General features: G+C 63.4%; 95 protein-coding genes, 4 other RNA genes and 1 pseudogene (1 of these 100 running past the window's edge). 54 read left to right on the top strand and 46 right to left on the bottom strand.

Features of this window, described 5'->3' with window-relative positions:
* On the bottom strand, positions 1–355 hold the 5' portion of the coding sequence (locus QRM60_RS15855; RefSeq protein WP_285446579.1) for a class III extradiol ring-cleavage dioxygenase. Its footprint begins 464 nt before the window's first position; only the first 355 of its 819 coding nucleotides appear in the window; it begins with the start codon at positions 353–355; its stop codon lies off the left edge, out of view.
* Between the two features lie 121 nt (positions 356–476).
* On the opposite strand from QRM60_RS15855, the gene QRM60_RS15850 reads away from it, so the two are divergent.
* From QRM60_RS15850 to QRM60_RS15830, 5 genes are all read left to right on the top strand, one after another.
* Positions 477–1,412 (top strand): LysR family transcriptional regulator, encoded by a 936-nt coding sequence (locus QRM60_RS15850; RefSeq protein WP_285446578.1) that lies wholly within the window; start codon positions 477–479, stop codon positions 1,410–1,412.
* A gap of 53 nt (positions 1,413–1,465) precedes the next feature.
* Positions 1,466–2,035, top strand: coding sequence for a flavodoxin family protein (locus QRM60_RS15845; RefSeq protein ID WP_115572396.1), 570 nt, complete (start codon positions 1,466–1,468; stop codon positions 2,033–2,035).
* 532 nt (positions 2,036–2,567) lie between these two features.
* Positions 2,568–3,563, top strand: a complete 996-nt coding sequence (locus QRM60_RS15840; RefSeq protein ID WP_285446577.1) for an aldo/keto reductase — start codon at positions 2,568–2,570, stop codon at positions 3,561–3,563.
* Positions 3,564–3,665: 102 nt separating this feature from the next.
* On the top strand, positions 3,666–4,361 hold the full coding sequence (locus QRM60_RS15835) for a glycosyltransferase (RefSeq protein ID WP_228426469.1): 696 nt from the start codon (positions 3,666–3,668) through the stop codon (positions 4,359–4,361).
* Between the two features lie 111 nt (positions 4,362–4,472).
* Positions 4,473–6,578, top strand: coding sequence for a M13 family metallopeptidase (locus tag QRM60_RS15830; protein ID WP_285446576.1), 2,106 nt, complete (start codon positions 4,473–4,475; stop codon positions 6,576–6,578).
* A 1,035-nt stretch (positions 6,579–7,613) separates the two neighbouring features.
* Here QRM60_RS15830 and QRM60_RS15825 read toward each other — a convergent pair.
* A complete protein-coding gene (locus tag QRM60_RS15825) occupies positions 7,614–8,552 on the bottom strand; it encodes an oxygenase MpaB family protein (RefSeq protein WP_115572393.1) in 939 nt (312 codons plus the stop codon).
* A 317-nt stretch (positions 8,553–8,869) separates the two neighbouring features.
* Here QRM60_RS15825 and QRM60_RS15820 point away from each other — a divergent pair, with 317 nt between their 5' ends.
* Complete coding sequence (locus QRM60_RS15820) at positions 8,870–9,469, top strand: hypothetical protein (RefSeq protein ID WP_012439356.1); 600 nt, start codon at positions 8,870–8,872, stop codon at positions 9,467–9,469.
* Positions 9,470–9,646: 177 nt separating this feature from the next.
* Here QRM60_RS15820 and QRM60_RS15815 read toward each other — a convergent pair whose 3' ends face one another.
* The 4 genes from QRM60_RS15815 to QRM60_RS15800 form a co-directional block, all read right to left on the bottom strand.
* Positions 9,647–11,242 (bottom strand): APC family permease, encoded by a 1,596-nt coding sequence (locus QRM60_RS15815; protein WP_011038757.1) that lies wholly within the window; start codon positions 11,240–11,242, stop codon positions 9,647–9,649.
* A gap of 187 nt (positions 11,243–11,429) precedes the next feature.
* Positions 11,430–11,798 (bottom strand): hypothetical protein, encoded by a 369-nt coding sequence (locus tag QRM60_RS15810; protein WP_285446575.1) that lies wholly within the window; start codon positions 11,796–11,798, stop codon positions 11,430–11,432.
* A gap of 51 nt (positions 11,799–11,849) precedes the next feature.
* A complete protein-coding gene (locus QRM60_RS15805; RefSeq protein ID WP_103701925.1) occupies positions 11,850–12,626 on the bottom strand; it encodes a LytTR family DNA-binding domain-containing protein in 777 nt (258 codons plus the stop codon).
* Positions 12,623–13,933, bottom strand: a complete 1,311-nt coding sequence (locus tag QRM60_RS15800) for a histidine kinase (protein WP_115572392.1) — start codon at positions 13,931–13,933, stop codon at positions 12,623–12,625. The genes QRM60_RS15805 and QRM60_RS15800 overlap by 4 nt, the downstream gene beginning before the upstream one ends.
* A 191-nt stretch (positions 13,934–14,124) precedes the next feature.
* On the opposite strand from QRM60_RS15800, the gene QRM60_RS15795 reads away from it, so the two are divergent.
* Positions 14,125–15,342 (top strand): FAD-dependent oxidoreductase, encoded by a 1,218-nt coding sequence (locus tag QRM60_RS15795; protein ID WP_014506460.1) that lies wholly within the window; start codon positions 14,125–14,127, stop codon positions 15,340–15,342.
* Between the two features lie 4 nt (positions 15,343–15,346).
* Here QRM60_RS15795 and QRM60_RS15790 read toward each other — a convergent pair.
* Positions 15,347–15,421: non-coding RNA, sX9 sRNA (locus tag QRM60_RS15790), on the bottom strand.
* 70 nt (positions 15,422–15,491) lie between these two features.
* Positions 15,492–15,683, bottom strand: a complete 192-nt coding sequence (locus QRM60_RS15785) for a hypothetical protein (protein WP_014506459.1) — start codon at positions 15,681–15,683, stop codon at positions 15,492–15,494.
* 280 nt (positions 15,684–15,963) lie between these two features.
* On the opposite strand from QRM60_RS15785, the gene QRM60_RS15780 reads away from it, so the two are divergent.
* The 5 genes from QRM60_RS15780 (at position 15,964) to QRM60_RS15760 (ending at position 19,178) form a co-directional block, all read left to right on the top strand.
* Positions 15,964–16,515 (top strand): isochorismatase family cysteine hydrolase, encoded by a 552-nt coding sequence (locus QRM60_RS15780; protein ID WP_285446574.1) that lies wholly within the window; start codon positions 15,964–15,966, stop codon positions 16,513–16,515.
* A gap of 137 nt (positions 16,516–16,652) precedes the next feature.
* Positions 16,653–17,168, top strand: a complete 516-nt coding sequence (locus QRM60_RS15775) for a ferritin-like domain-containing protein (RefSeq protein ID WP_115539531.1) — start codon at positions 16,653–16,655, stop codon at positions 17,166–17,168.
* Between the two features lie 40 nt (positions 17,169–17,208).
* Positions 17,209–17,715 carry a ferritin-like domain-containing protein gene (locus tag QRM60_RS15770; protein ID WP_011038765.1) on the top strand — a complete coding sequence of 169 codons (507 nt, stop codon included), beginning with the start codon at positions 17,209–17,211 and terminating at the stop codon, positions 17,713–17,715.
* A gap of 137 nt (positions 17,716–17,852) precedes the next feature.
* Positions 17,853–18,752, top strand: a complete 900-nt coding sequence (locus QRM60_RS15765; RefSeq protein WP_012439362.1) for a manganese catalase family protein — start codon at positions 17,853–17,855, stop codon at positions 18,750–18,752.
* An 81-nt stretch (positions 18,753–18,833) separates the two neighbouring features.
* Positions 18,834–19,178: a hypothetical protein gene (locus tag QRM60_RS15760; RefSeq protein WP_285446573.1), complete on the top strand. Its 345-nt coding sequence runs from the start codon at positions 18,834–18,836 to the stop codon at positions 19,176–19,178.
* A 124-nt stretch (positions 19,179–19,302) separates the two neighbouring features.
* On the opposite strand, the gene QRM60_RS15755 is transcribed toward QRM60_RS15760, so the two are convergent.
* Positions 19,303–19,875 carry a hypothetical protein gene (locus QRM60_RS15755; RefSeq protein ID WP_040941885.1) on the bottom strand — a complete coding sequence of 191 codons (573 nt, stop codon included), beginning with the start codon at positions 19,873–19,875 and terminating at the stop codon, positions 19,303–19,305.
* Between the two features lie 792 nt (positions 19,876–20,667).
* The gene (locus QRM60_RS15750; protein ID WP_285446572.1) at positions 20,668–24,201 is read right to left on the bottom strand and encodes a CheR family methyltransferase; all 3,534 of its coding nucleotides are present in this window, start codon (positions 24,199–24,201) and stop codon (positions 20,668–20,670) included.
* A gap of 201 nt (positions 24,202–24,402) precedes the next feature.
* Between QRM60_RS15750 and QRM60_RS15745 the strand changes: the two genes are divergently transcribed.
* Positions 24,403–24,786 (top strand): response regulator, encoded by a 384-nt coding sequence (locus QRM60_RS15745; protein WP_040941887.1) that lies wholly within the window; start codon positions 24,403–24,405, stop codon positions 24,784–24,786.
* Here the strand turns inward: QRM60_RS15745 and QRM60_RS15740 are convergent.
* Positions 24,780–25,007 (bottom strand): hypothetical protein, encoded by a 228-nt coding sequence (locus QRM60_RS15740; RefSeq protein ID WP_285446571.1) that lies wholly within the window; start codon positions 25,005–25,007, stop codon positions 24,780–24,782. The two genes, QRM60_RS15745 and QRM60_RS15740, sit on opposite strands and share 7 nt — an antisense overlap.
* The gene (locus tag QRM60_RS15735; RefSeq protein WP_014506450.1) at positions 25,004–26,287 is read right to left on the bottom strand and encodes a sigma-54 dependent transcriptional regulator; all 1,284 of its coding nucleotides are present in this window, start codon (positions 26,285–26,287) and stop codon (positions 25,004–25,006) included. Before QRM60_RS15735 ends, QRM60_RS15740 begins: the two co-directional genes overlap by 4 nt.
* Before the next feature lie 525 nt (positions 26,288–26,812).
* Here QRM60_RS15735 and QRM60_RS15730 point away from each other — a divergent pair.
* From QRM60_RS15730 to cydB, 3 genes are all read left to right on the top strand, one after another.
* Positions 26,813–27,109 carry a hypothetical protein gene (locus tag QRM60_RS15730; protein WP_285446570.1) on the top strand — a complete coding sequence of 99 codons (297 nt, stop codon included), beginning with the start codon at positions 26,813–26,815 and terminating at the stop codon, positions 27,107–27,109.
* 272 nt (positions 27,110–27,381) lie between these two features.
* Positions 27,382–28,791, top strand: a complete 1,410-nt coding sequence (locus QRM60_RS15725) for a cytochrome ubiquinol oxidase subunit I (protein ID WP_285446569.1) — start codon at positions 27,382–27,384, stop codon at positions 28,789–28,791.
* Complete coding sequence (gene cydB / locus QRM60_RS15720) at positions 28,782–29,801, top strand: cytochrome d ubiquinol oxidase subunit II (protein WP_012439370.1); 1,020 nt, start codon at positions 28,782–28,784, stop codon at positions 29,799–29,801. Before QRM60_RS15725 ends, cydB begins: the two co-directional genes overlap by 10 nt.
* Before the next feature lie 84 nt (positions 29,802–29,885).
* Here cydB and QRM60_RS15715 read toward each other — a convergent pair whose 3' ends face one another.
* Positions 29,886–30,071 carry a hypothetical protein gene (locus tag QRM60_RS15715; RefSeq protein WP_012439371.1) on the bottom strand — a complete coding sequence of 62 codons (186 nt, stop codon included), beginning with the start codon at positions 30,069–30,071 and terminating at the stop codon, positions 29,886–29,888.
* A gap of 101 nt (positions 30,072–30,172) precedes the next feature.
* The gene (locus QRM60_RS15710; protein ID WP_285446568.1) at positions 30,173–30,814 is read right to left on the bottom strand and encodes a DUF6766 family protein; all 642 of its coding nucleotides are present in this window, start codon (positions 30,812–30,814) and stop codon (positions 30,173–30,175) included.
* A 210-nt stretch (positions 30,815–31,024) separates the two neighbouring features.
* Here QRM60_RS15710 and QRM60_RS15705 point away from each other — a divergent pair, with 210 nt between their 5' ends.
* The 6 genes from QRM60_RS15705 to QRM60_RS15680 all read left to right on the top strand — a co-directional run bounded on the left by QRM60_RS15705 (position 31,025) and on the right by QRM60_RS15680 (position 38,851).
* Positions 31,025–31,891: an SDR family oxidoreductase gene (locus QRM60_RS15705; RefSeq protein WP_285446567.1), complete on the top strand. Its 867-nt coding sequence runs from the start codon at positions 31,025–31,027 to the stop codon at positions 31,889–31,891.
* Between the two features lie 378 nt (positions 31,892–32,269).
* The gene (gene galE, locus QRM60_RS15700; protein ID WP_285446566.1) at positions 32,270–33,421 is read left to right on the top strand and encodes a UDP-glucose 4-epimerase GalE; all 1,152 of its coding nucleotides are present in this window, start codon (positions 32,270–32,272) and stop codon (positions 33,419–33,421) included.
* 35 nt (positions 33,422–33,456) lie between these two features.
* Positions 33,457–34,641, top strand: coding sequence for a glycosyltransferase family 1 protein (locus tag QRM60_RS15695; RefSeq protein WP_285446565.1), 1,185 nt, complete (start codon positions 33,457–33,459; stop codon positions 34,639–34,641).
* Positions 34,629–35,825: a UDP-galactopyranose mutase gene (glf, locus tag QRM60_RS15690; protein WP_285446564.1), complete on the top strand. Its 1,197-nt coding sequence runs from the start codon at positions 34,629–34,631 to the stop codon at positions 35,823–35,825. The genes QRM60_RS15695 and glf overlap by 13 nt, the downstream gene beginning before the upstream one ends.
* A 93-nt stretch (positions 35,826–35,918) precedes the next feature.
* Positions 35,919–37,070, top strand: a complete 1,152-nt coding sequence (locus tag QRM60_RS15685) for a beta-glucosidase (RefSeq protein WP_285446563.1) — start codon at positions 35,919–35,921, stop codon at positions 37,068–37,070.
* Positions 37,067–38,851 (top strand): ABC transporter ATP-binding protein, encoded by a 1,785-nt coding sequence (locus QRM60_RS15680; RefSeq protein ID WP_285446562.1) that lies wholly within the window; start codon positions 37,067–37,069, stop codon positions 38,849–38,851. Before QRM60_RS15685 ends, QRM60_RS15680 begins: the two co-directional genes overlap by 4 nt.
* 751 nt (positions 38,852–39,602) lie before the next feature.
* Here QRM60_RS15680 and QRM60_RS15675 read toward each other — a convergent pair.
* Together QRM60_RS15675 and QRM60_RS15670 are read right to left on the bottom strand one after the other, a co-directional pair.
* Positions 39,603–39,782 (bottom strand): DUF3606 domain-containing protein, encoded by a 180-nt coding sequence (locus QRM60_RS15675; RefSeq protein ID WP_012439379.1) that lies wholly within the window; start codon positions 39,780–39,782, stop codon positions 39,603–39,605.
* 61 nt (positions 39,783–39,843) lie between these two features.
* A complete protein-coding gene (locus tag QRM60_RS15670; protein ID WP_285446561.1) occupies positions 39,844–40,479 on the bottom strand; it encodes a DUF4142 domain-containing protein in 636 nt (211 codons plus the stop codon).
* A 242-nt stretch (positions 40,480–40,721) separates the two neighbouring features.
* On the opposite strand from QRM60_RS15670, the gene QRM60_RS15665 reads away from it, so the two are divergent.
* Positions 40,722–41,885 carry a zinc-dependent alcohol dehydrogenase gene (locus QRM60_RS15665; RefSeq protein WP_285446560.1) on the top strand — a complete coding sequence of 388 codons (1,164 nt, stop codon included), beginning with the start codon at positions 40,722–40,724 and terminating at the stop codon, positions 41,883–41,885.
* 115 nt (positions 41,886–42,000) lie between these two features.
* Here QRM60_RS15665 and QRM60_RS15660 read toward each other — a convergent pair.
* Together QRM60_RS15660 and QRM60_RS15655 are read right to left on the bottom strand one after the other, a co-directional pair.
* A non-coding RNA gene (locus tag QRM60_RS15660) (sX9 sRNA) lies at positions 42,001–42,073 on the bottom strand.
* Between the two features lie 61 nt (positions 42,074–42,134).
* Positions 42,135–42,302 carry a hypothetical protein gene (locus tag QRM60_RS15655; protein ID WP_068573785.1) on the bottom strand — a complete coding sequence of 56 codons (168 nt, stop codon included), beginning with the start codon at positions 42,300–42,302 and terminating at the stop codon, positions 42,135–42,137.
* Between the two features lie 500 nt (positions 42,303–42,802).
* Here QRM60_RS15655 and QRM60_RS15650 point away from each other — a divergent pair, with 500 nt between their 5' ends.
* Positions 42,803–43,054, top strand: coding sequence for a YkgJ family cysteine cluster protein (locus QRM60_RS15650; protein ID WP_029217180.1), 252 nt, complete (start codon positions 42,803–42,805; stop codon positions 43,052–43,054).
* Positions 43,055–43,063: 9 nt separating this feature from the next.
* On the top strand, positions 43,064–43,291 hold the full coding sequence (locus tag QRM60_RS15645) for a hypothetical protein (protein ID WP_012439383.1): 228 nt from the start codon (positions 43,064–43,066) through the stop codon (positions 43,289–43,291).
* A 372-nt stretch (positions 43,292–43,663) separates the two neighbouring features.
* Here the strand turns inward: QRM60_RS15645 and QRM60_RS15640 are convergent.
* The 4 genes from QRM60_RS15640 to paoC all read right to left on the bottom strand — a co-directional run bounded on the left by QRM60_RS15640 (position 43,664) and on the right by paoC (position 47,362).
* Positions 43,664–43,737: non-coding RNA, sX9 sRNA (locus QRM60_RS15640), on the bottom strand.
* 61 nt (positions 43,738–43,798) lie between these two features.
* Positions 43,799–44,062 carry a hypothetical protein gene (locus QRM60_RS15635; RefSeq protein WP_114999901.1) on the bottom strand — a complete coding sequence of 88 codons (264 nt, stop codon included), beginning with the start codon at positions 44,060–44,062 and terminating at the stop codon, positions 43,799–43,801.
* Positions 44,063–44,339: 277 nt separating this feature from the next.
* Positions 44,340–44,552, bottom strand: a complete 213-nt coding sequence (locus tag QRM60_RS15630) for a hypothetical protein (protein ID WP_011038791.1) — start codon at positions 44,550–44,552, stop codon at positions 44,340–44,342.
* A gap of 596 nt (positions 44,553–45,148) precedes the next feature.
* A complete protein-coding gene (gene paoC / locus QRM60_RS15625) occupies positions 45,149–47,362 on the bottom strand; it encodes an aldehyde oxidoreductase molybdenum-binding subunit PaoC (protein ID WP_285446559.1) in 2,214 nt (737 codons plus the stop codon).
* Between the two features lie 502 nt (positions 47,363–47,864).
* Here paoC and QRM60_RS15620 point away from each other — a divergent pair.
* The 5 genes from QRM60_RS15620 (at position 47,865) to QRM60_RS15600 (ending at position 52,762) form a co-directional block, all read left to right on the top strand.
* Positions 47,865–48,599: a DUF3348 domain-containing protein gene (locus tag QRM60_RS15620; protein ID WP_186829554.1), complete on the top strand. Its 735-nt coding sequence runs from the start codon at positions 47,865–47,867 to the stop codon at positions 48,597–48,599.
* 10 nt (positions 48,600–48,609) lie between these two features.
* On the top strand, positions 48,610–51,267 hold the full coding sequence (locus QRM60_RS15615; protein WP_285446558.1) for a DUF802 domain-containing protein: 2,658 nt from the start codon (positions 48,610–48,612) through the stop codon (positions 51,265–51,267).
* Positions 51,264–51,917 carry an OmpA family protein gene (locus QRM60_RS15610; RefSeq protein WP_285446557.1) on the top strand — a complete coding sequence of 218 codons (654 nt, stop codon included), beginning with the start codon at positions 51,264–51,266 and terminating at the stop codon, positions 51,915–51,917. The genes QRM60_RS15615 and QRM60_RS15610 overlap by 4 nt, the downstream gene beginning before the upstream one ends.
* Complete coding sequence (locus QRM60_RS15605; protein ID WP_285446556.1) at positions 51,914–52,627, top strand: DUF2894 domain-containing protein; 714 nt, start codon at positions 51,914–51,916, stop codon at positions 52,625–52,627. Before QRM60_RS15610 ends, QRM60_RS15605 begins: the two co-directional genes overlap by 4 nt.
* A gap of 60 nt (positions 52,628–52,687) precedes the next feature.
* Positions 52,688–52,762: non-coding RNA, sX9 sRNA (locus tag QRM60_RS15600), on the top strand.
* Positions 52,763–52,929: 167 nt separating this feature from the next.
* Here QRM60_RS15600 and QRM60_RS15595 read toward each other — a convergent pair.
* From QRM60_RS15595 to QRM60_RS15580, 4 genes are all read right to left on the bottom strand, one after another.
* Positions 52,930–55,032: a TonB-dependent siderophore receptor gene (locus QRM60_RS15595; RefSeq protein ID WP_285446584.1), complete on the bottom strand. Its 2,103-nt coding sequence runs from the start codon at positions 55,030–55,032 to the stop codon at positions 52,930–52,932.
* Between the two features lie 127 nt (positions 55,033–55,159).
* On the bottom strand, positions 55,160–56,428 hold the full coding sequence (locus QRM60_RS15590) for a DUF3526 domain-containing protein (RefSeq protein WP_285446555.1): 1,269 nt from the start codon (positions 56,426–56,428) through the stop codon (positions 55,160–55,162).
* On the bottom strand, positions 56,428–57,864 hold the full coding sequence (locus tag QRM60_RS15585; RefSeq protein WP_285446554.1) for a DUF3526 domain-containing protein: 1,437 nt from the start codon (positions 57,862–57,864) through the stop codon (positions 56,428–56,430). The genes QRM60_RS15590 and QRM60_RS15585 overlap by 1 nt, the downstream gene beginning before the upstream one ends.
* Positions 57,861–58,601, bottom strand: a complete 741-nt coding sequence (locus QRM60_RS15580; protein ID WP_225043053.1) for an ABC transporter ATP-binding protein — start codon at positions 58,599–58,601, stop codon at positions 57,861–57,863. Before QRM60_RS15580 ends, QRM60_RS15585 begins: the two co-directional genes overlap by 4 nt.
* 314 nt (positions 58,602–58,915) lie before the next feature.
* On the opposite strand from QRM60_RS15580, the gene QRM60_RS15575 reads away from it, so the two are divergent.
* Positions 58,916–60,757, top strand: coding sequence for a M14 family metallopeptidase (locus tag QRM60_RS15575; protein ID WP_115555253.1), 1,842 nt, complete (start codon positions 58,916–58,918; stop codon positions 60,755–60,757).
* Between the two features lie 182 nt (positions 60,758–60,939).
* Here the strand turns inward: QRM60_RS15575 and QRM60_RS15570 are convergent, their stop codons facing one another.
* The gene (locus QRM60_RS15570; protein WP_011038802.1) at positions 60,940–61,872 is read right to left on the bottom strand and encodes a LysR family transcriptional regulator; all 933 of its coding nucleotides are present in this window, start codon (positions 61,870–61,872) and stop codon (positions 60,940–60,942) included.
* A gap of 129 nt (positions 61,873–62,001) precedes the next feature.
* Between QRM60_RS15570 and QRM60_RS15565 the strand changes: the two genes are divergently transcribed.
* On the top strand, positions 62,002–62,406 hold the full coding sequence (locus tag QRM60_RS15565) for a Rid family hydrolase (RefSeq protein WP_103702288.1): 405 nt from the start codon (positions 62,002–62,004) through the stop codon (positions 62,404–62,406).
* A gap of 48 nt (positions 62,407–62,454) precedes the next feature.
* Here QRM60_RS15565 and QRM60_RS15560 read toward each other — a convergent pair whose 3' ends face one another.
* The 4 genes from QRM60_RS15560 to QRM60_RS15545 form a co-directional block, all read right to left on the bottom strand.
* The gene (locus tag QRM60_RS15560; RefSeq protein ID WP_076036533.1) at positions 62,455–63,357 is read right to left on the bottom strand and encodes an SDR family oxidoreductase; all 903 of its coding nucleotides are present in this window, start codon (positions 63,355–63,357) and stop codon (positions 62,455–62,457) included.
* 166 nt (positions 63,358–63,523) lie between these two features.
* Positions 63,524–63,898, bottom strand: a complete 375-nt coding sequence (locus QRM60_RS15555) for an Atu4866 domain-containing protein (protein WP_176994107.1) — start codon at positions 63,896–63,898, stop codon at positions 63,524–63,526.
* Positions 63,899–63,909: 11 nt separating this feature from the next.
* On the bottom strand, positions 63,910–64,455 hold the full coding sequence (locus QRM60_RS15550) for a nuclear transport factor 2 family protein (protein ID WP_183110918.1): 546 nt from the start codon (positions 64,453–64,455) through the stop codon (positions 63,910–63,912).
* 17 nt (positions 64,456–64,472) lie between these two features.
* Positions 64,473–65,543, bottom strand: a complete 1,071-nt coding sequence (locus QRM60_RS15545) for an aldo/keto reductase (protein ID WP_115555251.1) — start codon at positions 65,541–65,543, stop codon at positions 64,473–64,475.
* A gap of 423 nt (positions 65,544–65,966) precedes the next feature.
* On the opposite strand from QRM60_RS15545, the gene QRM60_RS15540 reads away from it, so the two are divergent.
* The 4 genes from QRM60_RS15540 (at position 65,967) to QRM60_RS15525 (ending at position 71,021) form a co-directional block, all read left to right on the top strand.
* The gene (locus QRM60_RS15540; RefSeq protein ID WP_238595344.1) at positions 65,967–66,953 is read left to right on the top strand and encodes a LysR family transcriptional regulator; all 987 of its coding nucleotides are present in this window, start codon (positions 65,967–65,969) and stop codon (positions 66,951–66,953) included.
* 343 nt (positions 66,954–67,296) lie between these two features.
* Entirely contained in the window at positions 67,297–68,466 is a 1,170-nt protein-coding gene (locus QRM60_RS15535) for a hypothetical protein (RefSeq protein ID WP_285446553.1), read from the top strand.
* Between the two features lie 9 nt (positions 68,467–68,475).
* Positions 68,476–68,904 (top strand): phosphate ABC transporter substrate-binding protein, encoded by a 429-nt coding sequence (locus tag QRM60_RS15530; RefSeq protein WP_042595180.1) that lies wholly within the window; start codon positions 68,476–68,478, stop codon positions 68,902–68,904.
* Entirely contained in the window at positions 68,901–71,021 is a 2,121-nt protein-coding gene (locus tag QRM60_RS15525; RefSeq protein WP_285446552.1) for a methyl-accepting chemotaxis protein, read from the top strand. Before QRM60_RS15530 ends, QRM60_RS15525 begins: the two co-directional genes overlap by 4 nt.
* Positions 71,022–71,170: 149 nt before the next feature.
* Here the strand turns inward: QRM60_RS15525 and QRM60_RS15520 are convergent, their stop codons facing one another.
* Positions 71,171–71,764: a hypothetical protein gene (locus QRM60_RS15520; protein WP_285446551.1), complete on the bottom strand. Its 594-nt coding sequence runs from the start codon at positions 71,762–71,764 to the stop codon at positions 71,171–71,173.
* Between the two features lie 224 nt (positions 71,765–71,988).
* Between QRM60_RS15520 and QRM60_RS15515 the strand changes: the two genes are divergently transcribed.
* Positions 71,989–72,393 carry a hotdog fold domain-containing protein gene (locus tag QRM60_RS15515; protein ID WP_343237654.1) on the top strand — a complete coding sequence of 135 codons (405 nt, stop codon included), beginning with the start codon at positions 71,989–71,991 and terminating at the stop codon, positions 72,391–72,393.
* 111 nt (positions 72,394–72,504) lie between these two features.
* Here the strand turns inward: QRM60_RS15515 and QRM60_RS15510 are convergent, their stop codons facing one another.
* Positions 72,505–73,380 carry a LysR family transcriptional regulator gene (locus tag QRM60_RS15510; protein WP_285446583.1) on the bottom strand — a complete coding sequence of 292 codons (876 nt, stop codon included), beginning with the start codon at positions 73,378–73,380 and terminating at the stop codon, positions 72,505–72,507.
* Between the two features lie 104 nt (positions 73,381–73,484).
* On the opposite strand from QRM60_RS15510, the gene QRM60_RS15505 reads away from it, so the two are divergent.
* Together QRM60_RS15505 and QRM60_RS15500 are read left to right on the top strand one after the other, a co-directional pair.
* The gene (locus tag QRM60_RS15505; RefSeq protein WP_285446550.1) at positions 73,485–74,420 is read left to right on the top strand and encodes an NADP-dependent oxidoreductase; all 936 of its coding nucleotides are present in this window, start codon (positions 73,485–73,487) and stop codon (positions 74,418–74,420) included.
* A gap of 49 nt (positions 74,421–74,469) precedes the next feature.
* Positions 74,470–75,339 carry an NmrA family NAD(P)-binding protein gene (locus tag QRM60_RS15500; RefSeq protein WP_285446549.1) on the top strand — a complete coding sequence of 290 codons (870 nt, stop codon included), beginning with the start codon at positions 74,470–74,472 and terminating at the stop codon, positions 75,337–75,339.
* 91 nt (positions 75,340–75,430) lie between these two features.
* On the opposite strand, the gene QRM60_RS15495 is transcribed toward QRM60_RS15500, so the two are convergent.
* Both QRM60_RS15495 and QRM60_RS15490 read right to left on the bottom strand, forming a co-directional pair.
* Positions 75,431–75,964, bottom strand: a complete 534-nt coding sequence (locus QRM60_RS15495; RefSeq protein ID WP_193589134.1) for a hypothetical protein — start codon at positions 75,962–75,964, stop codon at positions 75,431–75,433.
* Between the two features lie 311 nt (positions 75,965–76,275).
* Positions 76,276–78,069, bottom strand: coding sequence for a methyl-accepting chemotaxis protein (locus QRM60_RS15490; RefSeq protein ID WP_115555245.1), 1,794 nt, complete (start codon positions 78,067–78,069; stop codon positions 76,276–76,278).
* Positions 78,070–78,607: 538 nt separating this feature from the next.
* Between QRM60_RS15490 and QRM60_RS15485 the strand changes: the two genes are divergently transcribed.
* The 3 genes from QRM60_RS15485 (at position 78,608) to QRM60_RS15475 (ending at position 82,812) form a co-directional block, all read left to right on the top strand.
* On the top strand, positions 78,608–79,588 hold the full coding sequence (locus QRM60_RS15485) for a 2-dehydropantoate 2-reductase (RefSeq protein ID WP_285446548.1): 981 nt from the start codon (positions 78,608–78,610) through the stop codon (positions 79,586–79,588).
* Positions 79,589–79,988: 400 nt separating this feature from the next.
* Entirely contained in the window at positions 79,989–82,121 is a 2,133-nt protein-coding gene (locus tag QRM60_RS15480) for a hypothetical protein (protein ID WP_285446547.1), read from the top strand.
* Positions 82,122–82,248: 127 nt separating this feature from the next.
* Positions 82,249–82,812 (top strand): TetR family transcriptional regulator, encoded by a 564-nt coding sequence (locus tag QRM60_RS15475; RefSeq protein WP_285446546.1) that lies wholly within the window; start codon positions 82,249–82,251, stop codon positions 82,810–82,812.
* A 206-nt stretch (positions 82,813–83,018) separates the two neighbouring features.
* Here QRM60_RS15475 and QRM60_RS15470 read toward each other — a convergent pair whose 3' ends face one another.
* Positions 83,019–83,762, bottom strand: coding sequence for an NAD(P)-binding domain-containing protein (locus QRM60_RS15470; protein ID WP_285446545.1), 744 nt, complete (start codon positions 83,760–83,762; stop codon positions 83,019–83,021).
* Positions 83,763–83,863: 101 nt separating this feature from the next.
* On the opposite strand from QRM60_RS15470, the gene QRM60_RS15465 reads away from it, so the two are divergent.
* Entirely contained in the window at positions 83,864–84,232 is a 369-nt protein-coding gene (locus QRM60_RS15465; protein WP_285446544.1) for a helix-turn-helix domain-containing protein, read from the top strand.
* A 325-nt stretch (positions 84,233–84,557) separates the two neighbouring features.
* Here QRM60_RS15465 and QRM60_RS15460 read toward each other — a convergent pair whose 3' ends face one another.
* Positions 84,558–85,424, bottom strand: coding sequence for an SDR family NAD(P)-dependent oxidoreductase (locus QRM60_RS15460; RefSeq protein ID WP_285446543.1), 867 nt, complete (start codon positions 85,422–85,424; stop codon positions 84,558–84,560).
* 76 nt (positions 85,425–85,500) lie between these two features.
* Here QRM60_RS15460 and QRM60_RS15455 point away from each other — a divergent pair, with 76 nt between their 5' ends.
* Positions 85,501–85,929, top strand: a complete 429-nt coding sequence (locus tag QRM60_RS15455) for a MarR family transcriptional regulator (protein ID WP_285446542.1) — start codon at positions 85,501–85,503, stop codon at positions 85,927–85,929.
* A gap of 207 nt (positions 85,930–86,136) precedes the next feature.
* Here QRM60_RS15455 and QRM60_RS15450 read toward each other — a convergent pair whose 3' ends face one another.
* The 6 genes and pseudogenes from QRM60_RS15450 to QRM60_RS15425 all read right to left on the bottom strand — a co-directional run bounded on the left by QRM60_RS15450 (position 86,137) and on the right by QRM60_RS15425 (position 95,312).
* A complete protein-coding gene (locus QRM60_RS15450) occupies positions 86,137–87,642 on the bottom strand; it encodes a sensor domain-containing diguanylate cyclase (protein WP_285446541.1) in 1,506 nt (501 codons plus the stop codon).
* 99 nt (positions 87,643–87,741) lie between these two features.
* A complete protein-coding gene (locus QRM60_RS15445) occupies positions 87,742–88,602 on the bottom strand; it encodes a GAF domain-containing protein (protein ID WP_042595197.1) in 861 nt (286 codons plus the stop codon).
* A 431-nt stretch (positions 88,603–89,033) separates the two neighbouring features.
* Positions 89,034–90,013 (bottom strand): annotated as a pseudogene (locus tag QRM60_RS15440) (IS5 family transposase).
* Between the two features lie 1,201 nt (positions 90,014–91,214).
* Positions 91,215–93,662: an AAA family ATPase gene (locus tag QRM60_RS15435; protein ID WP_285446540.1), complete on the bottom strand. Its 2,448-nt coding sequence runs from the start codon at positions 93,660–93,662 to the stop codon at positions 91,215–91,217.
* Between the two features lie 385 nt (positions 93,663–94,047).
* Positions 94,048–94,962, bottom strand: a complete 915-nt coding sequence (locus QRM60_RS15430; RefSeq protein WP_285446539.1) for an ImmA/IrrE family metallo-endopeptidase — start codon at positions 94,960–94,962, stop codon at positions 94,048–94,050.
* Complete coding sequence (locus QRM60_RS15425) at positions 94,959–95,312, bottom strand: helix-turn-helix transcriptional regulator (protein WP_285446538.1); 354 nt, start codon at positions 95,310–95,312, stop codon at positions 94,959–94,961. Before QRM60_RS15425 ends, QRM60_RS15430 begins: the two co-directional genes overlap by 4 nt.
* Positions 95,313–95,452: 140 nt before the next feature.
* Here QRM60_RS15425 and QRM60_RS15420 point away from each other — a divergent pair, with 140 nt between their 5' ends.
* The gene (locus tag QRM60_RS15420; RefSeq protein ID WP_285446537.1) at positions 95,453–96,199 is read left to right on the top strand and encodes a multiubiquitin domain-containing protein; all 747 of its coding nucleotides are present in this window, start codon (positions 95,453–95,455) and stop codon (positions 96,197–96,199) included.
* Positions 96,174–97,376 (top strand): ThiF family adenylyltransferase, encoded by a 1,203-nt coding sequence (locus tag QRM60_RS15415; protein ID WP_285446536.1) that lies wholly within the window; start codon positions 96,174–96,176, stop codon positions 97,374–97,376. The genes QRM60_RS15420 and QRM60_RS15415 overlap by 26 nt, the downstream gene beginning before the upstream one ends.
* Before the next feature lie 588 nt (positions 97,377–97,964).
* Here the strand turns inward: QRM60_RS15415 and QRM60_RS15410 are convergent.
* Positions 97,965–99,061, bottom strand: a protein-coding gene (locus tag QRM60_RS15410) for an IS3 family transposase (RefSeq protein WP_285446535.1) whose coding sequence is annotated in 2 segments (ribosomal slippage) — positions 97,965–98,803 and positions 98,803–99,061 — 1,098 coding nt in all. Because the reading frame shifts where the segments join, the coding sequence is not laid out codon by codon here.
* 1,564 nt (positions 99,062–100,625) lie between these two features.
* On the opposite strand from QRM60_RS15410, the gene QRM60_RS15405 reads away from it, so the two are divergent.
* The 8 genes from QRM60_RS15405 (at position 100,626) to QRM60_RS15370 (ending at position 113,234) form a co-directional block, all read left to right on the top strand.
* Positions 100,626–102,575 (top strand): DDE-type integrase/transposase/recombinase, encoded by a 1,950-nt coding sequence (locus QRM60_RS15405; RefSeq protein ID WP_285446534.1) that lies wholly within the window; start codon positions 100,626–100,628, stop codon positions 102,573–102,575.
* Entirely contained in the window at positions 102,572–103,597 is a 1,026-nt protein-coding gene (locus QRM60_RS15400) for an AAA family ATPase (RefSeq protein ID WP_285446533.1), read from the top strand. The genes QRM60_RS15405 and QRM60_RS15400 overlap by 4 nt, the downstream gene beginning before the upstream one ends.
* A gap of 587 nt (positions 103,598–104,184) precedes the next feature.
* Positions 104,185–104,817 (top strand): hypothetical protein, encoded by a 633-nt coding sequence (locus QRM60_RS15395; RefSeq protein ID WP_285446532.1) that lies wholly within the window; start codon positions 104,185–104,187, stop codon positions 104,815–104,817.
* 402 nt (positions 104,818–105,219) lie between these two features.
* On the top strand, positions 105,220–106,326 hold the full coding sequence (locus tag QRM60_RS15390) for a hypothetical protein (protein ID WP_285446531.1): 1,107 nt from the start codon (positions 105,220–105,222) through the stop codon (positions 106,324–106,326).
* A 143-nt stretch (positions 106,327–106,469) separates the two neighbouring features.
* Complete coding sequence (locus QRM60_RS15385; RefSeq protein WP_285446530.1) at positions 106,470–110,237, top strand: hypothetical protein; 3,768 nt, start codon at positions 106,470–106,472, stop codon at positions 110,235–110,237.
* Positions 110,234–111,400, top strand: a complete 1,167-nt coding sequence (locus tag QRM60_RS15380; RefSeq protein WP_285446529.1) for a hypothetical protein — start codon at positions 110,234–110,236, stop codon at positions 111,398–111,400. The genes QRM60_RS15385 and QRM60_RS15380 overlap by 4 nt, the downstream gene beginning before the upstream one ends.
* 245 nt (positions 111,401–111,645) lie before the next feature.
* Positions 111,646–112,155 carry a DUF4365 domain-containing protein gene (locus QRM60_RS15375; RefSeq protein ID WP_285446528.1) on the top strand — a complete coding sequence of 170 codons (510 nt, stop codon included), beginning with the start codon at positions 111,646–111,648 and terminating at the stop codon, positions 112,153–112,155.
* A 26-nt stretch (positions 112,156–112,181) separates the two neighbouring features.
* Entirely contained in the window at positions 112,182–113,234 is a 1,053-nt protein-coding gene (locus QRM60_RS15370) for a hypothetical protein (RefSeq protein ID WP_285446527.1), read from the top strand.
* Positions 113,235–114,202: 968 nt separating this feature from the next.
* Here QRM60_RS15370 and nth read toward each other — a convergent pair.
* Together nth and QRM60_RS15360 are read right to left on the bottom strand one after the other, a co-directional pair.
* On the bottom strand, positions 114,203–114,865 hold the full coding sequence (gene nth, locus QRM60_RS15365) for an endonuclease III (RefSeq protein ID WP_285446526.1): 663 nt from the start codon (positions 114,863–114,865) through the stop codon (positions 114,203–114,205).
* 83 nt (positions 114,866–114,948) lie between these two features.
* Positions 114,949–115,343, bottom strand: a 395-nt coding sequence (locus tag QRM60_RS15360; RefSeq protein WP_285446525.1) for a TetR/AcrR family transcriptional regulator C-terminal domain-containing protein, incomplete at its 5' end; no start/stop codon positions are given.

Below are 115,343 nucleotides of genomic sequence, written 5' to 3'. Positions count from 1 at the left end.
TGCGCAGCGGCACCCAGATGCCATGGTCGAGGCCGCGCTGCGGGTCCTGCTGCGGATGCAGGCCAGCCAGTTCCAGCAGGCGCGTCACCTGCTGCGCCAGCGCCGGGGCGCCCGGAGCCGGATACTCGATCTCGTACAACGGCGGGGGGAAACCGCCGAAATCGTGAATGGTGACGGGTTTGGAGGCAGCACCCACCAGTGGCCGGCGCGCCAACCAGTGCGCGCTGGCCACCACGATCGCGCGTGGGCGCGGCAGGCCTTGCGCCAGCGCGGCCAGTTGCGTCCCCAGCTCGCCCGGCCGCAGCGCGGTCATGGGCGAGCCATGCGAGATGTACAGCGAGGGCAGGACGAACATGGGCGAGCTCCGGGGCGGCGCCGGTATGGCAGCCAAGGTACACAGGGTATGCCGTGCAAAAATCGGATAAACCGCGCCAATTCGGATAATTTATTGCGACTACAGCAACAATCGACCGCCAATGGATACCCTGGATGCAATGCGCGTGTTCGTGGCGGTGGCCGAGCGCAGCGGTTTCAGCGCCGCCGCCGATGCACTGGACCGCTCCACCGCCAACATCACCCGGCAGGTGGCCGCGCTGGAACAACGGCTGGGCACCCGCCTGCTCAACCGCACTACCCGGCGGGTCAGCCTGACCAGCGCCGGCACCGCCTATTACCAGCGCTGCCTGCAGCTGCTGGCCGACCTGGACGACCTGGAAGCCACGGTGGGCGCGCAGGCGCTGGCGCCATCCGGGCTGCTGCGGGTCAACGCGCCGGTGAGTTTCGGCATCGTACAGTTGGCCGCCTTGTTGCCCGGCTTCCGCGCGCGTTTCCCGCAGGTGGAACTGGACCTGTCGCTGTCCGACCGCCTGGTGGACATGGTCGAAGAAGGCTTCGATGTCGCGCTGCGCATCACCCGCCAGCCCGCGCCCACCCTGATTGCCCGGCGGCTGGGCACGGTGCGGCTGGTGCCCTGCGCAGCCCCGGCCTATCTGGCACGCGCGGGCACCCCGCAGCATCCGGCCGACCTGGCCGGCCACGAATGCCTGCTGTACCACTACGCGCCCACCGGCGACGATGTGCGCTTTCACGGGCCCGACGGCGATGTCGACGTGCGCCTGCGCGGTGGCCTGCGCGCCAACAACGGCCACGTGCTGAGCGCGGCCGCAGTGGCTGGCCAGGGCGTGGTGATTCAGCCGGATTTCCTCGCCGACGAGCACATCGCTGCCGGCCGCCTGGTGCGCATCCTGCCCGACTACCACCTGGCCGACATCGGCATCTATGCGGTGTACACCAGCCGCAGCCACCTGGCGCCGAAGGTGCGCAGCTTCATCGATTACCTGGTGGAACACATCGGCGCGCCGGCCCCGGGCCTGGCGGCCTCGGCAACAGTTCGTCCCGCCCGCGGTCATTAATCTGCACGCTGGCGCGTGCTTCCATGGGGGCTTCCCTCAACCCAGGAGTGCACATGACCAAGATCGCCATCGTCTATTTCAGTGGCTACGGCCATACCGTCAAGCAGGCCGAGGCTGTGCACGCCGGTGCCGCCAGCGTTGGCGAGGCCACGCTGTACCGCATCGACCAGGACGGCAACCTGCCCGACGAAGCCTGGGAAGCGATCGGCGCGGCCGATGCCATCATCTACGGCAGCCCCACCTACATGGGCGGGCCGGCCTGGCAGTTCAAGAAGTTCGCCGATGTCAGCTCCAAGCCGTGGTTCACGCAGGCGTGGAAGGACAAGGTCGCCGCCGGCTTCACCAACTCGGCCTCGGTGAACGGCGACAAGTACGCCACCATCCAGTACTTCTGGACCCTGTCGCAGCAGCATGGCCAGGTCTGGGTCGGCACCGGCCTGCCGCCGTCCAACACCAAGGCGCACGGCCCGCAGGACATCAACTGGACCGCCGGCTGGGGCGGCGCACTGGCCATCTCGCCCTCCGACGCATCGCCGGAGGAAGCACCGCGCAGCGGCGATCTGGAAACCGCCAGGTTGCTCGGCAAGCGCGTGGCTGACATCGCCGCCAAGCTCAAGGGCTGATCCAGTGCGGGGCCAGACATGTGCTGTGTGCATGCCTGGCCTTGCGCGCAGTCCGTTGCGGCGTTGATTGCGGCGCTGCGCGCAGGTTGTGAGGTTGTAGGTGCGGATTGGTCGCGCGTCGCGCGGTAGCCGGCCTGCAGGCGGAGCGTTTGCAGTTGTTGTGCAAGGTGATGTGTTCCGCAGCAGTCAATGGCACGCAAACGAAAATGCATGGTGGCGTTGTAGACCGACGGCGCTGTGCGTGCGTCGTGGTCATTGCGGACTTGATGCACTTCGATCGCGAAAGGTCGCCGCTGCACCCTGCCGCTCGACCTCTGCCACATTGATCGCGCAACACGCCTCCAAAACCGCAACACCAGCAGCGCAGCGCGCGCGCATGCAGTGCAGCTGTCACCTACATTCACCACACGCACCTGATTGACACCCGCGTCCGATGTCCATGTTGGGCACGCCCGATCAACGGGCCACGCCGCACTAACACCCCGCGCGCGATCCTGCCGCCCTCTCACCCCTGCACGGAGTTTCCCCCACCATGCACACCCGCTCGCTTGGCCGTTCCGGCCCCACCGTTTCCGCCCTGGGCCTCGGCTGCATGGGCATGAGCGCCTTTTATGGCGATCGCAGCGACGAGGCCAGCTCGATCGCGGTGATCCACCGCGCACTCGACCGCGGCATCAGCCTGCTCGATACCGCCGATATGTACGGCCCGCACACCAACGAGGTGCTGGTCGGCAAAGCCATTGCCTCGCGCCGGCATGAAGTGTTCCTGGCCACCAAGTTCGGCATCAAGCTCGATCCCAACGACCCGTCCGTGCGCGGCATCGACGGCAGCCCGGCTTACGTGCAGAGCGCGTGCGAGGCCAGCCTGCGCCGCCTGGGCGTGGAGCACATCGATCTGTACTACCAGCATCGCGTGGACCCGAACGTGCCGATCGAAGACACCGTGGGCGCCATGGCGCGCCTGGTCGAACAGGGCAAGGTGCGCTTCCTGGGCCTGTCCGAAGCCGCCGCCGACACCATCCGCCGCGCGCACGCGGTGCACCCGATCACCGCCGTGCAGACCGAATATTCGCTGTGGTCGCGCGAGCCCGAAGACAACGGCGTGTTCGCCACCGTGCGCGAGCTGGGGATCGGCTTCGTGCCGTATTCGCCGCTGGGGCGCGGCTTCCTGACCGGCGCGTTCGCCTCGCCGGACGACTTCGATGCCGACGACTATCGCCGCCATTCGCCGCGTTTCCAGGGCGAGAATTTCACCCGCAATCTGCAGCTGGTGGAACAGGTCAAGGCGATCGCGACCGACAAGGGCGTTACGCCCGGGCAGCTGGCATTGGCCTGGGTGCTGGCGCAGGGCCAAGACCTGGTGCCGATCCCGGGCACCAAGCGGTTGGCCTATCTGGAAGAAAACATCGCCGCACTGGACGTGGCACTGATGCCGGACGAGCTCGCCCGCATCGATGCCATCTTCCCGCCCCAGGCAGCGGCAGGCACCCGCTATCCCGAAGCGATGATGGGCGCGGTCAACCGCTGAGCCACACCACGTCCGCAGGCGCTGCGGACGCGTCAGCTCACGCCATGGCCCGCGCATCCCCTGCACACTGCGCGGGTCCTTAGGCCACCGAGTGCAACCGCAATGCTCTCCTGCGTGATTCCCGCCCATGACGAGGCCGCGTTGATCGGGCAGACGCTGCAGTGCCTGCATGCCTGTGCGCAGGCCATGCAACTGGACTACGAAGCCATCGTGGTGGCTGATGCCTGCAGTGACGATACCGCGGCGATCGCGCGTGCCAACGGCGCTAGCGTGATCGAGGTGGAATTGCGGCACATCGCCGCCACCCGCAATGCCGGAGCACAGGCTGCCCAAGGTGATCGCCTACTCTTTCTGGATGCCGATACGCAGGTGAATCCGCAGGTGATGGCTGCCGCGCTTGCGGCACTGGATGCCGGTGCGGTGGGCGGTGGCGCGCGCGTGCATCTGCATGGCAAGCGGGTGTGGGTGGAGCGCATGGCCCAGGCCGTGTTCGGCTGGATCTTCCGGCTCAGCGGCATTGCGCCAGGCTGCTTTTTGTTCTGTACCCGCGCGGCATTCGTCAGCGCCGGCGGCTTCGATACGCGCTACTACGCCGGCGAAGATGTCGCGCTCAGCCGCAGCCTGGCGCGCTGCGGGCGCTTTGTGATCCTGCGCCAGACCGTGCACACCTCCGATCGCAAGCTGCGCAGTTTTTCCAAGCGCGAGCATGTGGGCTTGCTGTTGCGGTTCCTGTGGCGCGGGCGACGCATGTTGCAGACCCGCGACGCGCTGGGCTTCTGGTATCAACGGCGGCGCTGAACCAGGCGTGTCCGCAAGACCCGTCCTCACGCGAACCACCCGTCAGAGCCAGGACGCGACTGCGCCAGAGACCTACACTGCGAAGTCTGTTCCGGTTTCGAGTTGCACCGCATGGTCTCTTTGCACCGCCCTGTCCTGATCGCCGCCACCGTGGCCACGCTGCTGGTCACGACCGCCTGCCACCACGATGGCGGCACCTCGGCGGCGAACAATGCCAGCAAGGCGGCGCCCAGCACTCCGCAATTGGGCGACTTCGGTTTTGATGTGGTCGGCATGGACCGCAGCGTGGCGCCGGGCGATGACTTCTTCGGCTACGCCAACGGCACCTGGGTCAAGACCACGCAGATTCCGGACGACCGCTCCAGCTTCAACAGCTTCACCAGCATCACCGTGAAGACCGAGCAGCATAGCCGCGACATCATCGAAGGCGACGCCGCCAACGACCGTGTCACCGGCGAAGACAAGCAGATTGGCGACTACTACGCCGCCTACATGGACGAGGCCGGCATCGAAGCCAAGGGCGTGAGCCCGGTGCAACCGGCCTTGGATGCCATCGCGCAACTCGAGGACAAGCAAGCCTTGGCGCGCACTCTCGGCGGGCAATTGCGCGCCGATGTGGACCTGCTCAATTCCACCGATTTCTACACCGATCGCCTGTTCGGCCTCTGGGTGTCGCAAGACCTGCATCATCCGCAGCGGTATGTGCCGTACCTGGTGCAAGGCGGCCTGGGCATGCCCGAGCGCAGCTTCTATCTGGATGGCGGGCGCATGGCGCAGATGCGCGAGGCGTACCGCGCCTACATCGTCAACGTGCTCGAACTTGCCGGCATTGCCGATGCCGCGCCCAAGGCCGAGCGCATCCTGGCGCTGGAAACCGCCATCGCACGCGTGCATGCCAGTGCCGAGCAAACCAACAACGTGCAGAACGGCGCCAATGCCTGGGCCCAGGCCGACTTCGCGCGCAAGGCACCCGGCCTGGACTGGGGCGCATTTTTCGAAGCCGCCGGGTTGAAGGCACAGCGCGACTTCATCGTCTGGCAGCCGCAGGCGGTGACCGGACTGTCGGCGCTGGTGCAATCGCAACCGCTGCAAACCTGGAAGGACTACCTGAGCTTCCGCGCGCTCGACCGCGCCGCGCCATACCTGTCCAAGCCGTTTGCCGACGCGCGCTTCGGCTTCTATGGCACCACCCTGGAAGGCACCCCACAGCAGCGCCAGCGCTGGAAGCGCGGCATCGACGCCACCAACGCCGCGTTGGGCGAAGCGGTGGGCAAGCGCTACGTGCAGAAATACGTCAGTGCGCAGACCAAGACGCGCGCCGAAGCGATGGTCAAGAACATCATTGCCGCCTTCGGCCAGCGCATCGACGCGCTGGCGTGGATGAGCCCGCAGACCAAGCAGCACGCCAAGGCCAAGATCGCCGGGCTCACCGTGGCCGTGGGCTACCCGGACACCTGGCGCGACTACAGCGCGCTCGAGGTACGGCGCGACGATGCGGTGGGCAATGTCGAACGTGCCGAGCTGTTCGAGTACCGCCGCAACCTGGCCAAGCTGGGCAAGCCGGTGGATCACGGCGAGTGGTACATGCTGCCGCAGGAGGTCAACGCGCTGAATGTGCCGCTGGAAAACCGCCTGATCTTCCCGGCCGCGATCCTGCAGCCGCCGTTCTTCGACCCGGCCGCCGACGATGCGGTGAATTACGGTGCGATCGGCGCGGTGATCGGCCATGAAATCAGCCACAGCTTCGACAACATGGGCGCGCTGTTCGACGAACATGGCGAGCTGCATAACTGGTGGACGCCGCAGGACCTGAAGAAGTTCGAGACCGCCAGCGACGCGCTGGCCGCACAGTTCGGCAGCTACAAACCATTCGAGGATCTGTCGGTCAACGGCAAGCTCACCCTGGGCGAGAACATCGCCGACGTGGCCGGCCTGGCCACCGCCTACGACGCGTATCAGCTGTCGTTGCAGGGCAAGCAACCGCAGACTCTGGACGGGTTTACGCCAGACCAGCGCTTCTTCCTGGGCTTTGCACAGGCCTGGCGCGGCAAGTACCGCGACGAGGCACTGCGCAACGCAGTCCTCACCGACGTGCATGCACCCGGACGCTTCCGCGCGCAGACCGTGCGCAATCTCGACGCCTGGTACCCGGCCTTCGAAGTGACCCAGGGCCAGCAGCTGTATCTGGCGCCGGAGCAGCGCGTCAAAATCTGGTAAGCGCGTTGCGCCCGCACGCAGTGCAAACCGACACAACCGTAGGAGCGCGCTCGCGCGCGATTGGGCCTTACCGAGAACACGTCAAAACGCGTGCGCCGTTAGACACAAGCGCAAGCACCACACAGCGGCAGCTCAGCGTGCTTACCGTGATGCCATGCGCCACCCCATCGCAGGCTCTCACCGCCAGACTTCACCAGCGCGCCACACCCGTAGGAGCGCGCTTGCGCGCGATGGGCGTTACCGACAACGCGTAAACAGTTGAGAACAAACTGCGCAGCAACTGCAAAGCCTGCTTACCGTCATTCGCGCCGCCCTACCGCACGCTTTCACCGCCAGAGGTCGCCAGCGCGCCTCACATGTAGGAGCGCGCTCGCGCGCGATTGGGCGTTACCGAGAAAGCGTAAACTGTTTGAGAACCCGCGCAGCTACTCGCTGCAACTGCAAATCCTGCTTACGCAGCGCCACCGCACGCTTCGCCGCAACACTTCGCCAGCGCCTCACATGTAGGAGCGCGCTCGCGCGCGATGGGCGTTACCGAGAAAGCGTAAACCGTTTGAGAACCCGCGCAGCCACTCTGCTGCAGCTGCAAAGCCTGCTTACGCAGCGCCACCTCACGCTTTCACCGCCAGACTTCACCAGCGCGCCTTACATGTAGGAGCGCGCTTGCGCGCGATGGGTGTTACCGAGAACGCCTAAACCGTCGAGAACACCCGCGCAGCGACTCCGCTGCAACTGCAAAGCCTGCGTACCGTGATGACGCGTGATCGCAGGTTGTTCGCAATGCCGCTGCGATTGCGAAGTGTCACGAAATCCATGACTGTGAGGCTCACGGGCGAAGCGCCTACGCCATCGCGGCAAAACGCCTTGCAGGCCTATGGCAGTGCTCGCCCGGTGCCTGCACAGAAGTGAACGGCCGGCACGTGATCGGTAAGGCCCATCGCGCGCGAGCGCGCTCCTACGGGTGGTGCGCGTTCGTAAGGATGCGCGCCGACGCGAAAGTCCGTGACGATGAAACGTGATACGACACGCCTGCGTCTATGCGACCGCCACAGCGTCATCGGGCCACTGCAACAACACCGCAGGCGGCAGCTGCATGCGGCAGCAGGCGCGCGCAGACAACCCGTCGCGCAGCGCGGTCCGGAACAGCGGCGACAGCCGGCGCAATAGCCGCGCCGAGGCGCCGGCCTGGCGGCGCTGTGTGCTGCTCAGCTGCAGCATGTCGCTGGCCCAGTCCGGCAGCAGGGCGTTGCCGGCGCCCAGAAAGACCCCGCGCGACAAGCGTGCGGCCGGCACCGGCAGCTGGATGCTGGTCAGCACCTCCAGCACCTCGCGCGAGCGGGCATCCATGCGCAGCTCGCCGCGCACCTGGCCGAAGTACGCCGCCACCTGCACTTCGCTGGCGGGCACATCGGTGGCGCCCAGGCCTTCGGCCACGCGGCGCGCTTCGTCGTAGTAGCGGTCGGCGATGTCCACTGGCACGTCGCGGCAATAGCGGCGGCAGCCCTGCAGGAACCCGTAGGCTTCGGTCACGTGCACCCAGGTCAGCAGCGCCGGATCGTCGGCGCGGTACGGCATGCCGTCGGCGGTGTGGCCCACGATGTGGCTGTGGATGGCGCGCACCCGCGCGATCAACCGCTCGGCCTCGGCCTGCGGCGCGTAAGTGGTGCCGGCAACGAAGTTGGTGGTGCGGCGCAGCCGGCCGACCAGATCCGCACGGAAGTTGGAATGGTCGTAGACCCCGGCCAGCGCGCGCGGGTGCAGCAGTTGCAACATCAGCGCGCAAAGCCCACCGGCGAGCATGCCGGGGAATTCCGCATGGATGCGCCAGGTGACGCTGTCGGGGCCGAACAGCCCGGCGTCGCCCAGGGGCTGATCGTATTCGATGCTGCTCTGGCCACGCGGGAAGGCATCCAGCACCCAGCGACGGATCTGTGCAGCGGCGGGGGCGGTGAGCGTACGCAGGACGGCAGACATGCGGGCAATGATACGCGGGCTCCCTGCAAGACCATGTTGCGATGGCGGCCGCTCACGCATCCTGTACTTCTGGCGCGGCAGAGTCGGAACCGGCCAGGCACTCCTGCGCAGTGTGCAGTGCAGCACGACAGCAGGCGCCACCGGTGCCGCACCGCAATAAAACGCCGCAAATCAGGCGTTTTGCGCGCGATGACGCAGGAAGGCCCGGCCGGTGCAGGGCTCAGCCATTGCCAAGCCGCGTGAAAGTGCTAGAACTAGGGCATCTGGCACCTGCCAGTCGCAAGTCGCTCGTACCAGCCATCCGTCAGGAGCTCGTCATGATCGCATTGTTCAAAGGTTTGGGCCTGCTGCTGCAGGACAACGCACTCCACCGACTCCCGTTCGACGAGCAGGTTGCGCATTGGCGTGACAAGACCGACGCGCAGCTCGACGAAGAGGTCGATCTGCTCAGCGTGGCAAAGAAACAGTGGGTGATCGCCTCGATCATCGGCTGGCAGACGGTCTCGCTGATCCTGCTGGGTGTGATCACCCACCAGCTTTGGCAGAACGACTACCACCTCACCTTCAGCCGCATCGTCATCATCTTCACCTCGTGGGCGTCGATCCTGTTCGTGATGTGGTACATCGCCGACCTGTTCGACCACAGCGCCGGCTTCGAGCGCTGGCTGCGCGCCTTCAACTCCCGCGCGCGCGTCACCCCCGATGCAGACACCGTGGAATGCGTGGCCGATGCGCTGGACATGGCGCGCCGCTACCCGGAAGTGCTGCGCTACAAGCAGGAAGTGACCTCCAAGCGCGAGCTGCGCCACGAGGATATCGTCAACATGCGCGAAATGGGCCGCCTGCGCCGCTATACCGAGCTGTTGCGCGACCTGGACCGGTTCGATGGCGCGCCGCGGCTGGTGGTCAACGCCTGACGCGCGCAGCATGAGAGCACCGCCCACCTGCGCTGCATGAAGACGCCGCGCCACACGCTCACGCAACACCCCGCTTCAAAACAAAAGGCCAGTGCACGTGCACTGGCCTTTTGCGTTTCATCATTCAGCGTGCCACCGCATGCGCGTCACCGCACGGGTGCACCACGGCACTGACCCTCAGGCGCGCGCTACCGCCTGCTCCACCGACGGGGTGCGCCAGCCGCTGCGCACGCCCCAGATGTAGAACACCAGCCCGACCGCAGCGACCACCGCCAGGTCGGTGCCGTAGCTCAGGTAGCCATGGCCGCCAAAATCGGTGCTGCCGGCCCAGGACAGCAGCGCCACGATCGGCAGATAGCACACCATCCACGCCGCGCCCTTGAGGTTGCGGCGCAGGTCCGGCCAGCCCTGCTTGGCCTGGTAGTAGCAGTACACCGGCAGCGCGACCACCATCAGCAGGATGATCTCGCCGGTCAGCGGCCAGCGCGCCCAGTACAGCAGCTCGGTGGCCATCACGAACGCCACGCCGGCCAGGATCGGCAGGAAGGCGATGCGCAGCGGGCGGTGCATGTCCGGTGCGTGGCGGCGCAGCGCCATCGCGCTGATCGGCCCGGTGAGGTAGGAAATGATCGTCGCCACCGAAATCACCGCCGCCAGCGTGCCCCAGCCGCGGAAGAAGAACAGGAACAGGTAGGACACCGCCAGGTTGAAGAACATCGCCATGCGCGGCACGCCCCACACCGGGTGCAGCTTGCCCAGCGCGGCCGGCAAGGTGCCGTTCTTTTCCATGCCGTAGACCATGCGCGCGGTGGTGGCGGTGTAGGTGATGCCGGTGCCGCTGGGGCTCACGAATGCATCGATGTACAGCAGCATCGCCAGCCAGTGCAGGTTGACGATGATGGCCAGCTCGGCGAACGGCGAACGGAAATCGATGCCGTGCCAGCCGGCCTTGGCCAGCAACTCCGGCGGCACCGCGCCGATGTAGGCCACCTGCAGGATCAGGTACACCACCGTGGCCAGCGCGATCGAGCCCAGCACCGCGAACGGAATGCTGCGCCCCGGGTTGCGCGCTTCACCGGCCAGATTCACCGGGCTCTGGAAGCCGTTGAAGCTGAACACGATGCCGGCGGTGGCCACGGCGGTGAGCACGGCGGCCAGGTCGATTACATGCGCATCGCCGTGGATGCCCACGCTGAAGTTTTCGCTATGAAAACCGCTGGCGATCAGCGCCACGCCGGTCGCTGCCGGCACCACCAGTTTGAACACGGTGATCAAGGTGTTGGAGCGCGCGAACAGCTTCACGCTCCAGAAATTGAGCAGGAAATACACCAGCACCAGCACCGCCGAAATCAGCAGCCCCGGCACCGACAACTCGCCCGCCCCGCCCGGCGCCTGCACGTAGAGGCTCTGTGCCCAGGGCCACGGCCAGGAGGCCATGTACTGCACCGAGGCCTCGGCCTCGACCGGGATCACGGAGACGATGGCGATCCAGTTCGCCCAGCCGGCGATGAAGCCCACCAGCGAGCCGTGCGAGTAGTGGCTGTAGCGCACCATGCCGCCAGACTCTGGGAACATGGCGCCGAGTTCGGCATACGACAGCGCGATGGTGGTGATGATGGCCGCACCCAGGATCCAGGCCCAGATCGCGCCGGGGCCGGCCAGGCCGGCAGCGCGCCAGGCGCCGAACAACCAGCCGGAGCCGATGATCGAGCCGAGCCCGGTGAGCATGAGGGCGAAGGGGCCGACATCGCGGCGCAACGAGTGTTCGGACATGACAGGCCTGGCAGAAGACGCCGTGCAACGGCAACAAGCCGGCAATTCTCGCAGATGCGGCCGCTTGCCGTCAGTGCGTATTCAGCAGGCTTGCGTGACGCGCTGCCGCATTGCCGCCGCTGGTTTCGCAGTGCAGGGCTGCTCTGGGCAACCGATACAGCGCACGCGTGGCACATCGGCAGCACCATCAACCGTGGCAATCCGCGCCGGGGGCGCTGATGTCCACGCAGGTATGTGCCTGCCTGCTCACGCCGCGTACGGCGCGCTCCTGGCCCGGCGCCAGGGTGAAGCGGTCCAGCGTCTGCCGGGCGCAGGCCGCAGCCTTGCCGGCACCCGCCGCTGGGCGGGCGCACTGCTCCACGTACACCAGGTAATGGCACTGCCCGCTGCTGCTGGCCAGGCAATGCATGCTCAATTCGCTGGCGGTGGCCAACGTCTTGCTGAAGAGCACATCGCGGCCCTCGCTGGTGGCGCGGGTAATGGACGTGGTGCCATCACGTTCGTGGCAGCCGGCCAGGGCCAGCAGGCAATACACCAGGGAAGCGAGCAAGCGCATGGCGGCAATCCTTTCAGTCGATGCGGTACGGGGGAAGACGGGGTGCGGAGCTCACATGCCGCGAAACAGGCTCATGAAGGGCTGGCTCACGGTGAGCGTTTCGCTGCGGCCGCGGAGCGCCAGGCGGCCCTTGCCGCTGTCGTCGCGCACCACCGAGGCTACGGCTTTCATGTTGACGATGGTGGAGCGGTGGATCTGCTTGAACACGTGCGGGTCCAGCACGTCGAGCAACTCGCGCAACGGCGTGCGCAAGATCGCCTCGCCGGCGGCGGTCATCACCGTGGTGTATTTCTGGTCGGCCTGGAAATAGGCCACCTCATCCAGGGCGATCAGCCGCGTTTCGCGGCCGCTGCTGGCGGTGAGCCAGGCCAGTGGCGGCGCGGCGCTGGCTGCGCCCGGGCGTGCGGCCAGGCGCTGCAGCAGCGATTCCAGCATGGCGCCATCGGGCTGGCCGGCGGCGGCGCGTTGTTGCACGCGCTGCCAGGTGGCCTGCAGCCGCTCGCGGTTGATCGGTTTGAGCAGGTAGTCCACCGCGCCCTGCTCGAACGCATCGATGGCGTATTGATCGTAAGCGGTGACGAACACCACCTGGGTGCGCGGGCTGACCTCGCGCATCGCGCGTGCCACCTCGATGCCAGTCAGACCGGGCATGCGGATATCTAGGAACACCACATCCGGTTGCTGGGTGGCGATGGTGTCCAGCGCACTGGCGCCGTCTTCGCATTCGCCCACCACCTGCAGCTGCGGGCAGACCTCGGCCAGCAGCGCGAGCAGGGATTGCCGCAGCAGCGCTTCGTCTTCGGCGATCACCGCACGCAGCGCGCTCATGCCTGCACCTGCGTCTGCGTGGGGGCAGTGCTGGGCAGCGGCGGTGGCGCCGCGGCGGTAGATGCGGATGCGGGCGATGACACTGCCGGCAGCGGCAAGCTGATGGTGGCGGCCACGCCACTGGGGAAGTTGGACACGATCGCAAAGCTCGCCTTGCCGCCGTAGATCAGCTGCAGCCGCTCGCGCAGGTTCTTCAGGCCGATGCCGGTGCCGTGGCTGTGGTTGTTGAAGCCCTGGCCGTCGTCTGCCACCGTGAGGGTGACCTGGTCGTCCTGGCGGCGCGCCAGGATCCACACCGTGCCACCGCCGGGCTTGGCTTCCAGCCCGTGCTTGATCGCGTTTTCTACCAGGGTCTGCAGCATCATCGACGGCAGCTGCAACGTGCGCAGTTCGTAGGGCACTTCCACCTGCAGCGCCAGCCGCGTGCCCATGCGGATCCGCAGGATCTCCAGGTACGCCTGGGTGCGTTCGAGTTCTTCGCCCAGGGTGGCGATGGCACCGTCGGCGCTGGGCAGCGAGCTGCGCAGGTACTGGATCAGATGGCCGATCATGATGTCGGCGCGCGGCGGATCGGTGCGCGCCAGCACCTGCGCGCTGGCCAGCGTGTTGTAGAGAAAATGCGGCTCGACCTGCGCATGCAGCAGGTTCAAGCGCGCCACCGCCAGCTCCTTTTCGATCACCGATTGTTCGGCCGCGGCCTGCTCGTCGCGGCGCTGCTCGCCGACCCGGCGCACCACCGCGCGGTTGATCGCCTCGGCGTTTTCATAGTTGCTGCCCTCATCCACCGCGAACAGGTCCACCCAGGCGCCGGCATCGGGCTCGCACAACAGCGTGACGCTGCTGGTGCCCTGCCCTGGGGTCACCGTCACCAGTACCTGGTTGCGCTTGATCGCAAAGCGCGCAAACAGATTCCAGCGCGAGGGCTGGCGCCCTTCGTACGGGTCGATGCGGCGCACCTTTGCGCGGATCAGCAAGCTACCCGGTGCAGGCTCCACCTCCTCCACGCGCGGCAGGGCGCGCACCGCATCTTCGACCACCGCAAAGGCGGCCTGCGCATCCAGCGGAATCTCGATCTGGCGGCGTTGCCGGCTCGACAAGGCATCGTGGTCCAGGCGCCCGGCAATCAAGCGCACCCGCCGCACATGCGTGATCGAACTCATCAAGGCCATCACCATCAGCACGATGCTGATCAACCCGAAGAACGAGCCTGCCGAGCCGAACAGCTGCGCCCACATGATGCCGGCCACGATCAGCGCGGCGGCCCAGGCAAACACGATGCGGACAATCAGGAACACGCTGGCGGACACGGCAGATGGCTCGGTGGGTGGACGCGGCGAGCATAGCCGGCACGCGGCGCGCGCAACGGCCCAGGCGACGAATGGGCGCAAACGCGCCCTCAATTGCCGGTTCGGCGGAGCAAACCCGCAGGCGCCGCGCGCGGACAGCGGCAGCCTGCGCGGTATGCTCGCCGCCTGCCGTCCACTGCACCGGGAGCCACATGCATCGTCGTCATTTCCTGCAAGGCAGCGCCGCCGTGCTCGCGCTCGCATCCAGCGGCGGCTGGGCGGCAACGCGTACCAGCCGCAACGCCTTGGTAATGCCATCGGCCCCTGGCGTGGCGCCAGCGCCTGCCGCGCAGCCGGTCGGGTTCGCTGCCACGCCGCCGCTGGCGCCGATCCGCGCATCGGTCGATCGCATCATCGCGGTGAACGGCTGCACCCGTCCGTTCCGCGCGCAGGGGCCACGGATCGAAGCCGAGCGCATCGGCCGCAAGACCGTGGTGCACAACTACGGCCATGGTGGCAGCGGCTGGTCGTTGTCGTGGGGTGCGGCCGAGCACGCCTTGCGGTTGGTGCGCAGCGCCGATGCCGATGTGCGCGAACTGGCAGTGATCGGCTGCGGTGCGATTGGCCTGACCACCGCGCTGGTGGCACAACGCGCCGGCCTGCGCGTGCGCATCTACGCACGCGAGCAGTTGCCCGATGTGCGTTCGTTCTATGCCACCGGCGTGTGGTCGCCCGACTCGCGTGTGTGCACCAGCGCCGAGGCCACCGCGGCGTTTCGCACCCGCTGGGAGGAGATGGCGCGCATCTCGTTCCGGCGCTACCAGACCCTGCTCGGTTTGCCGGGCGAGCCGATCGAATGGCGCGATGGCTATGCGTTGTCGGACGTGCCGTTCGACCAACGCATCGCCTCGCCCGAAGCACACGAGCCGGACTATCCACCGCTGGAACGCGACCTGCTCGGCGACCTGGGGCCGCACTCCGAGCCGGTGGCCGCCGGCGCGCATCCGTTCCCGGTGCCGTTCGTGCGCCGTTACAGCCAGCTCACTTTCAACCTGAGCACCTACGCACGCTTGCTGATGGATGATTTTCTGCTTGCCGGCGGCGAGCTGCACACGCGCAGCTTCGACAGCCCGCGCCAGTTCGCCGACCTGCGCGAGAAGTGCGTGATCAATGCCACCGGCTACGGCGCGCGTGCCCTGCTGGGCGATGAAAGCGTCATTCCGATTCGTGGGCAGACCGCGCGGCTGATCCCGCAACCGGAGGTCACCTATGGGCTGGTGTGGCGCGGCCACAATCTCAACGTGGTGCCGCGTCGCGATGGCATCCTGGTGCAGTCGCAAGGTCCCAACGACTACAACAACGCCGATGGCGCGCCGGACCGCGCTGCATCGGAAGCGGCGGTACGCGAACTGGCGCGTCTGTTTGCCTAAGAGCTCCTAACAAAACATAGCGAGCAGTCGTCAGGTAGGTGCGGACGGCGCGGAGGAACCGGCGTGTACGGGGCTACATGCCGATTCCGAGCAGCGGCCGCGCCCGCCTGGCGGCTGCGCAGTCGTTGTGATCGCTGCTCTAACGCCACTTAGCCCTGCAGCGACGCCTGCAGGGCACTGGCCAAGGCGGCATCGCCGCTGACCAGGTCTTCCCAGCGCAGCACCACGCCCTTGCGCTTGCCCTTCTCCACCAGCTTGAGCGTGTCCGGGTCGATGGTCAGCGTGTAGGTCTGCTCGCCGATGCGCAGTTCACGGCGCAGGGGTTTATCCAGTGGCGTCATTGCGGTGGTCCGTTTTGCAGGAAGGTCAGTTGTAACGCACCGGCGAGCAGGCCGGTGCAGACGCCGCGTCGACGCCGCGTTCATTGCCGCTGTACGCAGCGTGCTTAGCCTCGTGCGTGACCACTGACGAGGAGGCTTGCATGCCGACATTCTTCTCTGCCAGCGCACTGACCCGCGGTCGCCGTGCCCCATGGGCATGCCTCGCGCTGCGACCTGCGCACCCCTGCAACAGGCGCGTACGTCGGCCGGGCATGGTGGCGCTTGCCGTCGGAGCACGGCCATGAGCACGCAGCGCTCTGCCCTGTTGATCGTGGACATGTTCAACCGCTTCGATTTCGATGGGGGCGAGCAACTCGCCCATCGCGCGCAAGGCGCTGCACGCAGCATCGATGCGCTGGCACAGCGTTATCGGCAGGCACAACGGCCGGTGCTCTACGCCAATGACAACTTCGCCGCCTGGCATGCAGACCTTCCCGCGTTGATTGCGCTGGCCTCGCAAGCGGATGCGCGTGGCTGCGAGATCGCGCGCCTGCTCACACCGTATCCGCAGGATTACCAGTTGCTCAAGCCCAAGCACTCAGCGTTCTTGAACACGCCGCTGGCGCCGCTGCTGAAGGACCTGCAGGTGGAGCGCCTGGTCATCACCGGCGTGGCGCTGGATGTCTGCGTGCTGGCCACCGCCATCGATGCCGCTGCGCATGGGTTCGCTGTGAGCGTGCCGCGCGATTGCGCCACCGCCGAAACCGACGTGCGCGAAACCTGCGCGCGCACGATTCTGCAAGACGGTTTCCACGCGGCGTTGGCGCGCTCTGCGTCGATCGAACCGGCGTGATGCATCGATGCGCTCCATCGCATTGCGCGGACTGAACAGGCCGCCATCGCACCGGGTTCACCGCACGCACCAATCGTCCTAACACTCGGCTGATTAGCGTAGGCAACACGCAACGACATGACCGCAGAGATCCAACGATGACGACGATGCAATCCAGGGAACGTTTGGTGAAGTGGCTGCAGGACGCCTACGCCATGGAGAAGGAAGCCGAAACCATGATGAAGGCGATGGCCGCGCGCATCGAGCACTACCCGGAGCTCAAGCATCGCATCGAGCAGCACGTGCAGGAAACCCAGCAACAGAGCGCAGGCGTGCAGCGTTGCCTGGAATTGCTCGACGGCAGCGTCCCCACCGCCAAAGGCATGTTGAGCAGTGTGCTCGCCAGCATGCACGCAGCGGGCAACTCGATGATGACCGATGAGGTCACCAAGGGCGTTGGCATCAGCTATGCCTTCGAGCATATGGAAATCGCCTCGTACCGCGCTCTGGTGGTTGCCGCACGCATTGCCGGCGAGCAAGAGGTCGCGCAGATCTGCGAAGACATCCTGCAGCAGGAAATCGAGATGGCCGAGTGGTTGATCGAACACCAGGAAGCCATCGTCGTCGCGTTTCTTGAACGCGAACAACTGGAAGGCGTCACCGCCAAGCGTTAGTCCGCCCCATCCCCTTCGTCCACCCAGAAAGGAGCCACTCATGGCGATCAAAACCGTTGAAGAATTGTTTGTCCACGAACTGTCCGACATCTACAGCGCCGAGAAGCAGCTGACCAAGGCGTTGCCGCGCCTGGCCCGCGCCGCGACCGAGCCCAAGCTCAAGCAGGCCTTCGAAACGCATCTGGAAGAAACCCAGGGCCAGGTCGAACGTATCGACCAGGTGGTTGAACTGCTCAGCATCAAGCTCAAGCGCATCAAGTGCGCGGCGATGGAAGGCCTGGTCGAGGAGAGCCGTGAGGTTATCGACTCGATCGAAGCCGGCCCGGTGCGCGATGCGGCCCTGATCGGGGGCGCGCAGAAGGTGGAGCATTACGAGATTGCCTCGTACGGCACCATTGCCGCGCTCGCCAAGCAGCTCGGCTATGCCGATGCATTGAAGCTGCTGCTGGAAACGCTGGAGGAAGAAAAAGCCACCGACGAAAAGCTCACCCTGCTCGCCGAACAGGGCGGCAACCAGAAAGCATCCCAAGCCAGCAAGGCGGCCTGATGTTCCGCGCGGGGCGGCCCTGCCCGCCCCGCGTTTCCTGCTGATCCTCAGCAAATCTCCCTCCGCAAGCCAGCCCCGCGTCCTGTCCGCTCTTGCAGTGGCAGTTGTTGCCTGGCGCCAGTCATGGAGCGAAACCCATGTTCATGCATAACAAGCGTTTGATGTACACCGTCCGCGTTGCCGAGCCGAATCCGGATCTGGCCACGCTGATGCTCGAGCAGTTTGGCGGACCGCAAGGCGAGCTGGCTGCGGCCATGCGTTACTTTACCCAGGCGCTGGGCGAGGACGATCCGGGCCGCAAGGATCTGTTGTTCGATATCGCAACCGAAGAATTGAGCCACCTGGAAATCATCGGCTCGATCATTGCGATGCTCAACAAGGGCCCAAAGGCGGTGCTCTCCGAAGGCATGGAAGAAGCCATGGAGATGCGCAACATGACCCAGAACAGCACCAGCCACACGCAGCAGATTCTCTACGGTGGCGGTCCGGCGCTGGTGAATTCGGCCGGCGTGCCGTGGACGGCCGCGTACGTGGATTCCATCGGCTGCCCCACCGCCGACATGCGCTCGAACATCGCCGCCGAGGCGCGCGCCAAGCTGGTCTACGAGCGCCTGATCAATGTGACCAACGATCCGGGCATTGTGGATGCACTGCGCTTTCTGATGACGCGCGAAGTGGCGCATCAGAAGTCGTTCGAAAAAGCGTTGTATTCGATCGAACCCAACTTCCCGCCGGGCAAGCTGCCGGGCGACCCGCGCTTCACCGACAAGTACTACAACATGTCGCAGGGCGAAGGCGACATGGTCGGCCCGTGGAATGCCGGCGAGCAGTGGGAAGTCATCGCCGACCGCGAGCAGCAGGCTGCAGTGGATGGCGGCGACGGCCTGGCCACGGTGGCGCTCGATGCCACCCAGACCAAGGCGCTGGATGCGATGTCGCTGCGCCTGCTGTCCAACCCGGAGCTGGACCGCGTCACTGGCGCAGACCTTGGCGCCGGCCCGGGCGCCGGTTCCACGACCGGTGATATCCAGCGCTGATCCCACCGCGCAACCGCGCATGACTGCCCGGGCCGTTCGCGGCCCGGGCGTTTTTGCTCACCGCACGACACAGGAGTTGCCATGAACGACAAGCCGAAACTGGAGACCCACGACGAACGCCAGTCGGCGTACCGCGGCGACGGCGGCGATGCGTCCGTCGACGGCCGTGGCCGGCACGATCCTTCTGCCGCTGACACCGCTGATGCCGCGCCACCGCAGGACGGCCAGCCGCAAGCCTATTACCCGCGCGGGCATGGCCATGGCGGTGGGCTCGGCGAAGGCGAACCGGACGGCCATGCCGAGCGCGACGGCCAGACCCAGCCCAACTTTGGCCAGAGCGGCACCTATGGCAAGCAGGACCATCAGCAGGCCCAGCAACGTGCCCGCGCAGACAGCGATAGCGATAGCGAAGGCGACGACACCTGACCTCGATCCTGTCGGGACGACATCGCTGCCCACTCGGCATCGTTGTATCGGTTTCACTGAAACACCAAGGGGCGCAGCGCGCCCCTTCTTCATGTGCTCTGCTGCGCGCCCGGTGCGCAGGCGCTCAAGCACGTAACAGCGGCGCCGGGCGTCCTTCCGCTGCCCATTCGGGGCGCACGCCGGCCGCTGCAGCGCAACGCTCCAGGCGCCATGGGCTGAGATGGCGCATTGCCTCATGGCCGCTGAGCTGCAACCACTGCGCAACATCGCCATCGATACACAACGGCCGGTGCGTGGGCATGCTGGACGACGAGGCCACCAGCAACGAGAACCCCATCTGCAGGCGGCCGCCGATATCCATCACATTGCGCAGCCCGGCCGCGTACAGCGCGCGATTGTCCGGGCTCAACCAGGTGGCCGCTGTATTGCCATCCACCGAGGCGGTGCACACGAATCCGCATAACGGAATCGCGCAGCGCTGGGTTTCCCAGATGGCCAGATCCACACCGCCCAGCCAGCTTGGCTCCTGCATGTGCAGCGAGCGTTGCTGACCCGGCGCGCGGCGGCCGAAGGTGGCACGCTCCTCGCGCTTACCGCCGCGGTCGGCGACCAGAATGTCGGCATCGGCACCCACGCCGACCTCGACCCATGCGTTGCTCGCCACCCTGGCGGACAACTGAAGAATGCGGGTAATCATGACTGCTCCACTGTGCGTAACGCCCTGTACAAACAAGCCACGCAAAAAACGCGCCAAGTCTTGAACGATGCAGTACTTACGCAATGTAGACATGCCAAGGCCCTTGCACGCTGGTCTTCAAAAATTTCTCACATCACGCCGCAAGAACTGCATTGGCGTGCAAGAATTTCCATGGCGCAGGCGTATGGAAACGCGAGTGGTGCGGACAGCGAGCGCATCTGCACCAACGTTTGAAGCAGTGTTGCGAACGCATCTATCCGTGTGCAGGAGATGCGCAGCGCAGCCACGCCGCTGCGACGAGTCCGCAGCAAGACGATCGAGCAGACTCAGGCAATGCATTGCACATTCACCGGCGCTGGCTGTTGCCATACACGCCGACAATCACGCTGGGCAGTAGACGAACGCGCTGCATGCGTGCCGAAACAACGGGCACCTGGCGCAGCGCAATGACACGCACTGCGCTGCGCCAGTGTCATCGCACTAGTTCTTGCTGCCACCGGCGGCCAGGCGCCCTTGAAGGGCAAGACTGCGATAGCGGCGCACGGCGGCCCGTCTGGGCGCAGCATTGAGACCGCGCCGAACAGCTGCACTTGCCCCTTCACCGCTAACAAGCCGGAACCCAAACATCGCGTCGCGCCAACGCCACGCCTGCTGCATTGCCGCCAGCGACGCCAATGCAACGCACAGCGTAGGAGCGCGCTTGCGCGCGATGGGACTCACACGCAGCGCCGCCCTGCAGGGACGCGACACCAAACCCGCATCCCTTCGCCCCAGCAACGTGGGGCGCTGCCCTCAGTCGTCTACCGACGTCAGCGGCAGCTGGATCTCGCATTCCAATCGCGTGTCGCTGAGCTCGTAGCGGGTCTGCGCGCCGTGGCTGTAGGGCAACGCCTTTTCGATCAGGCGCCTGCCGAAGCCACCCGCGTCCGCGCGCACGGACCGCTGTTGCAGGCTGGCGCCCTCTTCCACCCACGACAACACCAGCCGTGCAGGCGCGTTCTCGCTGGTCTCCACCCGCCAACGGATGGTCAGCGTGCCGGTGTCCACCGCCAGAGCACCGTATTTGCGTGCGTTGGTGGCCAACTCGTGCAATGCCAGTGCCAGGGTCTGCACGGTGGATTTGCGCAACGCCACGTCCGGCCCGTCGAGGACGATGCGGCGCTGATCCGGCTCGGCACCGAGCGCATCCAGCTCCATGCGCAACAACGCGCCGATGGTGGCCGGCGCATTCTCTGCCTGCGAGAGCAGCCCCTGCACACGCGAGAGCGCGGCCAGCCGGTCTTCGAACCTGCTGGCGAACTCGTCCATGGTGCCGCTGCCCTGCATGGTCTGCGTCGCCACCGACTGCACCACGGTGATGAGGTTACGGGTGCGGTGCTGCAGCTCGGTCACCAGCACGCGCTGCTCTTCCTGCAGGCGACGCAGGTTGTCCGACTCGGTGGAGGTGCCCAGCCATTCCAGCACGTGCCCGTTGTCGTCGCGCACCGGCGCGCTGCGGGTATGGAACCAGCGGTAGCCGCGCTCGGCCGCATTGTAGAGCCGGTGCTCCACGTCCAGCCCGCCGCTGGCCGGGCAGTCGCGCCACGCGTCCATGGTGAGTTCGCGATCGTCCGGGTGCACCGCTTCCAGCCAACCCAGCTCGCGGCTTTCCTGATCGGCCTGGCCGGTGTAGGCCGACCATTGCGGGCTGGACCAGGTCCAGCGGCCGCCATCGAGCGAGCGCCACACCAGCTGCGGAATACCCTCCATCAAGGTGCGCAGGCGCTGCTCGCTACCGCGCAGCGCATCTTCGGCACGGGTCAGCGGGGTGACATCCATGAAGGTGATCACCGCCCCGCCGATGAAGTTGTCCACCGTGCGGTACGGCAGCACGCGCACCATGTAGCGTGCGCGCGTGGTGGGGTTTTCCACCTCGCGGTCGAGCACCGCCAGCGTGCGGATCACCCGGCGCACATCGTCCTGCAATTCCTCGTAGGCCACGCGCATCTTGATGTGGCTGATCGGGCGATGGATATCGCTTTCCACCAACGGCACGATGTCGGTGACGGCCGGGGTGAAGTTGGTCACGCGCAGTTCGTTGTCCAGAAACACCGTGGCGATCTGGGTGCTTTCCAGCAGGTTCTTCAGATCGCTATTGGCATGCGCCAACTCCTGCACGCGATGCGCCAGCTCGCCGTTGACGGTGGTGACTTCCTCGTTGACCGACTGCAGCTCTTCCTTGGAGGTCTCCAGCTCTTCGTTGGCGCTTTGCAGCTCTTCGTTGAGCGACTGGTATTCCTCGTTGGAGGACTTGAGCTCCTCGTTGGTGCTCTCCAGCTCCTCGATCATCGCCTGCAAGCGTTCGCGGGTGATGCGCAGCTCGTTCTCCAACACCTGCACATGTTCGTTGTCGGAGGCGGGTGGTTGCGACGCTGATTCCGCAAGCTCGCGCAGCTCCACTTCCTGGAACAACACCACATAGCCACGCGGCACCTCCGAATCGGAGGTAGGCTCCACGAAGATGTCCACCGCCCAGGTGACCCCGTCACCACGCATCTGAATGCCCTTGACCTGCACCGGCGCGTTGTCGGCCTCTGCACGGCTCAGCGCACCGCGCAGTTCCAGGCGCAGATCGCGGTGCACCAGGTTGAGCAGGTTGAGGCTGGGCGGGCCGCTGCCGGGGCGCACGAAGCGCCCGGCCTGCGCGGAGAAATGCATCACATCGAAGTGCTCGTCCAACACCGCGTACGCAGGCGCGTAGCGGTCGGCGATGCGCTCGCCCGCACGCACCAGCGCCTGGCTGGACGAACGCAAGCGCTGCACCGGCGCCGGCACCTTGCCCGGGCGCGCCGGCGACAATGACGGAAAGGTGGAATGCAGCCGCGTCTCGGCGTCGATCTTCTGGAACACGCGGAAGCTGCGCTCCACCGGTGCGAATAATTTCGCGTGGCGCGAGACGTTTTCCGCATTGCCCAGGAACAGGTAGCCGCCCGGCTTCAACGCAAAATGGAACAGCGGGATCACCCGGTTCTGCAGTTCGGCATCCAGATAGATCAGCAGGTTGCGGCACGACACCAGATCCAGCCGCGAGAACGGCGGGTCCTTGACGATGCTGTGCTGGGAAAACACGCACAGCTCGCGCAACTCCTTGCTCACCGCATAGGTGTCACCTTCCTTGGTGAACCAGCGCTTGAGGCGCTCCGGCGCCACTTCGCCCACGATGCTGGAGGAATAGCGCCCCACGCGTGCGGCGGCCAGCGCGCGGCCATCGATATCGCTGGCGAAGATCTGGATCTGCGGCACCGACTCCAGCGTCTCGGCATGTTCGCGCAGCAGCATCGCCAGCGAATACGCCTCTTCCCCGGTGGAACACCCCAGCACCCAGACGCGCAGGTTGTCGCCATTCTGCTTGCCCTGGAATAGCCGCGGAATCACCTGCTGCTCCAGGAACTCGAACTCGCGGCGGTCGCGGAAGAACTGGGTCACCCCGATCAGCAAATCGTTGAACAGCAGCAGCGGCTCGTCCTGGCGGCTGCGCAGTACATCCAGGTATTGGTCCAGGGTATCGACCTGCACCACCTGCATGCGTCGCTGCACGCGGCGCAGGAAGGTGGCGCGCTTGTAGCCGTGGAAATCGTGCCCGGTGGTGTTGCGCAGGATACCGGCGACCTGACTGAGCTGATTGCTCTCCGCGCCGCTGCGCACGCCTTCCGGCACGGCATGCGCAACACCGTGATGCCGTTGCATGTGCGCGGAGATGCGTGCGGCCACGCGCGGCAGCGGCAGGATATCGTCGGACACCGCGGCCGGGCTGCTGGCGCTATGCAGATCCAGCCCGTGCAGGGACGCATCGCCCACCACCAGCGCCAGCCCACCGCATTCCTTGATCGCCGCCGTGCCCAACGTACCGTCACCATCCACGCGGCCCATGATCAGGCCGATGACGTTGCCATCCTGGTCGTGCGCCATCGAGACGAAAAAGCTGTCGATCAGGCCATGGTCGCTTTCGCCATCCAGCGGCCGCAGACGCAGGCGGCCTTCTTCCAGCGTGACCAGGGTATCGGCCGGCGGCAGATAGAAGCGGCCTGGCTGCAAGCGGTCGCCGTCACACGGCGCCACCAACTGCTGGGATTGGGGGCCAAGCAGGTCGCGCAGCCGCGCTTCATCCAGCAGCGCACGGTCGCGCAGCAGCAGCATCACCGCCAGGTTGGCCCCGTTGCCGATGGTCTCCAGCAGCTCGGCCAGCCGCGTGGCATCCAGCCCGGTGGCGCCCACGCCCAGAATGAAAAGGGAGGAATGCACAGCGGCGTCGCTGTGGACGTCGCTGCGGAGGGAGGTGTCGGTCATGAGAGTCGCATCAGCCAGCGACAACTGGCCGCCATAGAACGTAGATGATCGCGCAAACCGGCATCGCCTGCCATGACACCCCGCTTCCGGCCGCTGCATGTGCAGGTCTGACGCGCCCGCTTACGCATACCGTTAACCGACGTTGCGTACATCATGCGCTGCGCGACTCTCTACACCTTAGCGTCTTACCGGAGTCATCCCATGCACGACAGCCCCTTGCGCGGCCGCCGCATCCTGGTGGTCGAAGACGATTATTTGCTGGCCGAATCGCTCAACGATCTATTGGCCGAGGCCGGTGTCAAGGTGGTGGGACCGGTGGGCAACGTGCCCGAAGCACTGTCACTGGTGGCATCGGGGATCGGCATCGATGGCGCCCTGCTGGATGTCAACGTGCGCGGCCAGGCGGTGTTCCCGGTGGCCGATGCGTTGCTGGCGCGTGGGGTGCCGTTTTCGTTCTGCTCCGGCTACGACCGCTACACGCTGCCGCCGCGGTATGCGCATCTGTCGTACTGCATGAAGCCCTACAACCCGCGCACCATCACCACGCTCCTCAGCCGCCAGCAGGCGCCCGTCGAACATCACTGATCGGCCGTATCCGGCGCGGTTTCTATGGGTTGCAGCGCGCGTTCTTCTTCGCCCAGCTGGTTGAGCAGCTCCACCGCGGACTGGTGCGCGGTGCGCAGGGTGTCCAGCGGTTTGGAAGGGATTTCGGCGCGCAGCGAATACAGCGCGAAGCCCATCACATTGAGCCGGTTACGCAACTGATGCATGAGCTCGCGGCGACGCAGGTGGGCCGCATCGCTCACGCGTTGTCCTTGTCACTCAGGCGGTTGTGCAAGGTGCGCACGCTGATGCCGAGTTCGCGCGCAGCCGCCTTCTTGTTGTAGCGGGTGCGTGCCAGCGCCGCTTCGATCATGGCGTCTTCGGCCTGGCGCATGGTCCAGCCGGCCGGAATCAGCAGCCCGTCTTCGTCGGCCTGCGGCACGGTCTGCTCCACCTCGGGTGCGACGAGCAGGTCGCCATCGGTGCGCAGGTACAGGTAACGGATGAACGAGCGCAGCTCGCGCACGTTGCCCGGCCAGGTGTGGTGGGCCAGATAGCGCAACAGCGATTTGGTGGGCAACTTGCGCTTGCCATAAGTGGCGTTGAGCTCGTCGATCACGCGCAGGCCGAGCAGGCGCGCATCGCCGCGGCGCTCGCGCAAGGGCGGCACCTGGATCGGGTATTCGTTGAGGCGATAGAACAGGTCCTCGCGCAGCACCGCCTGGTCGCGCTGCACGCGCTGGTGGGTGGCGGCCACCACGCGTGCATTCAACGGGATCTCCTCGCTGCCGCCCACACGCATGAAGGTGCGCGACTCGATCGCCCGCAGCAGGTACACCTGCAGGCGCATCGGCATCTCGCCGATTTCGTCCAGGAACAGCGTGCCGTCGGCCGCCTGTTCCAAAAAGCCCGCATGGCGGCGGTCGGCACCGGTGAAGCTGCCGCGCTCGTGGCCGAACAACTGGCTGGCCAGCAGTTCTTCCGGAATCGCGCCGCAGTTGACCGGCACAAAGCGCCCGCGGCGCCCGGACACGCGGTGGATGGCGCGCGCCACCAGGTCCTTGCCGGTGCCGGTTTCGCCGGTCACCAGCACGTTCAGATCGGTCGGCGCCACGCGCACGATGTCCTTGCGCAGCGCCACGATGCTGTCGCTGTTGCCGACGATGCCCAGGTTGCCCTGCTGCGCCTCACGCAGCCCGCCCAGCACCCGCTCCAGACGCTCGGGGGCGAACGGCTTGGTGAGGAACTCGCTGACACCGAACTGATGCGCACGGCCTTGGGTCTCGCGCGCGTAGTCGCCGGACACCACCACGATCTGCGGGGTGTGGTCCGGGTCGAGCCGCTCGATCAGGTCGAAGCCGCTGCCGTCGGGCAGGCCGACGTCGACGACCAGCAGATCGGGGAAGTTGCTGTCCAGCCAATGGCTGGCTTCGCCAAGCGAATGCATCCCCTTGGCGCGGAAGCCGCTATCGGTGGCCAGCTCCACCACCTGATCGCAGAACTCCACGTCGTCGTCGATGATGGCGCAGGAAAGACGGTCCATAGGCGCTTCTGTCCGCAATGACTAGTACATGTTCGGTTGAAAATTGTGACGACGGCGCGAAGATCGCAGCCTGTCACCCCCCGGTCCTTCACCCGCTGACAGCGGAACCATCCCACGCTTGCCCCGGTTGCGGCTAGAGCTCGCCACACCGCCTTCGGACGTTCGCCGGCCACAGCGGGTTCTACCAGTGCCAAGCGTCATGGTCCGGCCCGGTCGGCGTGCCAATCCCGCACACGCGCCAAGTACTGCAAAGGGTTGGGCCTGAGCGACCGCAAATCTGCGGCCGGTGGCACGGAGCCATGGATCAGCTCGGTTGATTCAGAACGAAGCGGCAAGGATGCCAGCGGAGTCAGCGGCAGCCAATGCATCGTGACGCATCGGACTGAACCCTTCATGGGCTCCCGCCCGGGCGACTGACTTACCCACAAATTACGCACCGCGTGTCAGCACCATGTGTAGAAACCGCTCACGTGCACCTGCGCGCAGGCTGCCAACACTGAGGCGACACAGGTGATGAGGTGTCCTATGAATGCACTCTCGGCGCAGCCACGCACTGCGCATCCGCGTGCAGATGTGCAGGCGGAACTGGCCCACTGGCGTGCCGAGCACCGCCGTGGCGAGCTTGGCTATTACCCGTTCGACGGCATCCCGGAGGCAACCATCCGCGCGGTCTGCGATGCCTGGAATGCGCATCCCCAGCTGACCGACCAGCAGGTCATTGCCGCCGTGCGCGACGCGTTGTGCCTGACGCCGGGCTCGATGAACGCGGTTCTGGCGGACTGGCTGGCCCCGCGCTGCCTGCGCCATCTGCGTCGTGGTTGAACCCGCGGCGCGACAGCGCCCGGCAGCGCGCGAACGCCGATCTGTGCAGCCGATCACGGTCGCGCCCGGCCAGGGCGCGGACCCTGTTCGCGCGGTGCCGCGTCAGCGCGGCGCACCTGCGCGCCGGGTGGGTGTGATGCCGGCTGCGGTGCCAGCTGCACTCAGCCAGCGTGGTTGCTTGCTGCGTGCGGCCTGTGCCGGCGTCGCACGCAGCGGGGCCGGTGCGGCTGGCCTGCCCGCGCTTGCCCAGCCCGCCCTCTAGGGAGATGTCTGTGGACGCGTTGCTGCTCTCTCGCATCCAGTTTGCGTTCGTGATTTCGTTCCATGTGCTGTTCCCCGCCTTCACGATCGGGCTGGCCAGCCTGTTGGGGTTTCTGGAATGGCGCTGGTTGCGCAGCCACGACGACGTGTGGAAGCGCCTGTATTTCTTTTGGCTGCGGATCTTCGCGGTGTCGTTCGGCATGGGCGTGGTCAGCGGCATCGTGATGGCGTTCCAGTTCGGCGCCAACTGGCCGGAGCTGAGCCGCATCGCTGGCGGGGTGATCGGCCCGCTGCTCAGCTATGAAGTGCTCACCGCGTTCTTTCTGGAGGCCAGCTTCCTCGGCGTGATGCTGTTTGGCTGGGGGCGCGTGTCCGAGCGGCTGCACTTTTTTGCCACCTGCATGGTGGCCCTGGGCACGTTGGTGTCCACCTTCTGGATCCTCTCGTCCAACAGCTGGCTGCACACCCCGCGCGGCTTCAGCATGGTCAACGGCGTGGTGCATCCGGTGGACTGGCTGCAGATCATCTTCAACCCGTCGTTCCCGTACCGGCTCACCCATATGGCGCTGGGCTCGTTCATCACCACCTGCTTTGTGGTGGGCGGCGTGGGCGCGTACTACCTGCGCAAGCGCAAGCATGTGGACGCGGCGGCGCTGATGCTGCGGCTGGCGGTGGCGTTTGCCGCCATCGTGTTGCCGATCCAGGTGTTGGTGGGCGACCAGCACGGACTCAACACGCTGGAACACCAGCCGATGAAAGTGGCGGCGATGGAAGCGCATTGGCACAGCGATGGCGACGGCAATGGCGTGCCGCTGGTGGTGTTCGGCGTGCCCAATGCCGAGGCCGAGCGCAACGATTACGAAGTGGCGATCCCGCGGCTAGGCAGCCTGATCCTGACCCATTCGCTGGATGGCGAAATCGCCCCGCTCACCTCCGTGCCGCGCGGCGAGCGCCCGCCGGTGGCGCCGGTGTTCTTCGCATTCCGCATCATGGTGGGCCTGGGCATGGCCATGCTGTTGCTGGCCTGGATCTCGGCCATCGCGTGGTGGCGCGGACGGCTGCACGCGCGCCCGCTGATCATTGCCTGGAACCTCATGTTGCCGGCGGGCTTCATTGCGCTGGTGGCCGGGTGGTTCGTCACCGAGATCGGCCGCCAACCGTATGTGGTGTACGGGCTGCTCCGCACGGCCGATGCGATGGGCCCGCAATCGACCGCGATGGTGGCGGTGTCGCTGGCGGTCTACGTGGCCGGCTATGCCTTCGTGTTCGGCTGGGGTATCTGGTACCTGGCCAAGCTGATCCGCACCGGCCCGCAACCGCGCGGCGATGGCCCGGACGTGGCCAGCGGCGAACACACGCCTGCGCGGCCGTTGTCGGCGGCCGATGAATCCCTGGAACAGGAGCACGCGCCATGGACCTGAGTTACTGGCTGCCGGTGGTGTGGTTCGGCGTGATCGGCTTCGGCGTGCTGATGTACGTGGTGCTGGACGGTTTCGTGCTGGGGCTGGGCATGCTGGCACCGTTCGCACGCGACGAGCAGGAAGTGGACCTGATGATGAACACCGCCGCGCCCATCTGGGACGGCAACGAGACCTGGCTGGTGCTTGGCGGGGCCGGGCTGTTTGCGGCGTTCCCTACCGCCTATGCGGTGATCCTCTCCGGGCTGTATCTACCGGTGCTGTTGATGGTGATGGCGCTGGTGTTTCGCGGCGTGGCGTTTGAATTTCGCTTCAAGGCACATCGCTCGCGGCGGCTGTGGACGCTGTCGTTCATTGGCGGCTCGATGCTCACCGCTTTTGCGCAAGGCATCATCCTGGGCGCACTGGTGGAAGGCATGGCGTTAGACAACGGCCGCTACGTCGGCGGTGTGTTCGGTTGGTTTAGCCCGTTCACCATCCTCACCGGGGCGGCGCTGGTGTTCGGTTATGCGTTGCTCGGCAGCACCTGGTTGATCCTCAAGACCGATGGCCGCACCCACGAACTGGCGCGCCAGCTCACCCGCCCGCTGGTGGGCGTGGTGGTGGCCTTCATGGTGCTGGTCAGCGCGTGGCTGCCGTTCTTGAGTTCACATGTGATGGCGCGCTGGTTCGAACACGGCAACTTCTGGTGGCTGTCGCCGATCCCGGTGATCACCGCGGTGGTGGCGATGCTGCTGTGGCGCGCCGGCAACACCTCGCGCAACCATGCCTCGCCGTTCCTGTTGACCCTGGCGATCTTCGTGCTGGGTTTCATCGGCCTGGTGCTGGGCATGTGGCCATACCTGGTGCCGCCGAGCTACACCATCTGGCAGGCGGCAGCGCCACCGTCATCGCAGATCTTCCCGATGGTGGGCTTGATCGTGCTGCTGCCGCTGGTGCTGGGCTATACCGCGTGGTCGTACCGGGTGTTCCGCGGCAAGATCGCTGCGGATGTGGGCTACCACCATCATTGATGCTGACGTGCGCGTTGCGTTTTCCGCCACATGAAAAAACGCCCGCACGATGCGGGCGTTGTTATTTGCACCGATGCGCGGCGGTCAACGCCGTTCGGAGCCGTCCGGACGTTCGTAGTCGTGCTCCGGGTCGGCCTTGTTGACGTCACGGTCTTCATCGGGCATGTCGTGCTCCTTCCATTTGACGTCCTCGTTGCGCCGCTCCTGTGGTGTGAACGGCTTTTTCTGGTCGTCTTCCGGACCCCACGGTTTTTTTGGTTCGGTCCCCATATGCACTCCGCTCTGGACACAGTGTCGTTGTGCTCAACGCTAGGCACGTGCGCATTGCCGAAGGGTGAAGGTGCGGCAGCGTTGCGTGAAGGCAGCGCCCCTCAGCCACCGGTCTGGGAATGCGGTGCGGCCACCGGCTTGGATTGCGGCGAGTCCTTCTGACGCAACCAGATGGTCAGCACCACCAGCGAAAACACCGCCAAAAATTCGCTCTGCCAGTTCTGCATCGACTCGAACCAGAACGCGGCATCGGTGAAGTGCTGCAGCAAACTGATCGGTGGCAGGCCCTGCTGCGTGCGCTCGGCCAGCTCCAGCCGCCAGCTTCCCAGCAGATGCAGCACAAAGCTCAGCAGGAACAGCACACCGAAGGCGATGGCCAGCGAGTGCTCGTACAGGCGCAACCACAGGCCACCCTTGCGCACCGGCCACGGGGTGCGGCCCGGTGCAATCTCTCTCGTTTCTTCATCAGGATCGAGCGGCCGCGATTCGGCCGAGCCTACCTGGCGCAGCTTGACGGTGAGCAGCACATACATGCCCATCTGCAGGAATTCGCTTTCCCAGTTTTCAAACAACGCAGAGATGAAGTGCCCGCTGCGCAGGTACTGACCCAGCGTCAGGGTTGCCTGGCCCAACTGTGCCAGTTCCTCGTTATAGGCATGCAACCCCGCATACACCTGTGCGGCGATAAACAACAGCGTCAGCCCAAGCAGACACAACGACAAACCATGACGACGAAAGATCATCTGTACGCTCCTCTGATGCCGAAAGTATTCGAGCAAGCACAGCAAAAACGCATGAATACTGCGTGGTGAGCCGACGCAATCAGCAGCGAGTGAGTGCCGCGCGGCGGTGTGCGTAGCCAACACACATCGCGGCGACATCGCCTATGCCCGATGTTTACTTCTGCGTGGCCACACTGACCGTCCAGCTTCCTTCCCCGTCAGGAGATCACCATGCCCGTGCCCAACTACCCGCGCCCGCCGTTCAAGCCGCAGCAGCAAGGCTTCCCCGGCAAGACCGACAAGATGGACCCGCGCCCGGATCACGGCGAAGACAGCTACGTGGGCCACGGGCAACTGAAAGGCAAGCGCGCGTTGATCACCGGTGGCGACAGCGGCATTGGCGCTGCCGTGGCCATCGCTTATGCACGCGAAGGCGCGGATGTGGCCATCGCCTTCCTGCCGGATGAGCAGGAAGACGCATCACGCATCGGTGCGTTGATCGAAAAGGCCGGTGTGCGCGCACTGCTGGTGGGCTGCGACATCAGCGACCCCAACCAGGCTGCGTCCTTGATCGACAAGGTCCACAGCGAATTCGGCGGGCTGGACATCCTGGTCAACAACGCCGGCTACCAGAAGTACTTCCAAAGCTTCGAAGAAATCACCCTGGACGAGTGGCGCAAGACCTTCGATACCAATGTGCACGCAGTGTTCAACCTGGTGCTCTTGTCGGTGCCGTTGATGAAGGACGGCGGTTCCATCATCAACACCGCTTCGGTGCAATCCAAGAAGCCCACGCCGAACATCCTTCCCTATGGCGCAACCAAGGGTGCGCTGGCCAATCTCACCATCGGGTTGGCCGGCGTGCTGGCCGAAAAGCAGATCCGCGTCAATGCGGTGCTGCCGGGCCCGATCTGGACACCGTTCATTCCCGCCGGCATGGACGAAGAATCGGTGGAAAGCTTCGGCTCGCAAACACCGATGGGCCGCCCCGGCCAACCGGTGGAGCTTGCATCGGCCTACGTGATGCTGGCCTCCGATACTGCCAGCTACACCTCCGGCACCTTGCTCACCATCTCCGGTGGTGCGGTCACGCTCTGACCAACACAGCGTTTTCGCGTTCTACAACGCCACTCGCTCGAGTGGCGTTTTTGTTTGCGCATCACTGCATGTGCGCGCACATCAGACACGGCATCTGGCAGCCGCGTCCATGCGTGATTTTCCGGTCAAGGCCGCACTCGCGCTGCGCATACTTGCTGTTGCGTTTCTTCTAACGGCGCGATCCATACCGTAGACACCACTGGATCGTGATGCATGACCTCTTCCGCGTCGCCACTTCTTGCCGCAGGCACCACGCGGCGGTGAAGCAGTGCGCCTTGGGAATCAGGGCCATCACACATGCGCACCCGGACGTGCGATCCGGCGCAGCACGCGCCACTGGCTAGCTTGCGCGCCCGCGCCCCCACAAGGCCCACAGCAATGAGAATCCTGGTCACCGGCGGTACCGGCTACATCGGCTCCCACACCTGCGTTGAATTGGCGCGGCGCGGGCATGAAATCTGCGTCGTCGACAATCTGAGTAATTCATCAGAACGCGTGCTCGATCACCTGGCCCACCTGATTGGCGCGCGCCCGGCATTTCATTGCATGGACGTGCGTGCGCCCGAGCTCGCCGAGCTGATGCAGCGCGAGCGGATCGAGGCGGTGATCCACTTCGCCGCGCTCAAGGCGGTGGGCGAATCGGTGCGCGAGCCGCTGCGCTACTTCAACAACAATGTCACCGGCACGCTGGCGCTGCTGCGTGCGATGCGCACTGCCGGGGTGGCCAACCTGGTGTTCAGTTCGTCCGCCACCGTGTACGGCGACGAGAACACCAGCCCGATCGAGGAACGCGCGCCGTTGAAGGCGATCAACCCGTACGGGCGCACCAAGCTGATGATGGAAGAAATGATCGGCGACCTGAGCGCGGCCTGGCCGCAATTCAACGCCGCACTGCTGCGCTACTTCAACCCGGTGGGTGCGCATCCCAGCGGATATCTCGGCGAAGACCCGCGTGGCGTGCCGAACAATCTGATGCCGTACATCGCCCAGGTGGCAGTGGGCCGCCGCGATGCGCTGCAGGTGTTCGGCGACGACTACCCCACCCCGGACGGCACCGGCGTGCGCGACTATCTGCACGTGATGGATCTGGCGCGCGCGCATGTGGATGCCATCGAGTATCTGCACCACGAGCGCCAGGGGCTGGTGGTCAACCTGGGCACCGGCCGGGGCCACAGCGTGCTGGAAGTTGCCGCCGCCTTCGAGCGGGCCAGCGGGCGGCACATTCCGCTGCAGTTTGCCCCGCGCCGCGATGGCGACGTGGCGGTGTATTACGCCAGCACCGCGCTGGCCAACCGACTGCTCGGCTGGAAGGCGCAGTACGACCTGGAGCGCATGTGTGCCGATACCTGGCGCTGGCAGTCGCTGCATCCGGAAGGCTATGCGCAATCGCGCCTGGTGCGCCCACGCGCCACCGCGCCGATGGGCGAACGCGTGGCGCCGCTGCGCAAGCTGCTGCCCGGCAGCGATGGCCGCCGCCGTCACGAGCCCGCACGTGCCTTGCTGCCCGCACACGGGCATTCCGGCGCCTGAGGCGCCATTCCCCTTCCCCCGATCGAGGACCTTGCATGAGTTGGGCTGGACACTTTCAATACGACATCGGCAAGAGCCGCCGTGCCGTGCCATCGGCGACCACACCGCAGTTCGATGCCACACGCCCGACCCTGCTGTGCCTGTCGCACCTGCGCTGGAGTTTTGTCTACCAGCGCCCGCAACATCTGATGTCGCGCTTTGCGCAAGACGCCAACCTGCTGTTCTGGGAAGAACCCATCGCCTGCGACGAGCCCGAGCCCTGGCTGCAGGTGCGTGGCGAAGAAGGCGGCGTGCAGGTACTGGTGCCGCGGCTGCCGGCCGGCTGCGACGGCGACGCCGCCACGCAGGTGCAGCGCCAGTTGCTGGACGGCTACCTAGCCGAGCTGGGCGTGCGCGATCTGGTGCTGTGGTACTACACGCCGATAAGCCTGCGCTTCAGCGATCACCTGCAGGCACGCACGGTGGTCTACGACTGCATGGACGAGTTGTCGGCCTTCCGTGGCGCGCCGCCGGAGCTGGTGCAGCGCGAACGCGAGCTGTTGCAGCGCGCCGATGTGGTGTTCACCGGCGGCTACAGCATCTGGGAAGCCAAGCGCGCCCTGCACGCCAATGCGCACCCGTTCCCGAGCAGCGTAGACGTGGCGCATTTCGCCGCTGCGCGCACTGCGCAGGACGACCCACCGGATCAGGCCGACATCCCGCACCCGCGCCTGGGCTTCTATGGCGTGATCGATGAGCGTTTCGATGTGGCGTTGCTCGGCGAGATCGCCGCGCGGCGCCCGCAGTGGCAGTTCGTGATGATCGGCCCGGTAGTCAAGATCGACCCGGCCGAGCTGCCGCGTGTCAGCAACATCCATTACCTGGGCGGCAAGACCTACGACGAACTCCCCGGCTATCTCTCCGGCTGGGACGTGGCGTTGATGCCGTTCGCGTTGAACGCCTCCACGCGCTACATCAGCCCGACCAAGACACCCGAATACCTGGCGGGCGGCTGCCCGGTGGTGTCCACGCCCATCCACGATGTGGTGCGCACCTACGGCGATACCGATGTGGTGCACATCGCCGAGACCCCATCTGCATTCATCGCCGCCTGCGAGGCCGCGTTGCAGGACAGCGCCAACCGCGACCAGCTGCTGGAACGCGCCGACGCGGTGCTGGGCGATATGTCCTGGGATCACACCTACGATTTGATGAAGGAGAAGATCACATGGACACCCTGAAGGCTTCCGGCGGCGCACCGCTGGCCCCCGAGCGCAGCGGCGGCGGCCGCCGGCGTGGTTTCGATTACCTGATTGTCGGCGCCGGCTTTGCCGGCAGCGTGCTGGCCGAGCGCCTGGCCGCCGGCCTGGGCAAGCGCGTGCTGGTGGTCGACCGCCGCCCGCACATCGGCGGCAACGCCTACGACTTCCACGACGATGCCGGCGTGCTGATTCATCGTTACGGGCCGCACATCTTCCACACCAATGCGCAGCGCATCGTGGACTACCTGTCCAACTTCACCGAGTGGCGGCCGTACGAACACCGCGTGCTGGCGCAGGTGGGCGAGCAGCAGGTACCGATCCCGATCAACATGACCACCTTGAACGCACTCTACGGCCTGCAGCTGCGTAGCGAAGAGGAGGCCGCCGCGTTCCTGGCCAGCCGCGCCGAACCGGTGGCCGAGATCCGCACCAGCGAAGACGTGGTGATCAACCAGGTGGGCCGCGAACTGTACGAGACCTTCTTCCGTGGCTATACGCACAAGCAGTGGGGTCTGGATCCCTCGCAGCTGGACAAGTCGGTGACCTCGCGCGTGCCCACCCGCACCAACGACGACGACCGCTACTTCACCGACACCTTCCAGCAGATGCCGCTGCACGGCTACACGCGTATGTTCGAACGCGTGCTCGACCACCCCAACATCAAGGTGATGCTCAACACCGACTACCGCGAGATCCGCGACGAGCTCGACTACGACCAGTTGGTGTACTGCGGGCCCATCGACGAGTACTTCGACTATTGCTACGGCAAGCTGCCGTATCGCTCGTTGAAGTTCGAACACAGCACCGTGGACCAGGAGCAGTTTCAGACAGTGGCCACGGTCAACTACCCTGCCGAGGAGGTCGCCTACACCCGCATCACCGAGTACAAGCACCTCACCGGCCAGCAGCACCCCAAGACCAGCATCACCCACGAATACCCGTCTGCCGAGGGCGACCCGTACTACCCTATTCCGCGCGCGGAAAACGCCGAGCTGTACCGGCGTTACGAGCGACTTGCCGCGGAAACGCCTAACGTCACCTTCCTTGGGCGGCTGGGCACCTACAAGTACTACAACATGGACCAGGTGGTGGGGCAGGCACTGGCCTTGTACAAGCGCATCGAAGATGCCGAGCACAAGCGCCGCGCCGAACTCGCCGCATGAGGCATGACCGCGCTAGCCGGCAGCCACGTGCTGCCGGCCACTGGTTTGACGATGCGACGTGGCTCCGGCGCGCGTCGTGCAGCAGGATGTGAGATGCATACCCCCACAGTGTTCGACAGTTTTTTCATGGCCGGTTTCGAGTGCTCGACCCATCGCCGCCGCGATGGCCGCCGGCTCGATCTGATTGCCGGCACCCGGCACGATCGCTGGGCGGCCAACGACTACCGCGCGGTGGCCGCGCATGGCTTGCGCACCGTACGCGATGGGCTGCGCTGGCATCTGATCGAGCAGCGGCCCGGCCACTACGACTGGTCCAGCTTCCTGCCGATGCTGCATGCGGCGCAGGCCACCGGCACCCAAGTGATCTGGGACCTGTGCCATTACGGGTGGCCAGATGACGTGGATATCTGGCGGCCGCAATTCGTGGAGCGCTTTGCGCGTTTCAGCGCTGCGGTGGCGCAGTGCGTCAAGAACGAAACCGACGCGGTGCCGGTGTATGCACCGCTCAACGAGATTTCGTACTGGGCCTGGGCCGGTGGCGATCAGGGCCGCATGCATCCACTGGCGCGCGGGCGTGGCTTCGAGCTCAAGCACCAACTGGTGCGCGCCAGCATCGCGGCGATCGAGGCGGTGCGCAGCGTGGAGCCGCGCGCGCGCTTCGTGCAGGTGGACCCGGCGATCCATGTGGCCGCGTCCAACGACCGCCCCGGGCCACGGCGCGAAGCCGAACGCCTGCGGCAGGCGCAGTTCGAAGCCTGGGACATGCTGTCCGGCACGCAATGGCCGGGCCTTGGCGGCGCGCCGCAGTACCTGGACATGATTGGCGTGAACTACTACTCCAACAATCAGTGGTATCTGGGCGGGGCCACCATCGCGGCAGATTCGCCCGACTACCGCCCGTTCTCGGAGATGCTTGGCGAGATCTGGCAGCGCTATCAACGCCCGATCGTAGTGGCAGAAACCGGCGCCGAAGGCGACCACCGCGCCCGCTGGCTCGATCACGTGGGCGGCGAAGTGGCGCTGGCGCTGCAGCGCGGTGTGGCGATGGAAGGGCTGTGCCTGTATCCGGTGCTCGACTACCCCGGCTGGGAGAACAACCGTCACTGCCTCACCGGGCTGCTCGGCTACGCCGATGCGGCCGGCGAGCGCGAGGTGCATGCCGAACTGGCCGCGCAGCTGCGCCACGAACAGGTGCGCTTCGGGTTCTCCGCACCACAGTTTGCCCTGGACGACATCGCCACATGAGTACCGCCGCCGCCGCGCAATCGGAGTTGCTGCCGGCCAGGCCGGCACGTTTTCTGTGGCACTACATCTGCCAACGCCCATGGCACTTCGGTGGTCTGCTGGTGTTGATCATTGGCGCGGCCGGCTGCGCGGTCGCGGTGCAGTACGGCATGAAGCTACTGGTGGATGCCATGTCCACCGATCAGCGCACCCAGGCCGATGTGTGGACGCCGCTGGGCCTGTTCATCGGGTTGATTGCGGTGGAAAACCTGTTCTGGCGGTTGGGTGGCTGGCTGGGTTGCCGCACCGTGGTGGCCAGCGTGGTGGATATCCGGGTGGACCTATTCCGCCATCTCACCGGCCACCCGATGCGCTATTTCACCGAGCATTTTGCCGGTGCGCTGGGCAACCGCATCACCGCATTGGGCACCGCCGCCGGGCAGATCTACGGCGGCCTGGCGTGGAAGATCCTGCCGCCCATCGTCGACTTCATCGGCGCCATCGTGGTGCTGTTCACCGTGGACTGGCGCATGGCCGCCACCCTGATCGGTTTTGTGGCGGTGGTGGCCGCGATCATCACCAGTTTCGGCATCCGCGGCCGTGCCAAGCACCAGCGCTTTGCCGCGCAGGCCGCACGCGTGGGCGGCGAGCTGGTGGATGCGGTGTCCAACGTGTGGACGATCAAGGCCTTTGCTGCACGCGACCGCGAGAGCGCACGCCTGGCGCAGGAAATCGGCCACGAGGCAGTCGCGCACCGGCGCAGCTGGATGTATGTGGAAAAAGCCCGCGTCATCCACGACATCTGCCTGTCGATCATGGCGGGCGGCATGCTGATCTGGGCGATCAGCGCCTGGCGCAGCGGTGCGGTGAGTGCCGGCGATGTGGTGCTGGTCAGCGCCTTGACCTTCCGCATCCTGCACGGCTCACGCGACCTGGCGCTGACCCTGGTCGACACCACGCAGCAGCTGGGCGCCATCGCCGATACCTTGCAGATCATCCTGCAGCCGCACGCCCTGCCCGATGCCGATGCACCGCTGGCGCTGGCCGAAGGCGACGTGCGCTTTGAAGGCGTGCGCTTTGCCTACCCGGACCGCCCGGCGGTGATCGAGGCACTGGACCTGCACATTCCTGCCGGGCAGAAGGTGGGCATCGTTGGCCCATCCGGCGCCGGCAAGTCCACGCTGATCGCCTTGATCCAGCGGCTGGACGATGTGGAATCGGGCCGTGTGTTGATCGACGGCCAGGACATCCGCAGCGTGAGCCAGGACAGCCTGCGCGACCGTATTGCCGTGGTGCCGCAGGAAACCGCGCTATTCAACCGCAGCATCGCCGACAACATCCGCTACGGCCGCCCGGAAGCCAGCGATGCCGAGGTCCACACCGCAGCACGGCACGCCTTCTGCGATGGCTTCATCCGCGAACTGCCGCAGGGCTACAACACGCTGGTTGGCGAGCGCGGAGTAATGCTGTCGGGCGGCCAGCGGCAACGCCTGGGCATTGCGCGTGCGTTCCTCAAGGACGCCCCGATCCTGATCCTGGACGAAGCCACCTCCGCGCTGGACACCGAATCCGAGGCAGAGATCCAGTCCGCGCTGGACCACCTGATGCGCGGCCGCACGGTGCTGGCGGTAGCCCACCGCTTGTCCACAGTGATCGGCTTCGACCGCATCGTGGTGCTGCAGGACGGGCGCATCGTCGAAGACGGCAGCCCGGCCGAACTGCGTGGACGCGGCGGCGTGTTCGACAGCCTATGGCAACGCCAGGCGGCGGGCTTCGAACAGCCGGTGGCGGAGGATGCTTGAGGGCCGGCATCGCTGCGTGCAGGCTTGTGTTGCTGAGCGTTGCGGGGCTGAAGTAGACCTGCGGTTGAGAAGCGTGGCAGCAGCGTAAGCCTATATCCGGAGCGTGGCGCTGAGTACGCGCAGACACATTTAGATCATTCAGTGAGACGAAGCGGCCTCAGTTAAGACGCGGCGGCACAGGCAGGATGCGAATGCGAAACGTTGCCCTGCCATCTCCGCCTTCGGGCAGCTACTCAAACATCAGCGAGTGCTGCTCGTAGCCCACCAGGGGACTGAGCGACGAGGGGGCCATGAAGAATTGATGCCGCGTCGGCTCGGACAGAGCTTCCGCGATTTAATGCGCGCAGCTGCCAGCTACGGGGCGCGCTGCCTGCGCTTTGGGATCGATCTCGGTATCTGACGACACCACGCTAAGCCACCATCAGAATCACATCAGCGCAGCAAATCGTCACGCAGCCGAGCACAGGACGAGTGCCGGTGTGCAGCAATTTCTCATGACTTTGGTGGTCGAACGAACACGAGGATGTAAAGGGGGGAACAAGCACCTTGCGCCTCGTGTACCCACGCATGTGCAACTGGCTCGGATGCAATCGATGCCCTCAAATGCGATCTGCCGACGCAAAAAGAACAAGGGCGACCGTGGCCGCCCCTGTTTCCCATCACTTCCACTACTGATCAACTCAGCAGGCACCCGGCAACACGCACCTACAGCTCGGCCAGGCGCAGCCTGCAAGCAGACATCACACACCGCTCAATGCGGCGGCCGATAATCCCGCAGCTTGGTGGTGACATTGCCGACCTCCTCAACCGCAGCCCGCAGATCGTCCTCTGACATGCCCAGTTCGCGGGCCCAATACTGCAGCTCCCACTCCTCGCTGATGCTCACGTGTTCCATGTCGGTGGGTTTGCGGTTTGCGTCTGCTGTGCTCATGGCGTTTTCCGTTCGCGTATTTCCGCTGGCTGCGCTGGTGGTCGGATCGCTGGTGGTTAGATCAATGCGTCTGCGTGCGCTTGGCCTTCAGCCCACGCGCGTGTTCCAAGTGTTCGGCAATCATGTCGCGCTCGCGCTTGAGCTCCTTGCCCAGGTCGCTGGAGCCCGGCTCGCTGCTGACCTGCGCGTCCAGCACGGCGAGCGCCTTTTCATGGCTGATCACCGAAGCCTGCAGGTATTCGCGCTCGAACTCCTGTGCATGCAATCCGTCCAGACGCTTGCGCCCGGTTTCGAACTGCGCAAGCGTGGACTTGGCCTGCGCACTGCTGCGATCCGGCCCGAAGCGGCTGAGGTCGGTGAGTGCGGCGCTATGCGCCTGGTCCATCTTGCGGGCGAACTCCAGCACCTCGCCAACCACGCCCTTGGTGACGGCCAGCTGCGCCAGGGTGCGCTCCTGCTCGTGGAAGACCGACAACGCACCGAGCGCCTGCGCGCGACCGCCTGCCCCGTGTTGCGTATCGCGCTGGGCGTCATTCTGCAGGGCACCGCGCAACGGGTCGCCGTGCGGCGGCGTGCTGCCGTCCTGCTGCGTATCGGCCTGCTGCGTATCAGTCGCCAACCCCTGGCGGCGCTGCCAGGCCTTGTAGGCGATGACGCCCACGGCGCCGGCGGTCACGAGCTTCAAGATGCTTCCCATTGCGATCTCCTGGAGAGTGTGGATTGTCGAAGATGGCCAGCGGCGTGAGCTGCTGACAGCCACCGTGCGAGTCGATCCAGCCTGCGAGCGGCGGGGTTAGCCACGCGTGACCTGCGCATCAACACCACGTCGCTGCGCGTGCGCGTCCACATCGCACGCACGCGCCGTGCTGACGTTTTTAACGCCGCCCCATCAACACTGCGTGCTTCGCCGCTGACCGCCGGCGCTCACGGAGAAACTGCATGCTCGCCCTCAACTATCACGGCTCGCGCGATGTGCGGGTTGAAGCCGTACCCGACCCGTTGCTGGTGGAACGCGACGACCTGATCCTGCGGGTGACCGCCACCGCGATCTGCGGCTCGGACCTGCATCTGTATCACGGCAAGATTCCTGACCTGCGCCCTGGCGATATTCTCGGCCACGAATTCATGGGCATCGTGGAAGAGGTCGGCCCCGATGTCACCGCAGTGCGTCCGGGCGACCGCGTGGTGATTCCGTTCGTGGTGGCGTGCGGCCAGTGCTTCCATTGCCTGCTGCAGGAATTTTCGGCCTGCGAAACCACCAACACCGGCAAGGGTGCGGCGCTCAACCACAAGGACATGCGTCCGCCTGCGGCATTGTTTGGCTTCAGCCATCTTTATGGCGGTTTGTCTGGTGGGCAGGCGGAATACGTGCGCGTACCCAAGGCCAATGTCGGCCCGCTGGTGGTGCCCGATGTCCTGCACGATGAGCAGGTGTTGTTCCTCTCCGACATCCTGCCCACCGGCTATCAGGCGGTGGTGGACGCAGGCGTCAAGCAGGGTTCCACCGTGGCCATCTTCGGCGCCGGCCCGGTCGGCCTGATGGCGGCGGCGTGCTGCCGCATGCTGGGCGCCGAACGGGTGTTCATGGTCGACCGCCACGCCTACCGGCTGGACTTCGCGTCGCGCACCTACGGTGTCATTCCGATCAACTTCGACGAAATCGACGACCCGGCTGACATCATCGTCTCGCAGACCGATGGCCGCGGCGTGGATGCCAGCATCGAGGCGGTGGGGTTCGAAGCCGAAGGCAGTGCGCTGGAAACCGCGTTGACCACCTTGAAGCTGGAAGGCAGCAGCGGCGTGGCGTTGCGCCAATGCATCGCCGCCACTCGCCGCTGCGGCACGGTGAGCGTGCCCGGTGTGTATGCCGGCTTCATCCATGCCTTCATGTTTGGCGATGCGTTCGACAAAGGGCTCACCTTAAAGATGGGCCAGACCCACGTGCAGAAGCACATGCCCTACCTGCTGGAGCGCATCGGCAATGGCGAGCTCAAGCCCAGTGCCATCATCTCGCACCGGTTGCCGTTGGCCGAGGCCGCGCGTGGCTACGAAGTATTCGACAAGAAGCAGGACGATTGCCGCAAGGTGGTGCTGACGCCCTGATCGGCACACGCATCCTGCAGAAAGCGCAACGGCGCGGTCCCTGAGGGCCGCGCCGTCGTCGTTCATGCCGTTGATGCTGAGTGACGCGTACAGCGCCCTTGGATTGCTTTAGCGCGGCCAACAACGTAGCGCGCAGTCGTCAGGTGGGTGCGGATGGCGCGGAGGAATCGGCGTGTACGGGGGTACCTGCCGATTCCGAGCATTGGCCACGCCCGCCTGGCCGCTGCGCAGTCGTTTTGATAGCGGCGCTCAGTCCGGCGCCTTGGCCGGTACGAACGGCGAGACCGGATCGCTGGCCGGGAAGGTTTCTTCCACCGCTTCGTCCTGGCGCTCGTCCTGCTTTTTGTCCTCCTCGTGCGCCTGCTCGTGCTGCGTGTTGGCGGCGTGCGTGGACGGGGTCGAATGGGATGTGCTCATGGGGTTCTCCTGCAGGGCGGGTAGACAGACCCGCGTACTCGCACACGCTACGGCCGTGCATCGCCAATGGCAGTGAAAACCGCCTTCGCATGTGCTGCACAAACACAACGCGTTGCCGATTGGCTGGAGCGTGGCGCTTGGCATCGCCGCACTCTCAGCACGAGGCGATGGACGCAGCTGGCCTTTCCCGCGCGATGCGGATCGACATCGGGGCCCTGGCCGGCGCATTGCATGCGGAGCGTGCACGTGCGGCGCTGTGCATCGGCGCAGCTTTCAATTCGGCACCCAGGCGATCAAGCGCGGTGCCATCTACATCCACGCCAATGCGCCGCCTGACGTGTCTGATACAGCTGCCGCCCGGGTACGGTTCACACCCGGATACGCCCAGGGTGTATGGTGCAAGGGCGGCCGGAGTCCGGTGTCGCCTCCTCATCTTTCTGGCCTTTTCCATCAAGAATCTCTGCGAACGCTGCGACGCCGTCTGTTGCCGGCTCACCGTCCTGGTCGATCCAACCGACCGCATCCCACACCATCTGACCAGCGTGACACCGGAAGGTTGGCACGTGATGGCGCGCGACGAGGAAGGCTGGTGCGTGGCCATTGATGCCGCGCGCATGTGTTGCTCCATCTACGAAACGCGCCCGGCGATCTGCCGTCGCTTCGTCATGTCCGGGCCGTATTGCCGCGACGTGCGTGCCACCTACGACGATCAACGCCGGCGGGGCATTCCCTTGACGCTCTACAACGCATGAGGATTTGCGATGAATAATTCCCGCCGCCAGTCGATGACCGTCAGCAACCAGCCGGGCAAGCCGCGCTTGTCCGAACAGCGCCTGGCCGCCGATCTGGAAGAATTCCAGAAGTCCGGCGGTGCGATCGAGCGCCTGGGCGACACGCCGCTGCGCCGTGAAAAGAAGCGTGGCGCGCCGGAGACCCCGGCTGCAGCAGCTGCGCCCGCCAAGGCCGCCGCGGACGCGGACACGGAATAAGCACGCCGCAAGACGACAGCCGGCCAGGCGCCGCTGTCGTGCCGTATGCGCTTTGCGGTTGAGGCGAGCAGTCGCTGTGCCTACCGATGCATCTGCTGCCTGCGCCGCACCACTGCCGCGCACGGCGCCTGTCACCAACATCAAACGTTGATCATCGCTGCAGGCTGTGCCGTTTCTGCTAGACGAGCCGGCCAGCGGGAAATCCGCTGCACTTGGCACGACCAGAGCAGGTAGAGCAGCTCAACGTCATCAAGCGCATTGCGGGCAAACAGTCGCGCAATAACCAAGCGAAACGTCAACGACAGCGGCTACAGCAATCGACCGCTTGCGCCGCGGAATGCCGGGTCGAACAGCGCCCTGCCCGCTTAGAGCGGCTAACAGACGTAGCGAGCAGTCGTCAGGTGGGTGCGGACATCGCGGAGGAACCGGAGTGTACGGGGGTACATGCCGATTCCGAGCACCGGCCGCGCCCGCCTGACGGCTGCGCAGTCGTTTTGATAGCTGCTCTTAGTCCTCCTGCCGCCGCAGCACCAGATACCGCCGCCAGTGCACGCCCAGCGCGTCATGCACATCGCCTTCGGGCATCGAATCATGCGGGCAGGCCAGATTGAGTTCGTGCCGCCAGTGGATGCCGAACTCGCCGCCGGGCCACGGTGAAATCTGATACCCCTCGGGGATCAACAATTCCGGCGCCGAATCGGCCTGCAGCGTCTGCCCGTCCTGCGGGCCGCCCACCAGATGCAGACGCACGCACCCTTCTCCTTCGTTCACGACCGTACTCCTCAACATGGCGGGACTGGTCGCATCCAGCGGGTTGGGGCGGCGCGCTGCGCAAACGGACGCATGCAATGGCAACGGTGCACTGCACGGTTGCCAGACGACGCCCCGACTGGCAGCACCCGTGTTTCCACCAGCGCGTGCCATCGATTGCATGGAGTCTAGAAGCGGACGCCGCAGGCAGGCGTGAACACTGCGGCAGCGTGGAGTGAGCCGTGTGGCGGCAGCGCGCGCATGGCGCTACGCCGCAGCGCCATGCACGCTCGGCGGACTACAACAGCTGCGCGCGGCCGACCGCGCCGAGGCCTTGTGCGAGCGCAGCCATTTCGTTGGCCAGCGCGATGACGTCGCCACCGGCCTGTGCGGCGGTGGTCATGATGCGTTGATAAGCGTCCCAGAAGTCCGGTCCACTGCCATAGGCGTCGTGGAACCCTTGCAGCTCCAAGACCAGCAGATCGGACACTTGCATGTCAGAGCGGTCCATTGTGTTTACCTCGTTGGGGAATGTCCCCGGCCCGCAGCTTATACCCGTTCACCTTACAAAACCGGGTCCGCCAGGCGACAGCGGCGGCGAACCTGAATTGGTTAAATTGCTGGCTTTGCGATGGCTGAACAGTGTGCCTGCGGCCGTAAACGCCGCGATTCTGCAGCGCTTTTTGACACGGAGGACACATCCGCAGCAGCGCATGTCCATCCGCATTATCCAAACGCATTGTTGACGCTGCAGGCGCACTCAACTGTGGAACCAGTTGCATGCCTAGCAGGCACGCTCGCATCTGCTCGTAGTGCGAGCACTCGCGACACGCGCTGCAGCTTCCCAAGCTACTGCTCGGATCTCGAACCGCCTGGCCACACATCTGCGTTTGGAATGAACGAATTTGCCGCTTCAAGTGCGTTGGCGAACACCCTACTTGCCCACTCAAATGCAGCACGTCTAAACCCCGGTCAGGCGGGTGTGCCAGGACTGCATCTTGCGGCGGCTTCGTCGCAAGACAACTCCGGCAACACCTGCGACCGATGCAGATCACGACGCAATCAGCTCACTGCGCATTGCCGCAGCACACCACGCGCAACCACCACTCATCCCGCCCGTCGCGGCAACTGTGCCAACAACTTGTCCAGCGTAATCGGGTAGTCGCGCACGCGGATGCCGGTGGCGTTGTAGACAGCATTCGCCAACGCCGGCGCCACGCCGGTGAGTCCTAATTCGCCCACGCCCTTGGCTTTCAACGGCGACATGGTCGGGTCCACCTCGTCGATGAAATGCGCCTCCAGATGCGGGATATCCGCATGCACCGGCACCTCGTAACCGGCCAGGTCGTGATTGACGAAAAAGCCCAGCCGGGTGTCCACCACCATGTCTTCCATCAACGCCGCACCCACGCCCATCACCATGCCGCCGATCACCTGGCTGCGTGCGGTCTTGGGATTGAGGATGCGCCCGGCCGCGCACACCGCCAGCAGCCGGCGCACGCGGATTTCGCCGGTATCGGCATCCACCGCAACCTCGGCGAAATGCGCGCCGAAGGTTTGCTGCGCGTACTGCTGTTTCAGTGTGCCGAACTCCATCGCGTCTTCGGCCACCAGCTCGCCACCGGCGGCCGCCTGTGCCAGCGCAATGGAACGCGTGCCGGCGTGCACCTTGCCGTCGGCAAAGCGAGCCTGGTCCACCGGCATGCCCAGGCGCTGCGCCACCGTCGCGCGCAGCTGCATGCAGGCGGCATACACGCCGGCAGTCACCGAGGCGGCACCTTGCTGCCCGCCGGAACCGGGCGTTTCCGGAAAGCTGGAGTCGCCCAGCCGCACCACCACCTGGTGCAGCGGCAGGCCAAGCAGCTCGGCCGCGGTTTGCGCCACGATGGTGTAGCTGCCGGTGCCGATGTCGGTCATGTCGGTTTCGATGGTCAGCGTGCCGCTGCGATCCAGCCGCGCACGCGCAGCGGCCTTGGAGATCGGCGCGCCGCGAATGGCCGCGGCCATGCCCATGCCGATCAACCAACGGCCGTCGCGCACGCTGGCCGGCGTGGGGTTGCGCCGCGACCAGCCGAAGCGCTGCGCGCCGCTGCGCAGGCACGCGATGAAGGGCCGCGTGGAGAACGGCCGCTGCGGCTGTTCCGGGTCCACCTGGGTGTCGTTGACGATGCGCAGCTGCACCGGGTCCATGCCCACGCGTTCGGCCAGTTCGTCCATGGCCACCTCCAGCGCCATCATCCCCGGCGCCTCACCGGGCGCGCGCATGGCATTGCCTTCGGCCAGGTCCAGCACTGCGAGCCGCACCGCGGTCATGCGGTTGGCGCCGGCGTAGAGCGCGCGCGTGGACAAGGTGGTGGGCTCGCTGCGGCCGCCGCGCAGATTGCCGGACCAGCTTTCATGGCCGATCGCCGTAAGCCGCCCGTCTGCGCCGGCGCCCAGCCGCAGGCGCTGGAGGGTCGCCGGCCGGTGGATGGTGCTGTTGAACATCAATGGACGCTGCAGGGCCAGCTTGACCGGCCGCCGGGTGATGCGCGCGGCCAGCGCCGCCAGCACCAGATCCGCCTGTGCGGTGCCCTTGCCGCCGAAGCCGCCGCCGATGAACGGCGACAACAACCGGATGCGCTCCTTGGGCACGCCCAGCGCCTTGCCTAGATCGCGCGTGCCCCAGTTCATCTGCTGGATGGCGGTGTGGCAGATCAGCTGCTCGCCTTCCCAGCGCGCGATGGTGGCGTGCGGCTCCAGCATCGCGTGCGCCTGGTCGGGCGTGCGAAAGGTGGCATCCACGGTGAACGGCGCGGCGGCATAGGCGGCGGCAAAGTCGCCCTGGGCGGTCTGCGGCGGCCCGCCGAACGGCGCCTGTGGCGCCACCGGGGCGCTGGCCTGCTGGGCCGCCAGGTCGTACTGCCCGCGCTCGCGCGCATAACGCACCCGCACCAGCGCCGCACCGGCGCGGGCCTGTTCAAAGGTTTCGGCCACCACCACCGCCACTGGCTGGTGGTAGTGGTCCACCTGCGGCGCGGCCAGAAAGCGCTGCACATAGAAGTCGCCGGTGCCCAGCGCGGGCACGTTCTGGTGGGTAAGCACCGCAATCACCCCGGGCGCGGCGAGTGCGGCGGCAGTGTCCAGTGCGGTGATGCGCCCCTTGCCGATCGCCGCGCCGAGAATGTAGCCGTAGGCCATCTGCCCGGGCTGGTCGTGCCATTCATAGGCGTAGCGGGCCTGCCCGGTCACCTTGAGCGGCCCGTCCACGCGGTCGACCGGCTGGCCCAGCACCTTGAGCTGGTCGGCGGGCGTGGTGCCTGCGGGGGTGTCGAACTTCATGTGGGTGCTCCTGAGGGGGACGGGCGGGTTGCGCGCCGCCGCGCCTGGGCGCTGGCGAGGGACTGGCACTGCCAGATCGGCCTGAATCAGCCGGCGCACGCGGCGGCTCGGACAGCCGCCAATGCCTACCCGTTTGTAGCAAACGCAGGCGCCACCCGGAGCCCGTTTCCCGGCATGGGGTCATGAACAGGCTTCATGAATCGGCGGGATGCAGGCGCTGCGGGCAATGGCTGCCTCTCCCTGCAGCCATTGCCCGCGCTGCGACGGACCAAGCCCTGTCCGCAGTGCATGGCAAGGCGGCCGCCCGAATGTTCAGAGAAAAGCCCCCCCTCCCATCTCCCCGCGATCTCCCCGCGCCCCGACGAATCCCCATTCCCCATTCCTCATTCCCCATTCCCGATTCCCCCTCCATGAACGCCACCGCCCGCCGCAGCCCCCGCCCGCCCCGGCAAAGGGAGCGGCTGTCATTCCCGTGTAAAATGCGCGGTCTTTGACCGGAAGAATGGCGAAAGCTCCTCCACGGGCGCCCCTCTCGGGCCCGGCGTTCATTCGCCTGCTCGCTCGCCTCACCGACGTCCACGTCGCGCAGTCCAACCACGCGCTGGCCGATCGGCTGAGCCAGTGGATCGACTGGACGCGCGCCGTTGCCGTGTCCAAGGCACTGGACGGCAAGCTGCCCGACGCCGAAACGCTGCCCGAGGTGAACGCCATCGGTGCCGACGACTGCGCGCGCCTGCGCGCCACCCTGGCCACCAGTTGCGTGACCGAGCTGGACACGCTGCTCACCCGGCTGCGCAGCGAGGCCCGCGCCGCCGCGGCCGCAGGCGCCCCCGCACCACTGGCCGACTACGCACCGTTCCGGCAGCACTACCTGGCCATGCAGCGCGGCATGCGCAGCACCACCGGCGATTTGCGCGGCCGGCTGCGCGACATGCTGGCGCAATCGGGCAACGGCGAGATGGCGCGCCTGGCCGAAGTGGACGCGGTGATGGAACTCACCCTCAGCCCGCGCGAGCAGAGCCTGCTGGCCACCGTGCCCACCCTGCTCGGCACCCATTTCGAACGCCTGCGCGCGGCCCACCACCCCGCGCAAGACACCGACATCGCGCCAGCACGCCCCGGCTCGGATGCCTGGCTGGACGTGTTCCGCAACGATCTGCAGAGCGTGTTGCTCGCCGAACTGGAAGTTCGTTTTCACCCTATCGAAGGCCTGCTTGCAGCGCTTCGCACCCGCTAATTGGGACGTCATGTTCAGAACTCTCGTGTCCGTTTTCGTGTTTCTTGTCGGCCTGCTGGCGGTGTGCTGGGTCGGCATCGGTTACCTCGGCTCCAACCCGCTCGGCGCATTGGTCGCCGCGGTCATCGGGGCGTGCTACATCGCCGGTGCGCTGGAGCTGTACCGCTACCGCCAGGCCACCATTGCGCTGGAGCAGGCGCTCGAAGGTGTGAGCAGCGCACCCGCGGCGCTGGCCGACTGGCTGCAGACCGTGCCCGCCGGGCTGCGCAACGCCGTGCGCCTGCGCATCCAGGGCGAACGCGTGGCGTTGCCGGCGCCGGTGCTCACCCCGTACCTGGTCGGCCTGCTGGTGCTGCTGGGCATGCTCGGTACCCTGCTTGGCATGATGGCCACGCTCAAGGGCACCGGTTTTGCGCTGCAGAGCGCCACCGACCTGCAGGCCATCCGCGGCTCGCTGGCCGCACCGGTCGAAGGCCTGGCATTCGCGTTCGGCACCTCCATCGCCGGCGTTGCCACCTCGGCCATGCTCGGGCTGCTGTCGGCGCTGTGCCGGCGTGAGCGCCTGCAGGCCGTGCAACAGCTGGACCTGAAGATCGCCACTGCGTTGCACCCGTATTCGGACGCGCACCAGCGCGGCGAGACCTTCAAGCTGCAGCAGCAACAAAGCGCGCTGATGCCGGCCCTGATCGACCGCCTGCAGGCATTGATGGCCAGCATCGAGCAGCACAGCAGCGCCGCCGATGCACGGCTCACCGCGCAGCAGGCCGACTTCCACGCGCGCACCGAAGCTGCCTACCTGCGCCTGGCCGAGTCCCTGCAGCAGTCATTGCAGGCCGGTGTGGCCGACAGCGCCCGCGCAGTGGGCGATGCATTGCAGCCGGCGATGGCCGCCACCATGGCCGGCATCGCACAGGAAACCACCGCCCTGCATGCGCGCATCAGCGACGCGGTGCAGCAGCAGCTGGAAGGCATCAGCACCGGCTTTGCGCACAGTGCCAGTGCCGCCAGCGCGCACTGGAGCACGGCGATGACCGCGCAGGAACGTGCGCAGCAGGCGCAGACCGAACAGCTGCAGCATGCGCTCGCACAGATGGCGCAGCAGACCACCGCCCTGCAGGACAGCGTGGGCCAGGCCGTGCAGCAGCAGCTGGGCGTGCTGACAGACGGATTCGAACGCAGCACCAGCGCTGCCGCTGCCAACTGGCAGGCCGCGCTCACCGCGCAGGAACAGGCCCAGCAGGCGCTCACACAACAACTGCAGAGCACCCTCGCACAACTCGCCACGCAGACCACCGCACTGCAGGACAACCTTGGCCAGGCGGTGCAGCAGCAACTGGCTGCGCTCAACGATGGCGTTGCGCACAGCACCGCCGCGGGGGCCGCAGGCTGGGCCGCGGTGCTGGCCGAACACCAGCAGTCCACCCAGGCGCTCAGCGCGCAATTGCAGCGCACGCTGGAGCAGATTGCCGAGCACAGCACCACGCTGCAGGACGGCGTGGGCCAGGCGGTGCAGCAACAGCTCGATGGGCTGAGCACCGGCTTCGCTGCCAGCACCGCCACTGCCGCGCAAACCTGGACGGCGGCAGCGAGCGAGCAGCAACGCGCCAACCAGAGCCTGACCGATGCACTGCACACCACGCTGACACACTTCGCCAGCACGTTTGAAGCCCGCTCCGAAGCGTTGGTGGATGCGGTGTCCGCGCGCCTGGAACAGTCCAGCAGCCAGACCGCCGATGCCTGGAATGCCGCGCTGGCGCAGCAACAGCAGGCCAGCGCGGAGCTGGCCGCTCAGCACCAGGGCGCACTGAGCGCAGCCAACGCCAGCAGCGAGGCGCACGCCGCCGCGTTGATCGGCACCCTGCAGCAGGCGCATGTTGACTTGCAGGCCGCACTGGAAGCACGCGACGACACCCGCCTGGCGCTGTGGAGCGAGCGCTTCACCGCGATGAGCACGCGCCTGAGCGCGCAATGGGAACACACCGGCCAGCAGGTGGCGCAGCAACAACAGGCCATCTGCGACACCCTGGCCGCCACCGCCAGCGAGCTTTCCACGCAGGCACAGGCACAGGCCAGCGCCACCATTGCCGAAGTGTCGCGCCTGATGCAGATCGCCGCCGAAGCCCCCAAGGCCGCTGCCGACGTGGTGGCCGAGCTGCGCCAGAACCTCTCCGAAAGCATGGTGCGCGACACCGCGATGCTGGAAGAGCGCAGCCGCCTGCTCGCCACGCTGGACACCTTGCTCAACGCGGTCAATCACGCTTCCACCGAACAACGCGTCGCCGTCGACGCATTGGTCAGCACCTCGGCCGATCTGCTGCAGCGTGTGGGCAGCCAGCTCACCGAACAGATCGGCACCGAGACCAGCAAACTCGAGGCGGTGGCCGCGCAGGTCACCGGCAGCGCGGTGGAAGTGGCCAGCCTGGGCGACGCGTTCGGGCACGCGGTGCAGTTGTTCAGCACCTCCACCGGCGAGCTCAACGACCGCCTGCAGCACATTGCCGGCGCACTGGATGCGGCGCAGGCGCGCAGCGACGATCAGCTGGCGTATTACGTGGCGCAGGCGCGCGAAGTGGTGGACCTGAGCATGCTCTCGCAGAAGCAGATCATCGAAGAACTGCGCCTGCTCGATGACCGCCGCGTGGACGCCAACGGAGCGCAGCCGGCATGAGCGATGAGATCGACCTCGATGGCGAATCCGCCGCACCGATCTGGGCCGCGTTCGGCGACCTGATGTCGGTGCTGCTGGGCGCGTTCGTGCTGATCCTGGTCGGCGTGATCGGCGTGCAGCTGCAGCTGTCCAGCCGCCTGGACGACGAGGTCAAGCAACGCCAGGCCGAAGCGCAGCGCCGCAAGACCCTGGAACAAGCACTCGCCGCACCGCTGGCCGCCGGCCGCGTCACCCTGGTCAACGGCCGCATCGGCATCCGCGGCAGCGTGCTGTTTGCGCTCAATTCCGACCAGCTGCAGCCGGAAGGCCGCGAGGTGTTGAAGAGCCTGGCCGCGCCACTTTCCGAGTACTTGGTGTCGCGCGAAGAGATCCTGATGATCAGCGGCTTCACCGACGACCGCCCGGTGCTGGACAGCAACCGTCGCTATGCCGACAACTGGGAACTGTCCGCGCAACGTGCGCTCACCGTGACCCGTGCGCTGATCGCCGAAGGCGTGCCCGCCTCTTCGGTGTTCGCGGCCGCTTTCGGCTCGCAACAGCCGGTGGATTCCAATGCCGACGAAACGCGACGCGCCAAGAACCGCCGTGTGGAAATCGCGCCGATTCCGCGCCCGTCGCCCCCCCCTGCTGCCGCCGCCGCACCACGATGAGCCGCACCGGGTCATCCACCCAGGCGCAGCTGGAACAGTGGCGCGCGCAAGGCGCCGACCAGCGCGACCCGGTGCGCTTCCATCTGATGCAGACCTTGCAGGCACGTGCCGCCACGCAGCCGCCGGCCGTGCGTCAGGTGCTGGAAGACAAGCTTGCCGCGTTGGTGACGGCCTATGCACAGGCGCTGCAGCCGGCGCCGGTCTCCGTGCCCGTACCTGCGCCGCCAGAACCAGCAGCCGCGCCCAAATCGCGCGCGCGCAACAAGCGCAGCGCCGCACCTGCGCCTGCACCGGTCTCCGCACGCCAGGCACTGAGCGAGCTGCTCACGCAGATGGCCGGCCACACCGCACTGCTCAGCGACAGCAGCACCGGCAATGCCGCGCATGCTCCGCAATTCCCCGAGTTGCCGGCGCTGGACGACTTCCGCCGCACCTGGGCCACGGTGCGCACCGCCAGCCAGGTGCGGCAATCGCTGCAGGACGCGCCCGCCGATGCCGGCCCGCTCAATTCCAGCGTGCTGGTGCATCGGTGCATCAGCCTGATGCGCGCGCAGGCGCCCGGCTATCTGCAGCACTTCCTCGCCTACGTCGATGCCTTGTCGTGGATGGAGCAGCTGCAGCACGGCGGCGCACTGGCCAACGAAGCGCCGGCACCGACATTGCCGGGCAAGAAACGCAGCCGCAGCGCGGCGCCGAAGCGACGCGCTTAGAGCAGCTCTCAAAACGACTGCGCAGCCCCCAGGCGGGCGCGGCCGTTGCTCGGAATCGGCATGTACCCACGTACATTCCGGCTCCTCCGCGCCATCCGCACCCACCTGACCACTGCTCGCTACGGTTTGTTAGCCGCGCTTAGCTGCACGAATGCGATGTGCGTGATGCGCGTCGGCATCGCGGCGCGCGCGCTATCGCCTCGGGGCACTCTTTGAGTTCGGTGTCGCGTGCCGTGCAGCGCCCGCTACAACGGCGCAGCGTCCTGCACGGCGACCGCGCAGCAGACGAACGGGCGCGCACTTCAGAACCTCAGCCGTGCGCCCACCGTCCAGGTGCGCGGCGCGCCCGGATACACCCATTGCTCGCTGTATGAAAACGCGGCGTAGCGGCGGTCGGTGAGGTTTTCCACCTTTGCATATAGTCGCAGACGCTCGCTGAGGTCGTAATGGCCCACCAGGCGCCACACCGTGTAGGCCGGCAACACGAAGCCGGTGTTGCTGTCGACCGACCCCAGCCGCTCACCGGTGCGCGACACGCCCACTCCGACCGCGGCGCTGCGCGTGCCGCTCAACGGTTGCGCGTAGTTGACGAAGGCATTGCCGCTGAAGCGTGGCACGTTCGGAAAGCGACGCCCTTCGGCAAGCCCGGTGCCCACTGCAGCGGCGCTGCTGCGGGTCACCTGCGAATCGGTATACGCCAGGCCCACCGAGGCGGCCAGGTGCGGGGTGAGCCGGCCCAGCAGATCCAGCTCTGCGCCTTCGCTACGCATCTGCCCCACCGGCAACGAAAAACTGGTGTCGGCCGGATCCAGGCTCAACACGTTCTCCTTGTCGATACGGAACACCGCCAGTGTCGCTTCCAGGCCCTCGCCGGGCTGCACGTATTTCAGGCCGGTTTCCAGCGAGCGGCTCTTCTCGGGCGCGAAGCTTTGCCCGTTGGCACCCACGCCGCTATTGGGGCGAAACCCGGCCGCCGCACTGGCGTACAGCGACAGCGTGTCATCCACATGCACGGTGAGCCCGGCACGCGGGCTGATGACGCCGTCGGAGGCTTGCTGCGTGGTTGCGCGCAGACGGTTGGCAATGTCCTGCTGATAGTGGTCGTAGCGCACGCCGAGCAAGGCCTTCCAGCGCGCGCCCAGATCGATCTGGTCCTGCGCATAGACGCCCCACACCTGTTGTCGCTCGTCGGTATCGGTGATCGGCGCCAACCGCCCGGGTTGCGCCACGCCATAGCGCGGTGCAAGCACGTCGATGCTGTAGGGCGTGGCCGCCGAGCGCGCGCGCAGCTGGTAGCGGCTGTCGTTGAAGCGGTTGCCGTCGATGCCGAACAACACGTGATGGCTGACCTTGCCGCTGCCGAGCGTGCCCAGCAGTTCGGCGCGCGCGGCGATGTCGCGGCCCTGGTAGTCGCGGTAGCGGCGCTCGCGCCGCAGCGTGCGATCGTCGGCCTGCAGCGTCCACGGCTCGGTGGAAAAGCCGCGCATGCCACTGTCGCGATACGTGGCACCGCCCTGCAACGACCAGGTCTGGTTCAAGCCATGCACCGCGAACACCTGGTGGCCGGTGGAATGCAGATCGATGTCGCCATCGCCCGGCTCGCCCAGAAAGCGCGACGCCGGCAGGCGGTTGGCATCGCCATCGATGGCGGTCACGCCGCGATCGAACGGGGTGTGGATGCGCAGCAGTTCCAGCTCGTAGGACACCGTGGTGTCGGGCGTGGGCATCCACAGCAGCGACGGCGCCAGCAGCGTGGCGTCGCTATCGACCGTGTCACGGAAGCTGTGCTGGTCCTTGTGCATGAGATTTACGCGGTAGGCCACGGTCTCGCTGAGCGGGCCGGTGCTGTCCAGCGCGGCGCGGTAGCTGTCGAAGCGCCCGGCAGACAGATCCACGCTGTGCTGCGCATCGAACAAGGGTTTCTTGGTGACGATATTCACCGCACCACCTGGCTCGCCGCGCCCGTACAACGCCGACGCCGGCCCCTTGATCACCTCCACGCTCTGCGTATTGGCGCCATCGCGCAGGCCGTTGTAACCGCGGCTGGCATTGAAGCCGTTGACCATGTAGTCGGAACTGAAGTTGGGGTCGCCGGTAAATCCGCGGATCGAGTAGCTGTCCCACAACCCACCCAGGTTATTGGCCTTGGTGATGCCGCTGGCCATGTCCAGTGCGCCGGCCAGGTCGGTGACGCCGGCATCCTCCAGCAAGCTGTGGTCGAGCACGCGTGCACTGATCGGCAGATCGCGCAGCGGTGCTTCGGTCTTGGTGGCGCCGGTCACCGTCAGTGCGCGGTACGGTGCGTAGTCGCTGCGTACCTGCACCGCATCCAGGCTGCGCGCCTGTGGCTCGGCCGCAGTGGCCGGTGCGGCGGCGCAGGCGAGCACGCCAAGCAGCGGCAGCATCGAGACAGCGCGGCGGTGCGGAAGAAGACTGGACACGGGGCAGGACTCCTGAAAGACAGCCGCCGGTGGCGGCTGTCGCGATGAAGGCACACAAAAATCGATGCGACGGTGATGCGGGAATGCGCCGCTAGGACGCCGGGTCTGCCATCGCTTCAAAGCGCGGTGCGCGTGCGAAGTCGTCTCCGGTAAACGCGCGATCGCGGAACAGGAACCCGTAGTAGTACGTGCGCAGTGCGCGGTGGTAGTTGCGGATGCGGTCCTGGTAGGCCAGCTGCGCCTGCAGATCGGTGCCGGCCAGACGCGTCAATGCAGCCTGCAGCGCCACTGGTGGCAACACCGCGGCCACGCGCTGCGCCAGCGCTTCGCGGCGGAGCAGGCCTTGCCGGTACGCGCTCACCTGCGGTGCCACCTGCGCATCGCCGTTGGCGTGGAAGGCGAAATACCACTTGTAGTGGAATGCATCGGTCAGCGGCGGCGAATCCGCCCACTGCGGATGACGCGCGTAGAACGCCTGCATGGTGTCCTGGCGCGGAATGTCCCAGGCGTGGTTGACCGCTTCGCGCTGCAGCCGCGCAATCTCGGTGCCTTGATTGACCGGCACCGCCTGGTTGATCGCCACATGCGCCAGCGCCGGTGCCACCAGCGCCAGCACCACCCAGCACGTGGCCAGCGCAGTGGCATGCGCGGCCGGCCGCCATGGCAGCCGCCCCACCAGCACCGCCACCACCACCCAGAACAACAGATAGGCGCAAGTCAGCGCCTGCACCGCCAGTTGCTGGCCCAGCGGCACGCCATTGAGCGTGGCGGCCACCGCAAACGGCAACGCCAGGCATAGCAGCACCGCCAGCGCACGCACCGTCAGCCGCCGCGCCAGCAACGCCGTGCCGGAACCGGGCAACGCCGCCAACATGCGCGCGCGCCCGGCCGCCTGTTCGCCAGAGCGCAGGTCGAACAACAACGCAATCACAAACAGCGGCAACAGGAACACCACCACGAATGCGTAGTCGAAGCGGCCAGCCAGCGCGAGTTCGGGGTTGTAGCTGTCGCCGTCATGGATCTGCGCCTCCAGGCCCAGCGCACGCACGCGCAGGATGTACGGCGACACATCGCGCATGCCCACCGCAGCAAACGCCAGTGGCGCAGGCGGATCCCAGGTGGGATGGAAACTGTAATACGCAGCGCTGCCGGCATCGTTGCTGCGCGCCACATACGCCTGCACCGCAGCGATGTCTTCCTGCTGCAAGGCCGCGATGCGCGCGATGTTGTCGCGCTGCGCCTGCATGAGGTGGTGCCCGGAAACCAGGCTGCACACGCCCAGCAGCACCAGCAAGGCCAGCCCTGCCACCGCCGCGCGTGCGCGCAGCAGCAACAGCCATTCGTAGCGCCACACGGCCATCAGCGTGCCACTCCCATCCGCCGCGCGGCCACCGTGACCAGGCACAGCGACAGCAGCAACCAGCCGGCGAGCAAGGCAAGGCTGGCACGCCCTGCGTGCAGCAACTGCGCCGTGGCCGATGGCTCGAATGCAAACACGGGAATGCGGTGCCAATGCGCGGCATCGATGCGCTTGCGCTGGTCGGCACCAGCATCCTTGGCGGTGTCGTCGGCCAGGCTCACCGCATCGGCCTGCAATTGATTGAGCTGCTGCACCAGGCCATAGCGATACCGCTCGGCCTGGCTGAGAAAACGTTCGTGCGCGCGCAAGTCGGTCTCGGCCACCGTCATCGAGACCTCGCGCAAGGCCACCGTAGGGCTGAGCAGCGCAAACATGCGCACCAACAGATTCTGTTGCTGCTGGATCGCCGAATCGCGCGCCGCGTAGCGTTCGAACAGGCTGGCGGTCAGGCGTTCGCCCTCCAGTGCCAGTAAGCCCTTGTAGTTCACCGGCAGGTCTTCCACCCGCTGCACGCCGTACTGCGCCAGCACCTGTTGTTTGAAGTGCGCAAAGTGCGGGTCATCGGGGTTATGGCTGTCGCCGAGCGTGCGCAAGTCGCGCTGGATCGCCACGTCCGTTTCCAGCCGCGTGGGCAGGCGATACGCGGCATTGGCGACATCCGGCGCCACCCGCGGTACCAGCAGGGCCAGCCAAACCCACAAGGCCAGCGCCACCAGCAAGGCATCGCGGCCACGCCGGCACAGCACCGACACCGTCAGCACCAACGCGCACCATGCCAGCAGATACGCCGCATACGACAGCACCAGTACCGCCACCCGCACGCCCTGCCCCGGCAGCACCGCCACCGGCACCAAGCCGACCAGCGCGGGCAGCAGGCAGGCCGCCGCCACTGCGGCCAGGGCCAGATATTTTCCGCTCAGTACTTGCATCCGCGTGGCGCCCTGCAGCAACACCACGCGCAAGGTGCCGGTTTCCTGTTCGCGCGCCACTGCGCCGTAGCCCAGGAACACCAGCAGCAGCGGTGCCAGCACCTGCAGCACGAACGCAGGCGTGAGTTGCCCGAAGCGCACCAGCAACGAGCTTTGCCGCACGTCGCCGAAATTGGCGGTGTTCTGGCGGTGGCCTTCCAGAAACATGCTGTTGCCGGTGAAGGCATCCACGCCGGCATCGAAGGCCGCCAGTGCCGGCAACGGGCGATAGATGAAGTGCCCGTAATGCACCACGCGGTGCGGGTGCCGGTCTGGCTGCGCTTCGAACGCCTGCTGCGCGGCCTGCTGCTGCCGGGTGCGGAACTCGGAGACCTCGCGCTGATGCTGCGCGGCGGTCAGCGCGGACACCAGCGTCAACGCCATCAGCAACACCAGGCCGATGGCCGCGGACCGGTTGCGTGCCATGTAGCGCAGTTCTTCGCGTGCCACCCACAGCACAGGACTCATGCGGCGCGGTCCTGCGGCCGCGCAAAGCGCGCATGCAGGGTGCGCACGTCGAAGCCGCTGTCACCAGCGCCGACTTCATCGACGATGCGCCCGTTTTCCAGAAAGCCGATACGGTCGGCCACATCCACCGCACCGAGCAGATCGTGCGTGACCATCAGCACCGCGCCGCCGCGCGCACGCACGCTGCTCACCAATTGGTTGAAGTCTCCGATGGCGCGCGGGTCCAATCCAGAGGTGGGTTCGTCCAGCAACAGCACCGGCACCTCGCGCAAGGTGGCCACGGCGATCGCCACCTTCTGCCGCATGCCCTTGGAAAAACCACCCAGGCGCTGCGTCCATGCCTCGCGCTGCAGCCCGGCCGCGGCCAGCGCAGTGCCAATCGCCTCCGGGCTACGCCGCTGCCCGGCCAGCGCCAGCAGGTAGTCGGCATTTTCCAGCGCGCTGAGGTGCTCGTAGAGCGCCACGTTTTCCGGCAGATACGCCAGGCGCGCCCGCGCCCGCCCGGGGTTGGCCACCGGGTCCACACCATCCACCTGCAGCTGCCCGGACACCGGCCGCACAAAGCCCAGCAACGCCGACAACGTGGACGACTTACCCGCGCCGTTACCCCCCAGCAGCGCATACACACTGCCCGGCTGCACCTGCAGGTGCAGCCCCTGCAATACCGCGCGGCCGCGGTAGGACACGTGCACGTCGACAAGGGAAATGGCAGAAACAGGCGGCGCGGCAGAGGACATGGCAAGCGGTCATTACAAATGAATTGATACGTTATCACATTGCGGATGGCGCTCGTGGAGCCGGGCGGTGGCCGCCTGATGCGTCGCCGGTGGCGCAGTGATGCAGCGGCTTGCGTTGCTCCAGGCACACCGCTTTGAACAGCTCGGCGCGCACCGTCTTTACACGCTCGATCAGCGAAACGAACGCGGCTGGCTGCGGAGCGACGCCCACTGGCCTGCCGGCACCACAGACGCACCAAAAAAGTGCAATGTTATTCTGTTACGAAACATCGCTGCATCCACACCGTATTCGTCAACGAGACCCTGATCACCGCATGCCTTCTCCCCAGCACGGCCGCCTGCCCCGCACCTCCACCCGCAACCCCATCGCCGGTGACGCCGCCACCGCGCCGCGCTGCACACCCGCCCGTGCCAGCCTGCTCGCGCTGACCTTGCTGGCCAGCCTGCACGCGTCCGCGCAGCCGGCCCTGGATACCCGCGCGCCACTGCCGCCGGTGCGCGCCTGGCATGGCGCCAGCGAGTCGCTGGTGATGAAGGCGAACGCCGAGTGGGCAACGCCGGCCGAACGCAGCGACTTCGTCAGCACGCCCAGCTATGCGGATACCCGCGCGTGGCTGGAGCGCTTGGTCGCCGCCTCGCCGCTGTTGTCGCTGGAGGTGTTCGGCACCAGCAGCGAAGGCCGCGACCTGCTGCTGGTGCGCGCCCGCAAGGGAGCAGCCGGCAAACCCGTGGTGCTGGCCCAGGCCGGCATCCACGCAGGCGAGATCGATGGCAAGGACGCCGGCCTGATGCTGTTGCGCGACATTGCGCAGGGCAGCAAGGATGCGCTGCTGGACCAGGTGGATTTCGTGTTCGTGCCGATCCTCAATGTGGACGGCCACGAGCAGCGCGGCCCGCTGGTGGGCGAGGCCCTGCGTGGCCCGCAGGGGGCGGGCTGGAACAGCACCCCGCGCGGCATCAACCTCAATCGCGACTATCTCAACCTCGAGACGCCGGAAGCCCGCGCGGTGGTGGCGCTGCTGCACCGGCTGGACCCCGCGCTGTACATCGACCTGCATGTCAGCGAGGGGCTGGATCATCAATACGACATCACCTACACCTTCGCCGGCTGGGGCACGTATGCACGCTCGCGCGCCACTGCCGGCTGGCTGCAGCAGCGCTTCACCCCGGCGGTCGATGCCGCGTTGCGCACGCAGGGCCACACCCCCACGATCTACCCCAGCCTGATCGACGAAAACGACCCGCGCTCGGGCCTGCGCTACTCGCCGGAAGGCCCGCGCTATTCCACCGGCTACGGCGACTTTGCCGGCATCCCCACCGTGCTGGTGGAGAACCACCGGCTGAAGTCCTATCGCCAGCGCGTGCTCGGCGACTACGTGCTGCTGGAAGCGGCGCTGCGCGTGGTGGCCCGCGACGCCGCGCGCATTGCCGCCGCCAAACGCACCGACCGCGCTGCACGGCCCGCCGAACTGATGGTGGCCTGGGAGCGCCTGGAGCAGCCGATCGCGCAGCTGCCCTTCAAGGGCGTGACCTACACGCGTGCGCTGTCGCCGGCATCGGGCCGGCAGGAGCTGCGCTGGGAAGGCCGCGATGCCACCTGGACCATGCCGGTGATCGGCTATCGCCAGACCCAGGCAGTGACGTACCCGCAGGCCTGGTGGATTCCGCCCGGCAATGCCGATGTGGTCGCGCGATTGGATGCCCACGGCATTCAGTACGAGCGCCTGCAGCAGCCACGCCAGTTGCGCGTGGAGCGCACCCGCATGGTCAAGCAGTCTGGCCGCAACACCCCGCACAGCGCGCAGGTGGAAGAAACCTTCGCGCCCGGCAGCATCCGCATTCCTTCTGACCAGCCGATGCGCATGCTGGCCGCCGCCTTGCTGGAGCCGCAAAGCAGCGACTCGCTGCTGGCCAGCGGTCTGTTCCGCCACGCCGGCAACCCGGACAGCGGCCTCTACGGCGCCGAGCTGGTGCGCTTCACCGAACGCGTGTTGCAACACGACGCAGCCTTGCGCAGCGACTTCGAACGCAAGCTCGCCGATGATCCCGCATTTCGCGCCGATGGCGACGCGCGCCTGCAATGGATCTACGCCCGCTCACCGTATGCCGCACTGAGCGGCTGGCAATATCCGGTGCGGCGTGAGGTGCGCGAGTAAGCGGCCGCACTGCGGCCGCTGGCGTGCGGCAGTGCCTGGTGAGGCTGAGTCACTGCATACAGCGCAGAGGGCACCACGCAAGCGCGCAGGAAGGCGCACCTCACCGGCGATGACATCCCCCAACATGTCGCTTCCAACGGATGCGCAGTGATCAACATGATCACCACATCGCCCGTGGACCGTTACGCCATCGGTCGCTGCACTACCGGCGCATGCTCGGCCATCAACGCAATCACCCAATCGATGAACACGCGGAGCTTCGCGCTCACGTGCCGGTTGGGCGGGAAGGCGATCGAGAGCGGCATCGGGTCCAGTTGCCAGTCCGCGAACACCGGCAGCAGTTCGCCGCGGCTCAGCGGTGCACGCGCCATGTACTGCGGCAACCACAGCACGCCCATGCCGGCCAGCCCCGCGGCCAGGTAGGCATTGCCGTCGTCGCTGGCCACCACGTAGCGGCCGTGCACCTGCACGTGTTCGCCATCGCGCTGCATCACCAGTGGCCACGGCACGCCATCGCCCCAGCGCATGAAGCCCACGGTGCGGTGGGCAGTGTCTTCTAGCTCGCGTGGATGCGCAGGCATGCCCAGGCGTGCGAGATAGCCGGGCGCTGCATACACGCCCGCCTGCAGGTCTCCCACATGCCGCGCCACCAGCGATTGATCGGTGATGGTGCCGCCGCGCACCACGCAGTCGATCTGCTCGCCGATCAGATCCACGCGGCGATCGCTGGCGCCCATGTGCAACTGGATATCCGGATACCGCGCATGAAAGTCCGGCAGCGCGGGCATCAGGATCAGGCGCGCCAGCGGGCTGGGCACATCCACGCGCAAGCGCCCACGCGGCACGCTGGATGCGACCGACAAACTGGTTTCCGCATCGTCCATGTCGGCCAGCAAGCGCACCACACGCTCGTAATAGGCCGCGCCATCGGCGGTGACCGCCACGCGGCGCGTGGTGCGGTTGAGCAAAGTCACCCGCAGGCGCGCCTCCAGCTGTTGCACCAGCTGGGTCACCGTTGCCCTGCTGATCTGCAGGGTGTCGGCGGCCTTGGTGAAGCTGCCGGACTCGACCACACGTGCGAATGCCTGCATTGCATCGAACCGATCCATCGCCATCCTGCGGTTTGCTCAATTGTTTGGATTCTACAAATAGTCATGTGCGCTGGCAGGGATTTATCCGCTGCCGTGCGCTGCTTACTGTGGCTGCACGTTCGATGGGCACGTTGCCCACACAGGAGATACCCCATGGCAACACGTGATGCTGTTTTCCCCGCAGGCCGTCAGGCGCTGTATGAGCGCAACCGCTACTCGCCTGCTCTTCGTGCGGAGGGCCTGCTGTTTGTCTCCGGCCAGGTCGGCAGCCGCGACGATGGCTCGCCCGAACCCGACCTGGACGCCCAGATCGCACGGGCGTTTTCCAACCTCGACGCGGTGCTCGCCGCGGCGGGCTGCACGCGGGACGACGTCATCGACGTCACCTGGTTCATGGTCGACCCGGACACCATCTTCGACGCCGTGTTCAAGCAGTGGGCCACGCACTGGGGCCCGCCGCCCTACCCGACCGTCACCGCTGTGGGCGTGACCTGGCTGTACGGCTTCCAGTTCGAGATCAAGGTGATTGCCAAGCTGCCGGAGCAGGTGGCGGCGTGATCGCAAATGCAGGGGCCGCGCGTGGCGGCCCCTGCATCGCCTCACCGCTCAGGATGGTGATGACTGCGTTGCCACACTGCGCAGGCGCTCCATGCCCATGATGCGGAACACGCGCTCGGTCTGCGCCTCCACGACGGCATTGATTGCCTCGGCACCGTAATCGGCAAAATCCACCGTGATTCGCAGTGGTTTGGCACCCACCGGCAACGCCAGTACGCGGGCGATCGCGTCGGCCACCGCCTGTACGGGTGCCGGCTGCGCATCGCGGAACAACCGGCGCAGGCCGGGCGAATAATTGTCGAATTCCGGCTGCACGGCGGCATAGCCGTCCACGGCTTGGGTGTCCTGCGGATGCACCGCGGTCTGGAAGTGCGAGGTGCCGTCCATGAAGGTGCCGGGCATGACGATGACGGTTTCGATGCCCAGCGGCTGCACTTCGTAGGCGGTCGTTTCGGCCACTGCATCGAGTGCGTATTTGCCGGCAACGTACGGCATCATGAATGGCGCAACGATGCGGGTGATGGTGCTGCCCACATACAGCAAGGTGCCGTGGCCCTGCTTGCGCAGCTGCGGCAATGCGGCGCGATTGAGCCGATGGGCGCCCACCGCGTTGGTGTTGAAACTGTCGGCCAACTGCTCGGCAGTGAACCCTTCTGCCATGCCGATATACAGATGCGCCGCGTTATGGATCACCACATCCAGATGACCATGCTCGGCCACCACCTGTTCCACCGCGCGCTGGCAGGACGCCTCGCTGTGGATGTCCATGTCCACCACCCGCACCTGCGCGGCGTGCGCACGTGCGTAGTCTTCCAGCGCATGCCGGCGTTCCTTGCTGCGCCCGTCGGGGTCGCGCACGCCGGCATACACCACATAGCCCGCGCGCATGAGCGTCTGCGCCGTGAGCAGGCCCATGCCCGATCCGGATCCTGAAATCAGCACTGTCTTCATGTTGTCTCCGATGCAATGACGCCTCCGGATTGCGCGCAGGCTTTGCCACCGGCGCGGAGGCGAAGGCCGGAGCAGAGATTCAACGGTGCGTTGCGCTGCGGGTTGAAGCGGTGTCTGGTCACGCACGCTGCAGTGGCATTCCACACTGCAGCGCTATGTGGTTTCGTTACTCGCCAGTTTCGCGATAGAACACCATGCCACCGTGATGCAGTTCATCGGCGGTGACGAACGTGCCATCGGCGGTGAAACCGGTGTCGTCCCAATACTGGATCCGATTGCCTTCCACTTCATAGCGGCCTTGATAGGCACTCTTGCGTGTGCCGCGGGCTTCGTCGTAGCGGCCGGTGGGCAACAGCTCCTGACGGATGCGGCCGTCGCCAGTGACCCACATGCCCAAGTACGGATGGTGTTGCATGAGATGCTCCGAAGGAGAAGAAGAAGCTGCGCTGCCGACGCCGGATGCATCGCCGCGCCATGCGCTGGTGGGCCCGCACAGCACGGCGGCGCCGGCACCAATGGCCACCGCCACAGCGAGCTGCATGCGGGTATCGTTCATGGGCTGCCCACGCGTGCAGCCGTGTCCGGGATGCGTTGCAACACATCGGTGTAGTGCGGCAGATCCAGGAAGGCGTTGACCTCCACCACTTTGTCGTCGCGCATCCGCATGATCCACGCATACCGATTGCGGTACGGGGCGCCATCGCGCGCAGTGGCCACGCCTTCCCATTGCACGATCACATGCGCACCATCGGCCCACAGCTGCCAGTGCAGCGGCCGCAGCGGCGTGGACAGGCGGCTGGCCAACGGGCGCACCGCTTTATCGACCAGCGCATCGCGCCCATGCACGGTGCCGGCGAACGGGCCGGAGCCTTCGATGGTCCAGGTGACGTCGCTGGCCAGCAGCGTGTCGAACAACCCGCTGCCGCCGGCCGCCCACTGTTTGAACGCGGTATCGACCAGCTGCTTGTTGTGCGCAGCCATGCGCGAGGTGTCGTGCTGTGCGGCTGCGGCGGGGGCGGCCACGCTGGCCGCCTGTGCGCCGGGCAGCCACAGCACGGCCGCCAGCAGGACGGCAGGCAATGCGGTGTGTCTGCTCATGTGCGGTACTCCTGTGCTCAACGGCGCAGCTGCACGCTGCCGGTGCCGTAGATGAGTTGCTGCGCCATCGGCCGGCCGATGAATCGCTCGGGAAAGATCGGCGCCGGCGCGCTGGCGTCATCCAACCGCTGCAGTTGCGCATCGCTGAACGTCAGGCCGAGTGCACCGAAGTTGTCCAGCGCCTGCTCCAGCGTGCGCGCGCCCATCACTGGCGCAACCACCGCCGGGTTGCGCAAGGTCCACGCCAATGCGACCTGCGAGCGTGAGGCACCCAGTTCGTCGGCGATCTCGCCCACCACATCGGCAATGTCCAGCGAGCGCGCGTTGAGATGCCCGGTGGAGGCAATCACGCCCTTGCGGCTGGCAGCCACATCCGCACCGTTCTCGTCGGAGAGATCTGCGCGCGTGTACTTGCCGGTGAGAATGCCGCCGCCCTGCGGCGACCAGGGCATGACACCTAGCCCCAACTCACGCGCCATCGGCATCAGCTCATGCTCGACCGTGCGCTCGACCAGGCTGTACTCGATCTGCAGGGCCACCAACGGCGACCAGCCCCGCAGGTCCGCCAGCGTCTGCAGCTGCGCCACGCGCCAGGCCGGCGTGTTGCAGATGCCCAGGTACAGCACCTTGCCGGCACGCACCAGATCATCCAGCGCGCGCATCACTTCATCCGGCGCGGTGGTGAAGTCCCAGGCGTGCAGGTACAACAGGTCGATGCGGTCGGTGGCAAGCTGGCGCAGGCTGGTTTCCACCGAGCGGATCAGGTTGAGCCGGTGATTGCCGCCGGAATTGATGTTGCCCGGGTCGCGCGCCATGGTGAACTTGGTCGCCACCACCACACGCTCGCGCTTGTCGGCGATCAGCCGGCCCAGCATGCGTTCGGATTCACCGTTGGTGTAGTTCACCGCGGTGTCGATGAAGTTGCCGCCACGCTCGACATACGCATCGAAGATGCGCGTGGCGTCGGTTTCATCGGCACCCCAGCCCCATTCCTTGCCGAAGGTCATCGTGCCCAGCGCCAGCGGCGAGACGCGCAGGCCGGAGCGGCCGAGCAAGCGATACTGATCCAGAGACGTTGCGTGCTGCATGGGAATTCCTCCTGTTGAAGTAACGCGCGGTACTGCACTGCGCTGGGGAACACTGTGCTGCAGGCGTGTGCGGAGCCGGTAGCCGCATCCTCCGCAATCCTTGCCTGATCCGCCGAGCGCACAACCGGCCGCTACACCGTGGCAGGCGCGACCGCATCGCAAGCGCGCAACCACATCAGCGCGACCAACCTTTGCATCGCCGCGTTGTGGACACCCAGCACAACCGGTGGCGCTGCACGCCGCCGCAGAGGCTGCATTCCAGCGCTGTCTTCGCCCACACGTGATGCGCACAGCGACACCAAGCGATCTCAGCGGTAGGTGCTGGTCGCCCGCATGTGGCATCACTGCAGAGCAGCGCAAGAGTGCCGTTGCAGCGGCTAGCATGGAACTGACAAAACATGCCCAGCCGCCGGAAAAATTCTTATGAGCCATGACATCGCCTGGGAAGATCAACGCACCTTCCTGGCGGTTCTCGATACCGGCAGTCTCTCGGCTGCCGCGCGCCAGCTGGGCGTTGCCCAGCCCACCGTGCGCGCACGCATCGCTTCGCTTGAAGCCGCGCTGGGCACCACCTTGTTCACCCGTGCGATCACCGGCCTGATCCCCACCAGCGAAGCGCGCGGGCTGGAAGCGGCGGCCCGCACCATGGCGCGTGCCTCGGCGATGTTCGTGCGGCTGGCGTCTGCACCGCCCGGCCTGGTCGCCGGCACCGTGCGGATCAGCGTGTCGGACTTTGTGGGCGTCGAAGTCCTGCCGGCGATGCTGGCGCGCTTGCGCCAGGTGCATCCGCATATCGTCACCGAGCTGGTGCTCAGCAACACGCCGGCGGACCTGCTGGAGCAGGAAGTCGATATTGCCGTGCGCATGCAGCCGCCCACGCAAGGCGCGTTGGTGGCACGCAAGGTCGGTGCGATCGCCCTGGGCTTGTTTGCGCACCGCGATTACATCGCGCGCCGTGGTGCGCCGGCCACGGTGGAGGCACTGCTCGAACACGAAGTTATCGGCCCCGATCGCAACCGCGCCGACCTGGCCCTGGCCCGCGCCCTGCATCCGCACCTGCTGCGTGACCGCCTGGCCACGCGCACCGACAGCCACCCTGCGCAACTTGCGCTCGCACGCGCCGGTCTGGGCATCGCCATTGCGCAATGCCCGATCGCCCAGGCAGACCCATGCCTGGTGCAGGTGCTGCCCGAGGTCGCACTGCCCGCACTCACCACCTGGATCGTGACCCACGAAGACCTGCGCGATGTGCCACGCATCCGCGCCACCTTCAATCACCTGGTCACGTCGTTCGAACGCTATCTGGCAACGCCGCCACGCGAGGCAGTGGCCGAAGACCGCACCGACCATCCCGTCATGGCAGGCGCGTCGGCATTGCAGGCTGACTGCAGTGTCGTAGCGAGCGGTTGACTCGCACTCACCCTGGCAAGCGTGCCAGCCGCTGAAGCGCAACCCGCAACAGGACAACGCACGGTGGAGACCCGCGTTAGCAGCACCGCGATTTTGCAGTTAGCTGCAAACGTCAGCTTGCAGCCCGCGACTGGAAACGCTTACGGCTCGACACCGGCCGACCATAGCGGCCACCTATCAAATCTGCCTGAAAATCCGTTTTTTAATTCGTACAGCTGACAGTCGGCAAGCGCGCTCAAGCCAGCCGCATCGCGGCCGCTACTGGGGGGCGCAAGCATACAAGTGCTTACCTTTTGTGCGCCCACTGGCGCCGCGTCCACCGCAACTCTCAGCTGAGACCTCAATGAAATTCACCGTCAAGCTCCTCAGTGCGGCCATCGCACTGACGTCGTCGACTTGCGCCTACGCGCAGCAGGAATCGATGTTTTCCTTCAGCGGTTTCGGCACGCTTGGCGTGGTGCACTCCACCGAAGATCAGGCCGACTTCACCCCCGACATCCAGACCAACGAAGGTGTTGGCGCCAGCCATTCCACCTCGGCGCGTCCGGACTCGCGCATTGCCGGGCAGGTCAACGCCAATTTCACCGACAAGTTCACCGGTGTGCTGCAAGTCACCAGCGAGTATGCCGAGCGCGCCTCGTATTCGCCCAAGGTCACCCTGGCCCACGTGAAGTACCAGTTCGGCCCGCAGTTCTCCGCGCGCCTGGGCCGCATCACTGCGCCGCTGTACATGCTGTCCGAATACCAGCGCGTGGGCTATGCCACGCCGTGGGTGCGCCCGCCGTACGAGGTCTATAACTACCTGTTGCCGATGGATGGCTTCGAAGGCGTCTACACCATCAACGCTGGCGAAAGCGTGGTGAGCGTGCAGGGCTTCTACGGCCGCATCGATTCCAAGAAGGCCGACGTGAACGCGATGCGTGGCCTGGCCATCGGCCTGGAAACGGGGGCATCGACGTTCCGTGCCGCCTACATCGTGGGCAAGAGCAATTTCGACACCCCGTCGCTGGAGCGGCTGTTCTCGGTGTACCAGCGCATCAATCCCGCACTGGCCGACCGCCTCACCACCTATGACGTGGACGGCAGCTTCGCCAGCGTGGGCTACGCCTACGATCCGGGCAGCTGGTTCCTGCGTAGTGAAGTCATCCGCGCCGACTATTCGCCCTCACTCAATGGCAAGACCACCTCCGGCTACCTCAGCGTTGGCGGCCGTTTCGGCACGCTCACCCCGTCGATCACCTATGCCAATGTCGACCGCAAGGGCCCGACCATTGCACCGGGCCAGGACCCGATCGGCGTGATGACCAATGCACTGGCGCAGGCCGAGAGCGGCCGTCACAGCTACACCGCCTCGTTGCGCTGGGACGCGCGTGAGAGCGTCGCCTTCAAGCTGCAGGCCAGCCATATCGACAACAACGCAGGCTCCTTCGGATCGTTGAACAACATCCAGCCGGGCTTCCGCCCGGGCGGCAGCTACAACTTGCTGTCCGCATCCGTCGACTTCGTTTTCTAAGAGAGCCCCATGAAGATTTCCACGTGTTTTGCAGCGTCGACGCTTGCCCTGCTGTCGCTGGTCGCCTTTTGCGCCCAGGCCGATGTGGTGGTGGTGATGTCGGCCAAGGGTGGCCCGGACAGCTTGAGCCAGGCGCAGGTGTCGCAGATCTTTCTGGCCAAGTCCAACAGCTTGCCCGGTGGCGGCCAGGCCGTGCCGATCGACCAGGAAGAAGGCGTGCCGGTGCGCGATGAGTTCTACAAGAAGGTCGCCGCGCGCGACTCCGCGCAGCTGAAGTCGTATTGGTCGCAGCTGATGTTCACCGGCAAGGCGCAGCGCCCCAAGCGGGTCAGCGGCGATGACGCGGTGAAAAAGGCCGTGGCCGCCACGCCCGGTGCCATTGGTTACATCAGCGCCGGCGCTGTCGATGCCAGCGTCAAGGTCGTCCTGAAACCGTGATCGCCCACCTGCGCGAGAGTTCCGTCATGAAACGCATTCTGTCGCTGCCGTTGTTCTGGAAAATCCTGATGCCGGCCGCGGTGGCGATCGCCTGCCTGTGCAGCTACGTCGCCTTCAGTACCATGGTGTTCCACCGCAACAACGACCGCCTGGAAGCGGTGCGGGATGTGCATTTCCCGATTCTCGACGCAATGACGCGCAACGTGGCTGCGCTGGACAAACTCATCAACGGGCTCAATGGCGCTGCCGCTGCCGGCGATGCCGACATGCTGCAGGCCACCCAGCCGGTGGCCGATGAGATCCGCAGTTCCTACGCCAAGCTGCAGAAATCCGACCCCAGCCACGCGCAGGAACTGGCGCGGTTGGGCAAGGAATTCGACCAGTACTACGCGCTCGCGCACGCGGTGGCGTTGGCGTTTGTCGAGCAACGCGAGCCCGATGCCACGCAGATGGAGGGCATGGCACCGGCGCTGGAAACCTATCGCAATGACCTCACCGCCATGCAGAAACGCGCCGATGCGCGCTTCCGCAGCACGGTGCAGGAAGCGGTGGACAGCTCGGTGGCCGCCAGCATCGGCGGCCTGGTGGTCGGTGTGGGTGGCGCCATCGTCTGCCTGCTGTTCGGCTGGATGGTGGGCCGTGCCATCACCCAACCGCTGCAGCGGGCAATCGGCATTGCGCGTGCGGTGTCGTCCGGGCAACTGGAAAACGCCATCCTGGTCGACCGCAACGATGAAGTCGGCGAACTGTTGCAGGCGATGGACAGCATGCAGCGTCAGCTGCGCCGCGTGATCCAGGCGCAGACCGACATGGGCAGCCAGCACGAAGCCGGTCTGGTCAGCCACCGCATTGCCGAGCATGAGTTTCCCGGCGAGTTCGGCAGCATGGTCAAAGCCAGCAACGAGCTGGTGGCCGGCCATATCGCGGTCACCATGCGTATCGTGGCCCTGACCGAACGCTATGCCGCCGGTGATCTGTCGCAGCAGCTGGAACAGCTGCCCGGCGAACGTGCGGTGATCAGCCAGTCGATCAACGATGTGCGGCGTAGCCTGCTGTCCATCAATGGCGAGATCAAGCGCCTGGCAGCGGCCGCCGCCGCGGGCGATTTCAGCGCACGCGGCGACGAGCAGACTTTCGAGCACGACTTCCGCCAGATCATCGTCGACCTCAACCAGCTGATGGGCACTTCCGATCGCAATCTGGGCGAGGTGTCGCAGCTGTTGCAAGCCATTGCCAGCGGCGATCTCACCGTGCGCATGCAGGGCGCGTCGGCGGGTGTGTTCGCGCGCATGCGCAACGATGCCAACAGCACGGTCGATCGGCTGACCGACATCGTGGGGCGCATCCAGCAGTCGTCGTCGGAAATCGACAGCGCCGCCGGCGAAATTGCCGCCGGCAATCAGGACCTGTCGCGCCGCACCGAGCAACAGGCGGCCAATCTGGAAGAAACCGCCGCCTCCATGGAAGAGCTCACCGCCACGGTGAAGCAGAATGCCGAGCACGCACGCCTGGCCAACGACCTGGCGAAAAGCGCCGCGTCGGTGGCCTCGCAAGGGGGCGAGGTGGTGAGCCAGGTGGTCACCACCATGTCTGGCATCGAAGTGTCGTCGAAGAAGATCGCCGAGATCATCAGCGTCATCGATGGCATCGCGTTCCAGACCAATATCCTGGCCTTGAATGCGGCGGTGGAAGCGGCACGCGCGGGCGAACAGGGCCGCGGCTTTGCGGTGGTGGCCTCGGAAGTGCGCACGCTGGCACAACGCTCGTCGGGCGCGGCCAAGGAGATCAAGGAATTGATCGACGCGTCGGTGGGCAAGGTGGCCGAAGGCTCGGCGCTGGTGCACAAGGCCGGCAGCACCATGACCGACATCGTGGCCAGCGTGAACCGTGTCACCGGCATCATGGCGCAGATCACCGCGGCCAGCAGCGAGCAGTCCGCAGGCATCGAGCAGGTCAACCAGACCGTGATCCAGATGGATGAAACCACCCAGCAGAATGCGGCGCTGGTGGAAGAAGCCATGGCGGCGGCACGCGCGATGGAAAAGCAGGCCGGTGCATTGACGCAGCTGGTCTCGCTGTTTCAGCTGGAAAAAGCGCTGCACGCCCAAGCAGCCTGACGCCAACGGGCAGCGCGTACTGCGTGCTGCCCGTTGCTTGCGTCATCGCCATGCAACGCCGCGACGCCTGTGTGGATTCGGTGAGCTGTGTCGTCAGACGCACGCATTGCCCGGCGCTTTGTTCGTGAGTCAACACCGCTGACGCAACTTCAAGCACGCACTGTACGTCTACATGCCTGCTGCCTACGCAACCGGATCACGCAGCAACAGCGCACGCGCCCAGATCTACACACGCACCTCGGCCGCCACGGCGCGGGCTCGGCAAGCAAGCGCGCCGCCACATCGCTCACGTGGTTGAAGCGATGCCGCTGGATGGCATAGATCACGCCCAGCAAGACCGCAAACGCCAGCACTGGCAGCGGCACCACCGGCAGCGCCTGGACGAGCATCAGCGCCACCCACAGCATGCTCCAGTTGCACAGGCCCACGATGCGGATCTCGCGGTCGCGCTTGTCCACGACCACCACGCCACGCATCACCGGCGCGTACTTCGGCTTGACGCGCATCCACACGCTTTCACGAAACGCACTGCTTGTCTCCGACAGCGGGTGGAACACCAGCGGCGCCCACGCGGAGTCATCCAGCGTCATCTCGATGCGGCCCAACGGGAAGTGCGCCAGCGCCGTTGCGGTGGCCGGGATGCGCCGCACATACAGGGGCACGCCCCAGCGGCAGTACCAACGGTTCCAGCACAGCATCAGCACCGCTTCGATCAACAGCAGCGCGATCAGCACGTACAGCATGGGTCCGTCCTGTGTGTGGTCCGGGCGGACCGTGTCCTGAGCATGCCTGAGCACTGGGCGCCCGTGCGGCTGCACCAGGCGATGGCAGCGCAACGCTAACCGCTGCACCGGCTGGCGTACACCTGCACAGCCAGATCGAGCGGTGCTGCGTGGCGCTTGCAGCGGCCACCATACTGCATGGTATGTTTCGACCATTCCGCCTCCACATACAGCGAACGCAGCACATGGCCACGCACTCGCAGACCCTCGACATCTGGACACGGCTAAGCCCGCTGCCTGCCGGCAAATGGCTGTTTTCCCGGCTGCTGTGCCTGAAGGCGCCCTACTTCGGCTCGATCTCCCCGCGCTTCGAAGTGCTGCGCGCCGGCCAGTGCGTGGTGGCCGTGCGCAAGCGGCGCAAGGTGCTGAACCACATCGGCACCGTGCATGCGATCGCCATGTGCAACGCGGCCGAACTGGCCGGCGGCACCATGACCGAGGTGACCGTGCCCGCCACGCATCGCTGGATCCCGCGCGGCATGGACGTGCAGTACCTCAAGAAAGCCACGACCGCGGTGGTGGCCGAAGCCCGCCCGCTCGACCCGTCACCTACTTTCGATGTGGCCAGGGAGTCCCGGTTGAAGTGCTGATCAAGGACACCGCCGGAGACACCGTCTTCCGCGCAGTGATTGCGATGTGGGTGTCGCCGAAGAAAGCGTAGCCACAGGCCGCCACGCCGCTGCACGCGCCACCCGCAATGGTCAGCCCTGCAACACCAGCGACCCCTCCGGGTAGCGCGCACACAGAAAATCCACGAACGCGCGTACCTTGGGCGCGGCCAGGCGCCGCGAGGTGTGCAGCACCCACAGCGCCGGCGTCACGCCCGACACCATTCCCCACTGCATTAGTTCCCCGCGCGCCAGCGGCTGCCAGGCAATGGACTGCGGCAGCAACGCCACGCCGCCGCCGGCAATGGCCGCATCGCGGATCATCAGGAACGAGGAAAACCTCAGCCGCGCAATCGGCTCCAGTTCCAGGCGCCCGCCGTCCAGCAGCCAGGTGCCCGGCTGGAAGCCTGTCATCACGATCCCCGGCACGGCGCGCAACGCACCCGGCGCCGGCAGCGGCACGCTCGGCGCGGCCACCACCACCAAACGGTCGTGCGCAAAGCAGCGGCCGACCAGCGCGCTGTCTGGCTTCGGGTTGATCCGGATCGCCACATCGAACTGTTCGTCCACCAGATCGACCATGCGGTCTTCGGCCACCACGTCGAGGGTGATTTCCGGGTAGGCCGCACAGAAGGCGGCACCGATGTGGCCCATTGCCAGTTGCGAAAACAGCACCGGCGCGGCCACGCGCAGACGCCCACGCGGTGCGGACAGGCCTTCGCGCGCGGCGGTGAGTGCTTCGGCCACTTCGCCCAGCGGTGCCTCGGTCCGGTCCATCAGCAGTTGGCCGGCTTCGGTGAGCTTTAGTCCGCGCGCACTGCGCTCCACCAGCCGTACGCCTAGTTGCTCTTCCAGCTCGGCGATGCGCCGCGACAACGTGGCCTTGGAACGCCCGCTCGCACGGCTGGCCTTTCCCAGGCCCTGGTTGGTGGCAACCAGCGCGAAATCGATCAAGGCATTGAGGTCCACGGTGTTCCAGATTTGAACCAGGGCGTCCACATCCTGGCGTCTTCGTATTGATCACGCAACAGCCTACCGTGGCGTCACCCAATCAACGCACGAGCATCAACGCCATGCAGACCACCCAACGCGCTGTCCTGATCCATGCCTACGGCGATGCCACCGCCGCGCAGCTGGCCACCATCGATCGCCCCACCGCAGGGCCCGGCCAGGTGCTGGTGCAGGTGGGCGCTGCCGGCGTCAACGCGATCGACTGGAAGGTGCGCAGCGGCTACGTGCGCGATGCCTTTCCGCTGCAATTGCCCGCCGTGCTGGGCGCCGAGCTCGCCGGTGTGGTGGTGGCGGTCGGGCCGGGCACCACCCGCTTTCAGGTGGGCGACCGGGTCATGGGCGCGGTCGGCGGGCTGGGCGCCTACGCCGAGTACGTTGCGCTGGACGCCGCCAGGCTCGCCCCCACCCCAGACGGCCTGGACGATGTGCACGCCGCCGCGATCCCGGTGGCCGCGGTGACCGCATGGCAGAGCCTGCGCCACGCCGGGCCGGTGCAGCCCGGCCAGCGCATCCTCATCCACGGCGCTGCCGGTGGTGTTGGCAGTTACGCCGTGCAGTTCGCCAAACGCGCCGGCGCGCAGGTGTTCGCCACCGCATCCGCCACGCAGCTGGACTACGTGCGCAGCCTCGGCGCCGACCACGTCATCGACTACCGCGCGCAACGTTTCGAAGACATCGCCACCCACATCGACCTGGTGCTCGACTACGTCGGCAACACCGTGCTCGCAGCCTCCTGGCAGGTGCTGGCGCCGGGCGGCGCCATCGTGAGCACCGCAGCGCCCGACATCGCCGCACACACGCCGGCTGGCCACCGCGGCCTGTGGTTCACCAGTCAGCCCGACGCCGCGCTGCTGCAGCGCCTGGCGCTGGAAGTCGCACAGGGCACGTTGCAGGCGCGCCTGGGCGAGGTGGTGAGCGTTGCCGACCTTCCGCTCGCCATCGAACGCATCCGCACCACCGCGCACAGCGGCAAGGTGGTTGCCGATTTTTCCCGCTGATCCATCCCCCCTTTTGCTTCACCCACACCATCCATCGCAGGAGCGTCACATGAGCATTCTCGTTACCGGTGCCACCGGCACCGTTGGTTCCCTGATCGTGCAAGGCCTGGCCACTGCCGGCGCCGACGTCCATGCCCTGGTTCGCCAGGCGGGCAAGCGCAGCTTCCCGGCCGGCGTCACGGAGGTCGTTGCCGACCTCACCGATGTCGCCTCGCTGCGCGCCGCGCTGCAATCGGTGCGCACGCTGTTCCTGTTAAACGCCGTCACTCCCGACGAAGTGACGCAGGCACTGATCACCTTGAACCTGGCCAAGGAGGCCGGCATCGAGCGCATCGTCTATCTGTCGGTGATCCACGCGGACCTGTTCACCAACGTGCCGCACTTCACCGGCAAACACACGGTCGAACGCATGATCGAACACCACAACCTGCCCGCCACCATTCTGCGGCCCGCCTACTTCATGCAGAACGAAGCGATGGTGCAGCAGACCATCGTCGACTACGGCGTGTACCCGATGCCGATCGGCGCGAAGGGCATCGCCATGATCGACGCACGCGACATCGCCGACATCGCCGTTGCCGAACTGCTGCGCCGCGACCGCGCACCGGCCGCACTGGAGCGCACCACGCTGGAACTGGTCGGCCCGCAGCCCCTGACCGGCGCGGACGCCGCACAGGTCTGGAGCACCGCACTGGGCCGCGAGATCGCCTACGCCGGCGATGACGTGGCCGCCTTCGAAGCCCAGCTCGCCGCGCACGGCCCGGCCTGGATGGCCTACGACATGCGCCTGATGATGGCCGGCATCCAGCAGTTCGGCATGCACGCCGCCGCAGGCACCGTCGACCGCCTGCAGGCCCTCCTCGGCCGCCCACTGCGCAGCTACGCCGACTTTGTGCGCGAAGCCACCACGCAGGCGTGAGTGAACGTATGTGATTGATGTGCGCAAACGCGCGGGGCGATCCCGCGCGTTTGTTTGTCGCGTTTGGCTTGGGCAACTGCGGCCCTGACGGTCACCGCCGTGCCAGACGAACCACTCCCATCACCAAGGGAAACAGCACGCGCCACGCAAGTGCAGATACCGCCACCACCAACAGACCAAACAGCGTTGGAAGTACCGCGCCGAACACGAACGTCATTCCCAGCACAAACCCGAACACGTATTCCGCGCGATACGCGGGCACCACCACACTCGCGCCCAGAATGCCCACGAACACCGCCGACGCCGCAGATTCGCTACCCGCAACAAATGCAACCGAGAGCGCAACGCCCGCAACCAGCGCACCGCTCATTCCCATCAGTGCATGCCGCACCGCCTGCGGTGCACGACGTGCTCGACGCACAACAACGTAGCCAGCCAGCGCCCCCAGCGCTGGCAACACCAGCAAACCCCACCAGTTCGAAATCGTCGGCAGGTCCGCACGGTTCAGCAGATGATGGCTCTTGACTCCACCATGCACCTGTTCCCAACCAAGCTGCAGTGCCGCCACCACAACCGCGAGTAGCACAGCCGCCCATTGCACCCAGCGCTCATTCCGTTGCTGCATGTCGTTTCCTCAGACCCGCTGGTTGCCCACAAAGCCGCGCCTACCTGCCACAACCGGTGGGCTGCGTTGACTGAGCATACGTCGCACGCACGACATCCAGCAGTGCCTGGCGGCATAGTGACTTCCGGTAGCTGGCGCCCATGGGGCATGCGCGAGCGGCGGGCCTGATCAGGAGCTCAACGCTTCGACCAAACCCACCAGCCCGGGCCCGTAACCGGTCGCTGCACAGACCGACGCGGCAGACGACGATGCCGCAACACCGCTGATGCTTACAGGCCCCACCAACAACGCGGCCGTGAATGCGCCAAGCCTCAGGCAACCATTGCCAGCGTGGGCTTTGCACTCTTGCCGCGGGAACTGCTCTCCACGCTTGCCACCAACTCGCTTGCTTGGTCTTCAAGTGCGCGCGCAGAAGAGGCCATCGTGTCCACCAACGCGGAATTTTGCTGCGTGGCTGCGTCCATCTGGGCGATGGTCTGATTGATCTGTTCGATCCCGGCGCTTTGCTCGTGGCTGGCCGCGGCGATACCGCTCATGATGTCGTTGACCTGCTTCACCGAAGACAGCAGGTCTTCCATGGCCTTGCCCGCCACGTTGACCTGCTCCGCTCCCTGGCCCACCTTCGCACCGGAATCGGCAATGAGGTCGCGGATCTCCTTGGCGGCGGTGGTGCAGCGCTGCGCAAGGCTACGCACTTCGGAGGCCACCACTGCAAAGCCACGCCCCTGCTCGCCGGCACGCGCGGCTTCGACCGCCGCATTCAAGGCAAGGATGTTGGTCTGGAACGCGATGCCGTCGATGACGGTGATGATCTCGCCGATCTTCCGCGATGACGTCTGGATCGCCGCCATCGTGCTGACCACCCCATTGACCAGCTCACCGCCATGCAACGCCGTCTCTGCGGCACTGCTCGCCAACGCATTGGCCTGGCGTGCGCCCTCGGCGTTCTTGCGCACGGTGCTGGTCATTTCTTCCATCGAACTTGCGGTTTCTTCCAGCGCCGCTGCCTGCTGTTCGGTGCGCCGCGCCAGCTCATCGTTGCTGCGCACGATGTCGCCCGCCGCACTGCTGAGCGTGTTTGCCACCTCACCCAGCTGACGGCCGGCTTCCACATCCATCAACGCGCCAACCGCACGCAGCGGCGTACCGTCGGCCGCGCGCTTGGTCAAGCCACGCGCGCGGAACCAGCGGTACTGGCCATTCTTGAGCTGCAGGCGGTACTCGATATCGAAATTGGTTCGGCCAGTGCGGTCGTTCAGATGCGCCGCAAACGCGTTCAATGAGCGCGCCTTGTCATCAGGATGCAGGCGCGAAGCCCAGCTATCCAGCACATTGGGGAATTCCTGCTCCGATTCAAAACCCAGCAAGTGGCGGAACTGCTGCGACCACCAGAACTCGTTATTCGGATTGATCGGATCACCAGCAATGACACTCATGTCCCACAGACCATCACTGAGCATCTGCGAGCCAAGCTCAAAGCGTGTCAGCGTGATATCCAGAAATTGCGCGCGCTCACGGCGCTCGGTCACATCGGTGAGCGAGCCCGCAACACGTAGCGGCACGCCCTGAGCATCACGCTCCGTGGTGCCGAAGGCGCGGAACCAGCGGTACTCGCCAGACTTCAGACGTAGGCGGTTCTCAACGTCGTAGGGCGTGCGGCCACTACGGTCAGCCAGATGCGCCGCAAATGCGTCCAGGGTCGGCTGCTTGTCGTCCGGGTGCAGGCAGGCCACCCAGCTGTCCAGCACATTGGGGAAATCCTGCTCTGACGAAAACCCAAGGAGCGCGCGCATCTGCGGCGACCACCACACCGGGCTATCGAGATGGCTTGGATCACCATTGATCACGCCGATATCCCACAGGCCGTCGGTCGTGCTGTTGGCAACCAATTCAAAGCGACCTTCCAGTTGCTGCAAAGCCGTCACCGCCGCTGCTGCCTGCACCTTCGCCAGGTCACGCTCCTCCTGGGCCGCACACAACCGCTCTGCCATCATCTTGAGCAACTGCGCGGAACCGTTCGCAGGCCACTGCGCCGTACCGCCTTTCAAGGTCGCGTCAACCGCCCTGGTCAGCGTCTCCACTTTGTGACTGTCGGAGAAAAACATGGCGACCTCTCGTTTGGGCTGGAAGAGGTCGCTAACGGCAGCGATCACTAATTCTTGAGAGTCGCGGCGCTTTGAGATCGATATGGGTCCGGCAGCCATTCAGCCTGATGTTGGCGGTGGAGCGTAAGGAGCGGGCCCCATGCGTCCACTAGAACTGCTTTCAGTTCACGCGCAAAGGTGTGGCATCAGTTTTGAACCTTGAGCTTTTGCCCGCCGTGGCCGGGACGACGATCGCAACGGCCGCACGCGCTCTATCCTGTGCGAGCGCTGAGGGCTACGCCGAGGGGCAGCTGATGAGAGTTCCATTACGGCCCTCCTGCGTTATCGAGGAACAATCTGCGGAAGCCGGCCGTTCAACGAACGCACCACGCGCTACCCTGCCGTAAGCTGCCGTCTCCATTTAGGAAATCGATCTAATGACAGTTCAAGCGCAGCAGAATTAGGTGAATTCCTTCATCCCCAATCTCGAATCCAGCCATGAACTCAGCATGATTTATCTCCGGCGTTTGGCTAAACATTTCTTTCTATAAGGCAAACCATGCGCATCGCAGTCGTAGGTGCTGGAGCAATCGGAGGATTCCTGGCGTGCAAATTGTTCGCCGCCGGCCACGATGTCAGCGTGGTGGCGCGTGGCGCAACGCTTGAAGCGATTCGTGCAAATGGGTTGAAGCTTTACACGCACGACGAACTTATAACGGCCCCTGTGCGGGCCACAGCCGCGCCCGAAGAGCTTGGCGCTCAAGACATGGTGATATTTGCCGTCAAGGCGCCGGCGCTGCCAATGGCTGTGGCAGCTGCCAAGGCATTGATTGGCCCACAGACGCAGATCATCCCTGCACTGAACGGCCTGCCATGGTGGTATTTCCTGAAATCAACACAGGCGCTCTCGGGCTTCCGTCTGCAGTCTGTCGACCCGGGTGGTGTCATAGAAAGGGCGATTCCGATTGATGCAGTCATCGGCTGTGTCGTGTTCCCGTCCTGTACCGCGCTGAGTCCGGGCGTGATCAAACACGCGTCCGGGAGCAGACTCGTTTTTGGCGAGCCAGCGGGCGGTGACAGCGAGCGGATCGAAACCATCGCCGAGATCTTTCGTAGCGCCGGTTTTGATGCCCATGCCCACGACAATGTACGCGAAGAGATCTGGCTGAAACTCCTGGGGAATGCCTGCTACAACCCTGTCAGCCTGCTGGTCGGTGCTGCGACCGATGCGCTGATTGATGATCCGTTTCTGCATGCGTTGTTCATCGACATGATGGGCGAGCTGCTTGATCTCGGGCAACGGCTGGGGCTTTCGCCAGCGATTGATCCTGAGCAAAGGATTGCAATCACCCGCAAACTCGGCAACGTCAAAACGTCGATGTTGCAAGACGTCGAGGGGAACAGACCCGTTGAAATTCAGGCCATTCTGGGAGCGCTTGTGTCAGTGGCCGATCAGGTCGGGGCGCCGATACCTCACACGCGCACCGTTTACGCCTTGGCTCGCATGCGGGCGGCCACCCTGGGGCTTCTTCCTAGCTAGAGGCTTGCTGCGTAGAGGATGGACTGCCTCCTTTCCTCCAGCTCAGCCTTCAGACAGGCCGGTAGCCAGTGCGCACTTAGGCGTTATCAGCAACTGAGGTAAGGCTGCTCCGGCAATTGGCGGCCGGTGGCTCTTCATGTCCACCCGATTGATCAGGTCCAGATGAGCAGTCTTGCCTCGATCGCGAGATACACGCCTAATCCCTGCCCGTTCAACGCGAGGCAAGAGTGCCGTGGTCGAGCTTCTACAATCAATGCCAGCTAGATCGCAATGAGGAAGCCGCCCCACCAAGTACCACTAACCGGACAATTTCTGTCCGTTTTCACATCCTCATCCGTATGCTTCAGGCCGACAGGGGAGCGCGTTACCCCGCTTTTTTTCGCTTGAAGGAAGCAATCCAATGAAGTCATCCCGAAACCCCTTCCAGGGCAGGCCGGCGATTCGCGTTCTCGCGACGTCGATGTTGTTGGCCACGTTGGCTGGCTGCATGACTGGCCCTGCAAGTCACACCAATCTGATAGAGCCCGCAGTGGCCTTGAACGCGGGGCAGGCGGACCCCGCGTTTCAGCAGCCCTATATCGACGTAGACGAGTGGCGCGATACACCGCTGAGGCACCGTTACGTGCATGGCGGCTTCCATGGCACCGATACGCGATTTTCCTTCTATTACCCGGAAGCAACGTCCTATAAAGGTCGTTTCTTCCAGCACGTAACGCCTGCTCCGGACAGCGAGAACCTGGCGCAGCGCGGATGGAAGGGAGAGGAGGACAAGCTGGCTTTCGCACTGACCACGGGCGCCTATTACGTGGAAACCAACGGCGGTGGCTCGGGAAAGACAGCTCTTTCCGATTCTGACGCGACCATCACCGCCTACCGAGCCAATGCCGCCGCCGCGCAGTTCTCTCGTATCGTTGCCATGAAGACTTATCCAGGCAAGAAGCGGCCGTTTGGCTACCTCTACGGGGGCAGCGGTGGCGGCTATCGGACGATTGGGTCCATCGAGAACACAACCGGGGTGTGGGACGGGGCGGTGCCTTACGTCATCGGGTCGACCATGGCCCTTCCCAACGTCTTTACGGTTCGACTCCATGCCATGCGGATACTGTGGGACAAGTTCCCCCAAATCAACGACGCGTTGGACGTAGGCGGCAGTTGTGACCCCTATGCGGGACTGGATAGCGAGCAGGCCGCCGCGTTGAGAGAGGTCACGCGCATGGGCTTCCCCGCGCAGTCGTGGTTTGGCTACAAGAGCATGGGTGTCCATGGGTTTGCCGCGGTCTACCCGGGCGTTCTCAGCGCCGACCCGGCCTATTTCAAAGAGTTCTGGACGACATCCGGCTATTTGGGTGCAGCGGCCCCCGCCTCACTCATGGAGGCGCGGTTGATGCAGCAGGCCCGTATCACCACGCTCCTCGACTCGAAGACTGCACGCGAGTTGGGCATTGTCCAGAGCCAGGCGGACGGTGGCGTCGACAATGCCTTTCTAGCTGGTCAGGATGTTGGCCTCGTTGGTATCAAGTTGGATCGCAGGATCGCTGCGCCCAACTTCCTGGGCGGGGACCTGTTTGTGACCAGCGGGGCAGTCAAGGGCAGCCGTCTCCAACTGCGCGAGCTCAAGGGGGACATCGCGGTCTTCGGCATCGTGGACAAATCCGTTGTAGAGAAACTGGCCGCTGGTGACAAGGTTCGTGTTGATAACAGCGATTTCCTTGCGGCTCAGACATATCACCGCCATCAAGTGCCTGGCCCGGAATTCCATGCATGGGACCAGTTCCGCAATCCGGACGGCACACCGATTTATCCGCAACGACAGAGCCTGGTAGCGCCGGCGTTCGTCAAAGGTACCGCTGGTGCACTGCCTACGGGGCAGATCAAGAGCAAAGTGATTGCCGTCGCCTCGCTCTGGGACCGCGAGGCATTCCCCTGGCAGGCAGATTGGTATCGTCAAGAGGTCACGCAGCATTTGGGCGCACGTACTGACGACAGCTTCCGCTTGTGGTTCTCTGAGCGTGCGCTGCATGGCGACGTAACGGCTCAGGAGTATCCGACAATGACCATTAGCTACATCGGCATGCTTCAGCAAGCATTATTGGACGTGAGCAACTGGGTGGAGAACGGCGTGGCTCCGCCGCAGAGCACCGCGTATTCCGTGGACGAGGCCCAAGTGGTCGTGCCCGCAAAGGCGAGCGACCGACACGGCATCCAGCCAACGGTCGACCTCACCGCGAACGGGAAAGCATCGGCAACGGTCCGGCCGGGTGAGCCGGTCAAGCTGATTGCCCAGGTCGAAGTTCCCAACGGTGCCGGGCAATTGGTCGAAGCGCGATGGGATATCGGCACGGGTACTTACCCGGACAGTGCCGCGTTGCCGGGCCGAACCAGCAACCAGATCACTGTGTCAAAAACGTATGAATTCATTCAACCGGGAACGTATTTCCCTACCATTCGTGTTGCTTCACAGCGGGATGGCGATCACGCCACTCCTTATACCCGTGCCCAAAACCTCGCTCGGGTCAGAGTAATCGTCAAATGATCGGGCCGGCCGGGTGCCAGTGTTCTCGGCCCGGCCGCTAGCAGCGTGCGTGCACGTGGCGTGTGTGCTTTGAGTTGATAGCAATGAGGAATGGTGGGCATGCGTTCGCAAGACTTGGAGATGCTTGGTGCGTAAAGATGCCGAAGAACATCGGGCAGCGCTGGTGGTGGCAGCAACGGACGTCTTCGCACGCAGTGGTTGTGGAGCACCTCTTGAGCAGGTGCTCAACGAAGCAGGTCTGGGACGTGGGACGCTCTACCGCCACTTTCCGACCAGAGAAGCGTTGATCGTCGCGGTGCTGACCAGTGAGCTTGACCGGATGGCTGCCTTCGTCGATGAGCGCAGGAACAGTCGCATGCTGTTGCGTGAGTTCCTTGAGCAGAACACAGCCGTTGCCAATATGGCAGTGAGCGCGATGCGGCTCCTGGGCGAAGGCAGGGTGACTGAGCTATTGAAGCCGCTGAACCGCAAAGCGAAGGCGCTGCATCAGAAGGTGGCCAACCACGCGATCGCTACGGGGGAAGTTCGGCCGCCATTTGGTGAAAAACAGATCAAATTGATCCTGCGCATGAGCGTAGCGGCCGGGAGTCAGGAGACCGACGAGAAAGAGAGGAAACGAATGACGGTCATGGGTCTGGATATAGTGCTAGCAGGAATGTCGGCGCTAGCAGAACAACACGATTTAAGCTAAAAATGATAGTAAGTTGGAGATTTCAAGTTGCAGCGTGTGCCAGGAGTGCGACGAGCAAAAGACGTATCCCATGCGCGAATGCCGCTGGACTGTGCAGTAGCCGTTCGTGCTCACCGCGTGGTTGCATAGCTGTGCCATGAGAGCCACATCGTATTGCGCGACCGGTATCGCCGAGGCGATACGGTCTTTGCGCAGTAACGCGGGGGTTACATGAAAACCGCGCGATTGATACGGACCAGATAATCGCCATCCGGGTAACCGGTGGGGCCAAACCGTTCGACGATCACCGCCATCACCAGCTCCAGCCGCTTGCGCAGGCGCGCCTTGTCAGCGTCGGCCAGCGCCTGCGGGATCTGTTCGCGCGTCAGATCGGTGCAGTACACCGGGCTCCCAGGCTGCTGCCGCCAGGATTCGGACAGGCTGCCGGCATCGACCGCATCGAGGCCGGTGTCGTTGACCAGTTCCACGGTCACGCGCCGGTCCTGCTCGCGGTCGGCCGCGATCGGGATCGCGATGCGTTGCGGATCACCGGCCGGCGTGTGCTTGTCTGCGAAGGATCCCGAGCCAATCGCATTCCAAGCCTTGGCGATCGGGCGGCCAAGTTGCTCTGCGACCCAGAGGCTTTCCACCTGCCCCTGATCGATTGCCGCAATCTCACCGTCGCGTGCCGGATAGTAGTTGGACGTGTCGATCACAACCGTCTCGGACGGGATCGAGGACAGCAGCGGCGCAACTGCCGGAATATGCTTGAACGGGATCGAGAGGATGACCACCTCAACATCGACAATCGCCTCCTCTGCGGTGACCGCACGGCCACCGTTGGCGAGCGTCCCGCTGTCGATCGTCTCCGGCCCGCGCGAGTTGGCGACCTTCACGTCATGTCCTGCCGCAGCAAGCCTGCGGACCAATGTCTTGCCGATGTGGCCACTGCCTAAGATGCCGATTTTCACGTTAAGTCCTAGCGTTCGATGTAGGACACCTACGCTAGTGGTCTGCAGTAGAATCAGCAAGAACCTACCGAACGGTGGGGTACCCACCAGAAGGTAAGTACATGGCACAGGAACAGCATTGTCAGGACCCCAAGGAGCAGCGCGCATGGGCCGATGCAGCAGCACGCACGCTGCGCGTCCTTGAAGGCAAATGGAAGATTGCCATCATCGTCCACCTCCTCGCTGCAGGCGGGCCGCTACGCTTCTCGGAATTGGAACGCCGGATACCAGGCGTCACCCAGAAGATGCTCATCCAGCAACTCAAAGCACTGGAGGAAGACGGCATCGTGATCCGCACGCTGTATCCCCAGGTACCACCCAAGGTCGAATACACCATGAGCGCGCTGGGGCGTGCACTCGGCCCATCCTTCGAAGCGCTCGTGAAGTGGGCGAGGTTGACTGAAGCCGAGCTTGATCCGCCGGCGGCGTGACTCACGGGATGCGCCGTCCATTCCAGCGTGGCTGGACAGTCGCAACTAGATGTTGCGGCTCACGCACCACCGCCGCGCGATGTAGCTGCGGCGCCGTACTGATCCAAGCGAGAGCGAACAAAAGATGCCCATCATCTATGCGTTGGTGGGACAACCGATGGCGATCCACTGATACGAGAACAAGCGCCGGCACGATGAAACTTTCAGGTCAGTTCTTCGCAACCTTCGTGAGCCACAAGACCAGGCAACAAGCATCGCGTGGCTTGCGTCAGCTTCTCCAAGCGCGATACCTGCCCCAAGGCAATCCTGATCCAATGCGTTGGCGCTACGGCAAAAATGGGGACAGCAGTCGCTTGGTTTCAGCCCACAAATGGTGGCGCGCCTCCATGCTATCTGCAGGAGGAAGGGGCGTGATGTCCCTGTCGCCTTTCACATAGGCGCCCGTGCGCAGCGCGAAGGCTGGATCTGTCGCCAACTTCACAATCATCACTGCTCCCCGCGCTGGATCGCCGATCCCGAACAGATTAAGCACCTTCGATAACACGACCGAAAAGGCGCCCAACTCTCGTCCAAGCCCGGTCACGTTGAATCCCGGACATAGGCAGTTCACGGTGACGCGCGCGTTTGCCAGCTGCTCCGCCAGTTCGAGAGAGAACATGATGTCGAGCAACTTGCTTCGCCCATAGATCTTGGACGAGCCGCGGGCGGAGAACCCGGCGATGTCTGTCAGGTCACGATCGATGTCGACTCCCCCGCTTTGCCGGGAGGCCTCCGACCCTACGTTAATGATCCGGGATGGCGCTGACCTGACGATGGTCTCCCTAAGAGTGTCTGTGAGCAGCCAGGCCGCGAAATAGTTGACCGCGATCATTTCAGTGAAACCGTCCTTGGTGACACGTGGCTTGAATGCGTGAACTCCCGCATTGTTGACCATGACATCGATGCGCGGATGACGCTGCGCGATCACCGCACCGCAAGCTGCCACCGATGCCAGGTCACCGAAGTCGACGTCATAGATATCGATCTTCGTCTTTGGCGCTGCGGCCAGGATCGCCGACCTCGCCGCATCAGCCTTCACGGCGGTGCGTGCTGTCAGAATAAGGTCGGCGCCTCTGCGGGCAAGTTCAATGGCAGCCAGCAAGCCAGTGCCGTTCGTCGCTCCGGTGATGAGGATTATCGGTCTACTAGACATATCGCAGCCCTCGGCTATAGTTGCTTCATGTCAACTATACAGGTAGTTGATGAAACGCAACTAGTGAGGCAGTACCGTGGCTAAGCGCGAAAAGCTGGTCAGACAGATCGGCGAAGAATTGAATGTGTTGCTGGCCACGTCCCGTGCGGTCATGGCTGCGTCCTCTGCTGCATTTGACCCGGACATGCAACCAGCCGCCTATCGCGTCGCAGTAGTCATCTCGCTTCAAGGTAGCGCTAGCGCCTCTCAGCTCGTGCAGCGGCTGGAGATGGACAAAAGCGCAATCAGCCGGTTAACCAAGGCGTTATGCGATCGAGGCCTGGTGACGTCATCAGCAGATCCACTGGACGGGCGAGGAACCCTTTACGCGCTCACGCCTGAGGGTGCCGCTCGTGTCGAATCAGCCGCAGCGGTGAAAGCAACCGCGTTCTATTCGAGATTGGAAGGCTGGCGTGAAGAGGAACTTGCGCTGTTTTCGGGCTTACTGCACAAGTTCACGCACTGACCTCGCTGGGCAAAGCGAAAAGCCGAGTCCCATAATTTGCCTTATCGCCCAATACGCTAGGTGCTTTCTTTTTATTTGACTCCCGCCGGAAGGCGTTGGCGCAGAGCCACCTAGCCTCGTTTTTCCAGCGCCGCAAAAATAGCGTGCGGAGTGCAGATTCCTAGCACCCAGTCCTGAGCGGTTGAGCCCAGTTGCAGCACGCGTTGGCTACGCACTCAAGCGAGCGCGATTGCGTCCACTCTGCTTTGCCGCGTAAAGCGCATCGTCGGCGCATTTTAATAGCCCGCTTGCATCGACCTCCTTGTTGAACGCGCTATAGCTATATGCCCCGACGCTGACGGTAACGTAGCCCTCCGGACTGTCGTCATGCGCAATCTGCAGCCCACGAATACTCTCCACAATGCGCTCGGCCGCTGCCAGCACCGCAGCTTGGTCGCATGAGGGAAGCAACACAGTGAGCTCTTCTCCACCATACCTGGCAGCGAGATTGCCAGCGCGACGCGTGTGGTTCTTCAACACATTGGCGATTGCCTTGATGCAGAGGTCGCCTGCAGGGTGGCCATAATAGTCGTTGTATCGCTTGAAATAATCGATATCGACCATGATCACGCCGAGCGGTTGCGATGTTCGCTTTGCGCGCTTGATCTCGGCAGGCAACACCACATCAAGCTGCCTGCGGTTCGCCAGACCGGTCAAGCTGTCCTGCATGGCAATGGCTTCCACTGCGGCATACGCCAGTCGCAGCTCATCTTCGACTTTCAGCGTTGTCTTTATCTGGCGCGAAATGAGAGTGGCAAAGAGGACTGGAATCGGAAGGATCAGACAGAGCATGATCAATGAGCCATACAAACCCGCGTACCACGACGCAAGAATTGCGCGCTTTGACTTGCCGGCCAGTACGACAAGCGGATAGCGATTGAGGCGTTCGTAGCCATACATACGCTCTACCTTGTCAGTGATCGCAACCACCATGTGCACGCCCCGCGATGCATGCGGCAGGTACTTCGAAAAGATATCCCCCTTGGCGATACTTCTGCCAATCATATTCGTGTCGAATGGATGACGCACCATGATGGTTCCGTTTTGATCTGCGAGAACGATCACACCTTGTTCGTCCATTCTGAAATCGGCATAGAACCTACTGAAGTACTGCACGCGGAGAGTCACTAGAAAAACCCCGCCGAAGCTTCCATCCTTGTCATTGATTCGCCTGGACACCGGAATGATCAGCTCGCCGGTCGAACGACTCGTAATCACAGGCCCGACGTGCACACGCTCACCCGCATGCGCCTTGTGATAGTGGAAATATTCCCTGTCAGCATTGTTGGCTGACGCAGGTATTTTGTCCTTGTCGGTGACTATCCAGTTACCCTTTTCGTCGTGAACGAAGATTCCGTGCAATTGCGGAAGGCTGCGTACCTGACGCTGAAAGAGAAGATGCAGCCGATTCCTGTCGATGTTCTCGAATCCGTCGCCTTCAATTCGCTCCACCACGCTCATGGAGAGTATGTCAGCGTCCTTGATTGCATCATCCGCATGTTGCCCCACGGAGTGGGCAAGATTCTCAGTTGTGCTACGGGCCGCGTCCAATGCGGAACGGTATCCCGCCCATGTCTGGTAGGCATTGGTACCGACCATCAACAGGATCATTGCCGCCGCAAAATAGGGAACAGATCTTAGAATAACGCGTTGCCAATTGAAGGGAACTACCATGCGTTTCCCGCTCTATGAGGTGTGTCGCTCATGCATCTACTTGTCGACAGGAAAGGAATCTGAATCCGAAGAGGCGGCCTAACCCGAAACGCGCAAAGCCTAGAGTTTCGACCACGACGCACCCACGTTTTCTGGAAAGAGAAGTGCAACAAAAGACGGTGCGGTTTGCGCATTCGTCACCACCTGCAGCCATACCCGCTTGCCCGAGAAGCTGCCCGCGTTCAAGGTGACGGGAAGGACACCGCCATCGTGGGCGCGCGTTTTCAAGCTTAAGCGTTCGTCGGAATCGCCTTTCCAGAGTGCGTTGGCGGAAGAAGCAAGCAACGCCGCCTTAGTCATTCCCAATAAGTCGCAACACGCTGCGTTGACAGCGACCAGCGCCTCATCGGCACCGAACACTGCCATGGCGATTGGCGAGAAGTCGAAGCCTATCTGCTTCGCATCCGCTTCCTGGTTCGATGACAGATCGCTCTTCAAACGGCTAAAGACATAATGGCTTGCCTTTTCCGCCAGCTGATTCATCAACCGCAGCTCGTCCTCATTCAGCTCTTTTGGCTGGGCGTCGAGGGCGCAGAGGGTTCCCACGACCAGACCGTTTTCGCTGCGTAGCGGTATCCCTGCATAGAAGCGAATGTAGGGAGGCCCTTGGACGAGCGGGTTGTCCTTGAATCGAACATCGGTCAAGGCGTCACGCACAAACAGCGGCTCACCCGCACCCACGGCATGCGCGCAAAACGACATGTCCCGCGATGTTTCGCAGACATCGAGACCGACTCTGGATTTGAACCATTGCCGGTCTGCGTCCACCAGAGAAATCAATGCAGTGGACACCTGCAATTTCTCGGCCAGCTCGCGCGTGATCTCGTCAAAGACCTCTTCTGCCGCTGTGTCCAGGATATCGAGCTGACGCAGGAGGCGAAGGCGCGCCTGCTCATTCTTCGGATACGGTGCAATGAGCATAGTCGAGGGCCAGGGAAGCAGCCCCGATCATAGCGCCCTGCGGACCGCGAGTGCGGTCGTGCTCGTTTGATAACAAAGACCGAGGAACCCAAGACGCATGCGGGCTAGTGGCGTGCCGGCCACGAAGCGCCTCTGCAGATCCGTCTCCGGCTAGGCTCTGCTCCATCAGCTTTGAATCTATGGCGACATCACCGCACGTATCGGCGTCGGCAGTGCGGGACGCGATCAAAAATGTTCCTGCAAGCATAAGTTGTCCGCAGTTCAAAAGCATAAGTTGTCCGCCGAGGACCTACCCACACGCCTGACCATCTTGCCTAGGGAGGGTCTGAATAAAGAGGCCTGAGAGTGCGGGATGTCGAATTGTTCTGGAGAGTCGCGTTTGGATCTTCGGAGTTGCGCCATTTCTGGCGCTTTCGTGGGAATTCCACGGATCACAGGCGCACGCTTCCTATCGCAGGCAGTAACTGCTTTCGCTTCATCCACAGGTTTGACAACGCAAACAAGGTCAGCACCTGTTCCGTGTTCTTGGCCAGGCCGAGATAGCGGACGTTGGTGTAGCCGAACTGGCACTTGATCACCCGGAATGAATGCTCCACCTTCCCGCGCACGCTGGCCTTGAAGTGCTACCAACGCTGTTCCCGAGCACGCTCGCGCTTGTTGCCGATGGCTTGGATCCTCGAGGGCCTGGCGGCGATAAAGAATGCTGCTTCACAGTCCTGCAGTTCGTCGCGCTTTTCCGCGCCGGTATAGCCGCTGTCGCCGGACACGCTGTCTTCTTTGCCATGCAGCAACGTGTGCGTCACCGTGACATCGGCGACATTGGCGGCTTTGCAATGGACGTGGTGCACGAACCCGGAAAACTCATCCACGCCGATGTGCGCCTTCATCCCGAAGTACCACTGATCGCCCTTTCTGGCCTGATGCATCTCAGGGTCGCGCGCGTTGTCGGCATTCTTGGTCGAGCTGGGCGCAGCGATCAGCGTCGCATCGACGATCGTGCCTGACCGCAGGCTCTGGCCCTTGCGCGCCAAATGCGCGTTAACCGCTTCCAGCATCCACCCGGCTAGGCCATGGGTCTCCAGCAGACGTCGAAATTTGAGAATCGTGGTTTCGTCGGGGCTGTCGTCCAAGCCACCGAGCTGGGCAAGCGCCGTAAGGTCGGAATCTAGTGCAGCGCTTCTTCCATCGCCGGATCGCTCAACGCATACCACTGCTGCAGCAGATGAATCCGCAACATCGTCGCCAGTGCGTACGGCTGCCGACCATGGCGCCCCGATATCGGATAGTGCGGCGCGATCAGGCCGAGCAGTCGCTGCCACGGAACGACCTGCTCCATCTCGGCCAGAAAGATCTCGCGCCGGGTCTGCTTGCGCTCGCCCAGGCCCTCAGCGTCACCGAACGCCAGTTGCATGGATGAGTCTCCACTCTATAGCAATAGTGTTGCGCATCTGCCGTGCTTGGTCAGAGGTTACCTAGGGGATCGCAATGCTTTTCCGGCCAACGGGGCACACGCGAAGCTGTGGCTTTCCATTGCATTTTTGGTCGTTACCATTTCACTGGCGACTGCTGTGAGGCTGACGCTACCTGACACTGGCCCAAGCCAAGGCCGATGTGTTCGACTACGTCGAGCATTTCCACAACCCGATCATCCAGCGAAGCCTTGGTGCAAAGGATCAAGCCTTTGGACTCTTAATTCCATCGTCCGTAGAAGCTGGCTAGAACCCGGGAGTCCTCAATAAGGAGCCGAGTCGCCTCAAGCTCCGATTACCGTCACGAGCCTCACACTTCTTCTCGCCCGAACCTATCTAGTAAGCTAAATCTTACGCTTCGACTGGTCACTATTTGCTTCTACGCTGCCGCAAGCCCTTCCGCAGCCGAGTGGATAGCGACAAGTAGTGCATCGATCTTATCGTGAGCACGCTCGTCATGAGCCTCAAGAAGCGCACGAACCTCAGCAACAGGTCCGGAAATGCTCGGATCCATTGCCTCGAGCGCCTCCTCCTTGGCAGCGTTCAACAAGACCTCATCCACGAGATTTCTACCTTGTATAGTTTCCCCGTGATATAGCGTGTATCGCCACTCATTCGTTCCTATGAGGGCAATTTTTACGTGCTCCGCGAGCCTATGAATCCGTGGATGAAACTGCGTCGTGAATTCCAGTGCTGATGGATAGTCCACAAGATCTCTAGGAAGCGCAGCTGCGTCCTTGGTTCCTTTTAATCGATTACAACGTTCACAGGAAACAGCGATATTCCAGAAATGAACGGAGAATCTTGGATAGTGCACCCGAGCCAACACGTGCTCCAACGGTCGCGCGTACGCGTTACCCATGAGCCGCTGCGCGCAGTAGCAACATCTATGATTCTGGAGTCCAGCGAGGTGTTTCCGAAGAGCGGAAAAAATATCTGCGCCTTTTATGTCACCAAATTCGCTTGGCCATGTACTGCCATAGAACTCGCCCCACCGATCATTGTTCACCGCCCTAGTCGCGTCGGTGAACCCATATGACTCGAGGATCGCAGCGGCCGGAACGCGCCTGCGAACCCTTTCGTGGCAGACAGTCAGAAAGGCATCCTGCTCACCAGCGCGATCTCGATTGTCCGGAAGCCCCCTCATTTCCCATCACCCTCCAAAGCAGGCACATTGGGCTCCTGCCAAGATCGGATCTGAGCAATCGCTGCGCGAGTTTTATCAATGAGCTCCATGTCCCGATTGAACTCTTCTTGTCCATCTATATCTTTGAATTCCCGTATCGTTCGTCGAATACTGGCAAGTTCGCTAACAATGGGCTCGAGGTCCCTGGGATTGCTTCCTTCGAGATTTGCTACCTTCATTGCCGCTGCGACTAGGGACGCACATTTCTCGTGTATCAGTCGATTATTCGTCGTGTATGTCCCGAAAGCTGCAAACAAAATTCGCTCAACGGATCTCAGTTCGTACGGAGCAATTACCGTTAGACGTCGCCTCTCTGCAGAAAAGCAGTCGTCCTCCGATGTGGTTCTCGATAGTAGTAACGGTGAGTGCGTCGCAACAACCACATCACAGACAAAGTGTTCAGCGAGGCGCCTAAGTAGCCCAGGAAGCAGTAGCTGCCAACTGACATGAAGGCTAGTCTCCGGCTCATCGATCAGGATAAGGCCACCCTTCTCGGCCGATGCGATGAACTTCACCATCAATGCCACGACCTGCTGTTCTCCCGAACTTAGATCGGCAAATGGCGTGATCTTCCCCTTGGGCGCACGCCTCACAAAGGCTGCCTGAGCCTGAGAGTTGTAGTATCTCTTGGCAATCCGCCGGTTCTCCTCAAAATCATTAGTCAGCTCGGTGACCGCCAGGTCGTCTGCCAACGTGCCATTGCCGAATGGCAGAATGAATGGATTCATACCGAACTGGAGCAGTCTTAGTCCTTCGGTAAACGCTGAGAGGCGATGTGGATCGCAGTAGATATCGATGATTCTTCGGCACATATCAGCTGCCAACTTCTGGGGTCTCGCTACACTCCTTGACTTCCGATCACCCTGGTAGACAAACCTTTCAAACCCTTCCTCACCAGCAACAAGTGGAAACCGATCGCTCATGCCAAATGCTATCCCGACAACATGTCGGTCACGATCGTTCATAGAGTTGGCAAGCTCTCTAAGTAGCAAGCTCTTTCCCTCACCGTTGTTTCCGATGACGTAGACGACCCGCGCCCGCGGATTTTTCTTGATCAAGATCTCGAGAATTGGGTCTCCGTCTATTCCAGACAAGAATGAAGGTTGCTGCGGACTATTTACATGTAGAGAAGCATCGAGCTTCCATCCGTTTCGCCCAAGCTCATCCCGGCTAATAACGCGACATAGACCAGGAACATCGCGATAGCCACTGGAGAATTCACGACGGAACAGAAGCTGCAAGTCTTCAGCGGCATCCCCCATGTCGAGAGTAGCCCACCGGGACGAGAGCTGATCTCCACCAACGAAGGCATTCACCACCCGACCTGCGAACTCAGCCGCGATCCCGAACTCTCGGACATCGCGTATCTTGCCAAGCGAGCGAAGGCTAACCATTAACACGCCACCAGGTCGGCTCTCCCCTCTGCTATCGATTACCCAGGCAGACCTCGCCGTCCTGACCTTTGCGCCAGGCACTGGAGGAAAGTCGATGACAGCTACAAGCTGGCCAGTCTCAACCAGCCTGGCTCGTATACCTTCGACTGTCTTTCTCGGCTGCACTCGTTCGGCACCGGAGACGACAGCCATACCTCCGAATCTCAAGCGCTCTTCAAGTAGAAGTCGAAGCATCTCAAGCGAGGTCTCTACCTGCTCTTCGATTATTTCTACATGACGGGGAAAGCTTAAGCGACGAGTCCTCCCTGCCGGAGGGTCAATGTGGAGAAATGTACTTCCTCGAGGCGTAAGGTAAGCCGGCTGTATTGAGAACTTCCTCAACTCGCCTCGCCATCCGTAAATGGCCAGACGCATTCGCCTTTCAGCCACGAAGTCGCCGAGATTTTGTATGAGCGCGTAATCGACGCCGTGCCGACGCCAACGCTCTCGTTCGCCAGTAGAGAAGAGTTCGCCCGATGAACAAAACGCGTCGACCATCAGGTCACTTTTTAGCGAAAGCGCATTCGATAGAACCGTCGAAAATCTCGTGTGGCGGGGGTCGTTCCATTTTCCTGCGGCGATCAACTGTTGAAGGCGGTAGTCAAAGAAGACAGCATGGGTAGCCTGATCACTGACGTCGCGCATTTGAATATAGATGCGATCGAACAATTCCTTTGATACTAACTCAGATGCTCCACGGAGATCAGGGGTCTCCGCGAAAATATCAAAATCTCGGACGAGCGAGTGAAAGCGATGCTTGAATTCTTCCACATCCTTGTCAGCTAGCCTATCCAAAAGGCCCTCTCTTCGTTCTCGCTCCTCCTTGGTGGGCAACGCATCCCAAGCAACGATGAAGTAAATCAGGAGGCAAGATCGCAGGTAGCGATCGTCGTGCCTCTGAGTCGATGTCACTTTCGCATCGTCTACTGAACGCCAAAACTGCATTGCCCGAAAAGTCAATTCTTCAATCATTCCAGAATCCATTAATTTTTTTCATTGAAGTTGAAATTCCCCACGTCCCACTCTATAGCCGTGATTCCAGCCCGGCATTGACGTTGCGACGAATGAGTTTCTTGCGGTGGCAAATATGGCAGCTCTTGCGCTATCGCTCTTGGTTTTGCTCAATCGAGCGGTCCGACGGTGCAGGCCGGTTTTACCCTTCGTGAGTCATGTGATTTTGGATGACCGCATTCCTGACTCCAGGCTAGGTCAAATATCCAGTGGGGCATCGGATTGGAATGCGACGCGACAGCCTTGCGTAGGCGCCGCTCCTCGTCTTTCGACAATCTCCGATTCCGACCTTCACCAGCACTGGGCTTGCGAACATTCGCTACAGCGCGAGATGGGGCGCCAAGACTCACTTCGATAAGAACAACAGGGTCGTTGGCAACTCAGCCTCGGGATAAATCAGCAAAAATATGTTGTGCTTTGTGTCAAACCCTTCCCCAATGCATTGATGCTTGATCCCGTTTCTATCTGCGTAGACGAAATCTCGTGGAGCTGTCATACGCTTTCCAATGGGAATCAAGCTTGCGAGCGGGTGCTTCTGGTCGATAACACGATCAGAAGGTCGACCGAATTTGACTAGAAAAGTGGGAGAAGGCTCAATCCTTCTCACTTCCGCTTTGAATCCGCCCGAGTCACCGAGTTCCAGTGGATTGAGGACATACACGACGCAGGGTGCATGGTGAGTGCGCGCAAACTCGCGCGCCGCAGCGTAGTTGGACGAGCCAAAGCGCTTGGCGAGGTCGATCGGAGCGCGGATGCCCATCTTATGATCCGCAGCAGCGTTGCGGAACGCATCGCCCTGGAAGAGCACGAAGCGTGCAAAATTGTTGGCTTCGCGCTCGAAGCGGTCTGCAATTTCAGGCGCGAGCGTTCGCTCGCAGTCCTGGAACAACTTGAACACTGTCTTGTGCGTGGGCATCTCATGGTGCCCGGCTTCATGAAGCTTCAAGAAGGTCTGCTTCGTGGGTCCAACTCCGTAGTCGATATGAACAACCCCCTCCGTGGAGTCATAAAGACCGAATACCTTGCCAATTGCGCGCTTCAATGTCTCTGCAGCTTGTTGAGTCTTCTGCTTAACGTAAGCAAGGAATACTGCAGGGTCGAAGGCACTTTTTGGGGCGACTTGGAGCTTCGCCGCCTCCATTAGGGTATCTACCGGCGTGGGAAAAACGCCCCATGCATCCGCTCGATCAAGGAACTGTTTCGCACGACCTTCAACAACAACAAGGTCAGCTGGATCAAGCGAACTGTCATCGGGCTTCATGTTCGTTTCTTCGTCCTGAGAAATTGTAGGTAGTCGAGAAGCTCGACTTCCTCATCCTTGCTTAAGTTATGCTCGGCAAAGGTTGCCGCTCGACCGTGACGTGCCTGATCGGGGCGCTCACTGGCGGCAGGCAGATAACCAGCCAGTTGCATCAAAGTGATGTAGTCAACACCGTAGGCTTCTGCAAGCGTGTGTAGAACATTGGGACTTGGAGCAGTAATGCGACCATTCTCCAACTGGCTTATATAGGCGTTGGAAATTTCTTTGTTCGTCGCCTCCTCGACCTGTCGTAGTGACATTTTCCGATCAAGTCGGATCGAACCTAAGTATTGGCCAAGAGTCAGGGCCACTTGGTCCTCCTAATCGTGCAGGGCATTGTATTGTAGCTGCCGACGCTTGATCCGTCAAGCATGCTATGAGTGCTTGACAAACTACGCATGCGTTCCGCAGCATGTGCTCAACGGGGCCCTTTGCTCCCGGGAGACGTGACATGACCATTGAACCGACTGTTGAAGAAGACATTGAACGCGTAGTGATGGCAGGACGTGCAGTGAGCCACGAGGGGCCTTGGCGCATCCAAGTTGGTGACGATGCGCTCCAATTCCGCTCCATCGTCGTGACGGATCCGATCCTGACGGGCAGTCAGATCCTGGCCGCTGCAGGTATCAGGGAGCGGGTTGAACACCTGGTCTACCAGATGCTGGCAAGTGGGCTCCTGGAGGAAATCAACCCCGAAGAGACCACCGATATCCGCTCGAATCGCGCGGCCCGCTTCTTGGTGTTTAAAAACGACCGGTCCTTCCGTCTGCTAGTGGACGACCGAACGCTGGATTGGGGTGCAGGACGCATTTCCGGAGCAACGCTTCGTGCGCTAGCAGGACGCGATGAGCCTGATCTGTTCATCTGGCAAGACCTGCGCAGCCAAGCCGATTTGCTCGTCTTGGACGAAGATCTGGTCGACCTGACCTTGCCAGGCGTTGAGCGCTTCTACCTGAGGGAGGTGACCTTCAACATCTTCGTCAACGGTTCCTCCGAGACCGTGTCCCGCCCCCGCTTGGCGTATTGGGACGTCGTCAAACTGGGCTTCCCGGATGCGAACCCTGCCGAGGAGATCGTTTACACCATCGACTACACGGGGGGGCCGCACCAAAATCCCGAGGGCACCTTGTCAGCTGGCCAATCCGTTCGGATCAAGGAGGGGATGAAATTTTATGTCACACCATCTGACAAGTCGTAATCCAGCCCTGGCCAGGCTCGTCCAGGAAGGCTACGAGCTTGAGTTCCGACCTGGACTCTTGCTCGTCCACGCCGTGCCCTATGTCAATGCGGACGCACAGATTGGCTACGGCACACTCGTGTCTGAGCTTTCGATGGCGAGCCCTGACATCGTCGGTAGGCCTGGTTCCCATCAGATGCACTTCATCGGTGATCACCCCTGCTTTGCGGACGGGAGCGTCTTTGCGCCCGTCCAGCACAGCTCTGGCGATTTTCCCTTGGGCAATGGCGTGTCAGCGCAGCACCATTTTTCTCACAAGCGTAAGGACAAGAACCGTAACTGGATCGATTATGAGGACTACTACGTCAAGGTGAAGACGTATGTGGATGTGATCTCGGGTCAAGCAAAGATCATTGATCCTTCAGTAGATGCTCGAACATGGAAGGTCGCCACCTGGGGCGACGATACGACTCCGTTCGTTTACTCCGACACGGCTTCAACTCGAGCAGGAATCTTAGCCATCAATGAGCGCGCTTCCCAGATCAGTGTAGCCATCGTCGGCCTCGGGGGGACGGGCGGGTATGTCCTTGACCTACTTGCCCCTACCTATCTGCCCGAGATTCACCTTTTTGACGGTGACCAACTGCACCAACACAACGCTTTCCGCGCCCCGGGAGCGGTTCCAGCCGAAGCGTTGGGTCGGCATCTCCATAAGGTGGAGTGGTATGCCGAGCTTTACAGCAACCTCCGTCGCGGAGTGGTGCCTCACGCCGAAATGATCCACGAAGCAAACGTCCACGAGCTCTCTCAGTTTGACTACGTTTTTTTGTGTATCGATCGCGGACAGGCTCGGGCGTTGATCCTTGACCATCTTAGAAGTACTAGCACTGTCGTGATCGACTGCGGCATGGGCATGAACGTTTCAGAGGAAGAGCAAAAGCTGTGGGGCACTATTCGAACCACCGTCAGCACCCCGGCCAACCGCGATGAGGCGGCTCGCTTGATGCCACTAGTCGATCGCGAGGACGACATCTACCGGTCTAACGTTCAAATCATCGAACTGAACGCACTCAATGCCGCAATGGCCGTTCTGCGCTGGAAGCGCTTGATTGGCATGTTTTCTGATGATCGTTCGGAAACGGAAGGCACCTACAACACAGCCCTTAACCAGGTCGGCAACAAGCCGGGACCACTATGAACCCCGCATTCCCACACCGATTTGTGGACGTCATCCCCAAAGAGCCGGATGAGCGGGTTCTCTATGTCTCGATCGAACACGCGGTCGCCGTGCACCGTTGCGCTTGCGGCTGCAGTCGAAAAGTTGTGACCCCATTGGCGCCCATCCACTGGAAGCTCATCTTCGACGGCCGTTCCGTGAGTCTCTCCCCTTCCATCGGCAACCACGCCTTCCCATGTAAGTCCCACTACTGGCTCGAAAGCGGCAGAGTGAGATGGTCATATGAGATGTCGCGGCAGGAAGTGGAAGCTGTCCGAGCCGAAGATAAACGCCAACGGGCTGCCTTCTATGGGGATGGCGGGAGAGGCCCGGTCCAGCCTGCACCCGCGTCGCTACCGACCAGCACACAGCGTTCCCGGCAAGCCAAGGCCGAGGCTCCACGACCCTGGTGGAAACGCTGGTTTGACTAAGGGCACCGGTCTAGGCGCACGCCTCCGCGGTCAGTGCACGTAGGGGAATTCGGAAAATGCCCCTGCCGCATGCGACCGCCTCGTGGGCGATGAGTCTTCACCGACGTCCCACCGCCCTGAGTAACGACTTGGCTTAGAGTCAGGGGCTGATGATATCGGTGTTTGCCAGATGTTGGGCATAAGCAGCCGGCGTCATGCCGCCAATCGCTTTCTTGGGTCGTTCTTCGTTGTATTCACGTCGCCAGCGTTCGATTTCGGTGCGCGCGTGCAGTAACGTCGGGAACCAGTGCTCGTTGAGGCATTCGTCGCGCTGTCGGCCGTTGAAGGATTCGACGTAGGCGTTCTGGTTCGGTTTGCCTGGTTGGATGAGCCGTAGCTGCACACCACGGGCATGCGCCCAGGCGACCATCGCCCTGCCGCAAAATTCCTTGTCGTTGTCAGTGAGGATCACCTTCGGCAAGCCGCGACTGTGTGCCAACCGATCCAGCACGCGTGTCACCCCGTGCCCGGAGATCGCGCGCTCCACCTCGATGGTGACCGCTTCGTGGGTTGCATCGCCCACGATCACCAGACACTTGATTACCCGCCCTTCGGCAGTGCGGTCGAACACGAAGTCCATTGACCACACCTGGTTGGCCTGCGATGGCCGCAGCAGCAGCTGACGCTCGCCTGTTGACACCTTCTTGCTTTTGCGCCGTCGGACCTGTAGCTGCTGTTCGCGGTACCACCGCTCCACACGCTTGTAGTTCACGATGCGTCCTTCTTGTCGCAGTTTGAGATAGATCATTCCCACGCCATAGCAGCGATGGCGATGCGCCAACGCACCGATGCGCTCGCGCAGTTCGCCATTGCGGTCTTCGCGCGGGCAACAGCGCAGCGCACTGGCGCTCATGCCGATCGCTGCCAAGGCACGACGCTCGCTGGCGCCACGCCCGATCCACTCGCGCACCAGCGTACGACGCGCCGGTGCGCTCACCACTTTTTTCGAAGCGCATCCTTGATCAGGTCGTTCTCGAATAGTTGCTCGGCCAGCAACTTCTTCAGCCGCGCGTTCTCGGCCTCAAGGTCCTTGAGCCGTTTGGCATCGGGTACGCTCATCCCGCCGAACTTGCTGCGCCACAGGTAGTACGAGGCCTCACTGAAGCCATGCCGCCGGCATAGGTCCTTGATTGCCACGCCGGCCTCGGCTTCGCACAGGAAGCCGATGATCTGCTCTTCGGTAAAACGCTTTTTCACGTCCAATCTCCTGGGGGTAAGGAATTGGACTCCAAACTGGGGCGCTACTCAAAATCGGCGGGGACGTCGTTCCCGGCTTGCTCCGGTCTACGCAAAACCTCAGGAGATCGCCAGCTCAATCGGGATGGAATGCCTCAGGGCCGACGATATTTGGGATGCAAACGCGGTTATTCAGGATGTCGTCGGGCTCATCGATGGGGCTTCGGTGGTCATTTGTGACTGCTCAGGTCGTAACCCGAACGTGTTCTACGAGATTGGCCTACCTCACGCGTTTGGACGTGAGGTTATGTTGATAACACAGAATGCCGATGACATCCCTTTTGAAGTGTCTCCAAGCGCCAGAGGTGAGATCTAATTGACGATCTATTCGAAACGCTTTTCAGTTGTTCGTAGGACCAAGGACCGGGCGATGAGCTCGTTGCGTACAGCATCCCCGCTCAGTCGGCCTTCGACCCAGGCGGTAAAAAGATCGGAATTGGCCGGACTCAGCTCAAGTCCCGCAAGCCGGAGTGATGCCTCAGCCTCTACCAAGGCAGCCAAACGGCGTTCTCTGATCGTCATATCTCCCTCCGCTTAACTACGGTATAAATATATCATACAAATCAATAACTTGCGCCACAGCGAATTGTACGCTATACGGAGTCCTAGCCGGATAGAGCGGAACCAACATGCCTTCTCAGCCGTCGGTCGCATTGGCGCGTCCAGAGTCCGAAGTTTGGAGCGTGACCTTGTCGGGCGTGTCCGTGCCTGATAGCCCACTTTTGTGCGCAGCGGACACTGCGCGGTTAATGGGTTTTCCCTCACGAGAGGCACTTGCCAAGGCGCGACGAACCGGTCGCTTGGCGATCAAGATGTTCACTATTCCAGGACGCCGCGGTTGGTTTGCGAGACGCGAAGAAGTTTGCCAGTGGCTGCATCAATCCCTGAATAGAGAGGAGATCACCCCATGAGCTAGTTCAGCTACGGGGCCCTCAAAAGCAAAGGCCGCACATTACGAGTGTGCGGCCTTTGGTCTAGCGTACGGATTGTCGCCCGTTGCTAGATATTGCGAGTAGCCCTCCAAAGAAGTCAAGCCCCGCGGCATTCCGCGAGCCTTTTCTCTTTCTCCGCCGCGGGTAACCGCGGCGTAGGAGGTCGTATGCCTATCACTGTCGCCGAATTCGCTGAGTACGCTAAATGCTTGGGTCTGTCGCAGCTTGCAATCGCCTATCTACATCAGACTAGGTCTAGCGCCCCTTCCCGCAGAGTGGAGTCAGTCAACACACGTAACACGGTCTGGCGTTATCCAAGCTCCAAGATGGGATCCACCATTGCATTGGAGAGCTCGGAAGAGTTCGCCCTAGCGGTCCAACTAGAGTACGACCCAGACGTTGTTGAGTACTGGGAGCAGCCGCCGAGCGTGGCACTAGTAGTTCTTGACTCAAAGGGACGCCGCCGCCGTTGCTCCTATGTTCCGGACTTTTTGGTCATGAGACGCAACGAAGCCCATGTGATCCAGGTAAAGCCCGCAGATCAGTGCGAGCGCCTGTCTCGCGAGCAACCTCGGCGATGGACATGGGACGGAGTGGAAGCCAAAGATGTGGCTGCATCTGAACACTTCTTTGAAATCGGCTTGCTGCATCTGATTTACTCTGCTGGCCAGTCACACAAGATAAGAGTAGACAACTATCGCTTGATGCTTCAGGTGCGCGGTGCTGAAATTGAGCCGAGCGCTGCACGAAAGTTGGGCAGGATACTTTCGGCGCTAGGGCCTAGTGAGGTGCTGAGCATGAGGCAGCTCATGCTTGCTGCTGATATCTCAACAGCGACCCCTATCGTGCGTCTAATCGAGCAGGGTCGCCTTTTCACTGACGTCGATCATTCACGGCTCTCGGTTCCGAGCGAGTGCTTTATATCTCGCTCCAAGGATGCGATAAAAGCGCAGGCATCCGCGCGAGCGGCACTGGCAGTCGACAAGGAAGATACTGCCCAGCTGTCAAGTGTAGAGCTGCAGGAAGCTCATCATCGTCTCCTTGTCTTGCGTGGAGAAATACCGACCCATCGCTGCCGCCGAAGCATTCGCCGATGGAAAAATCAATTGCTGGCATCAGGCGGGAATCCTATTGCCCTCAGGCCTCATCATCGGCGTAAAGGTAACAGGACTCCACGTCTATCTGAGGATGAAGAATTTCTACTCGCGTCGTCTTTGCGCAAACACTATCTGAGCAGTCTTTGTCTCTCGCGCTTGGCCGCATATGGCCAATACCTGGTTGACCATCAAGAAGCGATTGCGAGAGGAGAGCTAGCTCGATCATCGGTACCCGTTGCCTACGGTACTTACGCCTTGCGCGGCAAGCGTATCCCTGCCGAAGAGGTAGCTGCGTCACGCAGCGGGAAGCGTGCGGCTGCGGCGGCTGCGCACCCAGTGGCACCATCTCTGAAGCATCTTTCACCGGTCAGAGCCTTTGAACGCGCACACGTTGACCACTATCTCTGCGATGTCCATGTCGTTGTTGCAGAGGGAAAGAAGAGGTACACGCAGCGTCCCCAGCTCACAGCAATGCGCGACCAAGCGACTGGCTCTGTACTGGCCTTTTCACTTAGCTTCATGGCGCCAAGTCGCCATAGTTGCTTAGGCGTCATTCGTGACTGCGTCAGGCGACATGGACGATTGCCTGAGATAATCGTGGTCGACAATGGTGCCGAGTTCCATGCCGAGTATTTCGAGGTGGTGTTAGGTCGACTTGGAGTGACGATTCAACGTCGGCCGCCCGGCTGCCCTAGGTACGGAGGCGTCATTGAAGGCTGGTTTCACTCATTGAAAGCCTTCTTAAGTTCGCAACTCGGCAATACGAATAATGACAACAGAGAGCGCTCTGCGGTCATGACACACAAGGGAAGATCCCACGCGGATTGGACGCTTGCTGAGGCTCATGATGCCATCGATAGATTCACATTCGAGCTCTTCAATCATAGTGCAGCGAGCGCCGATGTGGACACTCGATCTGCCAAGTCCGCTAACGCATTGTCTCTCTTTCCCGAGAGCGGTGTTTTAACACCATTTAGCACCGATTTCCTGGCACTCACTGCCATGCCCCTGAAGAAAAGGTTGAAGGTGGACTTGGCTCGCGGAATCCGGCACTTGGGCCGCTGGTTCACTCATCCAAAGCTCTTTGACATCAGAGATTGCCACGCTCCGCTGCAAATCTTCGAAGAACCGTGGGACATGAATGTCTTGTACGCCCTCGTTGATGGTGTGCTTGTCACATGTCGTCATGGATCTCCAAGCGCAACGGATCTCAGCCAAGATTTCACCCCTGCGCTTGCTTCAATTCGCCACTTGGAGTGCTCAAATGTGCGTAGTGCGCTGAGGAAGGAGGCTGCAATTGCTTCTGCCGAGCTCACTAGGCAGCTTGCTGCAAAGTTACAACCCAAGCAGGCACAGGCGAAGCCAACTAAGCGTGCAGAAACAAGGAGGAAGTTGCCGACAAGACATGTCGAGGCGGCCCCCCTGAAGACGGAGTACTGGTCATGATGCCACTGCGAGATAGCATCGCCAGTGCCAAAGTGAGGCACTTTCACTTCGACCAGACCATTAGAGCTGCCGTTTCACAGATGACATTTGCCATACCTGGCTCCGTTCTGGCGCTGGTGGGGCCAACGCGAGTGGGCAAGAGCACAGCCATCCGCGCTGCAGCGAAGCAGGTGTATCCGCAGATGCAGGATGGATACGTTCCTTACGTCGTGGTCGATTGTAGTAGGACCGATGCCGGCTTCATGTCGATGCGATATCTGACACTTGATCTACTTGGCCAGTTGGAGCACCCGTTCTACGGTGCGTCAATCGGCAAGTTCCGAGTATCACAGACCGAAACGAACGCGCGTTTGGCGCTCCGAAGGGCGATCAAGCACAGAGAGGCCAAGCTGATCATCGTCGACGAGGCGCACCATCTTCTAAGGATCAAGAATAGCGGTGGCAGGGAAGCTGCGCTTGAGTCGCTGAAGTGCTTGGGCAACGAGACTGGTGCGGTGATTGTGCTTGTTGGGGGATACGAGCTTCTGAAGGGATGCTTCTGCTCGGCGCATTTTAATGGCAGGCTCACGCTGATTGAGTTCCCACGCTACGGAAGAAGCGATGCCCAGATGGGGCAGTTCGAGTCGATCCTGGCTACGTTCGATCAGCTTCTCCCATGGGCGAGAGGTAATTCGCTCCTCTCCATGAGCGATCTTGTCTATGACGGCACCCTGGGCTCGTGTGGTCTTATCAGCAGCTGGGTGCTTGCCGCACTGGGGCAGATGGATGCATCAGGCGCCACGCGGCTGCGAAATGAGCACTTTCGAAACGTACGCTATTATCAGCAGATCGACGCTATAGCCAGCGAGATTGACTATGGGGAAAGTGTCCTTAGGCCTATCGAAAGTGGGCACCAAGGCGAGAAGGCAAGCAGCACACATTCGACAAGTGACGGGGGTACAGGCCGAAAATCTCGACGGCTGAAGCCGGGGAGGCGAAAGCCGACGCGTGACTCCCTTGCGAAGCCCGAGATGGCGCTATGACGCGCTACTTTTCGGTGCGGCCTGTCGCCGTCGGAGCGCTTGAAGTGGAGTGCCTCTCGTCCGTGCTGCAGCGTCTGGCGGTAGCGCACGGTGTAACCCGGCACCAGTTTGTGACAAACCTTCGCGATTGGTGGGAGGTTGAGCGGGGTAGATATCTGCCGCGATGCGAAGAGCTGCGTTGGGACGGATACAGCCCAAATGTCTCATTGGCCGTTGAGGCACTCCGTGACGCGCTAGGCATCGACTTCACAGGATGCACGTTGCTGCCGCTCAGGAACGTATGCGCTGCGAACTGCATCGGCTCCATCGCCCACTCGCGCTCCTGGTGCCCCGGCTGCTTTAGAGACGACATTGCGTCAGGCGAGCCCACATATGATCGATTGGTGTGGCGCGTGCAGGGCTACAGGCGATGTAGTGTGCATAGGCTTCGCTTGCGTTCTAGCTGTCCGCATTGCGGCGTTTACCAAGCCAGTGACTCAAGCCGAGAGGAGCTCCATCTCTGCAGGCTCTGTAGGCAGAGCCTAGCTGCGAAGGTCACGAAAGCGGAATATGCCCCCCGGCCTGAGTTCGGGGAGGAGCAGATCGAGGTGCTCGTTCGTGGCATCGGCTCCATGGGGGCAGCGCAGACGCATCCGATCCGGAGGTTCTTCCAGGATATAGAGGGCGCAGAACAATATGTTGCCAAGCACTTGGGCGACATCATTCACAACCGAAGTCTGCCTGCCAAGCCGCAGCTGACCACGCTGGTCGCGGTGGCGACACACTTCGGTGTCGATGCCCTACAGCTAATCGTGGACCCATCACAAGCCGCACGCCAGGCGACCTTGGACATCAAGCGGCCACCCAAGACACGGGTTGCTCGCCCGTCCTCGCATCTACGACAGAAGCGAACCGCCTGGTTCAAAGCCAAGCTGGAGTTGGCGATTCAAAGCGGCCCGCCATTCCCATCTTCGGAAGAGTTTTGCAGGAATAACGATTTCAGCATTTCGGCTGCCCGTGGCACCTTCCGGGACCTGACGACGACGCTCAGTGAAAAGCATTTGAAGTGGAAGAAGAGCAAAGCAAACAAGTTAAGGGAAAGAGCGATTGCGGCCATTGCCTCAAGAGCTGACATGCGTGCGCAGCTGACAATCAAAGAACTTGTGGCCCAGGTTTGTGCGGCCTCTGGTGCGCCAGTCCACATGGTCAGAGGGCTGGTCGATTGCAGCTCAGATAGCTAGTAGTGGAGCTTTGGCCGAGGTTGATTTCTAGCTGTATTCCGCTTCGGCCGGCGCTAGAGACTCAGGGACAACAGTGCAATCTACGGAAGCACCACCATGAACACGAACAGGAGCCCACTGCCAGCCCAGAGCGCGGTGAGTGTGAGCCATAGCCGGGACTTAACATTGTCTCTGTGCTATCACCTCCTGGCCTTCAGCACGGTGTCCATGATCGCTCGCAAGTTCGGCTAGAGTTCTGGTCTTAACTCCAGTGCGTTTGGTGAGGGCCGCGAGGTGCGACGATGCTGGCATCGTGACAAGCGGCGATTCTGCGCGGCCGGGGCCGGTCGCGCCCCCGGTCTTGCTGGACTGTAATGGTGTGGCTTTAGGCACTCTGTTCACTTTTTTAGCAAAGGATGGCTGATGGGACAGCGGGTTATCGCCGACAACTGGTCGCTGCAGGCTGTCAGCGACCTTATGGCGCAGGGAATAGATCCAGATGACAATCCGGGTATTGCACCGCTGACCGACCCAGGGCAGACGCCCAAGGCGATACCGCAGGCCGCCATTGATTTCGAGGCGCTGTTCGATCTGCTGACCGATGTCGTACTGCGCGACCAGATCCTGGTCGATGACCGTTTCCACGATGCCTGGTTTGGGCGCGGAGACGCATTGAGCGAGCTGGCGCTGCGCTCGATCGTAAGGCCCCACGGCTTTCTGCAGAATCCCGAGCGGCTTGAGGAGCCGAGGGCTGCTTTTCTTCGGCGGTTGCTCCTCAACGACGCCATGGTGAAGGAGCAGGCAACCAACGAATCTGCCTGGAAAGAGAACGAGACAACTCCTCACGTCTTCACTTCTCAACTGGTGTGGGGAGGCGCAGGTATGTTGGCCCGGGCGTGGGTCTATGCCAGCCCATACACACCTCATCCGCTCAGGAGGCGATTGTTCCAGCGGGCCGGGCTGGCTTTGCCGTCACCCCCGACAGCGCTGGGCGAGTTCAAGGCAGAAGTTGCCAAGCACCGGGATACGCTATACCCGACATCTATGGCGGACGATGGGGTTGTTGGAGTCCGTGTCCTACTTCCTGCTCTGCCAACCCTGGTCCTTCGGGATGCCACCTCGCTCGGTGACGTGTTCGTAGTGGCTTCGCAGATGCGTGACCAGCTGTCAGAACTGCGTGCTTGGCTCAGTCAATTCCAGGAGGCCGTGTCGGCCGGCGAGTTCAAAGCAATCGCAGCCGAACGTAGGCGGCTTAACACCTTGGGCCGGGAGGTGCAGCGTGCACTCGGCAAAGTGCCGGATGACGCATCTACGCTCAACATCGGTTGGGGGTGGTTCAAGCTTGGCACGAAGATCGATGTAGGTCGCTGGGCTCCCAGGTTTGATCGCGTCCAGACACAGGTGAACAACTTGGCATTTGCTCCGAGCGGCTGCCGGGAGCTCACAAAGCTCCTCGGCTTCTTCGGCCATCAACGCTCTACTGTGGGGCTTCAGACGATTGAGCATTTTGCAATGGGAGCAGTCCGCTAGACCGCTGCAACATGTCTTTCGTCCCCAAATCAATAACCGTCATGGCCGACAGTTGAACAGCAACGTCGAAGCACCCTGCGGACCTCCTTCAGCAGCCGAGGTGAGATGCTTGTGCATTAATGAAATTCAGGCACAGTGTCTGGATGACCACGGCACCTAAGAAAGCACCAGAAACCAAGCCGATGCGTGCAGGCGGCAGGGCGACCGAAGCCGGCATGGCGTTCCAAGCCGCAGTGGCGGCTTGGTTCGCGGTTCACATCCTGGCGCGGCTTCCGGTCGGCGGCCGCTTCGGTATCAACAACATGGCGTTGCCGGTTGAAATCCGGCTTGAGACTGGCGTTGGTTTGGACGACATCGAGGTTTCGCAATCCGATGGCGGCGCGCTGTACGTCCAGAACAAGACCTCGGCTACGCTCGCAACTGGCGACAAAGCGCCACTGGCGAAGACCGGCGCTCAGCTCGCAGAGTGGATGTCTGAAGCAAAGGCGTCAGGCGCGGCGCCAGACCCGACGCGCAGCGCCGCCGTGCTGGCGGTGCGCGCGGACGCGGCCCGCACCCTCGACGACCTGGAGGCCGGTTGCCGAGCGTTCGACCTGGGTGGCGCATGGGCCCTTACGAAGGATGGACGCAACGCCGCGCAGCGCACCGCACTCAGTGCGCTGGAAACGATTGTCACGGCAGCGTGGACAGCCACACACAAGGTTGCGCCCACCGCTGACGACCTAACCGACATGGCCCGGTCCTTCCACGTCGCGAGATTCGCCATGGACGAAGGCGATGCCGACTGGCGCGAGGCCTCGACGCTACTCGGCCGTCATCTCTACGGCAGCGATGCCGCAGGCGACGCGCCTTTGCGCGACCTGCGCGGCATCATGCGCGACCTCATCGGAAGCGGAGCGCCTGCGGATCGCGACGGCCTGCTGCGGGCCCTCCGGCGGCGCGGCCACATGGATGTGGGCGCTCCGCGCTATCACGAGGATGTCGCACGGCTGCATGCGGTTACCGCAGCAGAACTGAACCGACTCGCTGTCCACGGGGAGCTTCCACTCGCCGGTGGCATCACGATCACGCGCGAAAGCGACGCGCCGATGTCGGTGGCGATCAAGGCCGGTTCCCTTCTCGTCGTCGGAGAGCCAGGCGCCGGCAAGACCGGCGCGCTCGTTCACGCGGCGAGGTCCCTCATCGCTGAGGGCGCTCTTGTAGTCTTCCTCTCGGTCGATCGCTTCCCGGGCGTCGCTATAGCCGCAGACCTCAATTCGGAGCTGCGCCTCGGCCATGACCTTGTCGAAGTACTGTCAGCCGCGCCGGGATCGCAACCGCGGTTCCTGATCATCGACGCGCTGGACGCGGCGCGTGGCGGATTGTCTGAGGGCGTTTTCGCTACCCTGATTGAACGAGCCACGGCCGAGCTCAGCGACGAATGGACGGTGGTCGCGTCGATCCGCACATTCGACCTGCGCAATGGCCGTCGGTATCGCGCAGCCTTCGCAGGCGCCCCGGCCGACGCCACGCACGCCGACGCAACCCTTGGCAGCATCCGGCACTTCTCTATCCCTCGTCTGACCGACCGAGATCTCGCTGCGGCCGGGGCCGCATCCGCGGAGGTAGCGGCACTGCTTGCTTCAGCAACCGAAGTGCTGGCCGAGCTACTGCGCAACGTATTCAACCTGTCCCTAGCCGCCGAGCTACTGGCTGACGGCGCGGATCCGGTGAGGTTCGCCGAGATCGCGACCCAGTCGGGGCTCATCGACGCCTACGAGGACCGCCGTATGCCGACCCACGGTATGATCCAGGCTGCAGCCGAGGCCGTGACGACCATGGCGGCAAGCCGCAGACTCGCCGTCCGCAAGGTCGACATACGGCACATTGATGTCGACAAAGTCATCCAAGCCGGGGTGCTGGCCACTGCGGGTGACCTGGTGAGCTTCTCCCATCACGTCCTGTTCGATCACGTCGCCGGCCGGTTCTACCTCGCGTGGCACGATCCCGATCGACTGACCGCGCAGCTCGAGGGCGACACCTCGGCCGCGCTTCTGCTCGCGCCAGCGCTCCGGTTCGCGATCGAGCGGATCTGGCGCGCCGACACAGCGGGACGGCCCCAGAGCTGGAAGCTGGTGGGCGACATATTCTCGGCGACCAAGGTCGATCCGGTGCTCGGCAACATCGCGCTGCGCATCCTCTCGGACAACGTGACCGACATCGGAGACCTCGTCGGTCTCATCGACCGCGTGGCGGCGACGCCCGACGATGCGACGCTCGCGGGCCTGTTGAACCGCCTCAGTCGCTTCGTGGCAATGGAGATCGAGGCGACCCGCAGCGTCACGCCAGAGCGAGCGATCGCCTGGGCCACTCTGTCCGAAAGGCTCACGCGGGCCGACCGGCTCCCGCTAATCGATCCCGCCCGGGTGCTTATGCACGCCCTGTTCGAGCACGGCGACCTCACAGACGCCGGCCTGCTCGACGTCTTCGGGCACGCAGCGCGGGCGATGCTGGGATTCGCCTGGTCACATTCGCCACCACTCCAAGCGACCAGCGTCAGCGCGATCAGGTTCGTGGGAAAGAGCTTCGCCTCTGACGTCGCGGCATCACGCGCTCTGCTCGACCGCATCCTGCGTGACCCGCACTTCTCCCAGCACGCCGACCGCGAGGCCCCCTGGCTGTCCGAGCAGATCATCCCGATCGCCGCGGCGGACCCTGCCTTCGCGGTAGAGGTGTATCGCTGCATCTACGGCCAGATGATCACCGACACCGCCACGTCTGCCTTCGGCGGTTCACAGAGCCGCATCATGCCGTTGTCGTCAAATCGGCGGCAGGACTACGAGCATTCGCGTTGGCATCTGGGAAGATCGCTCGGCAGGTTCCTCGAGATATCGCCCAAGCATGGCACACGCGCGGTCATCGACGCGGTCATCGGCAAGGCCGCGACGGAAGGCTATGGCGAACCCGACGAACCCGTGGTCATCGACCTCGGCACCGCGAAGGTCGAGTTCCGCGGCCACGACGTCGAATTCAACGCTTGGGACGAGAAGGACGAGGATGCGCCGGGAAGAGAGGACGACCTCCTCACGAACTTCGTGAAATTCCTGCGAGGATGCGACGTCGATGCGTTCTCGAAGAGCGTCGATGCGGCATCGCTGGACTATGCTGCCGCCTCCGTGTGGACCCGCATCCTCGGCGTGGCGAGCGAACGCGTCGGGGAGGTCGGCGACCTAGTCTGGTCGATGATGGCGAAGCCCGACCTGATCGAGAACGGCGACACCCTCCGCGACGCGGTGCGCTTCGTCGCCGCCGTCTGGCCGTCGAGGACGCCGGAGGCGAAGGAACGCTTCGAGACGATGGCAATGGATGACGCGCGGCATCCTGATGAGGAGCGGACGAAAAGGTGGCGACGCATCTTAGGCCGGCTGTTCGCGCTCATCCCAGAGGAACAGCTCGCCCTCGAAGTTACCCGTGATCAGCGACGCGGGATGGAAACGGATGGGGAGTTGGAGGAGAACCGGCCGATCAGAAACTTCTACAGCTCGTTGGGCGGCCACGAAGATTGGGAGATGGAGCGGCTGCGCCGAGACGGCGTCAACATGGATGCAGGTCCCAACCGAATGGTCCTCGATGCATCGAACGCGCTGAACGCCAAATACAAGGCCACGCCGGGCGACAGCAACGCGGCCGCACTCGCGGCGCTATGGTTGAACGCAATGGCTATGATGACGATGGCCGACGACAATCCTGGGCTCCACGAGCAAATCGACCGCTCTGCCTGGGGTCACATCGCGAACGCCGTCGAGCTTGTCGCCTCCAGCCCGAACTACGCGCCGGGCGTAGACGGTCTACCAGACCTGGACACGATGTTCGCGGTGCTCGGCAGGCTGTCGTCGAACAAGTACCCCAAACCTCGCGAGACCGAGGCATGAGCATCAGCTGGGATAACCTGTCAGTGAGAGTATACGCAGCGGAAGCATGGATCTCCCTGGCGCCGCGGTTCGCCGAGGAGCGACCGGAGATCGTCGATCAGATCGAAGCGATCCTGCAGGACGAGAAGCCCGCCGTGAGGCTGCAAGCCGCGCGAGACCTCCAGGTCATCTGCAAGGCGGCCCCCGACCGGATGTGGTCGATGGGCGAGCGCATCGTCGCCAGCGAGAGCGACGAGCAGGTCCTGACGTCATACCTCGCGCACGCGCTGGGACGGTTCAGCCATGCCGAGCCGGAACGCTGCGAACGCATCCTGACTTCGGCGAAGGACAGGCTCAGCGAGTTCTCCGACAAGGACGGCTCCAGGGACCTCCTGCAAGAATGTCTCGGCGGATGGGCCGCGCAACTGCACGCTGGGCAAGGTCGGCCGATTGCACGCGCCTGGCTTGAGGAATGGGCAGCCGACCCCCAGCGCTTCCAGCATGCGCTGAACGCGTACACCTCCTGCGTGCGGGGCGCATTCTTTGGCCGCTACGCGGCTGATGCCGAGCAAGACGACCAAGACATGTGTGACCGCGCGCAGGATGGGCTCAAAGTTATCCTAGGGCCGGCGTTAGCGATATCGGCCAAGGAGCACGCAACTCTGACGTCCGCAACCACGCAAGAGGAGAGCAAATCCGCCGGTGAGCGCTACATCGCCGCCGAGCGTGTGATTCACCACGCCATGAATCAACTCTACTTCGGTGCTGGCGTATGGACAGGGGGCAAGGAGAATGGGCTCGGGCTGAGCAATCCCAAAACGAAGTCACGCTTCTTGGCAGACTATGCGGAGATCCTCGGGCTCCTCCAGAAGTCCCGCGAGCCCGGAACGCTTCATCGCCTGATCGAGCTGTATGAGTATCTGATCCCCGGCGACCCGGTAGCCGTATTTGGAGCGATTTACTCGATCCTCACCGGGGTGGGCGCCAAAGAGGGGTATCACTACGAGAGTCTTGGCAACACCGCCGTTGTAAAGGTCGTGAAGCTGTATATTGCGGACCATCGAGGCATCTTCGACGACCCCATGCGACGTGCGATGCTGGTCGAGATCCTACAATTGTTCTCGGAGGCCGGATGGCCCGAAGCTTTGCGATTGCTATACGATCTTCCGGATCTCCTTCGCTGAAAATTAGCGAGAAGATGAAATTTAAACGGTTAAACAGAATTTTTGAAATATAACCTGTCGGCCGGATCTACATCCGGGTCGGCGAGGAGCGGACGCGGCTAGGCAGATCAGAATTGGCCACAGGATTCAGCTCCATTAGGTGTGGTCCATTTCCTGCAATCTTCGTTGCAGACTCACTTAGGTACCTATAGATTTGCGGCTTCTGTCTAATAGATTTGCGGCTTCGGTCTCAAACTCAAAGCAACATGGCCAATTTTCCCGAAAATACTCAGATCGGCGTCATAGCGGAGGACGAGGTAGCTCTCTTGTTCACACGCTGGGGGTGGACGGTCGGCCGCGATCGTGTCGATGTGGGCTACGATTTATACGTAGAGCCCAGCCAAGATCGGTACGCCGGTGGTCGCTTTCTCGTCCAGGTGAAGGGCGCAGCTACCACAAACAAGCGAAAGTCTCTGGTTGCTCCAGTTGCGAAATTTCGCCTTGCTCAGTACGGCAGAAATCCGATTCCGGTGCTGATCGTTCGTGCCAATCAGGCTGGAAAGCTTTACTGGATCCATGCTCAAGATTGGGTTGCAAAGAACCTAGGTCGCTTGTCGGGCTCGGGCTATGCGGGTGTGAAGCTTGACCTTTCCAATGATCTTACGAACCAAGCTCGTTTGGAGAGATTCTTAGATGTTGCGCTGGCCCAATCAGGTGAGCTAGCGGGCAGTGCAGCTAAGAGTGCTCATGAGAGGAGTCTTTACTTAGCTCACTAGACAATAGGTTCGAAGTTAAAGTCGATGTGATCAATGGAAAAGAGACTCATGAAATTAGAGCAAAGAGCGAGCCCGTCGACATCCAGGTATCAATGGAGGTGGATGGTTCTTCCGAGGACGGAAGGGTGTTGCGTGACTTGATTGAGTTTGGCCTGCCGGGCTCCTTCTCCGTCAAGTCGATGCAGATGACTGGATCGCCCCTTCTTGATCGCTTGCACTCCGAGAAGCCAAGCACGAACAGTTTGTCGATCACCGCTGTTGGTCGTCGACAGGGGCTATTTCGTATTTATCCGGGCGAACGCCACTCACCCCTCAGCCCCTCTCTGACAACACTGGTGGAAGTCTTCTCAGGCAGTGCGGGGATTGCCATCTCGAATCGACAACTTGAGTCGCTCTTCGACTTGGTACTAAAGCTAAACAAAGACGCCTTAGGGACGGCGCAGGCCAATCTGGGTCTGCGTTTGGCAGTGCTTAGCACCAAGCCCTTGAAGACGTTCGGCGAGCTAGCGGGTATGCTTGAATGGGCGCATGCAGCTATCCGAGATGACGGCATGCATGCTGAGTATCATTTCGCGGGAAGGCGTGGCAAGTTCACAAGTCGGCCCGATGAAAGTGGCATCTTCTCTTCTTTCGCGCGACTGCTCGTTATCATTGGTCGCTTGCATCTCATCGCCAAACATTTGAATTCTGACTTCTCTCTCGAAAGCGATTTTGAGATTTCAAGCCAAGAGGCAGCGGATATTGACTTGGCATACGACCTGCTGCGTGGGCGCATACTTAAGATGCATGCTGATCCATTCGAGATCTCCCTAAATTCTCCTTCACCGCCGACGAATAGTGGCGAAGTGTTGATCAGGACTACAATGAAGATCAAAGTTGGCGGGAGGCCGGTTGGCGATCTCCCAGTACGAATCGATCTGCCGAACTTCTTGATCGAGAATCAGAATGACGGTCGCACGATGCTCGATGGCGGTGCAGACGGCATTCTTTGGATCTCATATGAGGATCACTATTCTCTCGATGGCGGCTTGGAGCAACCCCAAGCATCAAGGGGCCAAGATCAGCCTGAGTCAGGCTAAATGAAGGGCGGGGTTCATGCAGTCTTATTGGCTGTATACCAGCAAAATTCTCGTTCGCGAGATTGGTCGGTCAAATTAACCGGCCTTTTTAAAATCTGAAGCTTCAGAGCTGTAATATGGTTCTCGCGCCCACGATCACCGCCTGCGCAGTCCAAGGCGCGCTATCGAGTGCTGCGAAACATCCATCACCAGAGTGCTTTGGATCTCGCCCGTATGGAACAGAACCAAGTCGCCAAGATCGTCCAACGGGCCTTGCGCAACATCGGCGTATGGGGAAACCCGGAGAGTCTCCAGCCCTTACACGCCAAAGCTTGGCGCAGGACCCTGGAGGATCCTACCCAGCGGATCCCTAAGATGTTTCGCGGGCATATGGCGGATGCGCTGGTGCAGAATTCGCCGTTTGGCTTTCTGTATCGCCAACCAAATTCCGTACGCAATTGTTTTGGCGGTGTTTTTTTGAGAAGAGGCGATGCCGGCCTATAGCCTTGGGACACCAGTGCCGCGGCTTGCGCCGGACAACTTATGCTTACAAGAACAAAAAAACACAACCTTGCATCGTGTGGTGGGCCCGCCAGGATTCGAACCTGGAACCAAAGGATTACGGTGCGAACAATTTCTTGAGCCGTTAGTATTTTTGCTACCCTGAGAAGCTATCTCGGCGCTTTAGAATCCGTTCCGCGAGAGTTCGGCCCTGCTGTCTCTATCGCCACCTCATACATATGCAGCCTGCTCGGGCTTGCCTGACCCGACTTGGTGCCGTTAGCCCTTCCTATTAGTGGGCTCCGGATCCACTAGGGCCCCCCTCCCCGCTGCAGACTTTCAGGACGTCGAGCTCGATGTGAACCGGGTGTAGATTCGGACCCGCCGGCCACGTTTGTAGACCGAGCCGAGGACTGGAGCGTGTGTTCCGCGTGGCCTTCTCCCTCAGGCGCTCGCGATCATCTACTTGCCGGAAAGCGGCAGGCGGCTCAAGCCGTTCGACGCTCAGAGTAGAACTCACAGTGGGACCGGATTACGCACTCCTCACACTTGGGGCTTCTAGCGCGGCAGATTTGCATGCCGTGCTGGATTAGCCACTCGTGTGCATGTCGTTTGTAGTTCTTTGGGGTCAGTTCGTTGATCTCTCGCGTCGTCACGTCGGTGGACGTGGTATGCACGATGCCCAATCTGTTCAGCAGCCGATGAATGTGCGTGTCGACTGCAATCAACGGCTCCTCGAAGATGAAATTCATGATCAAGCTAGCAACCTTGAGCCCTACGCCTTGGAGCTTCAGGAGATCCTCTTTGGTGTTAGGGAGCTGCCCGTCGAAGTCTTCGATAATTTGACGGCACATCTCTTTCAGACTCTTGGTTTTCTTGTTGTAGTGCGCTACTGGTTTGATGATTGCGCGAAGCTCTTCGTCGTCCATTGCGTACAGCTCCTCGAAGGTAGCGACCTTCTTGAAGAGCGGCACGCAGGCTGAAACCACACGTTTTGTCGTGGTCATCGTGGATAGCGCGCCTGAGACAATGCTTCGAAATGGCGTGCTGGATAGCCCATTGGTCATCCAGGGATCGTCGGTCTGGTCGAACGTCGTGTAGGTGCGACTCAGGGTGCGGTAAATGGCAGTAATTTCTTTCTTGCTTGACATGTGTTGATCGCCGTAAGGATTCGATGAAGGGTTGTCATCTAGGTCTCGCTTCGTGTCAAAAACGAGCATTGATGCTTTGGCAGTCAATCCGGCGAGTTCAGGTCCCCTCGCGCCTTTAGAAGAAGGATCGCGTCCTCAATCATCCCGTCTGCCCGTGAGTAGATCTGCTTCGGATCTGCTCCAAAAGTCGCTTGAAAAGACAGCGGTTGTAGCGCAACTTCGACAAAACGAATTGCCGATCTCTCTGCGCTGCCGTTGTCTCTTGCACCTTCGCCTGCAGGCCCTACTAGTGCCTCTAAGACACCTTCCACGGCCCCGCGAAAGCTGGACTCGTAGGCGTGCTGTGCAAGCTTTGGGAAGCTGTCTGCCTCAGCAGCAACGATGCGCATGAACGCAATGCAGCGTGGAAGCCCGAAGCCCTGTTGTCGACTCCCCGTAAAATTGATCCATCCATAATTAGAGGTCTCCGGGCACACTA

Origin of the sequence: Xanthomonas sp. fls2-241-TYG-148 (assembly GCF_030208815.1) — a bacterium.
Lineage (GTDB): Bacteria > Pseudomonadota > Gammaproteobacteria > Xanthomonadales > Xanthomonadaceae > Xanthomonas > Xanthomonas campestris.
Note: the sequence above shows the minus strand (reverse complement) of the source record. Positions and strands in the feature narration are given on the sequence as shown.

What these genes read in the sequence shown, in the direction of transcription:
- QRM60_RS15850 (WP_285446578.1), top strand. Translation starts at nt 477, where the DNA reads ATGGATACCCTGGATGCAATGCGCGTGTTCGTGGCGGTGGCCGAGCGC.
- QRM60_RS15845 (WP_115572396.1), top strand. Translation starts at nt 1,466, where the DNA reads ATGACCAAGATCGCCATCGTCTATTTCAGTGGCTACGGCCATACCGTC.
- QRM60_RS15840 (WP_285446577.1), top strand. Translation starts at nt 2,568, where the DNA reads ATGCACACCCGCTCGCTTGGCCGTTCCGGCCCCACCGTTTCCGCCCTG.
- QRM60_RS15835 (WP_228426469.1), top strand. Translation starts at nt 3,666, where the DNA reads ATGCTCTCCTGCGTGATTCCCGCCCATGACGAGGCCGCGTTGATCGGG.
- QRM60_RS15830 (WP_285446576.1), top strand. Translation starts at nt 4,473, where the DNA reads ATGGTCTCTTTGCACCGCCCTGTCCTGATCGCCGCCACCGTGGCCACG.
- QRM60_RS15825 (WP_115572393.1), bottom strand. Translation starts at nt 8,552, where the DNA reads ATGTCTGCCGTCCTGCGTACGCTCACCGCCCCCGCCGCTGCACAGATC.
- QRM60_RS15820 (WP_012439356.1), top strand. Translation starts at nt 8,870, where the DNA reads ATGATCGCATTGTTCAAAGGTTTGGGCCTGCTGCTGCAGGACAACGCA.
- QRM60_RS15815 (WP_011038757.1), bottom strand. Translation starts at nt 11,242, where the DNA reads ATGTCCGAACACTCGTTGCGCCGCGATGTCGGCCCCTTCGCCCTCATG.
- QRM60_RS15810 (WP_285446575.1), bottom strand. Translation starts at nt 11,798, where the DNA reads ATGCGCTTGCTCGCTTCCCTGGTGTATTGCCTGCTGGCCCTGGCCGGC.
- QRM60_RS15805 (WP_103701925.1), bottom strand. Translation starts at nt 12,626, where the DNA reads ATGAGCGCGCTGCGTGCGGTGATCGCCGAAGACGAAGCGCTGCTGCGG.
- QRM60_RS15795 (WP_014506460.1), top strand. Translation starts at nt 14,125, where the DNA reads ATGCATCGTCGTCATTTCCTGCAAGGCAGCGCCGCCGTGCTCGCGCTC.
- QRM60_RS15785 (WP_014506459.1), bottom strand. Translation starts at nt 15,683, where the DNA reads ATGACGCCACTGGATAAACCCCTGCGCCGTGAACTGCGCATCGGCGAG.
- QRM60_RS15780 (WP_285446574.1), top strand. Translation starts at nt 15,964, where the DNA reads ATGAGCACGCAGCGCTCTGCCCTGTTGATCGTGGACATGTTCAACCGC.
- QRM60_RS15775 (WP_115539531.1), top strand. Translation starts at nt 16,653, where the DNA reads ATGACGACGATGCAATCCAGGGAACGTTTGGTGAAGTGGCTGCAGGAC.
- QRM60_RS15770 (WP_011038765.1), top strand. Translation starts at nt 17,209, where the DNA reads ATGGCGATCAAAACCGTTGAAGAATTGTTTGTCCACGAACTGTCCGAC.
- QRM60_RS15765 (WP_012439362.1), top strand. Translation starts at nt 17,853, where the DNA reads ATGTTCATGCATAACAAGCGTTTGATGTACACCGTCCGCGTTGCCGAG.
- QRM60_RS15760 (WP_285446573.1), top strand. Translation starts at nt 18,834, where the DNA reads ATGAACGACAAGCCGAAACTGGAGACCCACGACGAACGCCAGTCGGCG.
- QRM60_RS15755 (WP_040941885.1), bottom strand. Translation starts at nt 19,875, where the DNA reads ATGATTACCCGCATTCTTCAGTTGTCCGCCAGGGTGGCGAGCAACGCA.
- QRM60_RS15750 (WP_285446572.1), bottom strand. Translation starts at nt 24,201, where the DNA reads ATGACCGACACCTCCCTCCGCAGCGACGTCCACAGCGACGCCGCTGTG.
- QRM60_RS15745 (WP_040941887.1), top strand. Translation starts at nt 24,403, where the DNA reads ATGCACGACAGCCCCTTGCGCGGCCGCCGCATCCTGGTGGTCGAAGAC.
- QRM60_RS15735 (WP_014506450.1), bottom strand. Translation starts at nt 26,287, where the DNA reads ATGGACCGTCTTTCCTGCGCCATCATCGACGACGACGTGGAGTTCTGC.
- QRM60_RS15730 (WP_285446570.1), top strand. Translation starts at nt 26,813, where the DNA reads ATGAATGCACTCTCGGCGCAGCCACGCACTGCGCATCCGCGTGCAGAT.
- cydB (WP_012439370.1), top strand. Translation starts at nt 28,782, where the DNA reads ATGGACCTGAGTTACTGGCTGCCGGTGGTGTGGTTCGGCGTGATCGGC.
- QRM60_RS15715 (WP_012439371.1), bottom strand. Translation starts at nt 30,071, where the DNA reads ATGGGGACCGAACCAAAAAAACCGTGGGGTCCGGAAGACGACCAGAAA.
- QRM60_RS15710 (WP_285446568.1), bottom strand. Translation starts at nt 30,814, where the DNA reads ATGATCTTTCGTCGTCATGGTTTGTCGTTGTGTCTGCTTGGGCTGACG.
- QRM60_RS15705 (WP_285446567.1), top strand. Translation starts at nt 31,025, where the DNA reads ATGCCCGTGCCCAACTACCCGCGCCCGCCGTTCAAGCCGCAGCAGCAA.
- galE (WP_285446566.1), top strand. Translation starts at nt 32,270, where the DNA reads ATGAGAATCCTGGTCACCGGCGGTACCGGCTACATCGGCTCCCACACC.
- QRM60_RS15695 (WP_285446565.1), top strand. Translation starts at nt 33,457, where the DNA reads ATGAGTTGGGCTGGACACTTTCAATACGACATCGGCAAGAGCCGCCGT.
- glf (WP_285446564.1), top strand. Translation starts at nt 34,629, where the DNA reads ATGGACACCCTGAAGGCTTCCGGCGGCGCACCGCTGGCCCCCGAGCGC.
- QRM60_RS15685 (WP_285446563.1), top strand. Translation starts at nt 35,919, where the DNA reads ATGCATACCCCCACAGTGTTCGACAGTTTTTTCATGGCCGGTTTCGAG.
- QRM60_RS15680 (WP_285446562.1), top strand. Translation starts at nt 37,067, where the DNA reads ATGAGTACCGCCGCCGCCGCGCAATCGGAGTTGCTGCCGGCCAGGCCG.
- QRM60_RS15675 (WP_012439379.1), bottom strand. Translation starts at nt 39,782, where the DNA reads ATGAGCACAGCAGACGCAAACCGCAAACCCACCGACATGGAACACGTG.
- QRM60_RS15670 (WP_285446561.1), bottom strand. Translation starts at nt 40,479, where the DNA reads ATGGGAAGCATCTTGAAGCTCGTGACCGCCGGCGCCGTGGGCGTCATC.
- QRM60_RS15665 (WP_285446560.1), top strand. Translation starts at nt 40,722, where the DNA reads ATGCTCGCCCTCAACTATCACGGCTCGCGCGATGTGCGGGTTGAAGCC.
- QRM60_RS15655 (WP_068573785.1), bottom strand. Translation starts at nt 42,302, where the DNA reads ATGAGCACATCCCATTCGACCCCGTCCACGCACGCCGCCAACACGCAG.
- QRM60_RS15645 (WP_012439383.1), top strand. Translation starts at nt 43,064, where the DNA reads ATGAATAATTCCCGCCGCCAGTCGATGACCGTCAGCAACCAGCCGGGC.
- QRM60_RS15630 (WP_011038791.1), bottom strand. Translation starts at nt 44,552, where the DNA reads ATGGACCGCTCTGACATGCAAGTGTCCGATCTGCTGGTCTTGGAGCTG.
- paoC (WP_285446559.1), bottom strand. Translation starts at nt 47,362, where the DNA reads ATGAAGTTCGACACCCCCGCAGGCACCACGCCCGCCGACCAGCTCAAG.
- QRM60_RS15620 (WP_186829554.1), top strand. Translation starts at nt 47,865, where the DNA reads ATGGCGAAAGCTCCTCCACGGGCGCCCCTCTCGGGCCCGGCGTTCATT.
- QRM60_RS15615 (WP_285446558.1), top strand. Translation starts at nt 48,610, where the DNA reads ATGTTCAGAACTCTCGTGTCCGTTTTCGTGTTTCTTGTCGGCCTGCTG.
- QRM60_RS15610 (WP_285446557.1), top strand. Translation starts at nt 51,264, where the DNA reads ATGAGCGATGAGATCGACCTCGATGGCGAATCCGCCGCACCGATCTGG.
- QRM60_RS15605 (WP_285446556.1), top strand. Translation starts at nt 51,914, where the DNA reads ATGAGCCGCACCGGGTCATCCACCCAGGCGCAGCTGGAACAGTGGCGC.
- QRM60_RS15595 (WP_285446584.1), bottom strand. Translation starts at nt 55,032, where the DNA reads ATGCTGCCGCTGCTTGGCGTGCTCGCCTGCGCCGCCGCACCGGCCACT.
- QRM60_RS15590 (WP_285446555.1), bottom strand. Translation starts at nt 56,428, where the DNA reads ATGGCCGTGTGGCGCTACGAATGGCTGTTGCTGCTGCGCGCACGCGCG.
- QRM60_RS15585 (WP_285446554.1), bottom strand. Translation starts at nt 57,864, where the DNA reads ATGAGTCCTGTGCTGTGGGTGGCACGCGAAGAACTGCGCTACATGGCA.
- QRM60_RS15580 (WP_225043053.1), bottom strand. Translation starts at nt 58,601, where the DNA reads ATGTCCTCTGCCGCGCCGCCTGTTTCTGCCATTTCCCTTGTCGACGTG.
- QRM60_RS15575 (WP_115555253.1), top strand. Translation starts at nt 58,916, where the DNA reads ATGCCTTCTCCCCAGCACGGCCGCCTGCCCCGCACCTCCACCCGCAAC.
- QRM60_RS15570 (WP_011038802.1), bottom strand. Translation starts at nt 61,872, where the DNA reads ATGGCGATGGATCGGTTCGATGCAATGCAGGCATTCGCACGTGTGGTC.
- QRM60_RS15565 (WP_103702288.1), top strand. Translation starts at nt 62,002, where the DNA reads ATGGCAACACGTGATGCTGTTTTCCCCGCAGGCCGTCAGGCGCTGTAT.
- QRM60_RS15560 (WP_076036533.1), bottom strand. Translation starts at nt 63,357, where the DNA reads ATGAAGACAGTGCTGATTTCAGGATCCGGATCGGGCATGGGCCTGCTC.
- QRM60_RS15555 (WP_176994107.1), bottom strand. Translation starts at nt 63,898, where the DNA reads ATGCAGCTCGCTGTGGCGGTGGCCATTGGTGCCGGCGCCGCCGTGCTG.
- QRM60_RS15550 (WP_183110918.1), bottom strand. Translation starts at nt 64,455, where the DNA reads ATGAGCAGACACACCGCATTGCCTGCCGTCCTGCTGGCGGCCGTGCTG.
- QRM60_RS15545 (WP_115555251.1), bottom strand. Translation starts at nt 65,543, where the DNA reads ATGCAGCACGCAACGTCTCTGGATCAGTATCGCTTGCTCGGCCGCTCC.
- QRM60_RS15540 (WP_238595344.1), top strand. Translation starts at nt 65,967, where the DNA reads ATGAGCCATGACATCGCCTGGGAAGATCAACGCACCTTCCTGGCGGTT.
- QRM60_RS15535 (WP_285446553.1), top strand. Translation starts at nt 67,297, where the DNA reads ATGAAATTCACCGTCAAGCTCCTCAGTGCGGCCATCGCACTGACGTCG.
- QRM60_RS15530 (WP_042595180.1), top strand. Translation starts at nt 68,476, where the DNA reads ATGAAGATTTCCACGTGTTTTGCAGCGTCGACGCTTGCCCTGCTGTCG.
- QRM60_RS15520 (WP_285446551.1), bottom strand. Translation starts at nt 71,764, where the DNA reads ATGCTGTACGTGCTGATCGCGCTGCTGTTGATCGAAGCGGTGCTGATG.
- QRM60_RS15515 (WP_343237654.1), top strand. Translation starts at nt 71,989, where the DNA reads ATGGCCACGCACTCGCAGACCCTCGACATCTGGACACGGCTAAGCCCG.
- QRM60_RS15505 (WP_285446550.1), top strand. Translation starts at nt 73,485, where the DNA reads ATGCAGACCACCCAACGCGCTGTCCTGATCCATGCCTACGGCGATGCC.
- QRM60_RS15500 (WP_285446549.1), top strand. Translation starts at nt 74,470, where the DNA reads ATGAGCATTCTCGTTACCGGTGCCACCGGCACCGTTGGTTCCCTGATC.
- QRM60_RS15495 (WP_193589134.1), bottom strand. Translation starts at nt 75,964, where the DNA reads ATGCAGCAACGGAATGAGCGCTGGGTGCAATGGGCGGCTGTGCTACTC.
- QRM60_RS15490 (WP_115555245.1), bottom strand. Translation starts at nt 78,069, where the DNA reads ATGTTTTTCTCCGACAGTCACAAAGTGGAGACGCTGACCAGGGCGGTT.
- QRM60_RS15485 (WP_285446548.1), top strand. Translation starts at nt 78,608, where the DNA reads ATGCGCATCGCAGTCGTAGGTGCTGGAGCAATCGGAGGATTCCTGGCG.
- QRM60_RS15480 (WP_285446547.1), top strand. Translation starts at nt 79,989, where the DNA reads ATGAAGTCATCCCGAAACCCCTTCCAGGGCAGGCCGGCGATTCGCGTT.
- QRM60_RS15465 (WP_285446544.1), top strand. Translation starts at nt 83,864, where the DNA reads ATGGCACAGGAACAGCATTGTCAGGACCCCAAGGAGCAGCGCGCATGG.
- QRM60_RS15460 (WP_285446543.1), bottom strand. Translation starts at nt 85,424, where the DNA reads ATGTCTAGTAGACCGATAATCCTCATCACCGGAGCGACGAACGGCACT.
- QRM60_RS15450 (WP_285446541.1), bottom strand. Translation starts at nt 87,642, where the DNA reads ATGGTAGTTCCCTTCAATTGGCAACGCGTTATTCTAAGATCTGTTCCC.
- QRM60_RS15445 (WP_042595197.1), bottom strand. Translation starts at nt 88,602, where the DNA reads ATGCTCATTGCACCGTATCCGAAGAATGAGCAGGCGCGCCTTCGCCTC.
- QRM60_RS15435 (WP_285446540.1), bottom strand. Translation starts at nt 93,662, where the DNA reads ATGATTGAAGAATTGACTTTTCGGGCAATGCAGTTTTGGCGTTCAGTA.
- QRM60_RS15430 (WP_285446539.1), bottom strand. Translation starts at nt 94,962, where the DNA reads ATGAAGCCCGATGACAGTTCGCTTGATCCAGCTGACCTTGTTGTTGTT.
- QRM60_RS15420 (WP_285446537.1), top strand. Translation starts at nt 95,453, where the DNA reads ATGACCATTGAACCGACTGTTGAAGAAGACATTGAACGCGTAGTGATG.
- QRM60_RS15415 (WP_285446536.1), top strand. Translation starts at nt 96,174, where the DNA reads ATGTCACACCATCTGACAAGTCGTAATCCAGCCCTGGCCAGGCTCGTC.
- QRM60_RS15400 (WP_285446533.1), top strand. Translation starts at nt 102,572, where the DNA reads ATGATGCCACTGCGAGATAGCATCGCCAGTGCCAAAGTGAGGCACTTT.
- QRM60_RS15390 (WP_285446531.1), top strand. Translation starts at nt 105,220, where the DNA reads ATGGGACAGCGGGTTATCGCCGACAACTGGTCGCTGCAGGCTGTCAGC.
- QRM60_RS15385 (WP_285446530.1), top strand. Translation starts at nt 106,470, where the DNA reads ATGACCACGGCACCTAAGAAAGCACCAGAAACCAAGCCGATGCGTGCA.
- QRM60_RS15380 (WP_285446529.1), top strand. Translation starts at nt 110,234, where the DNA reads ATGAGCATCAGCTGGGATAACCTGTCAGTGAGAGTATACGCAGCGGAA.
- QRM60_RS15375 (WP_285446528.1), top strand. Translation starts at nt 111,646, where the DNA reads ATGGCCAATTTTCCCGAAAATACTCAGATCGGCGTCATAGCGGAGGAC.
- nth (WP_285446526.1), bottom strand. Translation starts at nt 114,865, where the DNA reads ATGTCAAGCAAGAAAGAAATTACTGCCATTTACCGCACCCTGAGTCGC.